Annotated in this window: 112 protein-coding genes, 1 tRNA gene, 1 pseudogene and 1 riboswitch (2 of these 115 cut by a window edge); of the genes and pseudogenes, 66 read left to right on the forward strand and 48 right to left on the reverse strand. The window is 53.4% G+C overall.

Features of this window, described 5'->3' with window-relative positions:
- Positions 1–195, forward strand: the 3' end of a protein-coding gene (gene tsaD / locus KI228_RS03390) for a tRNA (adenosine(37)-N6)-threonylcarbamoyltransferase complex transferase subunit TsaD (protein WP_042998195.1). 819 nt of this gene lie to the left of the window's left edge; the window shows 195 of its 1,014 coding nt (coding positions 820–1,014); its start codon lies off the left edge, out of view; the stop codon is at positions 193–195.
- 123 nt (positions 196–318) lie between these two features.
- Here the strand turns inward: tsaD and ureG are convergent, their stop codons facing one another.
- The 10 genes from ureG to ttdA all read right to left on the reverse strand — a co-directional run bounded on the left by ureG (position 319) and on the right by ttdA (position 8,399).
- The gene (gene ureG / locus KI228_RS03395; protein ID WP_042324316.1) at positions 319–936 is read right to left on the reverse strand and encodes an urease accessory protein UreG; all 618 of its coding nucleotides are present in this window, start codon (positions 934–936) and stop codon (positions 319–321) included.
- Positions 937–945: 9 nt separating this feature from the next.
- A complete protein-coding gene (locus KI228_RS03400; RefSeq protein WP_061070594.1) occupies positions 946–1,620 on the reverse strand; it encodes an urease accessory protein UreF in 675 nt (224 codons plus the stop codon).
- Complete coding sequence (gene ureE / locus KI228_RS03405) at positions 1,620–2,078, reverse strand: urease accessory protein UreE (protein ID WP_042998193.1); 459 nt, start codon at positions 2,076–2,078, stop codon at positions 1,620–1,622. Before ureE ends, KI228_RS03400 begins: the two co-directional genes overlap by 1 nt.
- A gap of 9 nt (positions 2,079–2,087) precedes the next feature.
- On the reverse strand, positions 2,088–3,791 hold the full coding sequence (gene ureC / locus KI228_RS03410) for an urease subunit alpha (RefSeq protein WP_042998192.1): 1,704 nt from the start codon (positions 3,789–3,791) through the stop codon (positions 2,088–2,090).
- Positions 3,784–4,104 (reverse strand): urease subunit beta, encoded by a 321-nt coding sequence (locus KI228_RS03415; protein ID WP_061070593.1) that lies wholly within the window; start codon positions 4,102–4,104, stop codon positions 3,784–3,786. Before KI228_RS03415 ends, ureC begins: the two co-directional genes overlap by 8 nt.
- Positions 4,105–4,113: 9 nt before the next feature.
- The gene (locus KI228_RS03420; RefSeq protein WP_042998190.1) at positions 4,114–4,416 is read right to left on the reverse strand and encodes an urease subunit gamma; all 303 of its coding nucleotides are present in this window, start codon (positions 4,414–4,416) and stop codon (positions 4,114–4,116) included.
- 9 nt (positions 4,417–4,425) lie between these two features.
- Entirely contained in the window at positions 4,426–5,250 is an 825-nt protein-coding gene (locus tag KI228_RS03425) for an urease accessory protein UreD (protein WP_212807578.1), read from the reverse strand.
- 123 nt (positions 5,251–5,373) lie between these two features.
- Positions 5,374–6,837 (reverse strand): anion permease, encoded by a 1,464-nt coding sequence (locus KI228_RS03430; RefSeq protein ID WP_044265585.1) that lies wholly within the window; start codon positions 6,835–6,837, stop codon positions 5,374–5,376.
- Between the two features lie 48 nt (positions 6,838–6,885).
- Positions 6,886–7,491: a L(+)-tartrate dehydratase subunit beta gene (gene ttdB, locus KI228_RS03435; protein WP_042324302.1), complete on the reverse strand. Its 606-nt coding sequence runs from the start codon at positions 7,489–7,491 to the stop codon at positions 6,886–6,888.
- Positions 7,488–8,399: a L(+)-tartrate dehydratase subunit alpha gene (gene ttdA, locus KI228_RS03440; RefSeq protein ID WP_102948020.1), complete on the reverse strand. Its 912-nt coding sequence runs from the start codon at positions 8,397–8,399 to the stop codon at positions 7,488–7,490. The genes ttdB and ttdA overlap by 4 nt, the downstream gene beginning before the upstream one ends.
- Positions 8,400–8,611: 212 nt before the next feature.
- On the opposite strand from ttdA, the gene ttdR reads away from it, so the two are divergent.
- Positions 8,612–9,544, forward strand: a complete 933-nt coding sequence (ttdR, locus tag KI228_RS03445) for an L-tartrate utilization transcriptional activator TtdR (protein WP_042998188.1) — start codon at positions 8,612–8,614, stop codon at positions 9,542–9,544.
- Positions 9,545–9,576: 32 nt separating this feature from the next.
- On the opposite strand, the gene plsY is transcribed toward ttdR, so the two are convergent.
- Positions 9,577–10,194, reverse strand: coding sequence for a glycerol-3-phosphate 1-O-acyltransferase PlsY (plsY, locus tag KI228_RS03450; RefSeq protein ID WP_042998187.1), 618 nt, complete (start codon positions 10,192–10,194; stop codon positions 9,577–9,579).
- A 106-nt stretch (positions 10,195–10,300) separates the two neighbouring features.
- Between plsY and folB the strand changes: the two genes are divergently transcribed.
- Entirely contained in the window at positions 10,301–10,666 is a 366-nt protein-coding gene (gene folB / locus KI228_RS03455) for a bifunctional dihydroneopterin aldolase/7,8-dihydroneopterin epimerase (protein WP_042998186.1), read from the forward strand.
- A 150-nt stretch (positions 10,667–10,816) separates the two neighbouring features.
- A complete protein-coding gene (gene bacA / locus KI228_RS03460; RefSeq protein ID WP_042998185.1) occupies positions 10,817–11,638 on the forward strand; it encodes an undecaprenyl-diphosphate phosphatase in 822 nt (273 codons plus the stop codon).
- Positions 11,639–11,685: 47 nt separating this feature from the next.
- Here bacA and KI228_RS03465 read toward each other — a convergent pair whose 3' ends face one another.
- Complete coding sequence (locus tag KI228_RS03465) at positions 11,686–12,927, reverse strand: multifunctional CCA addition/repair protein (RefSeq protein ID WP_044265588.1); 1,242 nt, start codon at positions 12,925–12,927, stop codon at positions 11,686–11,688.
- Positions 12,928–12,992: 65 nt separating this feature from the next.
- Positions 12,993–13,613, reverse strand: coding sequence for a TIGR04211 family SH3 domain-containing protein (locus KI228_RS03470; protein ID WP_042998183.1), 621 nt, complete (start codon positions 13,611–13,613; stop codon positions 12,993–12,995).
- A gap of 241 nt (positions 13,614–13,854) precedes the next feature.
- Here KI228_RS03470 and KI228_RS03475 point away from each other — a divergent pair, with 241 nt between their 5' ends.
- From KI228_RS03475 to glgS, 4 genes are all read left to right on the forward strand, one after another.
- Entirely contained in the window at positions 13,855–15,156 is a 1,302-nt protein-coding gene (locus KI228_RS03475) for a CYTH domain-containing protein (RefSeq protein WP_054177132.1), read from the forward strand.
- Positions 15,157–15,263: 107 nt separating this feature from the next.
- Positions 15,264–18,092 carry a bifunctional [glutamate--ammonia ligase]-adenylyl-L-tyrosine phosphorylase/[glutamate--ammonia-ligase] adenylyltransferase gene (gene glnE, locus KI228_RS03480; protein ID WP_061070591.1) on the forward strand — a complete coding sequence of 943 codons (2,829 nt, stop codon included), beginning with the start codon at positions 15,264–15,266 and terminating at the stop codon, positions 18,090–18,092.
- Between the two features lie 47 nt (positions 18,093–18,139).
- Positions 18,140–19,573 carry a bifunctional D-glycero-beta-D-manno-heptose-7-phosphate kinase/D-glycero-beta-D-manno-heptose 1-phosphate adenylyltransferase HldE gene (gene hldE / locus KI228_RS03485; protein ID WP_042998180.1) on the forward strand — a complete coding sequence of 478 codons (1,434 nt, stop codon included), beginning with the start codon at positions 18,140–18,142 and terminating at the stop codon, positions 19,571–19,573.
- A gap of 164 nt (positions 19,574–19,737) precedes the next feature.
- Positions 19,738–19,944, forward strand: a complete 207-nt coding sequence (gene glgS / locus KI228_RS03490; RefSeq protein WP_080343280.1) for a cell surface composition regulator GlgS — start codon at positions 19,738–19,740, stop codon at positions 19,942–19,944.
- Positions 19,945–19,977: 33 nt separating this feature from the next.
- Here the strand turns inward: glgS and ubiK are convergent, their stop codons facing one another.
- Positions 19,978–20,274 carry a ubiquinone biosynthesis accessory factor UbiK gene (gene ubiK, locus KI228_RS03495; RefSeq protein WP_042324283.1) on the reverse strand — a complete coding sequence of 99 codons (297 nt, stop codon included), beginning with the start codon at positions 20,272–20,274 and terminating at the stop codon, positions 19,978–19,980.
- Between the two features lie 132 nt (positions 20,275–20,406).
- Positions 20,407–20,556: riboswitch (FMN riboswitch) on the forward strand.
- Positions 20,557–20,661: 105 nt separating this feature from the next.
- On the opposite strand from ubiK, the gene ribB reads away from it, so the two are divergent.
- Positions 20,662–21,315 carry a 3,4-dihydroxy-2-butanone-4-phosphate synthase gene (ribB, locus tag KI228_RS03500; RefSeq protein WP_042998177.1) on the forward strand — a complete coding sequence of 218 codons (654 nt, stop codon included), beginning with the start codon at positions 20,662–20,664 and terminating at the stop codon, positions 21,313–21,315.
- A gap of 212 nt (positions 21,316–21,527) precedes the next feature.
- Entirely contained in the window at positions 21,528–21,704 is a 177-nt protein-coding gene (locus tag KI228_RS03505) for a hypothetical protein (RefSeq protein WP_042998176.1), read from the forward strand.
- A gap of 19 nt (positions 21,705–21,723) precedes the next feature.
- Here the strand turns inward: KI228_RS03505 and zupT are convergent, their stop codons facing one another.
- Entirely contained in the window at positions 21,724–22,497 is a 774-nt protein-coding gene (gene zupT, locus KI228_RS03510) for a zinc transporter ZupT (protein WP_042998175.1), read from the reverse strand.
- A gap of 132 nt (positions 22,498–22,629) precedes the next feature.
- Here zupT and ygiD point away from each other — a divergent pair, with 132 nt between their 5' ends.
- Entirely contained in the window at positions 22,630–23,418 is a 789-nt protein-coding gene (gene ygiD, locus KI228_RS03515) for a 4,5-DOPA-extradiol-dioxygenase (protein ID WP_042998174.1), read from the forward strand.
- 41 nt (positions 23,419–23,459) lie between these two features.
- On the opposite strand, the gene KI228_RS03520 is transcribed toward ygiD, so the two are convergent.
- From KI228_RS03520 to tolC, 3 genes are all read right to left on the reverse strand, one after another.
- Complete coding sequence (locus KI228_RS03520; RefSeq protein ID WP_042998173.1) at positions 23,460–24,620, reverse strand: glutathionylspermidine synthase family protein; 1,161 nt, start codon at positions 24,618–24,620, stop codon at positions 23,460–23,462.
- A gap of 5 nt (positions 24,621–24,625) precedes the next feature.
- Entirely contained in the window at positions 24,626–25,291 is a 666-nt protein-coding gene (locus tag KI228_RS03525) for a DUF1190 family protein (protein WP_042998172.1), read from the reverse strand.
- A 149-nt stretch (positions 25,292–25,440) separates the two neighbouring features.
- Entirely contained in the window at positions 25,441–26,925 is a 1,485-nt protein-coding gene (gene tolC, locus KI228_RS03530; RefSeq protein WP_042998171.1) for an outer membrane channel protein TolC, read from the reverse strand.
- Between the two features lie 204 nt (positions 26,926–27,129).
- On the opposite strand from tolC, the gene nudF reads away from it, so the two are divergent.
- The 6 genes from nudF (at position 27,130) to KI228_RS03560 (ending at position 32,895) form a co-directional block, all read left to right on the forward strand.
- Positions 27,130–27,762 (forward strand): ADP-ribose diphosphatase, encoded by a 633-nt coding sequence (gene nudF / locus KI228_RS03535; RefSeq protein ID WP_042998170.1) that lies wholly within the window; start codon positions 27,130–27,132, stop codon positions 27,760–27,762.
- Complete coding sequence (locus KI228_RS03540) at positions 27,759–28,181, forward strand: DUF1249 family protein (RefSeq protein ID WP_042998169.1); 423 nt, start codon at positions 27,759–27,761, stop codon at positions 28,179–28,181. The genes nudF and KI228_RS03540 overlap by 4 nt, the downstream gene beginning before the upstream one ends.
- 24 nt (positions 28,182–28,205) lie before the next feature.
- Positions 28,206–29,033: a 3',5'-cyclic-AMP phosphodiesterase gene (gene cpdA, locus KI228_RS03545; RefSeq protein WP_212807541.1), complete on the forward strand. Its 828-nt coding sequence runs from the start codon at positions 28,206–28,208 to the stop codon at positions 29,031–29,033.
- Positions 29,033–29,614: an esterase YqiA gene (yqiA, locus tag KI228_RS03550; RefSeq protein ID WP_042998167.1), complete on the forward strand. Its 582-nt coding sequence runs from the start codon at positions 29,033–29,035 to the stop codon at positions 29,612–29,614. Before cpdA ends, yqiA begins: the two co-directional genes overlap by 1 nt.
- A 27-nt stretch (positions 29,615–29,641) precedes the next feature.
- On the forward strand, positions 29,642–31,534 hold the full coding sequence (parE, locus tag KI228_RS03555; RefSeq protein ID WP_042998166.1) for a DNA topoisomerase IV subunit B: 1,893 nt from the start codon (positions 29,642–29,644) through the stop codon (positions 31,532–31,534).
- A gap of 176 nt (positions 31,535–31,710) precedes the next feature.
- Entirely contained in the window at positions 31,711–32,895 is a 1,185-nt protein-coding gene (locus tag KI228_RS03560; RefSeq protein WP_061070589.1) for an aminotransferase-like domain-containing protein, read from the forward strand.
- A gap of 54 nt (positions 32,896–32,949) precedes the next feature.
- Here KI228_RS03560 and KI228_RS03565 read toward each other — a convergent pair whose 3' ends face one another.
- From KI228_RS03565 to qseB, 4 genes are all read right to left on the reverse strand, one after another.
- A complete protein-coding gene (locus KI228_RS03565; RefSeq protein ID WP_042998164.1) occupies positions 32,950–33,264 on the reverse strand; it encodes a putative quinol monooxygenase in 315 nt (104 codons plus the stop codon).
- 30 nt (positions 33,265–33,294) lie between these two features.
- A complete protein-coding gene (locus tag KI228_RS03570) occupies positions 33,295–33,876 on the reverse strand; it encodes an NAD(P)H-dependent oxidoreductase (protein ID WP_042998163.1) in 582 nt (193 codons plus the stop codon).
- A 106-nt stretch (positions 33,877–33,982) separates the two neighbouring features.
- On the reverse strand, positions 33,983–35,332 hold the full coding sequence (gene qseC / locus KI228_RS03575) for a quorum sensing histidine kinase QseC (RefSeq protein ID WP_042998162.1): 1,350 nt from the start codon (positions 35,330–35,332) through the stop codon (positions 33,983–33,985).
- Positions 35,323–35,988: a quorum sensing response regulator transcription factor QseB gene (gene qseB, locus KI228_RS03580; RefSeq protein ID WP_042998161.1), complete on the reverse strand. Its 666-nt coding sequence runs from the start codon at positions 35,986–35,988 to the stop codon at positions 35,323–35,325. The genes qseC and qseB overlap by 10 nt, the downstream gene beginning before the upstream one ends.
- A 152-nt stretch (positions 35,989–36,140) precedes the next feature.
- Between qseB and KI228_RS03585 the strand changes: the two genes are divergently transcribed.
- The 5 genes from KI228_RS03585 (at position 36,141) to KI228_RS03605 (ending at position 43,754) form a co-directional block, all read left to right on the forward strand.
- A complete protein-coding gene (locus tag KI228_RS03585) occupies positions 36,141–36,533 on the forward strand; it encodes a YgiW/YdeI family stress tolerance OB fold protein (RefSeq protein WP_042324346.1) in 393 nt (130 codons plus the stop codon).
- 130 nt (positions 36,534–36,663) lie between these two features.
- A complete protein-coding gene (gene parC / locus KI228_RS03590) occupies positions 36,664–38,922 on the forward strand; it encodes a DNA topoisomerase IV subunit A (RefSeq protein WP_061070588.1) in 2,259 nt (752 codons plus the stop codon).
- Between the two features lie 278 nt (positions 38,923–39,200).
- Positions 39,201–39,938 carry a 1-acylglycerol-3-phosphate O-acyltransferase gene (gene plsC, locus KI228_RS03595; RefSeq protein WP_042998159.1) on the forward strand — a complete coding sequence of 246 codons (738 nt, stop codon included), beginning with the start codon at positions 39,201–39,203 and terminating at the stop codon, positions 39,936–39,938.
- A gap of 122 nt (positions 39,939–40,060) precedes the next feature.
- Positions 40,061–41,473: a cell division protein FtsP gene (gene ftsP, locus KI228_RS03600; RefSeq protein ID WP_042998158.1), complete on the forward strand. Its 1,413-nt coding sequence runs from the start codon at positions 40,061–40,063 to the stop codon at positions 41,471–41,473.
- Between the two features lie 109 nt (positions 41,474–41,582).
- On the forward strand, positions 41,583–43,754 hold the full coding sequence (locus KI228_RS03605) for a YgiQ family radical SAM protein (RefSeq protein ID WP_044265606.1): 2,172 nt from the start codon (positions 41,583–41,585) through the stop codon (positions 43,752–43,754).
- Positions 43,755–43,801: 47 nt separating this feature from the next.
- On the opposite strand, the gene dkgA is transcribed toward KI228_RS03605, so the two are convergent.
- Entirely contained in the window at positions 43,802–44,629 is an 828-nt protein-coding gene (dkgA, locus tag KI228_RS03610) for a 2,5-didehydrogluconate reductase DkgA (protein ID WP_042998156.1), read from the reverse strand.
- A 104-nt stretch (positions 44,630–44,733) separates the two neighbouring features.
- Entirely contained in the window at positions 44,734–45,897 is a 1,164-nt protein-coding gene (gene yqhD, locus KI228_RS03615) for an alcohol dehydrogenase (RefSeq protein ID WP_042998155.1), read from the reverse strand.
- Positions 45,898–45,946: 49 nt separating this feature from the next.
- Here yqhD and KI228_RS24460 point away from each other — a divergent pair, with 49 nt between their 5' ends.
- Complete coding sequence (locus tag KI228_RS24460; RefSeq protein ID WP_099433653.1) at positions 45,947–46,075, forward strand: hypothetical protein; 129 nt, start codon at positions 45,947–45,949, stop codon at positions 46,073–46,075.
- A 14-nt stretch (positions 46,076–46,089) separates the two neighbouring features.
- Complete coding sequence (locus KI228_RS03620; RefSeq protein ID WP_042998154.1) at positions 46,090–46,989, forward strand: AraC family transcriptional regulator; 900 nt, start codon at positions 46,090–46,092, stop codon at positions 46,987–46,989.
- 51 nt (positions 46,990–47,040) lie between these two features.
- Here the strand turns inward: KI228_RS03620 and yghB are convergent, their stop codons facing one another.
- Both yghB and metC read right to left on the reverse strand, forming a co-directional pair.
- Positions 47,041–47,700, reverse strand: a complete 660-nt coding sequence (gene yghB / locus KI228_RS03625) for a DedA family general envelope maintenance protein YghB (RefSeq protein ID WP_042998153.1) — start codon at positions 47,698–47,700, stop codon at positions 47,041–47,043.
- A gap of 139 nt (positions 47,701–47,839) precedes the next feature.
- Complete coding sequence (metC, locus tag KI228_RS03630) at positions 47,840–49,027, reverse strand: cystathionine beta-lyase (protein ID WP_044255725.1); 1,188 nt, start codon at positions 49,025–49,027, stop codon at positions 47,840–47,842.
- Positions 49,028–49,276: 249 nt separating this feature from the next.
- Between metC and exbB the strand changes: the two genes are divergently transcribed.
- Positions 49,277–50,011 (forward strand): tol-pal system-associated acyl-CoA thioesterase, encoded by a 735-nt coding sequence (exbB, locus tag KI228_RS03635; RefSeq protein WP_042998151.1) that lies wholly within the window; start codon positions 49,277–49,279, stop codon positions 50,009–50,011.
- A 6-nt stretch (positions 50,012–50,017) separates the two neighbouring features.
- Positions 50,018–50,443 (forward strand): TonB system transport protein ExbD, encoded by a 426-nt coding sequence (exbD, locus tag KI228_RS03640; RefSeq protein WP_042324207.1) that lies wholly within the window; start codon positions 50,018–50,020, stop codon positions 50,441–50,443.
- A gap of 63 nt (positions 50,444–50,506) precedes the next feature.
- On the opposite strand, the gene KI228_RS03645 is transcribed toward exbD, so the two are convergent.
- Together KI228_RS03645 and KI228_RS03650 are read right to left on the reverse strand one after the other, a co-directional pair.
- Positions 50,507–50,938, reverse strand: coding sequence for a hypothetical protein (locus tag KI228_RS03645; protein WP_043001747.1), 432 nt, complete (start codon positions 50,936–50,938; stop codon positions 50,507–50,509).
- Positions 50,938–51,345: a hypothetical protein gene (locus KI228_RS03650; protein ID WP_042998150.1), complete on the reverse strand. Its 408-nt coding sequence runs from the start codon at positions 51,343–51,345 to the stop codon at positions 50,938–50,940. Before KI228_RS03650 ends, KI228_RS03645 begins: the two co-directional genes overlap by 1 nt.
- Before the next feature lie 104 nt (positions 51,346–51,449).
- Between KI228_RS03650 and KI228_RS03655 the strand changes: the two genes are divergently transcribed.
- Together KI228_RS03655 and KI228_RS03660 are read left to right on the forward strand one after the other, a co-directional pair.
- The gene (locus tag KI228_RS03655; RefSeq protein ID WP_061070587.1) at positions 51,450–51,953 is read left to right on the forward strand and encodes an ESA_00282 family adhesion-associated protein; all 504 of its coding nucleotides are present in this window, start codon (positions 51,450–51,452) and stop codon (positions 51,951–51,953) included.
- A 71-nt stretch (positions 51,954–52,024) separates the two neighbouring features.
- Positions 52,025–52,519: a TIGR00645 family protein gene (locus KI228_RS03660; RefSeq protein ID WP_042998148.1), complete on the forward strand. Its 495-nt coding sequence runs from the start codon at positions 52,025–52,027 to the stop codon at positions 52,517–52,519.
- 43 nt (positions 52,520–52,562) lie between these two features.
- Here KI228_RS03660 and KI228_RS03665 read toward each other — a convergent pair whose 3' ends face one another.
- Entirely contained in the window at positions 52,563–53,603 is a 1,041-nt protein-coding gene (locus KI228_RS03665; protein WP_042998147.1) for an aldo/keto reductase, read from the reverse strand.
- Between the two features lie 81 nt (positions 53,604–53,684).
- On the opposite strand from KI228_RS03665, the gene yghX reads away from it, so the two are divergent.
- From yghX to hybG, 11 genes are all read left to right on the forward strand, one after another.
- A complete protein-coding gene (gene yghX, locus KI228_RS03670) occupies positions 53,685–54,569 on the forward strand; it encodes a YghX family hydrolase (protein WP_054177125.1) in 885 nt (294 codons plus the stop codon).
- Positions 54,570–54,763: 194 nt separating this feature from the next.
- Positions 54,764–56,404 (forward strand): methyl-accepting chemotaxis protein, encoded by a 1,641-nt coding sequence (locus KI228_RS03675; protein WP_042998145.1) that lies wholly within the window; start codon positions 54,764–54,766, stop codon positions 56,402–56,404.
- Positions 56,405–56,488: 84 nt separating this feature from the next.
- Positions 56,489–56,776: a DUF2623 family protein gene (locus tag KI228_RS03680; RefSeq protein ID WP_042998144.1), complete on the forward strand. Its 288-nt coding sequence runs from the start codon at positions 56,489–56,491 to the stop codon at positions 56,774–56,776.
- A 189-nt stretch (positions 56,777–56,965) separates the two neighbouring features.
- Entirely contained in the window at positions 56,966–58,084 is a 1,119-nt protein-coding gene (gene hybO, locus KI228_RS03685; protein ID WP_042998143.1) for a hydrogenase 2 small subunit, read from the forward strand.
- 2 nt (positions 58,085–58,086) lie between these two features.
- Entirely contained in the window at positions 58,087–59,073 is a 987-nt protein-coding gene (gene hybA / locus KI228_RS03690; RefSeq protein WP_042998142.1) for a hydrogenase 2 operon protein HybA, read from the forward strand.
- Complete coding sequence (gene hybB, locus KI228_RS03695) at positions 59,063–60,241, forward strand: Ni/Fe-hydrogenase cytochrome b subunit (protein ID WP_042998141.1); 1,179 nt, start codon at positions 59,063–59,065, stop codon at positions 60,239–60,241. The genes hybA and hybB overlap by 11 nt, the downstream gene beginning before the upstream one ends.
- On the forward strand, positions 60,238–61,941 hold the full coding sequence (gene hybC / locus KI228_RS03700) for a hydrogenase 2 large subunit (protein WP_042998140.1): 1,704 nt from the start codon (positions 60,238–60,240) through the stop codon (positions 61,939–61,941). The genes hybB and hybC overlap by 4 nt, the downstream gene beginning before the upstream one ends.
- Positions 61,941–62,435 (forward strand): HyaD/HybD family hydrogenase maturation endopeptidase, encoded by a 495-nt coding sequence (locus KI228_RS03705; protein ID WP_042998139.1) that lies wholly within the window; start codon positions 61,941–61,943, stop codon positions 62,433–62,435. The genes hybC and KI228_RS03705 overlap by 1 nt, the downstream gene beginning before the upstream one ends.
- Positions 62,428–62,916 (forward strand): hydrogenase-2 assembly chaperone, encoded by a 489-nt coding sequence (gene hybE / locus KI228_RS03710; RefSeq protein WP_061070586.1) that lies wholly within the window; start codon positions 62,428–62,430, stop codon positions 62,914–62,916. The genes KI228_RS03705 and hybE overlap by 8 nt, the downstream gene beginning before the upstream one ends.
- Positions 62,909–63,250 carry a hydrogenase maturation nickel metallochaperone HypA gene (gene hypA, locus KI228_RS03715; protein ID WP_042324177.1) on the forward strand — a complete coding sequence of 114 codons (342 nt, stop codon included), beginning with the start codon at positions 62,909–62,911 and terminating at the stop codon, positions 63,248–63,250. Before hybE ends, hypA begins: the two co-directional genes overlap by 8 nt.
- Positions 63,251–63,280: 30 nt before the next feature.
- The gene (gene hybG, locus KI228_RS03720; RefSeq protein ID WP_042998137.1) at positions 63,281–63,529 is read left to right on the forward strand and encodes a hydrogenase maturation factor HybG; all 249 of its coding nucleotides are present in this window, start codon (positions 63,281–63,283) and stop codon (positions 63,527–63,529) included.
- A gap of 40 nt (positions 63,530–63,569) precedes the next feature.
- On the opposite strand, the gene yghU is transcribed toward hybG, so the two are convergent.
- Positions 63,570–64,436, reverse strand: coding sequence for a glutathione-dependent disulfide-bond oxidoreductase (yghU, locus tag KI228_RS03725; protein ID WP_042998136.1), 867 nt, complete (start codon positions 64,434–64,436; stop codon positions 63,570–63,572).
- A 195-nt stretch (positions 64,437–64,631) separates the two neighbouring features.
- Here yghU and gss point away from each other — a divergent pair, with 195 nt between their 5' ends.
- On the forward strand, positions 64,632–66,491 hold the full coding sequence (gene gss, locus KI228_RS03730; protein WP_054177121.1) for a bifunctional glutathionylspermidine amidase/synthase: 1,860 nt from the start codon (positions 64,632–64,634) through the stop codon (positions 66,489–66,491).
- Positions 66,492–67,156: 665 nt separating this feature from the next.
- Here the strand turns inward: gss and KI228_RS24670 are convergent.
- Together KI228_RS24670 and KI228_RS24265 are read right to left on the reverse strand one after the other, a co-directional pair.
- Positions 67,157–67,255, reverse strand: coding sequence for a hypothetical protein (locus tag KI228_RS24670; RefSeq protein WP_317987699.1), 99 nt, complete (start codon positions 67,253–67,255; stop codon positions 67,157–67,159).
- A gap of 10 nt (positions 67,256–67,265) precedes the next feature.
- Positions 67,266–67,418, reverse strand: coding sequence for a replication initiation protein (locus tag KI228_RS24265; protein ID WP_231912847.1), 153 nt, complete (start codon positions 67,416–67,418; stop codon positions 67,266–67,268).
- Between the two features lie 504 nt (positions 67,419–67,922).
- Between KI228_RS24265 and KI228_RS03740 the strand changes: the two genes are divergently transcribed.
- From KI228_RS03740 to KI228_RS03750, 3 genes and pseudogenes are all read left to right on the forward strand, one after another.
- Complete coding sequence (locus tag KI228_RS03740) at positions 67,923–68,462, forward strand: hypothetical protein (protein WP_044255706.1); 540 nt, start codon at positions 67,923–67,925, stop codon at positions 68,460–68,462.
- A gap of 167 nt (positions 68,463–68,629) precedes the next feature.
- Positions 68,630–69,488: pseudogene (locus KI228_RS03745) on the forward strand (IS3 family transposase); the annotation flags it as partial.
- Positions 69,461–69,718: a SymE family type I addiction module toxin gene (locus tag KI228_RS03750; protein ID WP_224267567.1), complete on the forward strand. Its 258-nt coding sequence runs from the start codon at positions 69,461–69,463 to the stop codon at positions 69,716–69,718. The pseudogene KI228_RS03745 and the gene KI228_RS03750, both read left to right, overlap by 28 nt.
- A 50-nt stretch (positions 69,719–69,768) precedes the next feature.
- On the opposite strand, the gene KI228_RS03755 is transcribed toward KI228_RS03750, so the two are convergent.
- The 5 genes from KI228_RS03755 to KI228_RS03775 form a co-directional block, all read right to left on the reverse strand.
- Positions 69,769–70,089: a hypothetical protein gene (locus KI228_RS03755; protein WP_061070583.1), complete on the reverse strand. Its 321-nt coding sequence runs from the start codon at positions 70,087–70,089 to the stop codon at positions 69,769–69,771.
- 1 nt (position 70,090) lies between these two features.
- Positions 70,091–74,893, reverse strand: coding sequence for an RHS repeat-associated core domain-containing protein (locus tag KI228_RS03760; protein WP_224267568.1), 4,803 nt, complete (start codon positions 74,891–74,893; stop codon positions 70,091–70,093).
- Positions 74,883–75,941, reverse strand: coding sequence for a DUF2169 family type VI secretion system accessory protein (locus KI228_RS03765; protein WP_061070582.1), 1,059 nt, complete (start codon positions 75,939–75,941; stop codon positions 74,883–74,885). The genes KI228_RS03760 and KI228_RS03765 overlap by 11 nt, the downstream gene beginning before the upstream one ends.
- A gap of 15 nt (positions 75,942–75,956) precedes the next feature.
- A complete protein-coding gene (locus tag KI228_RS03770; RefSeq protein ID WP_061070581.1) occupies positions 75,957–77,948 on the reverse strand; it encodes a type VI secretion system Vgr family protein in 1,992 nt (663 codons plus the stop codon).
- 214 nt (positions 77,949–78,162) lie between these two features.
- Complete coding sequence (locus tag KI228_RS03775; RefSeq protein WP_042998127.1) at positions 78,163–78,681, reverse strand: Hcp family type VI secretion system effector; 519 nt, start codon at positions 78,679–78,681, stop codon at positions 78,163–78,165.
- A gap of 668 nt (positions 78,682–79,349) precedes the next feature.
- Here KI228_RS03775 and tssB point away from each other — a divergent pair.
- The 17 genes from tssB to KI228_RS03860 all read left to right on the forward strand — a co-directional run bounded on the left by tssB (position 79,350) and on the right by KI228_RS03860 (position 100,456).
- Positions 79,350–79,856: a type VI secretion system contractile sheath small subunit gene (gene tssB, locus KI228_RS03780; RefSeq protein ID WP_042998125.1), complete on the forward strand. Its 507-nt coding sequence runs from the start codon at positions 79,350–79,352 to the stop codon at positions 79,854–79,856.
- Between the two features lie 19 nt (positions 79,857–79,875).
- A complete protein-coding gene (gene tssC / locus KI228_RS03785; RefSeq protein WP_090049034.1) occupies positions 79,876–81,360 on the forward strand; it encodes a type VI secretion system contractile sheath large subunit in 1,485 nt (494 codons plus the stop codon).
- Between the two features lie 2 nt (positions 81,361–81,362).
- Positions 81,363–81,785: a type VI secretion system baseplate subunit TssE gene (gene tssE, locus KI228_RS03790; protein ID WP_061070579.1), complete on the forward strand. Its 423-nt coding sequence runs from the start codon at positions 81,363–81,365 to the stop codon at positions 81,783–81,785.
- A gap of 5 nt (positions 81,786–81,790) precedes the next feature.
- Positions 81,791–83,614: a type VI secretion system baseplate subunit TssF gene (gene tssF, locus KI228_RS03795; RefSeq protein WP_141227386.1), complete on the forward strand. Its 1,824-nt coding sequence runs from the start codon at positions 81,791–81,793 to the stop codon at positions 83,612–83,614.
- Complete coding sequence (gene tssG, locus KI228_RS03800; RefSeq protein ID WP_061070577.1) at positions 83,581–84,624, forward strand: type VI secretion system baseplate subunit TssG; 1,044 nt, start codon at positions 83,581–83,583, stop codon at positions 84,622–84,624. Before tssF ends, tssG begins: the two co-directional genes overlap by 34 nt.
- Positions 84,625–84,640: 16 nt before the next feature.
- Positions 84,641–85,927, forward strand: a complete 1,287-nt coding sequence (gene tagH, locus KI228_RS03805) for a type VI secretion system-associated FHA domain protein TagH (protein WP_192575746.1) — start codon at positions 84,641–84,643, stop codon at positions 85,925–85,927.
- A 23-nt stretch (positions 85,928–85,950) separates the two neighbouring features.
- On the forward strand, positions 85,951–86,457 hold the full coding sequence (gene tssJ / locus KI228_RS03810; RefSeq protein ID WP_090049169.1) for a type VI secretion system lipoprotein TssJ: 507 nt from the start codon (positions 85,951–85,953) through the stop codon (positions 86,455–86,457).
- 2 nt (positions 86,458–86,459) lie between these two features.
- Complete coding sequence (gene tssK / locus KI228_RS03815; RefSeq protein WP_044263946.1) at positions 86,460–87,803, forward strand: type VI secretion system baseplate subunit TssK; 1,344 nt, start codon at positions 86,460–86,462, stop codon at positions 87,801–87,803.
- Positions 87,804–87,807: 4 nt separating this feature from the next.
- Positions 87,808–88,626 (forward strand): type IVB secretion system protein IcmH/DotU, encoded by an 819-nt coding sequence (icmH, locus tag KI228_RS03820; protein WP_371192194.1) that lies wholly within the window; start codon positions 87,808–87,810, stop codon positions 88,624–88,626.
- A gap of 10 nt (positions 88,627–88,636) precedes the next feature.
- Positions 88,637–91,327, forward strand: a complete 2,691-nt coding sequence (gene tssH / locus KI228_RS03825; protein WP_141227387.1) for a type VI secretion system ATPase TssH — start codon at positions 88,637–88,639, stop codon at positions 91,325–91,327.
- Positions 91,324–92,067 (forward strand): type VI secretion system-associated protein VasI, encoded by a 744-nt coding sequence (gene vasI, locus KI228_RS03830; RefSeq protein ID WP_061070574.1) that lies wholly within the window; start codon positions 91,324–91,326, stop codon positions 92,065–92,067. Before tssH ends, vasI begins: the two co-directional genes overlap by 4 nt.
- Before the next feature lie 9 nt (positions 92,068–92,076).
- On the forward strand, positions 92,077–93,498 hold the full coding sequence (gene tssA, locus KI228_RS03835) for a type VI secretion system protein TssA (protein WP_396426851.1): 1,422 nt from the start codon (positions 92,077–92,079) through the stop codon (positions 93,496–93,498).
- Positions 93,499–93,549: 51 nt separating this feature from the next.
- Positions 93,550–97,035 (forward strand): type VI secretion system membrane subunit TssM, encoded by a 3,486-nt coding sequence (gene tssM, locus KI228_RS03840; protein WP_488175159.1) that lies wholly within the window; start codon positions 93,550–93,552, stop codon positions 97,033–97,035.
- Between the two features lie 142 nt (positions 97,036–97,177).
- Positions 97,178–98,083: a hypothetical protein gene (locus tag KI228_RS03845; protein WP_061070571.1), complete on the forward strand. Its 906-nt coding sequence runs from the start codon at positions 97,178–97,180 to the stop codon at positions 98,081–98,083.
- A gap of 9 nt (positions 98,084–98,092) precedes the next feature.
- The gene (locus KI228_RS03850) at positions 98,093–98,617 is read left to right on the forward strand and encodes a DUF1240 domain-containing protein (RefSeq protein ID WP_141227391.1); all 525 of its coding nucleotides are present in this window, start codon (positions 98,093–98,095) and stop codon (positions 98,615–98,617) included.
- 1 nt (position 98,618) lies between these two features.
- Positions 98,619–99,953 (forward strand): VasL domain-containing protein, encoded by a 1,335-nt coding sequence (locus KI228_RS03855; protein ID WP_061070569.1) that lies wholly within the window; start codon positions 98,619–98,621, stop codon positions 99,951–99,953.
- Positions 99,954–99,976: 23 nt separating this feature from the next.
- On the forward strand, positions 99,977–100,456 hold the full coding sequence (locus tag KI228_RS03860; protein ID WP_058587577.1) for an Hcp family type VI secretion system effector: 480 nt from the start codon (positions 99,977–99,979) through the stop codon (positions 100,454–100,456).
- Positions 100,457–100,688: 232 nt separating this feature from the next.
- Here the strand turns inward: KI228_RS03860 and KI228_RS03865 are convergent, their stop codons facing one another.
- From KI228_RS03865 to KI228_RS03875, 3 genes are all read right to left on the reverse strand, one after another.
- On the reverse strand, positions 100,689–100,964 hold the full coding sequence (locus KI228_RS03865) for a hypothetical protein (RefSeq protein ID WP_192575745.1): 276 nt from the start codon (positions 100,962–100,964) through the stop codon (positions 100,689–100,691).
- Positions 100,965–101,159: 195 nt separating this feature from the next.
- Positions 101,160–101,235: transfer RNA gene (locus KI228_RS03870), tRNA-Phe, on the reverse strand.
- Positions 101,236–101,340: 105 nt separating this feature from the next.
- The gene (locus KI228_RS03875) at positions 101,341–102,048 is read right to left on the reverse strand and encodes a DUF554 domain-containing protein (protein WP_058587586.1); all 708 of its coding nucleotides are present in this window, start codon (positions 102,046–102,048) and stop codon (positions 101,341–101,343) included.
- Positions 102,049–102,475: 427 nt separating this feature from the next.
- Here KI228_RS03875 and KI228_RS03880 point away from each other — a divergent pair, with 427 nt between their 5' ends.
- On the forward strand, positions 102,476–104,611 hold the full coding sequence (locus KI228_RS03880) for an ornithine decarboxylase (protein ID WP_061070567.1): 2,136 nt from the start codon (positions 102,476–102,478) through the stop codon (positions 104,609–104,611).
- Between the two features lie 95 nt (positions 104,612–104,706).
- On the opposite strand, the gene KI228_RS03885 is transcribed toward KI228_RS03880, so the two are convergent.
- The 4 genes from KI228_RS03885 to mutY form a co-directional block, all read right to left on the reverse strand.
- Positions 104,707–105,963 (reverse strand): nucleoside permease, encoded by a 1,257-nt coding sequence (locus tag KI228_RS03885; RefSeq protein ID WP_044255678.1) that lies wholly within the window; start codon positions 105,961–105,963, stop codon positions 104,707–104,709.
- A gap of 212 nt (positions 105,964–106,175) precedes the next feature.
- Positions 106,176–107,258: a membrane-bound lytic murein transglycosylase MltC gene (gene mltC, locus KI228_RS03890; RefSeq protein WP_054176411.1), complete on the reverse strand. Its 1,083-nt coding sequence runs from the start codon at positions 107,256–107,258 to the stop codon at positions 106,176–106,178.
- A gap of 73 nt (positions 107,259–107,331) precedes the next feature.
- Positions 107,332–107,607, reverse strand: a complete 276-nt coding sequence (locus KI228_RS03895; RefSeq protein ID WP_042998071.1) for an oxidative damage protection protein — start codon at positions 107,605–107,607, stop codon at positions 107,332–107,334.
- Between the two features lie 27 nt (positions 107,608–107,634).
- Entirely contained in the window at positions 107,635–108,687 is a 1,053-nt protein-coding gene (mutY, locus tag KI228_RS03900; RefSeq protein WP_061070566.1) for an A/G-specific adenine glycosylase, read from the reverse strand.
- Positions 108,688–108,849: 162 nt separating this feature from the next.
- Here mutY and trmB point away from each other — a divergent pair, with 162 nt between their 5' ends.
- The 5 genes from trmB to KI228_RS03925 all read left to right on the forward strand — a co-directional run bounded on the left by trmB (position 108,850) and on the right by KI228_RS03925 (position 113,044).
- Positions 108,850–109,569 (forward strand): tRNA (guanosine(46)-N7)-methyltransferase TrmB, encoded by a 720-nt coding sequence (gene trmB, locus KI228_RS03905; RefSeq protein ID WP_044263972.1) that lies wholly within the window; start codon positions 108,850–108,852, stop codon positions 109,567–109,569.
- Positions 109,569–109,895, forward strand: a complete 327-nt coding sequence (locus KI228_RS03910; RefSeq protein ID WP_042998068.1) for a YggL family protein — start codon at positions 109,569–109,571, stop codon at positions 109,893–109,895. Before trmB ends, KI228_RS03910 begins: the two co-directional genes overlap by 1 nt.
- A gap of 52 nt (positions 109,896–109,947) precedes the next feature.
- The gene (locus KI228_RS03915) at positions 109,948–110,667 is read left to right on the forward strand and encodes a YggN family protein (protein ID WP_042998067.1); all 720 of its coding nucleotides are present in this window, start codon (positions 109,948–109,950) and stop codon (positions 110,665–110,667) included.
- A gap of 189 nt (positions 110,668–110,856) precedes the next feature.
- Positions 110,857–111,903 carry an L-asparaginase 2 gene (gene ansB / locus KI228_RS03920; RefSeq protein WP_042998066.1) on the forward strand — a complete coding sequence of 349 codons (1,047 nt, stop codon included), beginning with the start codon at positions 110,857–110,859 and terminating at the stop codon, positions 111,901–111,903.
- A 133-nt stretch (positions 111,904–112,036) separates the two neighbouring features.
- Positions 112,037–113,044 carry a DUF1202 family protein gene (locus KI228_RS03925; RefSeq protein WP_061070565.1) on the forward strand — a complete coding sequence of 336 codons (1,008 nt, stop codon included), beginning with the start codon at positions 112,037–112,039 and terminating at the stop codon, positions 113,042–113,044.
- 31 nt (positions 113,045–113,075) lie between these two features.
- On the opposite strand, the gene hemW is transcribed toward KI228_RS03925, so the two are convergent.
- The 4 genes in view from hemW to KI228_RS03945 are tightly spaced (at most 7 nt apart) and all read right to left on the reverse strand, a layout consistent with a single transcriptional unit that may run on beyond the window.
- Complete coding sequence (gene hemW, locus KI228_RS03930; RefSeq protein ID WP_042998064.1) at positions 113,076–114,212, reverse strand: radical SAM family heme chaperone HemW; 1,137 nt, start codon at positions 114,210–114,212, stop codon at positions 113,076–113,078.
- Positions 114,205–114,798, reverse strand: a complete 594-nt coding sequence (locus tag KI228_RS03935) for an XTP/dITP diphosphatase (protein ID WP_044263976.1) — start codon at positions 114,796–114,798, stop codon at positions 114,205–114,207. Before KI228_RS03935 ends, hemW begins: the two co-directional genes overlap by 8 nt.
- 7 nt (positions 114,799–114,805) lie before the next feature.
- Positions 114,806–115,096 carry a DUF167 family protein YggU gene (gene yggU, locus KI228_RS03940; protein ID WP_141227392.1) on the reverse strand — a complete coding sequence of 97 codons (291 nt, stop codon included), beginning with the start codon at positions 115,094–115,096 and terminating at the stop codon, positions 114,806–114,808.
- A protein-coding gene (locus KI228_RS03945; protein ID WP_042998061.1) for a YggT family protein crosses the window boundary here: on the reverse strand, positions 115,093–115,343 show its end. Its footprint extends 316 nt past the window's final position; 251 of the gene's 567 nt are visible here — the last part of the coding sequence; its start codon lies beyond the right edge, outside the window; its stop codon occupies positions 115,093–115,095. The genes yggU and KI228_RS03945 overlap by 4 nt, the downstream gene beginning before the upstream one ends.

A 115,343-nucleotide genomic window follows, 5' to 3' on the forward strand; every position in this document is an offset into this window, starting at 1 on the left:
ACGCTGCGCGCGAAGCTGGCGGAGATGATGCAAAAACGTCGTGGTGAGGTGTTTTATGCCCGTCCGGAATTTTGCACCGATAACGGGGCGATGATTGCCTATGCCGGTATGGTGCGCTTTAAAGCGGGCGCCACGGCGGATCTCGGCGTGACCGTGCGTCCACGCTGGCCGTTGGCGGAACTGCCAGCAGCTTAAGTAGGGTTTGTCCTGCCCGGTGGCGCTACGCTTACCGGGCCTACAAATCTATTCTCTGCATTTACCGGATCGACAAGACCGCAGGCCGGGTCAGGCGAAGCCGCCACTCAGCAATACACCGCATTACACCCGCAACATTCCTCTGTCTTCCAGAAACGCAATAATCGTCGCCAGACCGTCACCCGATTTCAAATTGGTAAATGTCCACGGGCGCTCGCCGCGCATGCGCAACGTATCGCGCTCCATCACCTCCAGCGACGCGCCGACATAGGGGGCGAGATCGGTTTTGTTGATCACCAGGAAATCCGATTTGGTGATCCCTGGTCCGCCCTTGCGCGGGATCTTTTCCCCTTCGGCGACGTCGATCACATAGATCGTCAGATCCGCCAGCTCCGGGCTGAAGGTAGCACTCAGGTTGTCGCCGCCGCTCTCTACAAAAATCAAATCCAGATTGCCAAATTTTTCGCTTAATGCTTCCACCGCGGCCAGATTCATCGAGGCGTCTTCGCGGATGGCGGTGTGCGGACAGCCGCCGGTTTCTACACCGACAATACGTTCCGGCGCCAGTGCGCCCGCTTCGGTGAGAATCCGCTGATCCTCTTTGGTGTAGATATCGTTGGTGACCACCGCCAGTTGCCAGCGATCGCGCATTGCTTTGCATAACGCTTCCAGCAGGGCGGTTTTACCGGAACCGACCGGGCCGCCTACGCCAACGCGCAGGGGATGTTTGTACTCACTCATTGTCTCTCCTCAGGAGCGAAATAAACGGCAATATTGGGTTTCATGGCGTGCAGAGGCGATGGCCGCCAGCGGCGTGGCGGAACCCAGACGGTCGTCCGGACACGCCAGCGCTTGCGCCATGCCTTTGGCGTATTGCGCGCAAAGTGAAATAATCAGCCGTTGCGCGGCCTGTTGGCCAAACGGCACCAGCTTGACGCCGGCCATCACGGCGCTCTCGATCCAGCTGTAGCCGAGCGTTAACGCCAGGTCATGCAGCGGAATGCGCCACTGCACGCCGAGCCAGGCCATACCGCAGAGCTGACTGTCGGCAAAACGTGCGCGCCATTGCTGCGGGCACTCTGGCTGCCAGTCGACCACCAGTCGGGTGAGCGCGACACCCCGGCTACGTTCTTCTTCCCGCAGCTCGCGGGTTTCCCTGCAGGCCAGCAGATACGCGCTCCAGCGGCGTGCGGCGTCAATATCATCCTGCTCACAGGCGTGATACAGACGGGCAAACAGCGGCAGGTCGACGGTGAAAACGTTATTTTCCATCTGTCGGGTTTGCCAGCATTCGAAGGTGTCCACGCTGTTCACCCAGCCGGTTTCAACCGCCCACTCCAGCCCCTGGGACCAGGTAAACGAGCCCACCGGCAGGCTGCTGCTGGCGAGTTGCAGCAAACGCAACTGCTGTTGTGCGTCACGCATCAGTGCGCATGGCTGTGGTGATGGCCGTGGGATTCACCGGCATACGCCCCGGCCTCGGGCTCAAACGGCAGATGGGCAAAGGTCACCTCTAACCTGAACTGGCGCAGCATGGTGTCCAGAACGTGATCGTGGTGATAGCGCAGTTCGTCCGGCAAAATTTGCAATGGGACGTGACGGTTGCCGAGGTGGTAGCAGGCTTTCGCAAGCAGGAACGGATCGGTGCAACGCACCACCGATACCGCTTCGCTGGCAGCGATAATTTCTACCACCTCCGTGCCATCTTCAGTGCTCAGGCAATCACCGCCGCGCAGCAGCAAGCCTCGGGGCAGCATCAGCCCCGCCTCACGCCCGTCATTGAGCTGTACTTTCGCCCGGCTCTTCACGCGGATATCAATCGGCAGCGTCAGCGTGGCGGTGATGTGCGCTGGGGTGTCAACGCGTTGCGTCAATAACAGCATCTCGGCTCCTCAAAATAAAAAGTAACGTTGCGCCATCGGCAGAACGTCAGCGGGGTCGCTGGTAATGAGTTCGCCGTCGATGCGGACCTCGTAGGTCTGGGCATCCACGGTGATAGTCGGTTGCAGGCTGTTGTGGATCATGTCGGCTTTTTTCACCGTCCGGCAGCCTTTCACCACGGCGGTTTGGCTTTGCAAATTGAGCTGCTGTGCGACACCGTTTTCCACCGCCGCCTGCGACAGAAAGGTCAACCGGGAATGATGACGCGCCGCGCCGAGCGCGCCAAACATCATGCGGTAATGCACCGGTTGCGGCGTGGGGATGGAAGCATTGATGTCCCCCATTGGTGCGCAGGCGATCATGCCGCCTTTCACGATCGTTGCAGGCTTTACGCCGAAAAAGGCCGGTGACCAGAGCACCAGATCCGCCAGCTTTCCGGCTTCAATGGAGCCGACTTCGTGAGCGATACCGTGGGTCAGTGCCGGGTTAATGGTGTACTTGGCGATATAGCGCTTCACGCGCAGATTATCGTTCTCCCCCGTCTCCTCGGCCAAGGGACCGCGCTGAACCTTCATCCGGTGCGCCACCTGCCAGGTGCGCAGGATCACTTCTCCCACGCGCCCCATCGCCTGTGAATCCGATGAGGTCAGAGAAAACGCGCCAATATCGTGTAACACATCTTCGGCGGCGATGGTCTCCCGACGGATCCGTGATTCGGCAAAGGCCACGTCTTCGGCAATATCCGGATCGAGATGGTGGCAAACCATCAGCATGTCGAGGTGTTCATCAATGGTATTGACGGTATAGGGCAGCGTCGGGTTAGTAGAGGAGGGCAGGATATTCGGGTGCGCGCAGGCGGTGATGATATCAGGCGCATGCCCGCCGCCGGCCCCTTCGGTGTGAAAGGTGTGGATGGTACGATCGCCAATCGCCGCCAGCGTATCTTCGACAAAGCCTGACTCGTTCAGAGTATCGCTGTGCAGCGCCACCTGAATGTCCATCTCATCGGCCACGGTTAGCGCGCAGTCGATAGCCGCAGGCGTCGCGCCCCAGTCTTCGTGAATTTTCAGGCCGATGGCACCGGCGGCAACCTGCTCGCGCAGTGCATCGGGGTGGGAGCCATTGCCTTTGCCCAGCAGACCGATATTGACGGGCAGCGTATCCGCCGCCTGTAGCATCCGGGCGATGTACCACGGCCCCGGCGTACAGGTGGTGGCGTTGGTGCCAGCTGCCGGTCCGGTACCGCCGCCAATCATTGTCGTCACGCCGGAGACCAGCGCCTCTTCCGCCTGTTGCGGGCAGATCCAGTGAATATGGGTATCCACGCCGCCTGCGGTCACGATCTTGCCTTCACCGGCGATCGCTTCGGTGGCGACGCCGATCGGGATCGTTACGTCAGGCTGAATATCCGGATTCCCGGCTTTGCCGATGGCAAAGATCCTGCCGTCTTTAATGCCGATATCCGCTTTGATGATCCCCCAGTGATCGACGATCAGCGCGTTGGTGATCACCAGGTCCACGCATTCCTGAGACGGCATCTGTCCCTGGCCCATGCCATCGCGGATCACTTTGCCGCCGCCGAATTTCACCTCTTCGCCATAGGTGGTGAGGTCGTTTTCCACTTCGATCCACAGATCCGTGTCCGCCAGACGCACTTTATCGCCGGTGGTCGGGCCGAACATGTCGGCGTAAGCCTGCCGGGAAATCTCAGCCATGCTTCACCTCCAGCGCACCCATGACGTCGCCGCGAAAGCCAACAATACGCTGTGCGCCCGCCACTCGAACCAGTTCGACTTCTCGCTTTTGGCCCGGTTCAAAACGTACCGCCGTTCCCGCCGGAATATTCAGCCGAAAACCCAGCGCGGATTCGCGGGAAAAGCGAAGCGCCGGGTTGACCTCGTAAAAGTGGTAGTGCGATCCCACCTGAATAGGGCGATCGCCATGGTTTTCTATCACGATCGTGCGCGTTTCGCGCCCTACGTTGATCGCAATGTTTCCCGCTGCGATCCGGTATTCGCCTGGAATCATGGGTTCTCCTTAGACGATCGGGCTGTGAACGGTGACCAGCTTCGAACCGTCTGGAAAGGTCGCTTCCACCTGGATGTCCGGGATCATTTCCGGAACGCCTTCCATCACCTGCTCACGGTTCAGAACGTGGCGGCCATCTTCCATCAACGAGGCGACGCTTTTACCGTCGCGCGCGCCTTCCATGATGAATGCGCTGATGAGCGCCACCGATTCCGGGTAGTTCAGTTTCAGACCCCGCGCCAGTCGGCGTTCTGCGACCAGCGCGGCGGTAAAGAGCAACAGTTTGTCTTTTTCTCTGGGGGTCAGTTCCATAAGCGTCTCTCAGGTTTGCCAGATGCGCGGCAGGTGCGGTGGTTTTTGGGTTAACAGCGGGCGTAAAAACTGCCAGATTTCGCGCATGACGCGCTGAACAATCAGGTTGTCGTCAGCCAGAAAACGAACCGTCAGCAGTGAGTCGACGAGCGTTGCCCCGGCATAATCACCGAGCGGAGCAAGACGTTCCCGCGCACCGTCGAGCATCTGTTCCGTAGCCGGATAGCAGAGCAGGGTACCGCACCACGGCTGGCTGGCGATGGCCGAGAGATCCCCATCCCTCAGCGTCAGGCGTTCAATGAGCAGCGGCTGCCCGTCGCGCCAGATCTCCAGACGGTTATGCAGCGTGCCGTGGCTGAACGTTTCTTGCATAACCGGTCGCCCGAGGCAGAGCAGATCCCAGCCCAGCAGGCGGCTTTCAGCGGTGAGATGAAATACGGAGCGGAGGCTGGCGTTAGCGCCGGGGAACAGGATCGTATCCTGCGGCAGCCATTCCAGCGTCGCGTTTGGGGCCAGCGTGAACGTCTGATGCAGGCACGCCTGTGGGCCTGCGCTACGATAAAACTTACCCGCGCCGGGCATGGTGATTAATACGTGACTGTTTTCGTCCAGCGTGACGGAAATGTGCAGCTCATCACCGCCGACAATTCCGCCGGGCGGGTGGAGTAAATAGAGGTGGCAAACATCGTCTTGCGGATAAAATGGCCGTTGAACCGTCAGGGGACCGACGTGGCGTGCGTGCGTGAGCACCGTTTTGTGCGCGGTATGGCTAAACCGCAGGTCGAGTACGGCCTGCCAGCCCCGTGTCGGTGTCTTGTGCGCAAGGGTTTCCAGAGCGTTTCCCTTCTCAGCGTGAGGGTGTTTGCATAGCAAAAAGTATGCCTCAGCGCGGCGGGAAAACGGTCATATGAGACGCTTATGGAAAAAAGGGGCGACAGCCCTGCCGCCCCAACGGGGTTAAAGCAAAACGAGAGGCATCCAGATAAGCCCGGTCGCCAGCAGCAGCACCAGGAAAATCAGGCCGAAAATTGCCCCCAGCCGCCAGTAATCCACGGTCGGCAGATAACCGCTGCCATAGTAGATAGGGCTTGGTCCGGTCGCATACGGAGTGAGAATGCTGCCCAGACCAATAGCCGCACCGACCATCAGGCAGAAGACCGGTAAGGGAATTTCCGGCATCGCCAGCGCGGCGGCGATCATCATCGGTGCCAGCGCGGACGTATACGCCGTGGCGCTGGCAAAGAAGTAACGCAATAGCCAGAACACCACGATCAGCGCGATCATCACCATCACCGGTGAGTAGCCGCTCAATCCGCTCGCCAGCAGTTTTCCAAACCAGGTGATAAAGCCGGTGTTGTTCAGTCCGGTTGCGAGAGTGATAAGTGAGGCCAACCAGAAGAAGACGTTCCACGCCGATTTATTACTGACGATGTCATCCCAGGAGATGATGCGCAGCACCAGCATCAGGGCAACGACGCTGTAACCGACCATCGCGGCATCGATGTAGTCCCCTCCGAAGATCCACAGCACCAGGGCGCCTACCATCAACATCAGCATCTTTTTCTCACGCGAGCAGAGCGGCCCCATCTCTTTGAGTTCCGATTCCGCCCAGCGTGGCACCTGATCGCCCGACTTCAGCACGGGCGGATATAGCACATAGGCGAGCCACGGCACCAACAGAACCAGCAGAATGCTCAGCGGCAGCATGCCTAAGAACCAGTCGCCCCAGCTCAGCGCCGTATGGGACGCGGTCTTCATCAGACCAATCAGCAGCAGGTTCGGTGCCATCGCCGTCAGGAAAATGGCGCTGGTCACGCAGTCGGCGGTGATCCCCATCCACATAATATAAGAACCAATGGAACGGGCGCTGGGATCGTTGGGTTTTGAGTTATAGAGCGGCGGCAGGTTGCGGATAATCGGGTAGATGATCCCTGCGCCGCGTGCGGAGTTAGACGGTGTAACGGGAGCAAGAATCAGCTCGGAGAACATCACCGCGTAGCCGAGAAACAGCGTGCGGTGCCCCATTTTTTTCACCAGCATCAGCGCGATACGCCGACCGAGGCCGGTTTTTTCATAGCCGGTGCCAAACATGAAGGCGGCGAAAATCAACCAGATCACCGAGTTAGAAAAACCAGAAACTGCCCACGAGAGCGCTTTGGACGTAAATTTGAATCCGTCCTGGGCGAGTTGTTCGGGGCTGAACAAAAGCCACGGCGAGAGAACCGCGATAATTGATATCCCAATCATCGCCACGACTGCGCCGGGTACCGGTTCCAGAATGAGTCCCACGATAACCCCGGTAAAGACCGCAAAGTAGAGCCAGGTGTGGCTCTCAAGACCGGTGGGGACGGGCAAAACAGCAATAATGGCGATGACCACCAGCGGAGCCAGATATCGCCACCAACCAGATAAAGGTGCCATTGTCGTATCCCTGCGAAAGAGGGAGAGGCCGAGGCCTCTCCGGAAGGGTTATTTGATGTAATGCACGTGTTCGCAGATTTCGTCGACGATGGGACCGCGACGTTCGGCGAACTGTTTTTTGTTTTCGGCGATCAGGTTGTTGCCGTGGGTGTCGATAGAGACAATCAGCGGACCGAACTCTTTCACCCGGCAAACCCACAGCGATTCCGGCATACCGAGCTCCATCCAGTGCACTTCTTCGATCTCTTCCACTTGAGTGGCTGCCAGCACCGCGCAGCCTGCCGGGAAGATCACGTGTAGCGCCTTGAACTTCTGGCAACCTTCTTCCGTTAGCGGCCCCATGCCGCCTTTACCCACCACCAGTTTGACACCCGTCTGCTCAATGAACTCTTTTTCAAAGGCTTCCATGCGCATGCTGGTGGTGGGGCCGACGGAGACCATCTCCCATTTTTCACCGTTCTTACGCACGATCGGTCCGGCATGGAAAATCGCTTTACCGTTGAGGTCGTAGGGGATCGGGCGCTTTAGTTCGATCAGGCGGCGGTGGCAGACGTCGCGGCAGGTCACCAGCGTACCGGTCAGATAGATCACATCGCCAACGCGGATGTCTTCCAGGTCTTCGGCTTTGATCGGGGTTGTGAGGATCTTTTTCATAACGCGCTCCGGGTGTGAGACAGGTTTTCGAAGGAGAGGTCAGAATGGACCAGCAGCGTACCGCGACGGTGCGCCCAGCAGCCGGTAGAGACAGCGACGCCAATGGTCGACGGGTGACGCGCGGCGGATTCAATATGCACGCCCATCACCGAACTGTTGCCGGTGAGCCCCTGCGGGCCAATGCCCAGCCGGTTCAACCCTTCTTCCAGACGCAATTCAAGCTCTGCCGCTTTGGGGTTCGGATGGCGGGTGCCGATCGGACGCAGTACCGCTTTACGGGACAGCACGGCGGCGGTTTCAACGGAGGTGGCGATCCCCACACCGACCAGCACCGGCGGGCAGGCGTTGACGGCCAGCGTCGAGATGTTTTCAAAGACGAACTTCACCACGCCTTCGTAGCCTTCGGAAGGCATCAGCACTTTGGAGCGCCCCGGCAACGTGCAGCCGCCGCCGGCCATGTAAACTTCAATTTCCGCGTCTTCGCCATCAGGGACAATGTCCCATGTCACCCACGGTACGCCGCTACCGGTGTTTTTACCGGTATTCACTTCGTCAAAAATTTCTACCGCGTTGTGGCGCAGCGGCGCTTTCACCGTGGCGTCTTCCACCGCTTGCTTGAGAATGCTTTGCAACTCACCCAATAGCGGGAAACGGGAGCCAACCTTCACGAAGAACATGATCTCACCGGTGTCCTGGCAAGCCGGACGGTTAAGATCGATAGCCTTCTGCATGTTGTCGAACATCGTGTGGTAGATGATTTGCCCCATCTTTGAGGTTTCGGCATCCCGTAGCTGTTTTAATTTGTCCACCACATCGTCGGGCATGCGCGTGGAAATCATGGCGGTAAAATTGGCGACTATTTCCGTCAGCGTATTAACCGCATTTTGATTATTTTTATTGCTCATCATGTCAACTCCAGTTCTTTTATTTGTCTGGAAATAAATTCTCCCTCACAAACTACCATTGAATGTGTGGTTTTATATTATTTGCCACTGTGTATATGCAATTAACAGTTCGTGAATGATGCTGAAGAAAGATGATGAAAATTGAGCAAAGGCAGAGATTAACCTTAGATTGCGAATTACACTTCAGGTATCAATTATCATGGACACCCCGAAAAATGCTCAAAAACTGGCCCTTAGCCAAAGACCTTCAGGTGCTGGTGGAAATCGTCCATACGGGCAGTTTTAGCGCCGCAGCATGCGCCCTCGGACAAACGCCTGCCTTTGTGACGAAGCGGATCCAGATTCTGGAAACTACGCTCGGCACTACGCTGCTTAACCGCTCGGCGCGCGGGGTGGCGCTGACGGAAAGCGGTCAGCGTTGTTATGAACAGGCACTGGTGATCCTGACGCAATATCAGCGCCTGATTGATGATGTGACGCAAATCAAAACGCGCCCGGAAGGGATGATTCGTATTGGCTGTAGCTTCGGATTTGGCCGCAGTCATATTGCACCTGCGATTACCGAATTGATGCGCAATTATCCTGAGTTACAGGTCCATTTTGAACTCTTCGATCGGCAAATTGATTTGGTTCAGGATAATATCGATCTCGATATTCGTATTAACGATGAGATCCCGGATTATTATATTGCGCATTTGTTAACAAAGAATAAAAGAATATTGTGTGCCTCCCCAGAATATTTACAAAAATATCCTGAACCCAAAACCTTGCAGGAATTAAGTCACCATGATTGCCTGGTGACAAAAGAGCGTGACATGACGCACGGAATATGGGAACTGGGAAATGGCACGACGAAAAAATCGGTCAAAGTGAGCGGGCATCTCTCTTCCAACAGCGGTGAAGTCGTTCTGCAATGGGCGCTGGAGGGCAAAGGCATCATGTTGCGTTCAGAGTGGGATGTGCAGCCGTTTCTGGTAAGCGGCAAACTGGTGCGAGTGTTGCCGGAATATGCGCAGAGCGCCAACATCTGGGCGGTATATCAGGAACCACTGTACCGCAGCGTGAAGCTCAGAGTCTGTGTGGAGTTTCTGGCAGCATGGTGCCAGCAGCGCTTAGGCAAGCCGGACGAGGGCTATCAGGTGCTGTAGGCCGGGCTGGACAACGCCATTTCCGGCCAACTTCACTCGGGATCTTTCTCGCGTCTCTTGCGCAGTTTGGTCCAGATTTTCGTTTCCTGGCGGCGCCACAGGCGCTGGATGTTGTCATGATGGCGCAGCAAAATCAGGCACGACAGCATGGAGACCGGGAAGGTGAACTGCGGTTTGAACCACCAGACATAGAACGGGGCAATCAGCGCGCTGACGATCGCTCCCAGCGATGAATAGCCGCTTAACAGAACGGTGAGCAACCAGGTGCCCGCCATTACGCCGGTGAGATCCCAACCGATAGGCGCGATAGCGCCAAAGGCTGTTGCCACGCCTTTTCCTCCTTTGAAGCCAAAGAAGACTGGCCAGATATGCCCCAGACAGGCGGCGATGGCGATAAGACCCAACCAGAACGGGCTAACGCCCAGCGCATACGCGCCCCAGACGGGCAACATCCCTTTCAGGACGTCGAAAATCAGGACCGCTGCGGCTGCTCCCTTGCCACCGATTCGTAACACATTGGTCGCGCCAGGGTTGCCGGAGCCGCTGCTACGCGGATCGGGCAAGCCAGCAATGCGGCAGACCAGAATGGCACTGGAAATAGAGCCGCAGAGGTACGCGAAGAGGATCATTCCAGGCGCGATTGCACTCATAAGCTGTTCCGTTTTGAAAATGTCGTGTAAAACGCTACTTCTGTGGATAATACGCATATTTCGCCGGAAGTGGTATCCGGGTTAGCCAAAAAGCAGGCAGGTCGTGATGGATATTGTATTTATAGAGCAACTTTCGGTAATCACCACTATTGGTGTTTACGACTGGGAACAGACGATTGAACAGAAGCTGGTGTTCGATATCGAAATGGCATGGGATAACCGAAAATCAGCAAAAAGTGACGATGTCGCCGATTGCCTGAGCTATGCGGATATCGCCGAGACGATTGTTAATCATGTAGAAGGCGGGCGTTTCGCGCTGGTGGAGCGCGTTGCCGAAGAGGTGGCCGAACTGCTGCTGACGCGCTTTAATTCGCCGTGGGTGCGCATCAAACTCAGTAAGCCCGGCGCGGTGGCGCGCGCGGCCAATGTGGGCGTAATCATTGAGCGTAGCAATAATCTGAAAGAAAAATAATTATCTTCATATTTGTTAAACCAAACGGATATAAAAGAGTCCTATACCCGTCATACTTCAGGTTGCATGTGCGTTGGCTGCACGCAAATTATTGAGGGTATGAAGCTGGATCATTTTGCGCTGTAAATTTTTCTACTTAGGGGTTTATTGATGAGCGATATGCACTCGCTGCTGATTGCGGCAATTTTGGGTGTGGTCGAAGGATTGACGGAGTTTTTGCCAGTTTCCAGCACCGGACACATGATCATTGTGGGCCACCTGTTGGGATTTGAGGGTGATACGGCAAAGACGTTTGAAGTGGTGATCCAGTTGGGGTCCATTCTCGCGGTAGTGGTGATGTTCTGGCGGCGTCTGTTTGGCCTGATCGGTATTCACTTTGGTCGTCCGTTGCAGCGTGAAGGGGAAAGTAAAGGCCGTTTAACGCTGATCCACATTCTGTTGGGGATGATCCCGGCGGTGGTGTTGGGACTGGTCTTCCACGATACGATCAAATCGCTGTTTAACCCGGTTAATGTGATGTATGCGCTGGTGGTGGGCGGTTTACTGTTGATCGCTGCAGAGTGTCTGAAACCGAAAGAACCGCGCGCACCGGGTCTGGACGACATGACTTACCGTCAGGCATTCATGATTGGCTGCTTCCAGTGCCTGGCGTTGTGGCCGGGTTTCTCCCGTTCCGGGGCGACCATTTCCGGCGGGATGCTGATGGGTGTGAGCCGTTATGCCGCGTCTGAATTTTCGTTCCTGCTGGCCGTACCGATGATGATGGGGGCCACCGCATTGGATCTCTACAAAAGCTGGTCGTTTCTGACGGCGGCTGATATCCCCATGTTTGCCGTCGGTTTTGTCACCGCCTTCGTAGTTGCATTGGTTGCCATCAAAACCTTCCTGCAATTGATTAAGCGGATCTCCTTCATACCGTTCGCGATCTATCGTTTTATCGTCGCCGCGGCGGTCTACGTGGTGTTTTTCTGACCGACCTCTCATGCCGGATGAGCGCAGCGCCATCCGGCATTCACACCTTAATTGACCGCCTTCGGGAAGCGAGTCTCTTTCCAGCGGGCAAGCGCCGCAATCCGGCGTCGGGTCAACTCCTCGCGAATCTCAATACCTTTAAATCCGGCCTCGACAACGTCTTTGGTGGGCACCGATTGCGCCACTTTCCACGCTTCCCGCAGCAAACGCCCCTGCGGATAATCCGCGGCTTCAAATCCCGTCCGTCCGCGCACGTCAGCTTCGCTGGTGAGCGCAATTTGCTCCACGCGTTGCGGTTTGCGCCAGGCATCGATTGAATCAAACAGTTTCACGATGGTTTTAGGTTGCAGTATCGGGAAGGTATGGATGAGATCGTGGAACTCCGCCACCAGTTTGGCTAAATCACGGATTTCATTCGGGACGCGCAGGCGCTGGCATAACTGTTCGACCAGTCTGACGCCCGCCGGGCCGTGCCCGTGGTGACGCGGCCAGAGCTCCGGCGGAGTCAGGCCTTTGCCGAGGTCATGACACAGCGTGGCAAAACGCACGTCAACTTCCGGACTGAGCAGCGCCGCCATCGACAACGTCATCAGGGTATGAATCCCGGTATCGATTTCCGGATGCCACTTCGCTGGCGCAGGGACGCCAAACAGCGCATCAACCTCCGGGAACAACACGCGTAGCGCGCCACAGTCGCGTAAGACCTGGAAATAGACCTGCGGGTTACGCGTGGTTAACGCGTTCTCGGTCTCTTTCCACACGCGCTCTGCCGTCAGGTGTTCCAGTTCACCGGCGTGCGTCATTTCGCGCATCAGGGCCATGGTTTCGTCAGCAATGCGGAAGCTCAGATGCGCATAGCGGGCGGCAAAACGCGCCACCCGCAGGACGCGAAGCGGATCTTCATTAAAGGCTGGTGAAACATGGCGCAGCAGGCGTTGCTCCAGATCGCGCCGACCGTGATAGGGATCGACGATCTCACCGTCACCATCTTGCGCCAGGGCATTAATGGTCAGGTCACGGCGCTGGAGATCGTCTTCCAGCGTGACGTCCGGCGCGGCATAACAGGTGAATCCGGTATAGCCCGAGCCAGACTTACGCTCGGTACGCGCCAGGGCATACTCTTCGTGGGTTTGCGGATGGAGAAAAACAGGAAAATCGCGACCTACCTGCTGGTAGCCCGCGTCGAGCATTTGTTGCGGCGTGGCGCCAACCACCACCCAATCTTTATCTTTAACCGGTAGCCCTAACAGCGTATCCCGAACCGCACCACCGACCAGATAAATCTTCACGCCACACCACCTCTCCAGGGAAATACAATCCCTTAATCATATGACAGTGTGGCGGAGAAGGCGATTTAGTTCATCCAGCGGTCTTTGCGTTTTCGGCTTGGGATCATGTGCGGCAGGATCAAACCGAGCAGCAGGCCAAGCCCCAGCACGCCGCCGCCATACATAAACCACTGCATGATGATGGTGCGTTGCTTATCATCAAGCTGCAAATTCGCGGCGCTGACCTTCTTCTGCGCCACAATCAGCTCGTTCTTCAGCTTCTGATTCTCTTCTTTCAGCCCATTGATCACGCTGTCGCTCTGCGACACTTTCTGCTGCATGTCAGCCGTGCGTTGATTCCAGGTGGTGTCAATATTGTTGAGCTTATCGGTCAGCGTTTTGACCTGATTTTCCAGATCCGGCACGCGGGTGCGCAGGCTGGGCGTGCTGTTCAGCTCTTTCATCGGGATCCAGGCCGTCCGCCCGGTGCTGTCTTTAACCTGCGCGTAGTTCGTGTTGGCGTCAGTTTGTAACAGTGTGACTTCTTCGCCCGCGTTGACCGTGCCAACGAGGCGATAATTATCCCCCGGACCACTGCGGACCCAGGTGTTCAGTTCATCAGAGACATAGCGCTTTTCTTCGGCGTGAGACACGGCAGTAGCGCTAAGTGCGAGTAACATAAATCCAATCAGGCGTAATTTTGGCATCAGGCTGTCGTTATTGTCATAGAAAGTGGAACGATAGTAGTGGTATCAGTGTCTCTACGCAAAGCATTCAACATCAATCGGAATCATCTGTGTCCGGTTTACCGCTACTTCAAAACTTTTACGCCCGTCAAATTGCTCGTTGCATGGCAATTTGGCGCAAAATACTATCTACTGACAAAAAAGATCACCGTAAGTTCGTCGTGATTCTCTCTTATGTGACATAACCGGTAAGTACAAGGCCATGGCTCAGGAAATTGAATTAAAATTTATCGTTAATCACGACGCCGTGAACGCGCTGCGTGACCATCTGAATACGCTCGGAGGCGAGCATCATGCACCCAGCCCGTTGTTGAATATTTACTACGAGACCGAGGATAAGTGGTTGCGTGGTCACGATATGGGGCTGCGTATTCGTGGGGAGAAAGGTCGCTATGAGATGACCCTAAAAATTGCCGGACGAGTGACCGGCGGTTTACACCAGCGACCGGAATACAATGTTCCCCTGAATGAGCCCACGCTGGATTTAACGCAATTTCCGCCGGAGGTGTGGCCCAACGGTGAGCTGCCTGCCGATCTCCTCTCCCGCGTGCAGCCGCTGTTCAGCACCGATTTTGAACGTGAAAAATGGCTGTTGACCGTGGATGGCAGCCAGATTGAAATCGCCCTCGATTTAGGCGAAGTGAAAGCAGGTGAACTGGCGGAGCCGATTTGCGAGCTGGAGCTTGAACTGCTGAGCGGCGACACCCGGGCGGTTCTGAAGCTGGCGAATCAGCTGGTGAACCAGGCGGGTCTGCGCCAGGGCAGCCTGAGTAAAGCGGCGCGTGGGTATCATCTGGCGCAGGGGAATCCTCCACGCGAGATCAAACCGACTGCGGTGCTGAAAGCACCCGCGAAAGCCAGCGTGGAACACGGGCTGGAAGCCGCTCTGGAGCTGGCGCTGGCACAATGGCAGTACCACGAAGAACTCTGGGTTCGCGACAATAAGGCCGCGAAGGCGCATGTGCTGGCCGCGATGGGCCTGGTGCGTCACACCCTGATGCTGTTTGGCGGCATCGTTCCGCGTAAAGCGAGTGCTCACTTACGTGATCTGCTCACCCAGTCGGAAGCGACCATCGCTTCTGCGGTTTCTGCCGTGACGGCGGTGTATACCACCCAAACGGCGATGGCGAAACTGGCGCTGACTGAGTGGCTGGTGACCAAGGCCTGGCAGCCGTTTCTGGATGCAAAGGCGCAGGCCAAAATGGCGGATTCTTTCAAGCGCTTCGCCGATATCCATCTTTCGCGTACCGCCGCTGAGCTGAAAAGCGTTTTTGGACAACCGCTGGGTGACCAGTATCACGATCAGTTGCCGCGTTTACGCCGCGATATCGACACCGTTTTACTGCTGGCGGGGTATTACGATACGCCGGTGGTTCAGGCCTGGCTGGAGAACTGGCAAGGGCTGTATCACGCTATTGCCAACGGCCAACACATTGAAATTGAACATTTCCGCAATGAGGCGAACAACCAGCAACCGTTCTGGTTGCACAGCGGGAAACGATAACCGGAGTGCCTGATGGCGCTGCGCTTATCAGGCCTACGGATCGACATGTTTTGTAGACCGGATAAGGCGTAATGCCCCCATCCGGCAACGTTACAAGGAACCTTTTAATGAAGCCGCTTTCGTCACCGTTACAGCAGTACTGGCAAACCATTGCAGAGCAGTTACCTGAATCCGTATCTGGCGTACAAGCGAAGTCAGTACTTACATTCAGTGATTTTGTGCGGGACAGCATCATTGCACATCCTCACTGGCTGACGGAACTGGAAAGCGCGCCGCCGCAGGCCGATGATTGGCAACAGTACGGCGAATGGTTACAGGCGGCGCTGGCAACGGTGAATGATGAAGCGGCGCTGATGCATGAGCTGCGTCTGTTTCGCCGCCGCGTGATGGTGCGCATTGCCTGGGCGCAGGCGCTGTCGCTGGTGGACGATACCGACATTCTGCAACAGTTAAGCCATCTGGCCGAAACGCTGATCGTCAGCGCACGCGACTGGCTGTACGACGCCTGCTGTCGGGAATGGGGAACGCCGTGCAGTCAGGACGGTATCCCACAGCCGCTGCTGATTTTGGGCATGGGCAAACTGGGCGGCGGTGAGCTGAATTTTTCTTCGGACATCGATCTGATCTTTGCCTGGCCTGAGCACGGCTCTACCCAGGGGGGACGCCGCGAACTCGATAACGCGCAGTTTTTTACACGCATGGGGCAGCGGCTGATCAAGGTTCTGGATCAGCCTACCCAGGATGGTTTTGTCTATCGGGTGGACATGCGGCTGCGTCCGTTTGGCGACAGCGGCCCGCTGGTGCTGAGTTTTGCGGCGCTGGAAGATTATTACCAGGAGCAAGGGCGCGACTGGGAGCGCTACGCGATGGTCAAGGCGCGGATCATGGGCGATACCGACGGTCGTTATGTCGATGAACTGCGCGCCATGCTGCGCCCATTCGTCTTCCGCCGTTATATCGACTTCAGTGTGATCCAGTCGTTGCGCAATATGAAGGGGATGATTGCGCGTGAAGTTCGTCGCCGGGGGCTGAAAGATAACATCAAGCTCGGCGCGGGCGGCATTCGCGAAATCGAATTTATTGTGCAGGTATTTCAGTTGATTCGCGGCGGGCGTGAGCCGTCGCTGCAATCGCGTTCACTGCTGCCGACGTTAAGCGCGATCGCCGCACTGCATTTGCTGCCGGAAAACGATGCCGAACAGTTGCGACTGGCCTACCTCTTCCTGCGTCGACTGGAAAACCTGCTGCAAAGCATTAACGATGAACAGACGCAGACGCTGCCGGGCGATGAACTTAACCGGGCGCGGCTGGCCTGGGGAATGAATGCGGATAACTGGTCGCAGCTGATGGAAACGCTGGAAGGGCACATGGCGAACGTTCGGCGCGTGTTTAACGAGCTGATAGGCGATGACGAAACTGACACGCAGGAAGATGCGCTCTCGGAACAGTGGCGCGAACTGTGGCAGGATGCCTTGCAGGAAGATGACACGCCGCCGGTGCTGTCGCATCTTACGGATGACGATCGCCTGCGCGTGCTGGCGTTGATTGCCGATTTCCGTAAAGAACTGGATAAACGCACGATAGGCCCGCGCGGTCGCCAGGTGCTCGACCACCTGATGCCGCACCTGCTGAGTGATGTCTGCACGCGCCAGGACGCGTCTCTCCCGCTGTCGCGCATTACGCCGCTGCTGGTGGGAATTGTCACCCGCACCACCTATCTGGAGCTGCTGAGTGAATTCCCCGGCGCACTGAAGCATCTGATTTCGCTCTGCGCAGCGTCGCCGATGGTCGCCAGTCAATTGGCGCGCTATCCGCTGCTGCTCGATGAACTGCTCGATCCGAATACGCTCTATCAGCCGACGGCGACTGACGCGTATCGTGATGAGTTACGCCAGTATTTACTGCGCGTCCCGGAAGATGATGAAGAACAACAGCTGGAAGCCCTGCGGCAGTTCAAGCAAACGCAACTGCTGCGTATTGCCGCCGCGGATATTGCCGGTACGCTGCCGGTGATGAAAGTCAGCGACCACCTGACCTGGCTGGCGGAGGCGATGATTGACGCCGTTGTGCAACAAGCGTGGCTGCAAATGGTGGCGCGCTACGGCCAGCCGACCCATCTTACCGAGCGGGAAGGGCGCGGTTTTGCGGTGGTGGGCTACGGCAAGCTGGGCGGTTGGGAATTGGGCTACAGCTCCGATCTCGATTTGATCTTCCTGCATGACTGCCCCGTTGACGTGATGACCGACGGCGAGCGGGAAATTGACGGGCGGCAGTTCTATCTGCGGCTGGCGCAGCGCATTATGCATCTGTTCAGCACCCGCACCTCCTCGGGCATCTTGTATGAAGTAGATGCCCGGTTGCGTCCGTCAGGGGCGGCGGGGATGCTGGTGACTTCCACAGAGTCCTTTGCGGATTATCAGAAAAATGAGGCCTGGACGTGGGAGCATCAGGCGCTGGTGCGCGCACGAGTGGTTTACGGCGACCCGCAACTGACCTCGCAGTTTGATTCGGTGCGTCGCGATATTATGACGCAGCCTCGCGATGGCAAAACGTTGCAGAACGAGGTGCGCGAAATGCGTGAAAAAATGCGCGCGCATCTGGGCAATAAACATCGCGATCGCTTTGATATTAAAGCTGATGAAGGCGGTATTACGGATATCGAATTTATCACGCAATATCTGGTGCTACGTTATGCCCATGACAAACCCAAACTGACCCGCTGGTCGGATAATGTGCGCATTCTGGAACTGTTAGCGCAAAACGACATTATGGACGAGCAGGAGGCGATGGCGTTGACCCACGCCTACACCACGCTGCGCGATGAGTTACATCACCTTGCCTTACAGGAGCTGCCAGGCCATGTGGCGCAAACGTGTTTTGAGGCGGAACGTACGCTGGTGCGGGCAAGCTGGCAGAAGTGTCTGGTTGAAGAATGAAGTGTGCTATTATCGCGCGCAAATTTTGAATCTCTCAGGAGACAGGAATGAAAGTAACGCTGCCAGAGTTTGAACGTGCAGGAGTCTTGGTTGTCGGTGATGTGATGCTGGATCGCTACTGGTACGGGCCCACCAGCCGTATTTCACCTGAAGCGCCGGTACCGGTGGTGAAAGTCGATACCATCGAAGAACGTCCGGGCGGTGCGGCGAACGTGGCGATGAACATTGCCTCTCTGGGAGCAAATTCGCGCCTGGTCGGACTGACCGGTATTGACGATGCCGCGCGCGCGCTCAGCAAAACGCTGGCGGACGTGAACGTGAAATGCGACTTTGTTTCTGTCCCGACCCATCCTACTATCACCAAACTGCGCGTGCTTTCACGCAACCAGCAACTGATTCGTCTCGACTTCGAAGAAGGTTTTGAAGGTGTGGATCCGCAGCCGCTGCATGAGCGTATCAACCAGGCGCTGAGCTCGATTGGGGCGCTGGTGCTGTCTGACTATGCGAAAGGCGCGCTGGCCAGCGTTCAGCAGATGATCGCGCTGGCGCGTAAAGCCGGAGTGCCGGTGCTGATCGATCCGAAAGGAACTGATTTTGCCCGCTATCGCGGCGCGACGCTACTGACGCCAAACCTCTCTGAGTTCGAAGCGGTGGCAGGAAAATGCAAAAGCGAAGAAGAAATTGTTGAACGTGGCATGAAGCTGATTGCCGATTTCGAGCTTTCCGCGCTACTGGTCACCCGCTCTGAGCAAGGGATGACGCTGCTGCAGCCGGGCAAGGCCCCGCTGCATATGCCGACGCAGGCGCAGGAAGTGTATGACGTGACCGGTGCGGGTGACACGGTTATTGGTGTGCTGGCGGCGACGCTGGCTGCCGGTAATTCGCTGGAAGAAGCCTGCTTCTTTGCCAATGCGGCGGCGGGTGTGGTGGTCGGTAAGCTGGGGACCTCCACTGTGTCGCCTATTGAACTGGAAAACGCGGTACGCGGCCGTGCGGAAACCGGCTTTGGCGTGATGACAGAAGACGAGCTGAAGCAGGCCGTTGCCAGTGCCCGTAAGCGTGGTGAGAAAGTCGTCATGACCAACGGGGTGTTTGACATTCTGCACGCCGGTCACGTCTCCTATCTCGCAAACGCACGTAAGCTGGGCGATCGCTTAATTGTCGCGGTCAACAGCGATGCATCGACGAAACGGCTGAAAGGGGAAACGCGCCCGGTGAATCCGCTCGAACAGCGGATGATCGTGCTGGCCGCGCTGGAAGCCGTTGACTGGGTGGTCTCCTTTGAAGAAGATACGCCGCAGCGCCTGATTGCAGGCGTATTACCGGATCTGTTGGTGAAAGGTGGTGACTATAAGCCAGAAGAGATTGCCGGTAGTGAAGAGGTGTGGGCCAACGGCGGCGAAGTGCTGGTGCTCAACTTTGAAGACGGTTGCTCCACCACCAATATCATCAAAAAAATTCAGAAAGACAGCGATAAATAACCACTGGCGGTGATGTCTGGAAATCGGGCATCACCCGTGTTCCCAAAGTGTGACATCAGGCAACTGATTTGCGCACAATATGTACAAACCTGCTACGCCTCCCGGTAAATACTGGTATCAGAAAAAAGCATATGACCTTAACAGAGATTCACCGACTGGAGGATATGCTAATGAACAACAGTGTTTATTCGATGAACAATTTCGATTTCCTGGCGCGGAGTTTTGCCAGAATGCAGGCTGAAGGTCGCCCTGTTGATATCCAGGCGGTTACCGGCAATATGGATGAAGAGCACCGCAGCTGGTTTTGCAAACGCTACGCGCACTACTGCCAGCAGGCAATGAACGCCAGAAAGTTAGAAGTGGAACATTGATATGTCAACGGGCCTTGCGGCCCGTTGCTGTTTTTACGCTTGCGGTTCTACTGGTGGGATGGCGGGCGCAGGTTTGACTTCTTCAGTGGCCTGACGCGCTTCCAGCTCGCTCAAACGTTGCTCCAGCAGCGCCAGCTTTTCACGGGTGCGTAGCAGTACCTGGGTCTGAACATCAAACTCTTCGCGGCTCACCAGATCGAGACGCGTCAGCTGAGATTGCAGCGTTTGACGGATTTTCTTCTCGACATCTTCCCCGAACTCCCGGATCCCTTTCGGCATCGACTCGTGAACCTGGCGAGCGATCTGCTCAATTTTTTTCGGGTCAATCATAGTGGTTTCCCTGAACTGGTAAGTGTTAACGCTCATTGTAGTGCGATCTGCGTAAGGCATAAACCAGAATTGTGTGATGTTAATGCGGGTAAAGGCGTTGATGAAGGTAATCAATAGGGTTATAGTTAATCCGCTTATTCTCAGGGCGGGGCGAAATTCCCCACCGGCGGTAAATCAACTCAGGTTGAAAGCCCGCGAGCGCTTTGGGTGCAAACCTAAAGGTCAGCAGATCCGGTGTAATTCCGGGGCCGACGGTTAGAGTCCGGATGGGAGAGAGTAACGATCCAGTCGGGCATGGACCCGCTCACGTTATTTTTTTGCCGCTTGTCGGTACTCCTAAGACTGCCCTGATTCTGGTAACCATAATTTTAGTGAGGTTTTTTTACCATGAATCAGACGCTACTTTCCTCTTTTGGTACGCCTTTTGAACGTGTCGAACACGCTCTGTCTGCGCTGCGCGAAGGCCGCGGTGTGATGGTGCTGGATGACGAAGATCGTGAAAACGAAGGCGATATGATTTTCCCGGCAGAAACCATGACCGTTGAGCAGATGGCACTGACCATCCGTCACGGTAGCGGTATTGTCTGCCTGTGCATCACCGAAGATCGTCGTAAACAACTCGATCTGCCGATGATGGTGGAAAATAACACCAGCGCTTATGGCACCGGTTTTACCGTGACTATTGAAGCGGCGGTAGGTGTTACAACCGGCGTTTCCGCAGCCGATCGCGTGACGACCGTTCGTGCGGCGATCGCCGATGGCGCAAAACCTTCCGATCTGAACCGTCCGGGACACGTTTTCCCATTGCGCGCTCAGCCGGGCGGCGTATTGACCCGCGGTGGCCACACCGAAGCGACCATCGATCTGGTGACGCTGGCGGGCTTCAAACCGGCGGGTGTCCTGTGTGAACTGACCAATGATGATGGCAGCATGGCGCGTGCGCCGGAGTGCATCGACTTTGCAGGCAAACACAATATGGCTGTTGTGACGATCGAAGACCTGGTGGCTTACCGACAGGCGCACGAACGTAAAGCCAGCTAACTCTGCCTTGCCGGATAGTGGTGCAAGCACCTTATCCGGCAAATTTCGCTTTTTCAAACATCCTGTCGGTTAATAAACATCCAATCTTTTTCTCTATGATCGAAATCATCTTTTCGATTTCATACTATGCCAGTATATAATCCTACCTACTTATAGGTATGTTAAATTTTAACGCTAAATATCTGTTAATGTTAAATTTTAAGGGTAAAAGGATGTTTATTGCCTGGTACTGGATTGTATTAATTGTTCTGGTGGTCGTGGGATATGTTTGCCACATGAAACGCTACTGTAAGGCGTTTCGGCAGGATCGTGATGCGCTAATGGAAATCCGCAATAAATTACTTCGTCGTGATGATGAAGAACGCGTCATGACTAAAGAGCAGGAATAACCGCTTCCTGCCCTCTCTGTTACCCGATCCCCATCGTCTGAAGTATGACCAGACTCAGCCCCATCACCGACATTCCGCACAGAACGCCATAGCTGGGGTTGTTGTTGGGATCGATCTCTTTTGCCAGCGGCATCAGTTCATCCACCGACAGCGCAACCATAATGCCGGCGACTGCGGCCATAATCGCCGCCATAACGACAGGTGACACCAGGCTACCAAGAATTAGCCACGCCAGCACACCGCCCAATATTTCTGCCATCCCGGAAATGCCCGCCCAGAAAATCGCGGTTCGTTTAGAACCGGTGGCCGCATAGACCGGCCCGGCGACTGCCAGACCTTCCGGAATATTATGCAGGGCAACCGCCAGCGCGACGCCGAATCCTAACTCCAGGTTACTGCTGGCGGTGACGTAGGTGGCAATTCCTTCCGGGAAGTTGTGCAGACTGATCCCCAGCGTCAGCAGGATGGCGGTACGTTTAATCGAGCCAGGAATCGGCTGCGTTCTTTTTTGCATCAGATCCTGCGGGTGGGCATGTGGAAGCAGACGATCCAAACCAAAATAACCCAGCAGGCCGATGATAAACATGCCGTAGCCCAGAACTGGCGGCATTCCCTTTGTACCCAGCGCGGCGGGCAGCATCTCCATCAAAGAGATCAGCAGCATGATCCCGGCGGCAAATCCGAGCGAAAACGCCAGCAGGCGATTAGAGGGCTTTTGCCCCAGTACGCCAAGAAACGCGCCAATGAACGTGGCGGCCCCCGCCAGTAAGGTCAGAATTAAAGGTACTGACATCAATGACTCCTTATACATCTCGCTGACCTTCAAAATAACTGATGATCATCATCATGGTTATCAGAGTTCTTCATTCATCGAAAGAGGGTATTGTAAGACCATCAAAATGACTCCCTGAGTAAGGATATCATCATGTCTTCAATTCGTATGCCAGCATTGTTTTTGGGACACGGCAGTCCGATGAACGTTCTGGAAGATAACCTGTATACCCGCGCCTGGCAGCAGCTTGGGGAGACACTGCCGCGTCCGAAAGCGATTGTGGTGGTGTCTGCCCACTGGTACACCCGAGGTACCGGCGTCACCGCGATGGAAGCGCCTAAGACCATTCATGATTTCGGCGGTTTCCCGCAGGCGTTGTACGACACGCATTACCCGGCGCCCGGCTCACCTGAACTGGCGCAGCACCTGGTTGATTTGCTTGCACCGGTGCCGGTTGCGCTCGACAAAGAAGCCTGGGGCTTTGACCACGGTTCCTGGGGTGTGCTGATAAAGATGTACCCGAATGCCGATATCCCCATGGTGCAGTTGAGCATTGATAGCACCAAACCGGCGGCCTGGCATTTTGAAATCGGGCGTAAACTGGCGGCGCTGCGTGATGAAGGCATCATGCTGGTGGCCAGCGGCAACGTAGTGCATAACCTGCGCACGGCGCGCTGGCACGGCGATAATAACCCGTATCCGTGGGCGACATCGTTCAATGATTTTGTCAAAGCGAACCTGAGCTGGCAGGGACCGGTTGAGCAGCATCCGTTGGTCAATTATCTCGATCATGAAGGCGGCTCACTGTCGAACCCGACACCGGATCACTATCTGCCGCTGCTGTATGTGCTGGGCGCATGGGATGGTAAAGAACCGATGACGATCCCGGTTGATGGTATCGAGATGGGCAGCCTGAGTATGCTGTCGGTACAGGTGGGATGATTAATGCCGGGTAAGGCGGAGTCGCCACCCGGCGTTCTCAATTACTCGACAAAAATATGCGGGTAGAAGCGGGACAGATCCTGAGTGATCAGCGCTCTGTCTTCGCGAATACCGATCCCGGCAGGCTGATCGTTGATCAACCAGCTACCGATCAGCATATAACTGTCGCCAAATTTCGGCAGTTGATGAAACTGCTGTACGATCATGCCTTCTTCACCGTACGGTCCTTCCACTGCTTCGATTGTTTTACCGTTCTCGATAATGGAGACGTTTGCGCCTTCACGCGAGAAGATCGGTTTCACGACGAACTTTTCCATCTGCGGATAATCGTCTTCGGCGAAATAAGCGGGAAGCAGGTTCGGATGGTTCGGGAACATTTCCCACAGCAGCGGCAACAGCGCCTTGTTGGAGATAATGCTTTTCCAGGCCGGCTCCAGCCAGCGCACGCCAGCGTCTTCCAGCTTAGTGGAAAACATCTCGCGCAGCATAAACTCCCACGGATAGAGTTTGAACAGGTTGGCTATCACCTGATCCTGTAAATCCGTGAACTGACCTTTTTCACCCAGCCCAATATCTTCGATATAGAGGAATTCAGTGGCGATCTCCGCTTCCGCTGCACAATCCTGCAGATACTGAATGGTGCCGCGATCTTCAACCGTATCACGACAGCAGGTCAGATGCAGAAGCTGGAAGCCGTACTGCTCACGCAGCTCGGCGAAGCGCTCGATGAGCTTTTCCTGCAGGCTGTTAAACTGGTCGCTGCCTTCCGGCAGATTGCCCGCATTGATCTGATCTTCAAGCCAGATCCACTGGAAAAACGCCGCTTCGTACAGCGAGGTCGGAGTATCGGCGTTGTTCTCCAGCAGCTTCGGTTCGCCAGAGCCATCCCACGCCAGATCAAGACGCGAGTAGAGCGACGGCTGGTTTGTCTGCCAGGACTGACGAACAAAGCCCCAGGTGTGCTTAGGAATACGGAATTTGGTCATTAGTTCGTCGCTGGCGATCACTTTCTCGACCACCTTGAGACACATCTGGTGCAGCTCAGCGGTCACATCTTCCAGCTTTTCAACCTGGGCAAGCGTGAGTTTGTAATAGGCATCTTCACACCAGTACGGTTCGCCGTACATGGTGTGAAAATTAAAACCGTATTCCGTGGCTTTATCGCGCCAGTCCGGGCGTTCGGTAATACTGACTCTTTCCATGCGTATCAGCCACCCATTGAACGCGTGGAGGTGCCGCTTGCGCTACGCTGCATGGCGCTCTGTTTGGCTACAGATTCACCGAAGCCGCCGCGCGTTACGGTAGAGGTGGTTGCCGGTTTCGGCGCCATGGCGGTTTTAGGAACCGTCATCGTACGACCAGGCTGTGCGGCGCCGTAGTTTTTACCACCCGCATCGGTGTATTTACCGTAAGCCGGGCTGGCCGGGTTTTTCGAGCTGAACAGCGGTTGCTGCGCAAAGCCCGCGCCGCCGCCCATCATGCGGCCCATCATATAGCCCGCCATCAGAGGCATCCAGAAACTGCCGCTGGACTGCTGTGCCTGCGCTTCTGGCGCCATGCCTGCCTGAGCAGGGGCTTGCTGACACTGGCCTTCACCGAACTCAGCGATACAATCTTCGCGAGTGGCATATTTTGGCGCGGTACGTTCCGCTTCTTTCAGCGCATTGTTGTATGTGGTGGTACATTCTGCACTTTTACCCGGATTGGCTGCCGAGCAGTCATCCGCATTCTGATACAGCGATACGGTTTCATCGCTTTTCTCACAGCCCGCCAGCATAAACACAGCGGTAACGGCTAACGCCACAGGCGTCAGATGGCGTGCGCTCCAGCTTTTGCGGAACGAGGCGTGATGGATGGATTTTGTCCGTTTCATTTTCGTCTTTCCTGGACCCAGTGGTTATTACTGCTCAGGATAGAGGATGAGTGGTTGAAAATGAAGCGAGAAGAGGCGGGAATGCGGAACAATGGCGGGATCTTTACGTTGCCTTACGTTCAGACGGGGCCGCAGCCCCGTCATCGCGTTTAATTACGGAACGGATTTTTACCGTTGCTGCTGGAAGAACGTACCGACGCCGGTTGCGTGGCGGGCGCTGTCGCGTTGGCGGCATAGCCGTCAGCGTTCGCGTCCATCTGCGGGGTTTCCGGCGCGACGTGTTCCGGCGAGGTGGAGATCGGTTTGCCCAACGTGTTGTTCAGCGCCACCAGATCCTGCTCGTTCAACGTACCCAGCGCTGACTTGATATTCAGCTGGTTGATCAGGTAGTTATAACGCGCATTCGCCAGTTGCTGCTTGGCGTTGTACAGCGTGGTGGTCGCATCCAATACATCAACGATAGTACGTGTACCCACGGAGTAGCCTGCTTCCATCGCGTCTAATGAGCTCTGGGCGGAAACCACCGCTTGTTTGTACGCGTTAATGCTGCTGATTGACGCATTGATATTGTTGAAGGAAGAACGTACGGTCTGCACTACGCTACGGTGGGCACTTTCCAGTTGCTCACTGGCGCCAACAAAGTTGTATTGCGCCTGTTTCACCTGCGAGTTCACCATCCCGCCCTGATAAATCGGCAGCGAGAAGCTCAGGCCGACTTTGTTCTGGCCCATGTTGCTGTCGTCATACTGGGAGCCTACCGCGCTGCCGCGGGTTTTCGAACCACTGTAGGAGGTATCAGATACGCCGGTAGAGGCAGTTAAGTCCAGCGTTGGCAGGTGACCATCCTGCGCCTGGCGAATCTGCTCACGTGCCAGATCCTGGCTCAGACGCGCCTGCAACAACGTCAGGTTGCGGTTTTCGGCTTCTTTCAGCAGGGCGTTCACCGCCTGCGGCTTGTCGGTTTTGAAGCTGTCAACGTTCAGCGATGCCAGCTCCGGGTAGTAGTTGCCGGTAACCTGACGCAGTTCTTCAACCGCATTGTCGAGATCGTTACGGGCGGTCACTTCGTTGGCCAGCACGGTATCGTATTGCGAACGGGCGTTTTGCACGTCAGTGATGGCCACCAGACCCACGTTGAAACGCTGGGTGGTTTGATCCAACTGACGATAAATCGCCTCTTTCTGCGCCTGGGTGTAAGAGAGAACGTCAATGGCGTTCAGCACTTTAAAATAGGCGCTCGCGGTGTTGAGGATCAGCGTCTGCTGGTCCGTCTGGAAAGTCACGTCCTGAATACCCGCCGATTTTTCCTGCAGGGTCAGCGCACGCCATTTCGACATATCGAAAAGGGTCTGCGTTAATTGCAAGGACGCGCTGGTGGCATTTGAGTTCACGCCGTTAGCATCGCGGTAGCCGTTGCTGTAGGTGTAATCGGCACCTAAGCCCAGTTGAGGCAGTAAAGGACTACGTGCTTCGTTGATTTTTTCGAATGCAGCATCGCGATCGGCGGCGGATTTACGCAATTCCGGGTTGCTCAGGCGTGCTTGCTGATAAACTTGCATCAGGTTCTCTGCCTGGCTCAGTGTGCTGAACCCCGACAGGCTCAGGCCGATAAGGATGGGGAGCAATTTCTTCATTTGCATTCCTTGTTGTGAAGCAGTATTTAGCGCTGATCAAATTTTAAAAATAATTGCTGATTCTAGCAGAATCCGCCACCGCAAAAAGTTGGCGTTCTGTGCCATCAGGCGTTAATTTGCACCAATTTACCACAAGGTCGATGAAACGGCAGTCAAACGCCCTTGAAATTCACATTTAAATCACTATTGGTACAGGACGGCACAATGCGCAAATCAGGCAACTCGCCAGTAACTTTCGCCAAAAACGATGTAGAAATTATTGCACGAGAAACGCTATATCGCGGTTTTTTTTCGCTGGATCTTTATCGCTTTCGCCACCGTTTGTTCAACGGTGAAATGAGCCAGGAAGTGCGTAGAGAAATTTTTGAGCGCGGCCATGCGGCAGTCTTGCTACCCTTTGACCCTGAGCGGGATGAAGTGGTGTTAGTTGAGCAGGTGCGCATCGCGGCCTATGACACCAGTGAAACGCCGTGGCTACTGGAAATGGTGGCCGGGATGATCGAAGAGGGTGAAAGCGTTGAGGATGTGGCCCGCCGTGAAGCGATGGAAGAGGCCGGCATTGAGGTAAAACGGACGAAACCGGTGCTCAGTTTTCTGGCAAGCCCTGGCGGCACCAGTGAGCGCTCGTCAATTATGGTGGGTGAAGTGGACGCCACGACCGCAAACGGGATTCACGGTCTGGCTGATGAAAACGAAGACATTCGGGTTCATGTGGTAAGCCGGGAGCAGGCTTACCGTTGGGTAGAAGAGGGGAAAATTGATAACGCGGCTTCGGTCATCGCCCTGCAATGGCTGCAACTGCACTATAAAGAGCTAATAAACGAGTGGAAAAAATGAAGCGCTATACACCTGACTTCCCTGAAATGATGCGTCTTTGCGAAACGAACTTTTCGCAACTGCGACGTCTGCTGCCGCGTAATGATGCGCCTGGCGAAACGGTGAGTTACCAGGTGGGCAACGCACAATATCGGATTACGATCGTTGAATCGACCCGATACACCACGCTGGTGACCATCGAGCAGACGGCGCCGACCATCACCTACTGGAGCCTGCCGTCACTGACTGTACGGCTCTACCATGACGCAATGGTCGCCGAAGTGTGTTCAAGTCAGCAGATCTTTCGCTTCAAAGCACGGTATGATTATCCAAATAAAAAGTTGCATCAACGCGACGAAAAGCATCAAATTAATCAGTTTCTGGCCGATTGGCTGCGATACTGCTTAGCACATGGAGCGATGGCGATTCCGGTTTACTAGCGTCGTGAAACCTAAGGACACCATTTGGAAAGCCTGTTAAACCTTTCTCTGGCTGGTGAGGCCAGGGTCAGGATCTTACAAATTACTGATACTCACCTGTTTGCCGAAAAGCACGAAACGCTATTGGGCGTAAACACCTGGGAAAGCTACCAGGCCGTGTTGGATGCCATTCATGCCGAGGGGCAGGAATACGATCTGATCGTGGCGACAGGTGATTTAGCTCAGGATCAAACCTCTGCGGCTTATCAGCATTTTGCTGAAGGCATCGCAAGCTTTCGTGCGCCTTGCGTTTGGTTGCCCGGTAATCATGACTTCCAGCCTGCGATGTATAGCGCATTACAAGAGGCGGGGATCTCCCCTGCAAAATGCGTCATGGTTGGCGAGCAGTGGCAAATTCTGCTGCTGGACAGTCAGGTCTTCGGCGTACCTCACGGTGAACTGAGCGAATTTCAGCTCGAGTGGCTGGAGCGTAAACTTGCTGCGGCCCCTGAGCGTCACACTCTGTTGCTTCTGCATCATCACCCCATGCCTGCGGGATGCAGTTGGCTGGATCAACACAGCCTGCGTAACGCGGCGGAACTGGACAACGTGCTGGTGAATTATCCGCGCGTGAAATATCTGCTTTGCGGGCCTATTCATCAGGAACTGGATCTCGACTGGAATGGCCGCCGTCTGCTGGCGACGCCCTCCACCTGCGTTCAGTTCAAACCCCATTGTGCGAACTTTACCCTTGATAGCATCGGCCCTGGCTGGCGTACGCTGGAGCTGTTTGCCGACGGTACGTTGAAAACAGACGTCTGTCGTTTGCAAGGGACTGAGTTCCGACCTGATACCGCTTCTGAAGGCTACTGATGTCTACGCTTCTTTACCTGCACGGCTTCAATAGCTCGCCCCGTTCGGCGAAGGCCTGCCTGCTGAAAAACTGGCTGCACGAACACTATCCTCATGTCGAGATGGTTGTGCCGCAGCTGCCGCCGTATCCGGCCGATGCCGCAGAGATGCTGGAGTCTATCGTACTGGAGCATGGCGGCGAGGCGCTGGGCGTGGTGGGATCATCATTAGGCGGTTATTACGCCACCTGGCTGTCACAGTGCTTTATGCTGCCCGCGGTTGTCGTCAACCCGGCTGTCCGGCCATTTGAACTGTTGACTGACTACCTCGGTCAGAACGAGAACCCCTACACGGGGCAGCAATATGTGCTAGAGTCACGCCATATTTACGATCTTAAAGTCATGCAGATCGACCCGCTGGAAGCGTCGGATTTAATCTGGCTGCTGCAACAGACGGGAGATGAAGTGCTGGACTACCGCCAGGCAGTGGCGTATTACGCCTCATGCCGCCAGACTGTTATTGAAGGTGGAAACCATGCATTCACGGGCTTCGAAGATTATTTCAACCCGATTGTCGATTTCCTTGGACTGCACAGTTGCTGACAATCATTTCGAATTGCTATTAAAACCATGACGCAAACTTATAACGCTGATGCCATTGAGGTACTCACTGGGCTTGAGCCGGTACGCCGTCGCCCAGGGATGTATACCGATACGACCCGCCCTAACCATCTTGGGCAGGAAGTGATTGATAACAGTGTCGATGAAGCACTGGCGGGCCACGCGAAACGCGTGGATGTGATTTTACATGCCGATCAATCTCTGGAAGTTATCGACGACGGTCGCGGCATGCCCGTGGACATTCACCCGGAAGAGGGCGTTCCGGCGGTTGAACTGATCCTCTGTCGGCTGCACGCGGGCGGCAAGTTCTCGAACAAGAACTATCAGTTCTCCGGCGGCCTGCACGGCGTAGGGATCTCCGTGGTCAACGCCCTGTCGAAGCGCGTGGAAGTGAACGTGCGTCGTGATGGTCAGGTGTATAACATTGCGTTTGAGAACGGCGACAAGGTTCAGGATTTGCAGGTTGTTGGCACCTGCGGCAAGCGTAATACCGGCACCAGCGTCCATTTCTGGCCTGACGAAACCTTTTTCGACAGCCCGCGTTTTTCTGTCTCGCGCTTAACGCACGTGCTGAAAGCCAAAGCTGTGCTGTGCCCTGGCGTTGAAATCACCTTTAAAGATGAAGTTAATAACAGCGAACAGCGCTGGTGCTATCAGGATGGCCTGAACGATTATCTGCGCGAAGCGGTAAACGGCCTGCCGACGCTGCCGGAAAAACCGTTCATCGGCAATTTTTCCGGTGACACGGAAACGGTCGACTGGGCGCTGCTGTGGTTGCCGGAAGGCGGCGAACTCCTGACCGAAAGCTACGTGAACCTGATCCCGACCATGCAGGGCGGGACGCACGTCAATGGTCTGCGTCAGGGGCTGCTCGACGCGATGCGTGAGTTCTGCGAATACCGCAACATTCTGCCGCGCGGCGTGAAGCTCTCAGCGGAAGATATCTGGGATCGCTGCGCCTACGTGCTGTCGGTGAAAATGCAGGATCCACAGTTTGCCGGACAGACCAAAGAACGTTTGTCGTCGCGTCAGTGTGCAGCGTTCGTCTCTGGTGTGGTGAAAGATGCCTTCAGCCTGTGGCTGAACCAGAACGTCCAGTCAGCCGAGCAGTTAGCGGAGATGGTGATCTCCAGCGCTCAGCGCCGACTGCGCGCGGCGAAAAAAGTGGTGCGTAAAAAGCTGACCAGCGGTCCGGCGCTGCCGGGAAAACTGGCGGACTGTACCGCGCAGGATCTGAATCGTACCGAACTGTTCCTGGTGGAAGGGGACTCGGCGGGCGGCTCCGCCAAGCAGGCGCGCGATCGTGAATATCAGGCGATCATGCCGCTGAAGGGTAAGATCCTGAACACCTGGGAAGTCTCTTCTGATGAAGTACTGGCCTCACAGGAAGTGCACGATATTTCTGTCGCGATCGGCATCGATCCGGACAGCGACGATCTGAGCCAGTTACGTTACGGTAAGATCTGTATCCTGGCGGATGCGGACTCCGATGGTCTGCACATCGCCACGCTACTGTGCGCGCTGTTTGTGAAGCATTTCCGCACGCTGGTGAAACATGGACACGTCTACGTCGCGCTACCGCCGTTGTACCGAATTGACCTCGGCAAAGAGGTTTATTACGCGCTGACGGAAGAAGAGAAAGCGGGCGTACTGGAACAGTTGAAGCGCAAGAAAGGCAAGCCAAACGTACAGCGCTTTAAAGGACTGGGTGAAATGAACCCGATGCAGTTGCGTGAAACCACGCTGGATCCCAACACGCGTCGTCTGGTCCAGCTCGTCATTGATGATGAGGACGATCAGCGCACTAACGCCATGATGGATATGCTGCTGGCGAAGAAACGCTCTGAAGATCGCCGTAACTGGTTGCAGGAAAAAGGCGACCTCGCAGATATCGACGGGTAATTATACGTTTCATTGTTAATAAAAAGGGTAAGCCATCATGGCTTACCCTTTTGCTTTCAGGATATCTGATTGATCTTGCCAGAGAGGTCTATTAGGCTCAATCGAGGCGAGAACGCGGATTGACGTTATGGCACTGACCGGGGATGGACGCCAAAAATACATAATAAGGAAACAGGATGAACAACACACATCTGTCTAAGAGCGTCGACGCCCTTAAACCCTCCGCTATCAGGGAATTACTCAAACATAGCAAAATGCCTGGCGTGATATCGCTGGGCGGCGGCATTCCCAGCCCGGAACTGTTTGATAATACAGGGCTGGAAATGGCCACGCGTAACATGATGGAAAACCAGTTTCTGGATGCGTTCCAGTATGGTCTGAGTGAAGGTTTTCCGCCTCTGCGGGAAGCGATCGCTCAGTTGTGTCAGAAGCGAGGCATTCAGACTGCGTCCGACGCCATTCTGGTGACCAATGGGTCCCAGCAGTCGCTGGATATTCTGGTGAGAACGCTGATCAATCCGGGCGACAAAGTGGTCGTCGAACGTCCGACCTATCTTGCCGCCTTGCAGGTGCTGCAACTGTCTCAGGCGGATATTCTGTCTGTCGGTACCGATAAAGACGGCATGATCGTAGACGATCTGGAAGTTTTGCTGCAGAACAACACGATCAAGTTTGTGTACATCGTGCCGACGTTCGGTAACCCCGGTGGCGTGGTTCTTAGTGATTCCCGTCGTCAGAAGTTGGTTCAACTGGCGAAACAGCATGACTTTGCCATCATCGAAGACGATCCCTACGGTGAAATCAATTTCACAGACGAGACCTATAAAACGCTGTTCCAGCATGCCCGAGAGAGCGGATGCCCTGAGCAGGTGATTTATACCTCGACTTTTTCCAAGATTCTGGCTCCAGGCCTGCGTGTGGGTTGGGTGGTACTGCCGGAATGGATCAGACAAAAAGCGACCATCGTTAAACAGGCGACCGATCTGCATACCAGCGCGCATTCGCAGGCAATGGCCGCCAGCTATTTGACGTTAGGCCGTCTGGACGATCAAATTCAGCTCATTCGTCAGGCGTACCGTGAGAAGTGCTATTTGCTGGCGGACGCGATTCGCAGCGAACTGGGCGAGCATATCTCATTCCATATGCCGCAGGGTGGGATGTTCCTGTGGGGGACGTTCCGTGATGATTTTGATACCACGGCATGGCTTTCCCGCACACTGCAGGCAAAAGTGGTATTCGTGCCGGGAGAGTTCTTTTTCTGTGATAAGCCGGACAAACGGACGCTACGGATGTCTTTTGCGACGCCAACGGCGGATGAGCTTGAAGAAGCGGTACGGAGATTGAAAAAAGCGTTGCCCTGAGGTCGCTGTTGCCGGGTCTGACGCTGATGGCTGACCCGGCGCAACGCGGTATGTTTAAATACCGGATTCCAGAATACGAATATTCATCTCCAGCACATCGCCCTTAACGGCTTCGCTGTAGGCTTTCATATGCGGGGTTTGCAGGTGCGCTTCAAGATGCGCGATGCTTTCCCACTGCTCAATCATCACGATTGAATCAGGCGCCATGGTCTGAAAACTCACGTTTGCCGCATGATCTACCATCGGCGCGTAGCCGTGGCAGCCTTCTTCTTTCAGTACGGTTGGAACAATTTTCGCAAACTGATCGAGGACGGCCTGACGGTGATGTTGTCCCGGACGGGTGCGGATTTCAGCAATAACTGTAAGCATGGTTAACTCCTTCTAATTCCAGGTTACCAGTTAACCAAAAATCGCCTGCAGATGCTCGCGATATTCTGCAACAGAACGTGGTACATCCGGCATTTTAATGACGTCATTGGTAATAAAGGTCGGCAGCGCTTCCATTCCAAGGAATTGATTCGCCTTATGGAACGGCAGATAAACGCCATCAACGCCCACGCCGTGGAAAAACTGATCTTTATCGGTGAAGGCTTCCATCGGTGCGTTCCAGGTCAGAGAAAGCATGTATTTTTTCCCCTGAATCAGACCGCCGGAGCCGTATTTCTTTGAAGCATCTGAGCGGGTACGACCATCGCTGGCATACAGTGTGCCGTGGCCTTCGGTGAACACGTCATCAATGTATTTTTTCACGGTCCACGGCGCACCCATCCACCAGCCTGGCATTTGCCAGATAACCACGTCCGCCCAGACGAAGTTCTGCACTTCTTCTTTCACGTCGTAATCGCTGTCAGCGCGGACCATTTTGACGCTATGCCCGAGGTCGCGCAGAGTGCCGTCAGCGACTTCCGTCAGGGTGTCGTTCAATTGGCCGTTGGAGTGTGCGAATTTTTTCGCGCCGTTGATAATCAGGATGTTGCTCATTATTAATCCTCTGAAATGCGTTTGAGGCTAATTTTACGTCAACAGCCGGTAGGGTGAAATTAGCAAAATGTGCAAAGTCTTTTGCATCTGGCGCAATAATCGACGATTACCACTTCACTGTCGCGATAAAACCCCCGTCTGGCGCATTGTCAAACGACACTGTCATTGTGTGCAGGGCTGCAATGCGACGGACAATCGACAGGCCCAGCCCGCTGCCGGTAACCTGCTGTCCGGGCGGGCGATAAAAGCGTTCGCCAATGTGAGGCAGGACTTCTGCCGTGACGCCGGGGCCGTTGTCTCTGACCGTAAACTGCCGGGCGTCAAGCGTGACATCCACCTCGCTACCTTTGGGGCTGTAGCGGATGGCGTTATCCAGCAGATTGCGCACCAGCAAACTGAGCAGTAGCGGTTGCCCGGTGTGCGTCACATTATGAGCGTTGATCTGCAAACGCACATCAATCTGCGCCTGCTGCGCGGGTTGCCAGATGTCCATTACCGCAGACTGAAGCACTTCCTCAAGAGAGAGCGTGGCGACGTCCTGCAGGTTATCCAGCGAGTCGAGACGGGAAAGCGTCAGCAACTGGTCGACCAGACGCGTGGCACGATCGATGCCCGTATGGAGTTGCATCAGCGCTTTCTCGCGTGCTTGCGGATCATCATCAGAAAGCTGCGCTACCTCCGTCTGGACTTTTAGCGCCGTTAACGGACTACGCAGTTCGTGGGCGGCGTCTGAGGTAAAGCGCCGTTCGCGCACCATCATCTTATGGGTACGGGTAAAAAGCTGGTTGAGCGATTCGACCAGCGGGCGCACTTCACTCGGGACGCCGTGTGAGCTGAGCGGCTCGCTGGATTCCGGATCGCGCAGACGCAACGCCTGCGCCAGCTTTTTAAGCGGCATGAGCTCCCGATGCAGCAGCATAATCAACAACAGCAGCATCAGCGGCAGGGCGATAAGCCAGGGAACCAGTTGCGCCGTCACAATCGCCAGCGCCATATCTTCACGGTATTCCCACTCCTGACCGACCACGATGCGGTACTTACCATCGGAGGAAGTCAGCCAGATAAAACGCCATTTATCGTCATCGCCATTTAACTTGCCGTCATCAAAGCCTTCCCGGCGGTAGCTATAGGGGATGTTCTGACCATTATCGCCGTCGTGCAGCACCATCTTGCCGTCCGTGGTGTAGACGGCAAAGGTCAGCGCATCATCATCAACATGACCGTGTTTGAATTTCTTTGGCGTATGCGCCATCCGTTCGGTGGCGTGCAGTTCATTGATATCGAGCGTAACCAGGCGTTTGGCGAAGAGCATCAGCTGGGTATCAAACAGTTCATCGACGTTATCCGTTGTTTTTTTCCAGGCGACAAAACTCGATGCCGCCCAGGTAATGGCTGACAGAATCAGAAAAATGAGGGTAAGCCTGACGCGCAGGCTGAGTCGCTGGGTCACGATGATGCCTCGCCAAGCGTATAGCCGATGCCGTGAACGGTGCGAATGAAATCGCTGCCCAGTTTGCGCCGCAGATGGTGGACGTGCACTTCAACGGCATTGCTGGTGACCTCTTCGTCCCAGTTATACAGCTTCTCTTCAATGAGCTTGCGCGGCAGCACGCGACCTTTATTACGCATCAGCAATTCCAGAAGCGCGAACTCTTTTGGCTTGAGTATCAATGGCTCACCCGCCAGCGTCGCGACCCGATCGCCGGGACGTAAGCTCACTCGCCCATGGCGTAATTCACTGCTGGCCTGACCGCTGGCGCGACGCATCAGCGCCTCCAGTCTGGCGGCGACTTCTATCAGTGCAAAGGGTTTACACAGATAATCATCGGCCCCGAGTCGAAGCCCTTCGACGCGTTCGGCCAGCGCATCGCGTGCGGTGAGGATCAGCACCGGCTCGCGCTTTCCCTGTTCGCGCCAGTCGCGCAGAATATCGCGCCCGTCCATTCCCGGCAGCGTGAGATCGAGGATCACCGCGTCGTAAGGCGCGCTGTAGAGCGCTTCTTTTCCCTGACGACCTTCGGTAAACCAGTCGACGCTAAAGCCCATTTTACTCAGCCCGGTTTTAATGCCGTCACCAATCAACGCATCATCTTCAACCAGTAAAATTCGCATATTTTCATCCCTGCACCCGCTGTGATAAAGGCAAGTAAACCGCGATGTTGCACGTGATGTACAGCAAAAAAAGAGACTTTTTTTGCCTTAAGAACTTGTTAAGGATTACCGTATTTAATGGATGTGAAATGACATCAAAGGGAGAAATGATCATGAAAAAACTGGCTGCAATTGTTGCCGTCATGGCGCTCTGCTCCGCACCGGTTCTGGCCGCGCAGCAGGGTGGTTTTTCTGGCCCGTCCGCGACGCAAACGCAGAGCGGCGGCTTCCAGGGGCCTAACGGTAGTAGCACGACGGTAGAAAGTGCGAAATCCTTGCGTGATGACACCTGGGTGACGCTGCGCGGCAACATCGTTGAACGTATTTCCGATGACCTCTATCTGTTTAAAGATGCGACAGGCACCATCAATGTCGATATCGACCACAAACGCTGGAATGGCGTGACGGTTACCCCGCAGGATACCGTTGAAATTCAGGGTGAAGTGGATAAAGACTGGAATTCCGTTGAAATTGACGTGAAGCAAATCAGTAAAGTCAGCAAATAATCCCTGTCAGGGCCGCGTTCGCGGCCCTTTTCTTTGTGACTCAACGCGTCAGATAAGGTAGTATCTGCGGCAATATTGCCTGAAAAGATACCGGGTATCTGGCGGGCTTACAGTTGAGGAATCACGATTAATGAGCGATATGGCAGAGCGCCTTGCGCTGCATGAATTCACGGAAAACGCCTATCTGAATTACTCCATGTACGTCATCATGGACAGGGCGTTGCCGTTTATTGGTGATGGTCTGAAACCCGTTCAGCGCCGCATCGTCTATGCGATGTCAGAGCTGGGGCTGAATGCCAGCGCCAAATTTAAAAAATCCGCCCGTACCGTCGGCGACGTGTTGGGTAAATACCACCCGCACGGAGACAGCGCCTGCTATGAGGCCATGGTGCTGATGGCGCAGCCGTTCTCTTACCGTTATCCGCTGGTTGATGGCCAGGGGAACTGGGGGGCGCCGGACGATCCGAAATCCTTCGCGGCGATGCGTTATACCGAATCCCGCCTGTCCAGATACGCCGAACTGCTGCTGAGTGAACTCGGCCAGGGAACCGCTGACTGGGTGCCAAACTTCGACGGAACAATGCAGGAGCCGAAAATGCTGCCTGCGCGTCTGCCGAACATCCTGCTTAACGGTACAACCGGTATCGCGGTCGGCATGGCGACCGATATTCCGCCGCACAACCTGCGTGAAGTGGCAAAAGCCGCGATCACCCTGATTGAGCAGCCGAAAACCACGCTGGACGAGGTGCTGGATATTGTCCACGGCCCGGACTACCCGACCGAAGCGGAAATCATTACCCCGCGCGCCGAGATTCGTAAAATTTATGAAAACGGGCGCGGCTCCGTGCGCATGCGCGCGGTGTGGAAGAAAGAAGACGGCGCGGTGGTAATTACCGCGCTGCCGCACCAGGTTTCCGGCGCGCGCGTGCTGGAGCAAATCGCCGCGCAGATGCGCAATAAAAAGCTGCCGATGGTAGACGATTTGCGCGATGAGTCAGACCACGAAAACCCGACCCGTCTGGTGGTGGTGCCGCGTTCCAATCGCGTGGACATGGAACAGGTGATGAACCACCTGTTTGCCACCACCGATCTGGAAAAGAGCTATCGCATTAACCTTAATATGATCGGTCTTGACGGGCGTCCGGCGGTGAAAAACCTGCTGGAGATCCTCACCGAATGGCTGGCGTTCCGTCGCGATACCGTGCGTCGTCGCCTGAACTATCGCCTCGAGAAAGTCCTCAAACGCCTGCATATCCTGGAAGGTTTGCTGGTGGCGTTTCTCAATATTGACGAAGTCATTGAGATCATCCGTACGGAAGATGAGCCGAAACCCGCGCTGATGTCGCGTTTTGGTATTACCGAAACGCAGGCCGAAGCGATCCTCGAACTGAAATTGCGTCATCTCGCCAAACTGGAAGAGATGAAGATTCGCGGTGAGCAGGATGAACTGGCGAAAGAACGCGATCAGCTACAGGCGATCCTCGCGTCTGAACGCAAAATGAATACCCTGCTGAAGAAAGAGCTGCAGGCCGATGCCGACGCCTATGGTGACGATCGTCGTTCACCGCTTCGCGAGCGCGAAGAAGCGAAAGCAATGAGCGAACACGACATGCTGCCGTCTGAGCCAGTGACGATCGTGTTGTCGCAGATGGGCTGGGTGCGTAGCGCCAAAGGTCATGACATCGACGCACAGGGACTGAACTACAAAGCGGGCGACAGCTTTAAATCCGCTGTGAAAGGGAAGAGCAACCAGCCAGTGGTGTTTATCGATACCACCGGACGTAGTTACGCCATTGATCCGATCACGCTGCCGTCGGCGCGCGGTCAGGGCGAACCGTTGACCGGCAAACTGACGCTGCCGCCAGGCGCGACCGTTGAGCACATGCTGATGGAAGGCGATGAGCAGAAACTGCTGATGGCATCCGATGCGGGTTACGGTTTTGTCTGTACGTTCAACGATCTGGTGGCGCGCAACCGTGCCGGTAAGACACTCATCACGCTGCCGGAAAACGCCCGCGTGATGCCGCCGGTGGTGATTGAAGATGAAACGGATATGCTGCTGGCGATAACGACGGCCGGACGTATGCTGATGTTCCCGGTCAGCGATCTGCCGCAGTTGTCGAAAGGCAAAGGGAATAAGATCATCAACATTCCGTCTGCGGATGCGGCGCGTGGTGACGATGCGCTGGCGCTGCTGTATGTTCTGCCGCCGCAAAGTACGCTGACGATTCACGTCGGGAAACGCAAAATCAAGCTGCGCCCTGAGGAATTGCAGAAAGTGACCGGCGAGCGCGGCCGTCGCGGGACGTTGATGCGCGGTTTGCAACGCATCGATCGCATCGACATTGATTCGCCGCGTCGTGCCAGCAGTGGCGACAGCGAAGAGTAAAATGCTGTTAAACGCCTGAAGGCATAAGTAGGCCTGATAAGAGGCAACGCGCCGCCATCAGGCAACACTATCGTGCCGGATGGCGGCGTTAATACCTTATCCGGCCTGCGGTTGTAACGATACCGCCAGGCCGGATGACAGTAAAATTTCCCGTAAAACCGTTGTTTATTCGTGAGTCGCGATTAACAATACAGTTTTCCAGAGAGCCACATTAACAATACCCTAACCTGATAGCAGGTGACGTAGAATCCCGGGCTCTTAGGCCTTCAGAGGTTGTTATGCTATTTATTTTTCGACTTATTATTACCGTTATCTATTCCATTCTGGTTTGTGTTTTCGGTTCTCTTTACTGCCTGCTGAGCCCGCGTAACCCAAAACACGTCGCGACCTTCGGGCATATGTTTGGTCGCCTGGCGCCGCTGTTCGGCCTGAAGGTAGAGTGCCGTAAACCCGCGGATGCGGAAAGCTACGGCAACGCTATCTATATCGCTAACCATCAGAATAACTACGATATGGTGACCGCCGCGAATATCGTGCAGCCGCCCACCGTGACCGTCGGGAAGAAGAGCCTGTTGTGGATCCCGTTTTTTGGTCAGCTTTACTGGTTGACAGGGAACCTGCTGATCGACCGTAATAACCGCGCAAAAGCGCACGGCACGATTGCTGAAGTGGTGAATCATTTTAAAAAGCGTCGTATCTCCATCTGGATGTTTCCGGAAGGCACCCGCAGCCGGGGTCGTGGCCTGCTGCCGTTTAAAACCGGGGCGTTTCATGCCGCGATTGCGGCCGGCGTCCCGATTATTCCGGTGTGCGTTTCCAATACCTCGAATAAAATTAATCTGAATCGCCTGAAGAATGGTCTGGTGATTGTGGAGATGCTGCCGCCGGTGGATATCAGTCAGTATGGCAAAGATCAGGTTCGTGAACTGGCCGCGCACTGCCGCTCGTTGATGGAACAAAAGATCGCTGAACTGGATAAAGAAGTCGCCGAGCGCGAAGCCGCCGGAAAAGTGTGATTCAGCGATAAATGCTTACTCATTCGTGCTGCAAGCCAACGCGCATGCAGCCTGGAGTATGACGAGTTTTTGCAGGAAACGAGTTCCTGCCCGTAATTTAGCCAGTTTTACATGGAGCTTATATGTCACTCAGTCGGCGTCAGTTCATTCAGGCATCGGGGATCGCGCTGTGCGCAGGTGCCGTTCCGCTGAGGGCCCATGCTGCCGGTCAGCAACAGCCGCTGCCCGTTCCGCCGCTACTGGAGTCCCGCCGGGGCCAGCCGCTGTTTATGACGCTGCAGCGTTCGCACTGGTCCTTTACCCAGGGCACGCGAGCGCCGGTCTGGGGGATTAACGGGCGTTATCTCGGGCCGACGATCCGCGTCTGGAAAGGGGATGACGTTAAGCTGATCTACAGTAACCGTCTGGCAGAAAACGTCTCGATGACTATCGCCGGTCTTCAGGTGCCGGGTCCGCTGATGGGCGGTCCGGCGCGCATGATGTCGCCAAACGCGGACTGGGCGCCGGTACTGCCCATCCGCCAGAACGCCGCCACGCTGTGGTACCACGCCAATACGCCGAACCGTACCGCGCAGCAGGTTTATAATGGCCTGGCCGGGATGTGGCTGGTTGAAGATGAGGTCAGTAAATCGCTGCCGATCCCCAACCATTACGGTGTCGATGACTTCCCGATTATTATTCAGGACAAGCGGCTGGATAACTTCGGCACGCCGGAATACAGCGAGCCTGGCAGCGGCGGTTTTGTCGGCGATACGCTGTTGGTCAACGGCGTCCAAAGCCCTTACGTGGAAGTGTCCCGCGGCTGGGTGCGTCTGCGTTTGCTGAATGCCTCTAACTCCCGTCGTTATCAGTTGCAGATGAGCGACGGTCGCGCGCTGCATGTTATCTCCGGCGACCAGGGCTTTTTGCCGGCACCGGTGTCAGTAAAACAGTTGTCGCTGGCACCCGGCGAGCGCCGCGAAATTCTGGTTGATATGACCAATGGCGATGAAGTGTCGATTACCTGTGGTGAGGCAGCGAGCATTGTCGACCGGATCCGGGGGTTCTTTGAACCGTCGAGCATTCTGGTGTCCACGCTGGTGTTAACGCTGCGCCCAACTGGTCTGTTGCCACTGGTGACCGACAGCCTGCCGATGCGTCTGCTGCCGACCGAGATCATGAGCGGTACGCCAATTCGCAGTCGCGACATCAGTCTGGGCGACGATCCAGGCATTAACGGCCAGTTATGGGACGTCAACCGCATTGATATCACTGCGCAGCAGGGTTCCTGGGAGCGCTGGACGGTGCGGGCCGATATGCCGCAGTCATTCCACATTGAAGGGGTGTCGTTCCTCGTGCGTAACGTCAACGGCGCGATGCCATTCCCGGAAGATCGTGGCTGGAAAGATACCGTCTGGGTGGATGGGCAGGTAGAGCTGCTGGTTTACTACGGACAGCCGTCCTGGGCGCATTTCCCGTTTTACTTCCACAGCCAGACGCTGGAAATGGCGGACCGTGGTTCAATCGGTCAGATTCTGGTGAATCCGGCGGCGTAATCCTCCTCTCTCTCGCGACGATGCGAGAGAGATTATCCTTCGATTTCTCATTCGTTCCGGCATATAATCGCCGGCCTTTGATTATTTTTTTACCATTTTTGGAAGCACTATGAGCGCAATATCCCTGATCCAGCCAGACAGAGATCTCTTCTCCTGGCCTCAGTACTGGGCGGCCTGTTTTGGTCCCGCTCCTTTTTTGCCGATGTCACGCGACGAAATGGATCAACTTGGCTGGGATAGCTGCGACATTATTCTGGTAACCGGCGACGCCTATGTCGATCACCCGAGTTTTGGTATGGCGATTTGTGGTCGAATGCTGGAAGCACAGGGCTTCCGTGTCGGCATCATTGCGCAGCCGGACTGGAACAGCAAAGACGACTTTATGCGTCTGGGCAAACCGAACCTGTTCTTTGGCGTAACCGCTGGCAACATGGACTCGATGATCAACCGCTACACTGCCGATCGCCGCCTGCGCCATGACGATGCCTACACGCCGGATAACGTCGCGGGCAAGCGCCCGGACCGCGCCACGCTGGTCTATACCCAGCGCTGTAAAGAGGCGTGGAAAGATGTGCCGGTGATCCTCGGTGGTATTGAAGCGAGCCTGCGTCGTACCGCGCATTACGATTACTGGTCTGATACTGTGCGCCGTTCCGTGCTGGTGGATTCAAAAGCCGACATGTTGATGTTTGGCAACGGCGAGCGTCCGCTGGTGGAAGTGGCGCACCGACTGGCGATGGGTGAAACCATCGATCAGATCCGCGATGTGCGTAACACGGCGATTATGGTGAAAGAAGCGCTGCCTGGCTGGAGCGGTGTCGATTCCACGCGTCTGGATACGCCGGGGAAAATCGATCCGATCCCGCATCCGTATGGTGAAGATTTGCCGTGCGCCGACAACAAACCGGTTTCCCCGAAAAAGCAGGAAGCGAAAGCCATTACCGTGCAGCCCGCGCGTCCGAAACCGTGGGAAAAAACCTACGTTCTGCTGCCGTCCTTTGAAAAAGTGAAGGGCGACAAAGTGCTGTATGCGCACGCTTCGCGGATCCTGCACCATGAAACCAACCCAGGCTGTGCGCGTGCGCTGATGCAAAAGCATGGCGATCGCTACATCTGGATCAACCCGCCGGCGATCCCACTCTCTACTGAAGAGATGGACAGCGTTTTTGCCCTACCGTATAAGCGCGTGCCACACCCGGCATACGGCAACAGCCGCATCCCGGCCTACGAGATGATCCGTTTCTCGATCAACATCATGCGCGGCTGTTTCGGTGGTTGCTCGTTCTGTTCGATCACCGAACACGAAGGACGCATTATTCAGAGCCGTTCTGAAGATTCAATCATCAATGAGATTGAAGCGATCCGCGATACCGTGCCGGGTTTTACCGGCGTGATCTCCGATCTCGGCGGACCGACGGCCAACATGTATATGCTGCGCTGTAAGTCACCGCGCGCAGAACAGACCTGTCGTCGCCTGTCGTGTGTTTATCCGGATATCTGTCCGCATATGGATACCAACCACGAGCCGACGATCAACCTCTATCGCCGCGCGCGCGATCTGAAAGGCATCAAGAAGATCCTGATTGCCTCCGGCGTGCGTTACGACATCGCAGTGGAAGATCCGCGCTATATCAAAGAGCTGGCTAGCCACCACGTCGGCGGTTATCTGAAGATTGCGCCGGAACATACCGAAGAAGGGCCGTTGTCGAAGATGATGAAGCCGGGTATGGGCAGCTATGACCGCTTCAAACAACTGTTCGATCTCTACTCGAAGCAGGCCGGGAAAGAGCAGTATCTGATCCCGTACTTCATCTCCGCGCATCCGGGAACGCGTGACGAGGATATGGTGAATCTGGCGCTGTGGTTGAAGAAACATCGCTTCCGTCTCGATCAGGTGCAGAACTTCTATCCGTCGCCGCTGGCCAACTCGACCACCATGTATTACACCGGCAAAAACCCGCTGGGTAAGATTGGCTATAAGAGTGAAGATGTGGTGGTGCCGAAGGGAGATAAGCAGCGTCGTCTGCATAAAGCGCTGCTGCGTTACCACGATCCGGCTAACTGGCCGATGATCCGTCAGGCGCTGGAAGAGATGGGGAAAAAACATCTGATTGGTGGACGTCGTGAGTGTCTGGTACCGGCGCCGACGCTGGAAGAGATGCGCGAAGCGCGCCGTCAGAACCGTAACACCCGTCCGGCGCTGACCAAGCATACGCCGGTGGCGCATCAGCGTCAGACGCCAGCCGCCAACAAAAAGCGTACCAAAGTCGCCGGGCGATAATGGGGTTGCCCGGTGGTAAACACCGGGCTTATTAAAAGAGAAGGGAATTAGCCGCCGAACTGATCCGGATCGGGCCCCAGGCGCTTGCCCTGATCGAGCTTCGCAATCTCACCAAGTTCGTCTTTGTCGAGTCGGAAATCCCAGACGTCGAAGTTCTCGGCGATACGCGATGGCGTGACGGATTTCGGGATCACGACCAGACCGTTATCCAGATGCCAGCGAATGACAATCTGCGCCGGTGTTTTACCGTATTTATCCGCCAGATCACGAATGATTTTTTGATCGAAAACGCCTTCGCCACCCTGTGCCAGCGGACTCCAGGATTCCGTCTGGATTTTGTGCGTCGCATTCCACGCGTGTAGCTGGCGCTGTTGCATCAGCGGATGCAGTTCGATCTGGTTAATCACCGGCGTAACGCCCGTTTCGTCAATCAGGCGCTGGAGGTGGTTGACCTGGAAATTACACACACCGATGCTCTTAATCAGCCCCTCTTTTTGCAGATCGATCATGCCTTGCCAGGCGGAAACATAGTGATCGATTGCCGGAACCGGCCAGTGCATCAGATACAGGTCGAGATAATCTAACTGGAGTTTTTCCAGACTCTCCATCAACGCGTCGCGGGGGCGTTTCTGATCGTCATTCCATAGCTTGGTGGTGATGAACAACTCATCGCGGGGGAGACCTGCGCTGGCTAACGCTTTGCCGACGCCGTCTTCATTTTTGTAGGCGGCGGCGGTATCTATGGACCGATAGCCGACTTCCAGTGCTTTATGAATGGCGGAGACGACCTCGTCGTTACCGGCTTTCCATACGCCTAACCCCAGTTGGGGCATTACATTGCCATCCTGAAGCTTAATTACGGTTTGGTTTGCCATTTTTCCTCCTTCATGTGCTCATCACCGGAGGGGGACTCCGGTGATGTAAGGTGACTTAAGTCTGGACGAAATGCCCAAAAACGAAAGTCAGAGGTGAAAAAAGCTTAGCGCGCTGCCTCGTAAATGCGGCGGCTGACATCCAGGGTAATGTCTTTATGCTCACCCAGTTGCGTCATGCCGTGCTCTTCCAGTTTCGCCAGCAGAGCCGGGATTGAACTGCCGTCAAGGCCATAGCCAGACAGGCGAGTCGGGACGCCCAGTTGCTCGAAGAAATTACGGGTGGCTGCAATCGCGGCATCAATACGCTCATCTTCAGAACCGTCGGTGATGTTCCACACGCGCTCTGCATATTGCAGCAGTTTTTCGCGTTTGGTATCGCGTTTTTCATTCCACAGTGCGGGCAGTACGACCGCCAGCGTCTGAGCGTGATCCAGACCGTGCATCGCTGTTAGTTCATGGCCCAACATATGGGTTGCCCAGTCCTGCGGCACGCCTGCGCCAATCAGGCCGTTCAGCGCCTGGGTGGCTGCCCACATAACGTTCGCACGTACATCGTAGTTTTCCGGGTCTTTTAGCGCTTTCGGGCCATCTTCCACCAGCGTCAGCAGAATGCCCTCCGCGAAGCGATCCTGAATTTTGGCATCAACCGGATATGTGACGTACTGTTCAACGGTATGCACAAACGCATCAACCACACCGTTCGCCACCTGACGTGGCGGAAGGGTGTAGGTATAAACCGGATCCAGTACCGCAAAGACCGGCTGCACATGGGCAGAATGGAAGGCCTGTTTGTCGCCGGTGGTTTTACGCGAGATAACCGCGCCTTTGTTGGATTCAGAACCGGTCGCCGGCAGCGTCAGCACAGAACCCATCGGGATTGCGCTTTTGATATCGCTACCGCTGGTTTGCAGGATATGCCACGGGTCAACGCCATCCGCATAGTGGGCGGCAGCAGCGATGAATTTGGTGCCATCAAGAACAGAACCCCCGCCGACGGCCAGCAGGAAGGTAATGTTCTCTTCACGGGCGATGTTGACTGCGTTCATCAGCGTTTCATACGACGGGTTAGGCTCAATGCCGCCAAATTCGCGCACGTCCAGGCCTTTCAGCGCCTCCTGGACCTGCGCCAGTACGCCCGTCTTTTTCACGCTGCCGCCGCCGTAGGTGATCAGCACGCGTGCGTCTTGTGGGATTTGTGCGCGCAGTTCAGCGATTGCGCCTTTACCAAACAGAATGCGGGTCGGGGTATGCAGATTAAAGTTATTCATTGCTCGTTCCCTTATGTGGGTAAAAAAAGAGGGCAGGAGGGTCTGCCGGATGGAGAACATTGTGGTCGTGCGCGGCTATCCTCTCAATGCTCATTTCTGCCAATGTCTTGCCCATTTCTCCAGGGCGCTGGAGAAAAGCGATAAATTTGCGCACAATCAAGGCGTCGTCATCCGTTGAGAAAATAACCCGTTATGAACCGCGAAGAGATCTGTTTACTGCTGACAGATAAAGTTAAGCAGTTGAAAAACAATGAACATAAGCTCAATGAGCTGCTGCCGGACATCCGTCTGCTGTACGGTACTGAACCGGGTTTACGGACACCCGTGATGTACGACCCCGGCATCATATTTCTCTTTTCCGGTCATAAAATCGGTTACATCAATGAGCGGGTTTTCCGTTATGACGCCAATGAATACCTGCTGCTGACCGTACCTTTACCCTTCGAATGTGAAACCTATGCGACTCCGGACGTACCGCTCGCCGGATTTCGCATCAATGTCGATATCCTGCAATTGCAGGAACTGCTGATGGACATTGGCGAAGACGAACACTTTCAGCCGTCGATGGCGGCAAGTGGGATCAACTCCGCCACGCTCTCAGAAGAGATCCTCTGCGCGGCGGAACGTCTGCTCGACGTCATGGAGCGACCGCTGGACGCACGGATCCTCGGTAAACAGATTATCCGTGAAATCCTCTATCACGTTCTGACCGGGCCACGCGGCGGCGCGCTGCTGGCGCTGGTGAGTCGCCAGACCCATTTCAGCCTGATTAGCCGTGTGCTCAAACGCATTGAAAATAAGTACACCGAAAACCTCAACGTCGAGCAACTGGCGGCCGAAGCCAATATGAGCGTTTCTGCGTTCCATCATAATTTTAAGTCAGTGACCAGCACATCGCCGTTGCAGTATCTGAAAACCTATCGGTTACATAAAGCGCGGATGATGATAATTCACGACGGCATGAAGGCCAGCGCGGCGGCAATGCGGGTGGGTTATGAAAGCGCGTCGCAGTTTAGTCGTGAATTTAAGCGCTATTTCGGGGTGACGCCGGGGGAAGATGCGGCGCGGATCCGCACTATGCAGGGGAGTTAACGTTATTGTGAGTCAGCCGGATGAACGTCGTGTCATCCGGCTGGATTCAGGTCAGGCGCTGCAGTATTTCTTCTTAATCACCACCACCACCGTGCCGATCAACCCCGCCGCCAGCAGAAAAATGGGCAGGATCATCAGGAAGGTCATGACCTGATCTTCATGGCGCTTCACAAACGGGATCATGCTAAGTGCGTAGCCAAAGCTGGTGACCACGCCGACCCACAGCAGCCCGCTCAGCCAGTTGAAAAACTGGAAGCGACGGTTAGAGAGCCCGGAAATCCCCGCCATGGTTGGCAGTAGTGTGCGCACGAACGCCAGAAAACGGCCTGCCAACAGCGCCAGCAGACCGTGACGGTCAAACATGCAGGTCGCGCGCTGGTGGTATTTCGCCGGAAGTTGCGCCAGCCAGCCTTTTACCGTTCGCGTATTGCCCAGCCAGCGTCCCTGAATATAACTGAGCCAACAGCCGAGGCTGGCCGCTGTCGTCAGGATCAGCAGGGTAGGAACAAAGCTCATGACGCCTTGCGCGACCAATGCGCCTGCTAAGAGCAGCAGACTATCGCCGGGCAAAAATGAGGCCGGTAACAGGCCATTCTCTAAAAACAGCGTGGCAAACATCACAAAGTAGACGACGCTAACAACATGTGGGTCCGCCAGCGCGGCAAAATCATGTTGCCAGAGCGCAGCGATAATATCTTGAATGACAGCCATGGACTTTCCTGTGGAACAGCGTTTACGCCTTAATAATCCTATTGTACTCCTGAACGGACCCGGATGACTTGATCCCGGGCGCAACAAATGCAGACAATTTCGTTCGACGTGTCTGCATAGATGTCCATTGGCGTCAATTTTACACGAGGCGGGAAAATCCGGCGGCTAAATCTGCAATCAGATCGTCAACATTCTCTAAACCAATGTGGAGACGAATCAGTGTGCCGCTGAAATCCACACCTCCTTCCGGGCGAATTTCTGCAATCTGTTCAGGCTGATTGGCCAGAATCAGCGACTCAAAACCGCCCCACGAATAGGCCATGCTGAAGAGGCTGAAGTGATCCAGATAAGCGGACAGCTCGTCATTATTGAGCTTTTTATTCAGCACAAACGAGAACAAGCCGCTGCTCCCCGTAAAGTCACGTTTCCAGAATTCGTGTCCTTTACTGCCTGGTAACGCCGGATGATTGACCCGCGCGACCTGTGGATGGGCTGCCAGCCATTCGGCAATTTTCAGACTGCTTTCATGATGCTGGCGCAGACGCACGCCCAGGGTGCGCAGCCCGCGGCTGGTCATATAGGCCGTATCGGCATCGACCATTTGTCCCATCAGATAGGCATTCTCGCGCAGTTGATCCCAACAGCGGGCGTTCGAAACGGCGGTACCGACCATGGCATCCGAGTGACCAATCAGGTACTTGGTCCCAGCCTGAATCGAAATATCAACACCGAAGTCGAGGGCTTTAAACAATATACCCGCCGCCCAGGTGTTATCGATCATAATGATGGCGTCCGGCACAACGCGTCTGACAGCGGCGACAATTGCCGGGACGTCGTGGACTTCCATGGTCACGGAACCCGGAGACTCGAGGAAAACGACTTTGGTGTTGGGCTGAAGATGCTTAACTATGTCAGCGCCAATCAGCGGATCGAACCAGCCAGTGGTCACACCCAGTTTGCCGAGGATTTTGGTGCAGAAATCCTGGCTCGGCTCATAGGCCGTATTGGTCATCAGCACGTGATCGCCCTGTTCGACAAAAGCCAGAATCGTATTGGCGACGGCCGCCGCGCCGCAGGGGAAGAGCGCACAGCCAGCGCCGCCTTCGAGTTCACACATCGCTTCCTGCAGCGAGAAATGGGTTAATGTGCCGCGGCGCCCGTAAAAAAGTTCGCCGTTGGCGCGGTTGCGGGTGGCGTGCTTTTTGGCTTCGACCGTTTCAAAAACCAGCGAAGAAGCGCGCTGAATCACACTATTCACTGAGCCCAGCGTGTATTTTTTACTGCGCCCTGCGCCGACCAGTCGGGTGTCCAGTTGTTTATCTGCCATGTTGGGTTTCCTGTTTTTATACGTCTGGACGTCTAAACTATCACGAATGGAAAAATGCGCATCCCCAGGAACGGGATAAAGCACAATATTTTATCAAAATCGCCTCCCGTGACGTTTTACTGCGTAAGCGCAAGGAAAAGAAACCAAAGGTGCGGCACTATGTAAATAGTAATGAGAACGACTATCAATTCGACGTCGTTTTGATATTATTACGCTCAGAATTTGTGATTTGCGTCCTGGAGATACAGAGTGGGTAATAATTTGATGCAGACGGATCTTTCCGTCTGGGGTATGTATCAGCACGCCGATATCGTGGTTAAGTGCGTGATGATTGGTCTGATTCTGGCGTCAGTGGTCACCTGGGCTATCTTCTTCAGTAAGAGCGTTGAATTCTTCTCCCTGAAGCGTCGGCTTAAACGCGAACAGCAGCTGTTGGCGGACGCCCGCTCTCTGGATCAGGCAAGCGATATCGCAGCAAACTTTGGCGCCAAAAGCTTAAGCACCCAATTGCTCAATGAAGCGCAGAACGAACTGGAACTGTCTCAGGGCAGTGAAGACAACGAAGGCATTAAAGAGCGTACTGGTTTTCGTCTGGAGCGTCGCGTTGCGGCAGCGGGACGTCAGATGGGGCGCGGAAATGGCTACCTGGCGACCATCGGGGCGATTTCGCCATTTGTCGGTCTCTTCGGTACGGTCTGGGGTATCATGAACAGTTTCATCGGGATTGCACAAACGCAGACCACTAACCTCGCCGTCGTCGCCCCCGGTATTGCTGAAGCGCTGCTGGCGACAGCCATCGGTCTGGTTGCGGCCATTCCTGCGGTGGTTATCTATAACATCTTTGCCCGTCAGATTGGCGGTCTTAAAGCGATGCTGGGCGATGTAGCGGCACAGGTGCTGTTACTGCAAAGCCGCGACCTGGATCTGGATGCAAGCGCATCTGCCCGTCCGGTGCGTACCGCGCAGAAATTACGTGTAGGGTAATGTTTCATGGCAATGCGTCTTAATGAAAATCTGGACGATAACGGTGAAATGCATGAAATCAACGTGACGCCGTTTATCGACGTTATGCTGGTACTGCTGATCATCTTTATGGTGGCTGCGCCGCTGGCGACAGTGGATGTGAAGGTCAATCTGCCCGCGTCCTCCAGTACGCCGCAACCGCGTCCGGAAAAACCGGTTTATCTGTCGGTCAAAGCGGACAACAGCATGTTCATTGGTAACGATCCGGTGACGGACGAGACCATGGTGGCAGAACTGAACGCGCTGACCGAAGGGAAGAAAGACACCACGATCTTCTTCCGTGCGGATAAAACCGTCGACTATGAAACCCTGATGAAGGTGATGGACACGCTGCATCAGGCTGGTTATCTGAAGATCGGTCTGGTCGGCGAAGAGGTCGCGAAAGCGAAATAATCGTTGTCGCCATGGGCACAATGAAAGAAAGGCCGGGTACGGCGTTATCGCTACCCGGCTTTTTTATTGCCCATCGCGCCGGGTTTGCACCTGACGTTCATTGAGCGCAACGGTAGTGATGGTAATCGTGCGGGTGTTTCCTTCGGCCAGTTTGCGCGTCAGTCGCAGCGTGGCGGTCTCACGAGCCAGCAAATGCTGCCAGGTGCTCTCCAGTCGCGCCATGATTTTGTCACCCAGCGCCGGGTTCTGTTTGATAATGGCGTTGATCGCCGCGCCATAAATCTCTTCCTTCACCTGAAGCGCGTATATTTCCCGCCGGTTTTGCCATTTCAGACGAACCAGCGCCGCAGGAATAGAAGTCACTTCTTGCGCCACGCTTTCGAGGACCGCATTTTTATTGGCGATGAGTGCGGCAAGATTCTGCTTTAAGATAAATTGATCGCTTTTATTCTCATCTAAAGCCAAATAGACATTGTTATCTTCAACATCTTTAATCATTGTTCGTCGTCCAGAGAATAGAAAAGGGGTGAGTCTTTCTCCCGGGTAATTAAGTTAAGCCAAATTTCGTTGCCGTTTTCATTTATATGCGTGGTCATTTCAGTGATTATTTTACTTAAGGTCTGGGCATCGATATCGCCTTCAGCCTGTAACGCATTAATAACCCGAGCGAAAGTCTCAATTTTCGCTACTCGCTCAAGACGTTCTTTAAAATGACGGTCACGTTCTTCGAGTAGGATATTTTTAGATTGCCCGGTGGCGGTTGTGCTAATTAAGATATCGGCCTCATAATCACTGAGGGTTGTTTTTCCCTGAGTGAAATTATCATTATTTTCTACTGTTTCTTCCGTCTGACCTGACGCTGACAGATGAAAACGCGGTGGGACAAGGTGCTCAGGCAGCATGTCACAATATCCTTTAATATCAAATGTATAGTTATTTTTATTTGGCAGGTCGCGTTGACAATAACATGGGGTAATTTTAGAATCAAAAAAAATGGAGTCATTCTATGAACAGTATTTTTTATTCTGTCATTACCTTGCTATTGTTGACCGGCGGCGTGCTTTTATTAATGCGCGAGTTTAATAAACCGCACAACGCTGAAGAACTGACCTCTGAGACTCAATCAATACCGCTGACTAAAGAAGAGGGGGAGGACCATTTCTCCGCGCTGATGAATGCTATTACACCGGTATGGTACTGGCGCGTCAATCACGAATATATTGATTTCCTTCACGCAACAATAAAACGCATGACGATGGCGCAATTGAATGACACGCCAGGACTGTTTGACGCCCAGCGACGCTGCAGCGATCTCAATTCAGCGGTGTATAAATACTACGACACGATAAAAAAACGCTGTCTCAACGGCGAAAAAGTTCCCCATTCCGATCTTGATGTGCTGAACTTACGCCAGTGCTTCCGGGAGTTTAGCGTCGAGGCGTATCCATCGCTGGTGGCGCTGGTGTGGCCCGAGTATCAGCGCCCGTGGATCAATCCCGACGATGTTTAAGGAGGATGTTGATCTGATGTTGCGCAATTGGGATATACTGTCGCCCGGTTTTTGCAACATCACAGGAATTTATGGAACGCTTTCTCGAAAACGTTATGTATGCGTCTCGCTGGCTGCTGGCCCCGGTCTACTTTGGTTTGTCGCTGGCGTTGGTTGCGCTGGCGCTAAAATTCTTTCAGGAAATTTTTCATGTTCTGCCCAATGTCTTTTCGATGGCAGAAGCTGACCTGATTCTGGTGCTGCTGTCCCTGGTGGATATGACGCTGGTCGGGGGACTGCTGGTAATGGTGATGTTTTCCGGCTATGAGAATTTCGTCTCGCAACTCGATATCGCTGAGGGACGGGAAAAACTGAACTGGCTGGGGAAGATGGATGCGACCTCACTGAAAAACAAAGTTGCGGCCTCGATTGTTGCTATCTCTTCCATTCATCTGTTGCGTGTATTTATGGATGCGAAAAACGTGCCGGATAACAAGCTGATGTGGTACGTCATTATCCATCTCACTTTCGTCTTGTCGGCGTTTTTGATGGGCTGCCTCGACCGGTTAAACCGCCATAAGCACTGACAGAACAGGCCGGGCAGCCCTTAACGCTACCCGGCGCTGAACGTTACTTATCGGACGATGCCTGCCAGAGGTTCAGTTGGCCGTCAGCGACATGCTTATCAATCTGCGTCAATTCTTCTGTGGTGAACGACAAATTTTTCAACGCCTGAACGTTTTCTTCCAGTTGCTCCGGGCGGCTTGCGCCAATCAGCACGGAAGTGACGCGATCGTCTTTCAGCAGCCAGCTAAGCGCCATTTGCGCCATTGACTGACCGCGCTGTTGCGCCATCTTATTAAGCAGACGCAGACTGCTGAGGTTAGCTTCCGTCAGCATATTCTCAGTCAGACCGCGCACTTTCTTCCCTTCGCGCTGCATACGTGAACCGTCCGGAATGCCGTTCAAATACTTCCCGGTGAGCAATCCCTGCGCCAGTGGCGTAAAGGCGATGCAGCCCACGCCATTGGCTTTCAGCGTATCCAGCAAACCGCTTTTATCCACCCAGCGGTTCAGCAGGTTATAAGAGGGCTGATGGATCAGCAGCGGGATCTTCCATTCGCGCAAAAGCTCAGCCATTTTTTGTGTCCGCTCCGGCGAGTATGACGAAATACCAACATACAGCGCTTTCCCACTTTGCACAGCGTGTGCCAGCGCAGACGCCGTCTCTTCCATCGGCGTGTTTTCGTCCACGCGATGAGAATAGAAAATATCGACGTAATCCAGGCCCATCCGTTTCAGGCTCTGATCGAGACTGGCGAGCAGGTATTTACGCGAGCCGCCGGAACCATAAGGACCTGGCCACATGTCGTAACCGGCTTTGGTCGAAATAATCAGTTCATCACGATACTGGGCAAAGTCTTCGCGCAGCAGACGCCCGAAATTTTCTTCGGCGCTGCCCGGAGGCGGCCCATAGTTATTGGCTAAATCAAAGTGAGTAATGCCTAAATCAAAGGCTTTTCGCAACAGTGCGCGCTGCGAGTCGAGGGCTTGTACGTGACCGAAGTTGTGCCACAGACCGAGCGATAGCGCAGGCAGTTGGAGGCCGCTGTTACCGCAGTAGCGGTACTGCATATTCTCATAGCGGTCAGGGGAGGCGTTCCAGGACATGATGTCTCCTTTCTTGTGATGAATTTTCGAAACAGCGTTTTCATTCTATGCTTATAGAATCACAAATCCCGGAGATATGCGATGACGCGTCTGACAGCCAAAGATTTTCCGCAAGAATTACTCGATTATTATGACTACTACGCCCACGGGAAAATCTCAAAACGGGAGTTCCTCAATCTTGCGGCAAAGTACGCCGTTGGCGGGGTGACGGCGCTGGCGCTCTTCAATATGCTCAAGCCCAACTACGCGCTGGCGGAACAGGTGAAATTTACCGATCCCGATATATTGCCTGAATATATTCATTATCCGTCACCAAACGGTCATGGCAGCGTGCGCGGCTATCTGGTGAAGCCGGTCAACACAACGGGCAAGGTATCCGCCGTGGTGGTGGTACATGAGAACCGGGGGCTGAATCCTTATATTGAAGATGTTGCAAGGCGGGTAGCAAAAGCGGGCTACATTGCGCTGGCACCCGACGGTTTAAGCTCGGTAGGTGGCTATCCAGGAAACGATGAAGAAGGGAAGGTCTTGCAGCAGAAAGTGGATCCGACAAAGCTGATGAATGACTTTTTCGCTGCCGTCGAGTTTATGAAGCAACACCCGGACGCCAGCGGGAAAGTGGGGATCACCGGATTTTGTTACGGCGGTGGCGTCTCAAATGCCGCTGCCGTGGCCTATCCTGAACTGGCGTGTGCGGTGCCGTTTTATGGTCGCCAGCCTGCCGCTGCGGATGTGCCGAAGATAAAAGCGCCGATCCTGCTGCACTACGCGGCGCTGGATAAAAATATCAATGAAGGCTGGCCCGCCTATGAAGCCGCGCTGAAGGCCAACAATAAGGTCTATGAAGCCTGGATCTATCCCGGTGTAAACCACGGATTTCATAATGATTCCACACCGCGATATGACGAGGCTGCCGCCGAATTAGCATGGAAACGAACGTTGGGATGGTTTGATAAATATTTATGATAAAAAAAAGGAAAATAAACGATTGATTAATACTGCTGGCATTTTTCATTATCTTTTATATGTATACAGCGACCAGGGATATTGTTTGCGAGAGTAAAAAAACTAAAAGTAAGTATATATTCTTCACTCTTTGCCGATAACGAAGGTGAGTCTCGCCAGATGGCGAATCCCTTTAATATGGCAAGGATATATCTATGCGACTTTTGCAAAACTTCACCATTCGTCTTGTCATGCTGACAATACTGGGCGTCTTTTGTCTTCTCTGGTCAGGAGTGGGATTATATAGCGTTCACGCGCTGTCAAAAGTGTCAGAAGGCAACGAAGTCGATCGCCATCTTGTTCGCCAGATGACGGTGCTCAGCCAGGGCAACGATCAATATTTCCGCTTTGTTACCCGCCTCAGTCGTGCGATGGAGTTGAAAGCCAGTGGCGGCACGCCGGATTTCGCTCCCGTGCAGCAGGCGCTGGATAACATGAGCAAAAAGTTGCAGGAAATGAAAACGCTCTCGCCAGGGCCGATGGATCCTGAGGTTGCCGCTGCGGTGCTGGCGAGCTGGCAGGATCTGCTCGATAAAGGCGTCACGCCGCAAATGCAACTGGCGCAGCAGGGCACGCAGAGTGCATGGAGTGAGCAGGCGAATAATGTGACGCCTGCGTTGAGCCGGGCGTTTGGTGCCAGTGCAGAACGCTTTAATAAGGCCGCAGGTGTGATGCTCGATCAAACCCGCGTCATGGTAGATGGCAAAACGTCGATCATCCGTACCCTAATCATTGGCGCGGTGATCCTGGGCATTGCAATTCTCTTCTTCACCGATCGCTATCTGGTGACCATGCTGGTGAAACCGCTGGCGCGGATCCGCCAACAGTTTCGCCAGATTGCTCAGGGCGATCTCAGTCAGCCGATTGACGATATTGGCCGCAACTGCGTCGGCCAATTAGTGCCTTTATTACGGGCGATGCAGGACAGTCTGCGCGACGCCGTGAATACTATCCGTTCTGGCAGCGATAATATCTGGCGCGGCGCCACTGAAATCTCCAGCGGCAACAACGATCTTTCATCGCGAACGGAAGAGCAGGCTGCGGCGCTGGAAGAGACGGCTGCCAGCATGGAGCAGCTCACCGCAACGGTGAAACTGAATGCGGATAACGCCCGTCAGGCAAGTCTTCTGGCTGATGCGGCATCACGCACGGCAGGAAAAGGCGGTTCGCTGGTGTCCGAAGTGGTCGAGACCATGGACGGAATTTCCGCCAGCTCGAAGCAGATTGCGGAAATTACGACCGTCATCAATAGCATTGCCTTCCAGACCAACATTCTTGCATTGAACGCTGCGGTCGAAGCGGCGCGTGCGGGTGAGCAAGGGCGTGGATTTGCCGTCGTCGCAGGTGAAGTGCGTAATCTGGCAAGCCGCAGTGCAAACGCGGCAAAAGAGATTGAAACACTGATTGCCGAATCCGTGCGCCGCGTCGACCACGGCGCGACGCTGGTGAAGGATACCGGCTCAACGATGGAGGCGCTCCTGCGTGGCGTGACGGAAGTGAACACCATCATGAAACAAATTGCCTCGGCGTCTGAAGAACAGAGCAAAGGGATTTCGCAGGTGGGCGTTGCGATTACTCAGATGGATGGCGTTACGCAGCAAAACGCCGCGCTGGTGGAGCAGGTTTCCGCCGCGGCTGCGGCGCTGGAGAGACAAACGGAAGATTTACAACGTTCTGTGCAACAGTTCCGGTTATCGCAAAATGACGCCCCCAGTCTCCCCGGAAAAGGTGCCGCTCCCGCCGGGCAGCGACGCCCGACTCCCACAGCGGCAGGCGATGAATGGGTGGCATTCTAAGGCCCAGTAAAAAGTCGCTGAACCCTCTGGCCTTTGCTTAAAATATCGCTATATAATTTATTGTATAGCGATTGAGGAGAGGTCATGAATAATCATTTTGGCAAGGGTCTGATGGCCGGATTAAACGCCACGCAGGCTGACAGCGCCCGAAACGTAGCGAAATTTTGTTCGGATTATAAACGTGGCTTCGTACTAGGATTCTCGCATCGCATGTTTGAAAAAACCGGCGACAGGCAACTCAGCGCCTGGGAAGCGGGGATCCTGACGCGTCGCTATGGGTTAGATAAAGAAATGGTGATGGATTTCTTTCGGGAAAATCAGTCCAGCATCACGATTCGTTTTTTTATGGCCGGCTATCGACTCGAAGGTTGATCCAAAGGGGGTATTATCTTGCTTTAATTAATTACACTACCGGCTATTCCCTTCGTTTTAGTATCCCCTCGCAGTATCATAGACTACATAACCATAACAAAAGTGTGGTAAATGGCGCACCGATCGCAGTTACGGTTTTGCGATTGATGCAAAATAAGAGCCAGGTCTTCGTAACGGAATAACTATAAAATGACTGGAGATAACACTCTCATCAATTCCCATGGCGTCAACCGCCGTGATTTCATGAAGCTTTGTGCAGCACTCGCCGCCACAATGGGGCTTAGCAGCAAAGCCGCCGCCGAAATGGCTGAGTCGGTATCCCGTCCGCAGCGCCCGCCGGTTGTCTGGATTGGTGCTCAGGAATGCACGGGCTGTACCGAATCCCTGCTTCGCGCGACCCACCCTACGGTAGAAAACCTTGTCCTGGAGACCATCTCTCTGGAATACCATGAGGTGCTTTCCGCCGCCTTCGGCCACCAGGTTGAAGAGAACAAACACAATGCGCTCGAGAAATACAAAGGGCAGTATGTGTTGGTCGTTGATGGTTCCATCCCGCTAAAAGATAACGGTATTTACTGCATGGTTGCCGGTGAGCCCATTGTGGATCATATCCGCAAAGCGGCAGAAGGCGCGGCGGCAATTATCGCTATCGGTTCCTGCGCTGCATGGGGCGGCGTCGCTGCTGCTGGCGTGAACCCGACCGGTGCGGTTGGCCTGCAGGAAGTTCTGCCGGGTAAAACCATCATCAACATTCCGGGTTGTCCGCCGAACCCGCATAACTTCCTGGCGACCGTCGCCCATATCATCACCTGGGGCAAGCCGCCGAAGCTGGATGCGAAAAACCGTCCGACCTTCGCCTATGGCCGCCTGATTCACGAGCACTGCGAACGTCGTCCGCACTTCGATGCGGGTCGCTTTGCGAAAGAGTTCGGCGATGAAGGTCACCGCGAAGGCTGGTGCCTCTACCACCTCGGCTGTAAAGGGCCTGAGACCTGGGGCAACTGCTCCACACTGCAATTCTGCGACGTTGGCGGCGTCTGGCCGGTGGCGATTGGTCACCCATGCTACGGCTGCAACGAAGAAGGCGTTGGTTTCCATAAGGGCATTCACCAACTTGCTCACGTGGAAAATCAGACACCTCGTTCCGAAAAACCTGATGTGAACATGAAAGAGGGCGGCAACATTTCTGCCGGCGCTATTGGGTTGCTTGGCGGCGTTGTCGGTCTGGTAGCCGGCGTCAGCGTGATGGCGGTACGTGAACTGGGGCGTCAGCAAAAGAAAGATAACGCTGACTCACGGGGAGAATAACCGTGAACAGACGTAACTTTATCAAAGCAGCCTCCGGCGGGGCGTTGCTGTTAGGCGCTGCGCCGTCTATCAGCCACGCGGCTGCAGAAAATCGCCCGCCCATCCCCGGTTCTCTGGGTATGTTGTATGACTCGACGCTGTGCGTGGGCTGTCAGGCCTGTGTGACCAAGTGTCAGGATATCAACTTCCCGGCGCGTAACCCGGAAGGGGAGCAGACCTGGTCGAACAACGACAAACTGTCGCCGTACACCAATAACATCATTCAGGTGTGGCGTAGCGGTACAGGCGTGAATAAAGATCAGGAAGAGAACGGCTATGCATACATCAAGAAACAGTGTATGCACTGCGTCGATCCCAACTGCGTTTCCGTCTGCCCGGTTTCCGCACTGAAAAAAGATCCGAAAACCGGCATCGTTCATTACAACAAAGACGTTTGTACCGGCTGCCGTTACTGCATGGTTGCCTGTCCGTACAACGTGCCGAAGTATGACTACAACAACCCGTTTGGTGCGCTTCACAAATGTGAATTGTGTAACCAGAAAGGCGTTGAGCGTCTCGATAAGGGCGGCTTGCCGGGCTGTGTTGAGGTTTGTCCTGCCGGTGCGGTCATTTTTGGTACCCGTGAAGAGTTGATGGCCGAGGCGCAAAAGCGTCTGGCGCTGAAGCCTGGCAGCGAATACCACTATCCGCGTCAAACCCTGAAAACGGGCGATACCTACGTGCATACTGTGCCGAAGTACTATCCACATCTTTACGGTGAAAAAGAGGGCGGTGGGACTCAGGTGCTGGTACTGACCGGGGTGCCTTACGAGAATCTGGATCTGCCGAAGCTGGATGAGATTTCAACCGGCGCGCGTTCCGAACATGTTCAACACACCCTGTATAAAGGCATGATGCTACCACTGGCCGTGCTGGCGGGCTTGACCGTGCTGGTTCGTCGTAATACCAAAAACGACCATCACGACGGAGGAGACGATCATGAGTCATGATCCTAAACCGCTGGGCGGCAAAATTATCAGCAAACCGGTCATCATCTTCGGGCCGTTAATCATCCTCTGTATGCTCCTGATCGTGAAGCGTCTGGTATTTGGATTGGGGTCTGTCTCCGATCTGAACGGCGGTTTCCCATGGGGCGTCTGGATTGCCTTTGACCTGTTAATCGGCACCGGCTTTGCCTGTGGCGGTTGGGCGCTGGCATGGGCGGTGTATGTCTTCAACCGGGGACAATACCATCCGCTGGTGCGTCCGGCGCTGCTGGCGAGTCTGTTTGGTTATTCTCTGGGTGGCTTGTCGATTACCATTGATGTGGGTCGTTACTGGAACCTGCCGTACTTCTACATTCCGGGTCACTTCAACGTGAACTCGGTTCTGTTCGAGACGGCGGTCTGTATGACCATCTACATTGGGGTGATGGCGCTGGAATTTGCCCCTGCGTTGTTTGAACGTCTGGGCTGGAAGGTGTCGCTGAAACGCCTGAATAAGCTGATGTTCTTCATCATCGCTCTCGGAGCGCTGTTGCCGACCATGCACCAGTCCTCAATGGGCTCGCTGATGATCTCGGCAGGCTACAAGGTGCATCCGCTGTGGCAAAGCTATGAAATGCTGCCGCTGTTCTCGGTATTGACCGCCTTTATTATGGGCTTCTCGATCGTCATCTTCGAAGGCTCTCTGGTTCAGGCTGGCCTGAGAGGAAAAGGCCCGGATGAGAAGAACCTGTTCATCAAGTTGACGAACACCATCAGCGTGATGTTGGCGATTTTTGTCGTGCTGCGCTTTGGTGAGCTGGTTTACCGGGGCAAGCTGTCGTATGCCTTTGCCGGCGATTTCTACTCAGCAATGTTCTGGCTTGAAGTCGTGCTGATGGTCTTCCCGCTGGTCGTCCTGCGTGTTGCTAAATGGCGTAATGATTCACGCATGTTGTACCTGTCTGCGCTCAGCGCGCTGCTGGGTTGCGCGACATGGCGTCTGTCCTATTCGCTGGTGGCATTTAATCCAGGCGGCGGTTACCACTACTTCCCAACCTGGGAAGAACTGTTGATTTCTATTGGTTTTGTGGCTATTGAGATTTGCGCTTACATCGTACTCATTCGTCTACTGCCGATACTTCCTCCTTTAAAACAAAACGATCACAATCGTCATGAGGCGAGCAAAGCATGAGCCAGAGAATTACTATTGATCCCGTAACCCGTATTGAGGGGCACTTACGTATCGATTGCGAAATCGAAAACGGCGTTGTATCAAAAGCATGGGCCTCCGGTACCATGTGGCGCGGCATGGAAGAGATCGTGAAAAATCGCGATCCGCGTGATGCGTGGATGATTGTGCAACGTATTTGCGGTGTTTGTACGACTACGCACGCGATCTCCTCGGTTCGTGCGGCAGAAAGCGCGCTGAACATTGACGTTCCGGTTAACGCACAATACATCCGTAACATCATTCTTTCAGCGCATACCACTCATGACCATATCGTTCACTTCTATCAGCTTTCGGCGCTGGACTGGGTGGATATTACCTCGGCGCTGAAAGCCGATCCGGCAAAAGCGTCAGCGATGCTGAACGGCGTGTCGACCTGGCATCTGAACAGCGCGGAAGAGTTCACGAAAGTTCAGAACAAGATCAAAGACCTGGTCGCCAGCGGCCAGTTGGGGATTTTCGCCAACGGTTACTGGGGACATCCGGCGATGAAACTGCCGCCGGAAGTGAACCTGATTGCGGTAGCTCACTATCTACAGGCGCTGGAATGCCAACGTGATGCTAACCGCGTGGTGGCACTGCTGGGCGGTAAAACGCCGCACATCCAGAACCTGGCGGTGGGGGGCGTTGCCAACCCGATCAACCTCGACGGTCTGGGCGTACTGAACCTGGAACGCCTGATGTACATCAAGTCCTTCATCGACAAGCTGAGCGACTTTGTTGAACAGGTGTACAAGGTCGATACTGCGGTTATCGCCGCGTTCTATCCAGAATGGCTGGAGCGCGGTAAGGGGGCGGTCAACTATCTGGCTGCGCCGGAATTCCCGACCGACGGTAAAAACGGCAGCTTCCTGTTCCCTGGCGGTTATATTGAGAATGCCGATCTGGCGAGCTATCGTCCGATCTCCTCTCACTCCGACGAGTACCTGATCAAAGGGATCCAGGAGAGCGCCAAACATGCCTGGTATAAAGACGAAGCTCCGCAGGCACCGTGGGAAGGGACGACCATTCCGGAATATAACGGCTGGTCGGATGATGGCAAATATTCATGGGTGAAATCTCCGACCTTCTACGGTAAAACCGTCGAAGTGGGGCCGCTGGCGAATATGCTGGTTAAACTGGCGTCCGGACGTGAGGCCACGAAAGCGAAACTGAATGAAATCATCGCGATTTATCAGAAGCTGACGGGCAAAACGCTGGAAGTGGCGCAGTTGCACTCTACGCTGGGGCGTATTATTGGTCGTACCGTTCACTGCTGTGAACTACAGGGTATCCTGCAGAATCAGTACAGCGCGCTGATTGCCAATATCGGCAAAGGTGACCACACCACGTTCGTGAAACCGAATATTCCGGCGACAGGCGAATTTAAAGGTGTGGGTTTCCTTGAAGCACCGCGCGGGATGCTTTCTCACTGGATGGTGATTAAAGACGGTATCATCAGTAACTATCAGGCGGTTGTACCGTCAACCTGGAACTCCGGCCCGCGTAACTTCAACGATGACGTCGGTCCGTACGAACAGTCGCTGGTAGGTACGCCGATTGCCGATCCGGAAAAACCGCTTGAAGTAGTACGTACTATTCACTCCTTCGATCCTTGTATGGCGTGTGCGGTACACGTTGTTGACGCTGACGGGAACGAAGTTGTCTCTGTGAAGGTTCTGTAATGCGGATTTTAGTCTTAGGGGTCGGCAATATTTTGCTGACCGATGAAGCCATCGGCGTTCGTATCGTTGAAGCCTTAGAGCAGCGATATGAATTGCCGGATTTCGTTGAAATCCTCGATGGCGGTACGGCGGGTATGGAGTTGCTCGGCGACATGGCGAACCGGGATCATCTGATCATCGCGGACGCCATTGTCTCGAGAAAAAACACCCCGGGTACGATCATGGTCCTGCGGGATGATGAAGTGCCGGCGCTGTTTACCAACAAAATCTCCCCGCATCAATTGGGCCTGGCCGACGTTCTGTCGGCCCTTCGCTTTACCGGCGAGTTTCCGAAAAAACTGACGCTGATTGGCGTCATTCCGGAATCGCTGGAGCCGAATATTGGTTTAACGCCAACAGTTGAAGCGATGATTGAACCTGCGCTTGCGCAGGTTCTGGCTGCGCTGCGTGAGTCGGGCGTTGAAGCGATCCCTCGGGAGGCGACGCATGTCTGAGGAGATTTCCGGGTTCCAGGCTGCTCCGAAAGCACAGGTTCAGGCTGCGTTTGAAGCGATTGCGCAGCGTTCAATGCACGATCTGTCCTTTCTACATCCTGATATGCCAGTGTATGTCTCTGACTTTACATTGTTTGAAGGGCAGTGGACGGGATGTGTGATTACGCCGTGGATGCTGAGCGCGCTGATTTTCCCCGGACCAGACCAGCTCTGGCCAGTGCGTAAAGTCAGTGAAAAGCTTGGGTTGCGTCTGCCGTATGGCACGATGACATTCACGGTGGGCGAACTGGATGGTGTATCGCAATACCTCTCCTGCTCGCTGATGTCACCGCTCAATCACAGTATGTCGTCTGAAGAGGGCGTACGTCTGGCTGATGACTGCGCGCGCATGCTGTTGTCGCTGCCGGTCAGCGATCCGGATGCGCCGCAGACAAGCCGTCGCGCGCTGCTGTTCGGGCGTCGGGGTTTGCAGAATGCATGAGCTGTCTCTTTGCCAGAGTGCGGTTGAAATCATTCAACAGCAGGCTGAACAGCATGGCGTAAAGCGCGTCACCGGCGTGTGGCTGGAGATTGGCGCGCTGTCCTGTGTTGAAGAGAGCGCGGTACGTTTTAGTTTTGATATTGTCTGCCAGGGGACGGTGGCGCAAGGCTGTGAATTGCACATCGATTACAAACCGGCGCAGGCATGGTGCTGGGATTGCAGTCAGGCGGTTGAAATCACCCAACACGATGCGCAATGTCCGCGTTGTCATGGCGACCGACTGCGTGTTGATACCGGCGATTCGCTGAAAGTGAAAAGTATTGAAGTTGAATAACCCATGATGTGACATGGGGCGGAGTCAGACATGTGTATAGGCGTTCCAGGCCAGGTTCTGGCCGTCGGTGAAGATATTCACCAGCTTGCGCAGGTGGAAGTGTGCGGCATCAAGCGTGATGTGAATATTGCGCTGATTTGTGAAGGCAGTCCTGCGGAACTGGTCGGGCAGTGGGTGTTAGTGCATGTGGGGTTTGCGATGAGCATCATCGATGAAGAAGAAGCCAAAGCCACGCTGGATGCACTACGCCGTATGGAGTACGACGTCACCAGCGCATAAGAGTGAATGCCGGATAGGTTCTGTCCGGCATTTTTTAGCGTTAATTCTGGCGCTTATCTTCGGTATTGGTCTCGAAATCGCTGGCATCATGACGTTCATGAAGCTGCTCATTCAACGGTCCGTTGGTCCGGTTCACGATTCGCCCGCGTTTAACTGCCGGACGTTCCGCTATCTCTTTTGCCCAACGCTGCACATTTTTATAGTTGCCCGCATCAAGGAATTCTGCCGCATCGTACACATTGCCCAGCACCACGTTGCCAAACCACGGCCAGATAGCCATATCGGCAATGGTGTACTCATCGCCTGCCACGTAAGCGTTATTCGCCAGCTGTTTATCCAGCACGTCCAGCAGGCGTTTGGCTTCCATTGTAAAGCGGTTGATCGCGTACTCAATCTTCACCGGCGCGTAGTGGTAGAAATGACCGAAACCACCGCCGAGGAAGGGCGCTGCACCCTGCAGCCAGAACAGCCAGTTCAATGTCTCTGTACGTTTTGCTAAATCCTGTGGCAGGAAATAACCATATTTTTCTGCCAGATACAGCAGGATCGAGCCCGACTCAAACACACGCACCGGTGGATTTTGCGAATGATCGCGCAATGCCGGGATCTTCGAGTTGGGATTCACCTCCACAAAGCCGCTGGAAAACTGATCGCCTTCGCCAATGCGAATCAGCCAGGCATCATATTCCGCACCGCTCACTCCCTGTGCCAGCAGTTCTTCCAGCATGATGGTGACTTTCTGGCCGTTCGGCGTACCCAGCGAATAGAGCTGAAGCGGATGTTTACCGACCGGCAGCGTTTTGTCGTGCGTCGGACCGGAGACAGGACGGTTGATGTTGGCGAACGCACCGCCATTGGATTTTTCCCACGTCCAGACTTTCGCGGGCTGATAAGTGTTATCTGACATGTTGACCTGCCTTCTGAGTGGTTGTGTTGAAGCAGTGTAGCAGGTCGCCATCCGTACCTTTAACAGATCGGCACATTTACACCTGTCTATTTTTCGTTGTTGCGCACGCACCCGCTGCGTTGAGGTGTATGATGGTCGGCGGTGTAGGGCAGGCAAGCAGAAGCTGCCCAGCTGTATAGTTTTGAGGTAAGGTGCATGAGCAAAGGAACGACCAGTCAGGATGCCCCGTTCGGGACATTATTGGGCTATGCCCCCGGTGGTGTAGCGATCTACTCTTCAGATTACAGCTCCCTCGACCCGCGGGACTATGACGATGACGCCGCGTTTCGCAGCTACATCGACAACGAATACATGGGCCACAAATGGCAGTGCGTCGAATTCGCGCGTCGTTTCCTCTTCCTGAATTATGGTGCGGTGTTCACCGATGTCGGCATGGCGTGGGAGATTTTCTCGTTGCGTTTCCTGCGCGAAGTGGTGAACGACAACATTCTGCCGCTACAGGCGTTTCCTAACGGGTCGCCTCGCGCACCGGTCGCCGGGGCGCTGCTGATCTGGCAGAAAGGCGGAGAATTTAAAGACACCGGCCATGTCGCGATTATCACTCAATTGCTGGATAACAAAATCCGCATTGCCGAGCAGAACGTCATTCACACGCCGCTTCCTCCCGGACAGCAGTGGACGCGTGAGCTGGAGATGGTGGTGGAAAATGGCTGCTATACCCTGAAAGACACCTTTGACGACACTACTATTCTGGGCTGGATGATCCAGACCGACGATACCCGGCACAGCCTGCCACAGCCGGAGATCGCCAATGATTCGCTGAAGATTGGCGCGGCAAGACTGGAAGAAAACGGCCAGTTTGACGGTAAATGGCTGGATGAACAGGATCCGCTGCAAAAAGCCTATGTGACAGCGAACGGTCACGTGATCAATCAGGATCCGTATCAGTATTTCACAATGACCGAGAGTGCCGAACAGGAGTTGATCAAAGCGACCAACGAGCTGCATCTGATGTATCTGCACGCTACAGACAAGGTGCTGAAAGACGACAATCTGCTGGCGCTGTTCGACATTCCCAAAATCCTCTGGCCGCGTTTGCGTCTCTCATGGCAGCGCCGTCGCCACCATATGATCACCGGTCGTATGGATTTCTGTATGGATGAGCGCGGGTTGAAAGTGTACGAATACAACGCCGATTCCGCGTCGTGCCATACCGAGGCGGGGCTAATCCTCGAACGCTGGGCGGAGCAGGGCTATACCGGTAAAGGACATAACCCGGCGGAAGGTCTGCTCAATGAGCTGGCGGGGGCCTGGAAACACAGCCACGCGCGTCCATTCGTGCACATCATGCAGGATAAGGATATTGAGGAGAACTATCATGCCCAGTTTATGCAGCAGGCGCTGCATCAGGCCGGGTTTGAAAGTAAGATCCTGCGTGGGCTGGATGAACTGCGCTGGGACGATGCCGGACAACTCATTGATGGTGAAGGACGCCTGGTTAACTGCGTCTGGAAAACCTGGGCATGGGAAACGGCGATTGAGCAGGTGCGTGAAGTCAGCGAAACCGAGTATGCCGCCGTGCCGATTCGTACCGGACATACCCATCAGGATGTGCGGTTGATCGATGTGCTACTGCGCCCGGAAGTGCTGGTCTTTGAGCCGCTGTGGACGGTGATCCCGGGTAACAAAGCGATCCTGCCGATCCTGTGGCAACTTTTCCCGCACCACCGCTATCTGCTGGATACCGATTTTGTCGTCAATGATGAACTGGCGCAAACCGGTTATGCGGTGAAACCGATTGCGGGTCGCTGTGGCAGCAATATCGACCTGGTCAGCCATCAGGAAGAGCTGCTGGACAAAACCAGCGGGAAATTTGCTGCACAGAAGAACATTTATCAGCAATTATGGTGTCTGCCAAACGTTGCCGGTAAGTATATTCAGGTGTGCACTTTTACCGTTGGCGGCAACTACGGCGGCACCTGCCTGCGTGGCGACGAATCGCTGGTTATTAAGAAAGAGAGCGACATTGAACCGTTGATTGTGGTGAAGGGGTGAGCTCTCAGCAGGATACGGTTATAGCCGGAGCATGTTTCTAAAGCCGAAAGCTGACCGATGCAGTCGATGTGTAAAAATCCGTAATCTCCCAGGGATTACGGATTTTTTTGCTTCTCAACCTGGTTCTCAGTACTGTCGATTTGCGGTTGTTGTGGCACACTAATTTTGTCATCTGAATAATACTTTCCTAACCTTTGGTTTTTCAAAAACCATAATCTGCTCTCTTTATTATCCAGAAGGTATTTGGTCATAGACGATGTTTAGTTATTAAGTTGGGTAGTGGAATTGTAATGACGCAGTAGGCTGTTTAATGTGAAAGAGAATGCTTAACGCACTCTTCTAAATACCACAGTATCCAGACAGATAAAATTTCTTCTCACTGTTTCTTGCCCTGATGGTGATGCTTAATTTGACATCGTTACCTTCTTCTTCCATATTTGATTTTTGTAATGAAGATTGTATCGTCGTAATCGAAATATCATTGTTTTTGAAAGTAGATGTGGTTTTATCTGATTGTGTCCGCTTTAATGCAAACATTTTTCCATTCAGTTTTATACTTGCTTTTTCTGAGAATTTTATCTTAACAGTATCATGAACAAAATCAGCTAAATAGCTTAAGTCATATGCCGTAGTATCTGTCCACGTTGTATGCCATTCTTTAGTATTTAAAGGATTTTCATTAAAATATCTGCATACGCTCTGTCAGCATCTAATCTTTCTGTAAACCCACATTGAACAATTGATGCCAGCTTTAACGGTTTTATTCTTGTCGAGTCAGTTTTTAGAACTGGACTTTTTTAAGGCATAGAGCAAATGCGCATGACCATTTTTTGTACTCTGTATTATCGTGTCAGGCTTCGGTAAGCCTACAAGATCCCAGACGATTGCGCCATTATCATGGTCTATGTCGAAAACAAAACCATTCACAAACCATCTGTTATTAAACCCTATATATTTTTTAATAACGCCCTTTCTTTTAGGTTTCTATATACACCATCATTGAAGTCATCGCAGCATAATGCGTATTTTTGTATTTGACTTTTATAGTTTTCCATATTAAAGATATTATCTTCAAACAACATTTTACCTTCCTTTAGTGCTCCTTTTTGTAATTGTTTGGCGGCTATCAAAACAGGAGCTTTATTTTTATATTTATGCTCATTAATAAATCAATAATACATTTAAAGTTTTTGTCAAGTGACTAAAAGCCATATCAGATATTGTGTGTTATTTGGTTGTAAATGTTATTCAGTGAGGCTATCTTTATAGTCTAAAGATACGTTATGGTTATGGTACTAATAAGAAATAAAGTAAAACTAGATCTGTAAAAATTAATATTTATTATCTTGACAAGAAGATGTGTGCATATGTTATATAGTCTCAAAGACACTAAAATTTATGCAATATGAATACTTCGAGGTTGGCTCACACATGGATAACTTACTCCTTAAAAGATACCGCGAATATGCTCATACCGAGGAAGCCTGTGCAATCCTCTTTGTGAAAAAAAATTTGGCTCAATCAAAAGGATATTGGATAGACATATCTAACTGTCGACGCTATGAGATGTCATCAGACGATCTGCACTTCAAGTTTGTCACGGGTGGGCTATACAAGAGGAAAATTCACCCACAATATCCACCGAAATCTTCATACATCATAAATAGCAGGTTTGATGAGCATAGCTATTACTTGATGGTTCGCGCCTTAACATGGGAAACCGCGCACAAAGACATAGAGCAACAAAAATCTAAGCGCGTAAAGCCATTAAAGTTCGAGATAACAGGAGTCAGTTATGATAAGAACAAAGATAAAAAAGGATATTTCCGAGACGACGCGCCGGAAGAAATCAAGGTACTTGCGGAAAACCTAAATGACAGGACTAATCCACTTTGGGATATAGCTATACAATATATAAATGAACCAGAGTTCGTTTATGAAGTCCGGCAAGTGAGACTCATTGATCGATAAACAAATATTCTCGCGCATGAAAAAATAAAAATATTTCTAACAGGGTGATGGCCCACTACGTGAACCATCACCCATTACAAGTTTATACTGTAAGTATCCCGCATAATCGTGCCATTCACATTTAGAGATCCTCCGGCATAATCAATCTGCCAACAAAGGAGATCGCTATGCGTAAAGCCCGTTTTACTGAGCATCAGATCATTGCCGTCATTAAATCGGTTGAAGCCGGACGAACTGTTAAGGATGTCTGCCGGGAGGCCGGTATATCTGAAGCCACCTACTACAACTGGAAGTCCAGATACGGCGGCATGGAGGCTTCTGATATTAAAAAGATCAAGGAACTTGAGGACGAGAATCGGCGTCTCAAACAGATGTTTGCCGACCTGAGCCTTGAGAACCGGGCGCTGAAAGACGTTATCGAAAAAAAGCTTTAAAACCAGCCTTTAAGCGTGAGCTGGTCACTCATCTGATAATGACATCTGGACTCAGTATCCGTCAGGCCTGCCGGAGTCTTAACCTGAGCAGAACGGTTTACCATTACCGTGCGGATATCACGCGTGACGAGCCCATTATTGTCACGTTGCAGGCAATGGCAGAGCGATACCCACGGTACGGTTTTCCAAAACTTTTCCAGGTTCTGCGGCGGCAGGGATACCCGTGGAATCACAAAAGGATCCATCGTATTTATTGTCTGCTGAAACTGAATTTTCGCCGTAAAGGCAAACAACGGTTGCCAGTACGTAATCCCTCGCCACTGGCCACACCGGAAGCGCTGAACCAGAGCTGGTCTGTCGATTTTATGCATGATGCCCTGGTCTGTGGCCGTCGTTTTCGCACGTTCAATGTCGTTGATGATTTTAACCGTGAGGCGTTGTCGATTGAAATCGATCTGAATCTGCCAGCTCTGCGCGTCGTCCGGGTACTCGACAGGATCGCGGCTATCCGGTCATGCTACGCATGGATAATGGTCCGGAATTTATCTCACTTGTACTTGCTGAATGGGCAGAGCAACATGCAGTAAAACTCACATGACCACCTATTACTCACGCATTCCCAGTCTGCATCTCAAGGGTGACTGGCTGGCAGAAGCGGGATTTGATACCGGGGCGAGCGTGACCGTGAAGATCTCCGAGGGGTGTTTGACTCTGATTGTGGAGACAGACGAAGTGAGAGATCTACGGAAGGAGCTTTATCAGGTGAAAAAGTCGATGAAGCATATTAAGGCGGGGGTAAATAATGTGGTGAACGGGGATTAAATAATAAGGGCCGGGAAGAAATTACGTATCTTCTCGGCCATATGTTTTATTTATCCAAGAAAATCAACAGCATTAAATTCGAATGATATTTTTTCATCCTCAACATCTTCTATTATATATTTATTACGATCATTAAAAATATCAACCATTGATATTTTTAGATGCATGAACTGTGTTAACCCGCCACCTATATCTTTCGTTTTGATACTACTAACATCATAAAAATAAAGGGATATTTTATCACTTGAACTTTCATCATCACTTAATGAAAGCAATAAATTATATTTAAATGAAATAGGATCAATATCTATATGCATTGCATTCAATATATTGTTATCTATAAGAATTCTATTGATTTCATCAAATTCCATGCTAGTTACCACCTGTATTAGTTCTGGTTTCCTTTCCTTTTGGACTATATCCCGGACCATATTCATAATTATGTGTATGAGGATTGGAGTGATAGTCTGGAGCTGATGGATTACCATATCCATGACTAGTGTAATCAACTCGCTCTATCTGTCTACCATATTGGTCATACCTGACGGTAGAATATTCTAACTCACCTGTTTTAGGATTGAATTTGAAATGTTCCAATTCTTTTGTGCCGGGAGTGACCTGATTAGGAGCATTTTTATGCCATGCTGAATCAGGTAATAATGGGCCATCGTTCTTTATGTCTGTTTTACATAGTCCTAGCGGATCAATATAACCAAGCGGATTAGGTACATACGCGTAATTGTTTATCCCCCCACGTAGTCCTATGGGGTCCGCGCAAAGATACTGTCCCGTATCACAATCATAGTACCGGAAACGGTTGTAGTACAGCACTGATTCGGCATCCTCATACTGCCCCGGAAAACGCAGGTGGCAGGAAGGGGCATCTTCCTTGTTCCGGCTTTCCTCCCGGCCCCATAACGGCTGCTTACCCCGCCAGACGATTTCGCCGTCTTCGGTCAGGAGTTCCTGAATGCGGCCCACCGTATCCGTCACCGCGTAGTGCAGTTGTCCCTTTTCATAACGTGCCAGTGGCGTAAAACTTCCCGGCTCATATATCCAGCGAATCGCGTTTTCGTCGTCCGGAGTGCCATCGGTGTTAACCGGAATTTCTTCGGTCAACTGGTCGCCATTCCAGTGAAAATCCATGCCGGGCTTGTCCCGGTTGGTACAGCGTTTGTTGATGCGCCTGCCGAACGGGTCGTATCTGTATTCCCAGCGTTCGCCTTCCGGTGTTTCCAGCCCGGTCAGCTGGCTTCGCGCATCCCAGCGGTAGCGCCAGAGGAGAGGGCGGTAGCCGCCTTTGTCGACAAGCTTTTCCACGAGGTGACCGTTAACATCGTATTTCCAGGTGATGCCGTGCGCACTGACCACCCGGACAAATTTCCCTTCCTCCGGTCTGCCGGTGTCCGGGTTAATCCGCTGCGTTGAGTGTCGCCATTCTTTATTTTCCCGTGACGTCACCCTGCCATGCTGTTGATGCTGTTGATGCTGTTGATGCTGTTGATGCTGTTGATGCTGGTATGCCTCACTCTCCATCACCGCGTTCACCCACGTCTGGCGGCGGGTGATGTTGAGGTTGCTGTCGTAAGTGAAGCGCTCCTCGCGCATCAGGGTACTGCCGCTGCCCGTCCAGGTGGCATGGCTTATCTGGTCATTCGCCGTCATGCTGTTGACCATCGTCCCGCGCTGCGAGTCCGATATCATCGACAGATTGTAGGCTTTGTCATACAGCCACTGGCGTTGCAGGTCTTTGTTCCTGGCCTGTGGCTCTGCCTGGCTCCCGGCCCGCTGCGTGGTCAGCATCCCGGTCTGCGTGTAGCCAAGTCGCTGGTAAAAACCGGCTTCGCTTCGTCTGGATGTCTCCTGACCGCGCAGGTCGTGCTCAAACAGCAGTGGTGCGTGGTCTGCTATCTGCCATGACGTCAGATACCCCATCAGGTTACGGGTGAACTGCTCGGTTATTTCGCCGGTGGTACGTTGCGCCACCGTATCCAGTTTATCGTCGTGGCGGTATTCCGTGCGTCTGCCGTTAATGGTTTCGGCGGTTATCCGGCCGGCATCATCGTATTCACAGGTGACGGTGGCATCATTGTTTTTCGCCTCCACCAGGCGGCACAGCGTGTCATAGCGGAAGGTGGTGGTGCTGAGAATACGGTCACTGTCACCCTGCGTGACATCTTCATCCGTCACCTGGTCGGTCACGTTATAGCGGCGGTGCAGGTGCGTGCCGTCCGGGAAGCTGGTGCGGATACAGCGCCCTGCGGCATCGTATTCGTAGCGCAGTGTGCGCCCGGTAAAATCGGTTTCGGCGATAAGCTGCCCGGCCCTGTCATATGTCAGCCGGTAGCTTTCACCTTCAGCGTTGATGATTTCGGTCAGGCGGGTGAGTTTATCGTAACGGCATTCCAGCCGCTGGCCGTCCGGGCGGATGACGGCGCTCAGCAGGTCAAAGGCACCGTATTCGTAACGGGTGGTTTTCCCTTCGCCATCGGTGAAGCTCTCCGGCAGCTTTTCGCTGTTCTGGCGCATCAGCTCGCGGACACCGTCCGGGCGGCTGATTTCCTCCACGCTGCCCCGTGGTCCGGCGTGATTTTTACTGTGGCGGAACTGCGTGGTGAATCCCAGCGGGTCTTTGACGCTTAACAGACGACCGAGAAAATCCTGTCCGGTCTGCGTCACGCCGCCATCCGGCGCAACAGCTTCATGGACCTGGTGCAGCGCATCGTGGCTCCAGCGCCAGGTGGCCCCGCCCGGCATAATCCGCGCCAGCAAATCACCCTGTTCGCTGTAGCTGAACTGCTGCTTGCGCCCCTGCGGGTCGGTCAGGCAGACCATGCTGCCTTTATCGTCGTACTCCCACTGCCACAGCTGGTCACCGGGTGTGGTCAGCCGGATTAACTGCCCGGACTCGTTATAGTCATAAGACAGACTGTAGCCGCCCGGCAGGGATACACGGCTTATTTCACCTTCGCTGTTGTAGTCATATTCCGTGGTGCGCCCCAGCGCATCGGTGCGGGAGAGAAGGCGGGTGTTATTCCAGAGGGTCTTTTCCGCTCTGCCCAGCGGATCAATACTGAGCGTGACCAGACCATCTTCGTTGTACCAGTAACGGGTTTCGCCACCTTCGCCATCCAGATAGGTGGTACATTTCTCTTCATCGTTATAAATAAACCGGTCATCAAAGTAGCCTTCTGTTGACAGGGTGCTAACCGCGCGCCCCTGCGTGTCATAGACGATATCCACACAGGTTTTATCGGTGTCCCGCCAGCGGGTCATCCATCCTTCAGCGGTATATTCATGCCATAAATGTGCAAACTGGAAGGAATCGCACTCCGCCAGATACCCGTTTTTATCGTAGTGACAGGTGACGAGGCGATGACGCTGTGGCGTCACGAGGTCAATACTCATCAGCTGCCGCTGCTGCCAGACTAGTGAGAGCGTATAACCATCGCTGTGATGGATGCCCGTCAACAGGCCATCCGTGCGGAGAAAATCAGCCCGGTTGCCATAACGATCATGGATTGCTGATAACAGGTAAGTACCGTTATCTGTTAAAGAAAAAACCTGCGAGTGTTGTGAACGGCGATCGAAAATGGTCAGTTCATCACGTATATCCCCCGACAACCTGTAATACGCCTGGCGGGTGTTTACTGTATTGCGGAAAATACCGTTCTGCGGGATGCGGTAATATAAGTCCACACCTTCATGGTTAGTAAAATGCATTTCATTGCCATGCACCGTCAGCATGCTGGACCATTCATCGGTCCATTTTGGCCCCAGAAGCCCGGTTTTTTTTGCCTGCGAGCGATAAAAGCGAGTCAGCGTCAGGGGCAGGGAGCCAGGCAGAGAGAGTACGCTGTGCTGCTGGAGAAAATCACCGCTCCCGGCGTCTACCGGATCTCCAGGTTGGGAACAAAGAGTGCTGTCGGCACTGCTGGATTGATTGTTTTCTATGGGGGTTCCGTTTTTTTCAACGTATAGGCCATCATTTTTTGCTTCACTGAGTGCATCGTCGGTTTTATTCAGGGATGATGCAGTTTTGCTGGCATCTGCGGTTTTCTCGAGATCATTCGCAGTCCCTAAGGCTGTCTTTGCATCATTTGCGGCATCAGCAGCTTTCACGAATTCTGTCGTTCTGGCTGTGTCGATCACATCAGCCGCCGCACCAGGTTTACTCGCTAGCCCAACTTTCGACACTGGCAACAGCAATGTTGCTATTTCAGCCAGTGCTCGTGTCGCCATCTCCGCTTTATCCCCGGCAGAAGCATTCTGAAAGTCATCCCATGCTTTACTGGTTTTATCTTTAATACCACCCCAGGTATCACTGATCTGTTTCTCAATACCCTCAAGACAGACATTTCCAAGACGGATATTTTCCATCAAGATATTCATATCCAGCGGCTTTACCCGGGGATCTTCCAGAAAATGCTGGTCTAGCATGTTTCCCAGAGAGGCTATACCGGACACCATACTACGGCCAAAACCCAGTACCCCCCGCACGACCCCTGCATTTATTTCGTTCTGAGCGTTATAGATCTCTACTGGTATTTCTGCGCCTGTTTCCATGTCATAGATCATTTGCCCGGAGCCACTCACCAGAGGGACTGGACGTAATTTATCTATTTGCTCTTTCGCCCATTCATCTGCTGAATTTATTCCCTTGCTAAAATCAAGAGATTCCCGCAGTGATTCCAACAGACTATTGCTGACCTCCTGGCGGGATTTCATCAGTTCCTCAAGGCGTGGCGAAGAAACCGGCGGATTATTACAGGGCTGGGCATTATCCTTAACTGCCATATTAGGCGGTGCTTGCTTTGTCAGCAGCGTCCCCTGGCAGTTCATATTGTTCATTCCGACCATTGAGCCATGCAGGGCTACAGCCTTCCCTTCCACGGATACAGTCGGGCTGCCGCTGAGCACCGTACAATCACCACTGCTGAGTGATGTCCCTGAGATCACTCCCTTCCCGGCATTACTCTGCGTACCGGCAATCACGGAACCTACATTCAGAACCGAAAAACCCCGCGCCCATACCGTTTCGCTGTACTGCTTTTTGTTACTCAGAAGCTGGAAGCTATCGAAAGGTACAACAACATCACCGACCTGGCAGGCATCCGGTGAGCTATTTACAGCCAGGAATGCACTTTCACCATCTGCAATATGTTTATCTGCCATGACAAGCTCCTTTCGTCTGGGGGGGGACAAGACAGCCCAGCACCGCTTCCTGCATTTGCAGCGCAACAGGCACCGTTAACCTCCAGGTAAGGTAGATCAAACGTTCATCCAGATTTATTGTTAAGGTGTCTGCGACAGGAAGTCGGGTATGGAGGTGATTATTGATATCTGTCAGAACACAAACCGGCTGGTAACCAGGCAACCCTGTCACCACCCGGCTGGATTCTGGCAGGAGCCCTTCAAGTACAATAGGTTCATTACCTGATAAATGAGCTGGGTATATCAGCTCAGGGTGGGCGCTGTTGTAAAAAAGCTCACTGAAATCATTAGGAAAAAAAGGGCGGCAGTTTTCACGCCAGTGATCATCGTAGGTTCCGGCATACTGAAGGCGGTTCTGCCACCAGCGTGACATAGGCCCTGTCCCCTGCGGGGTACAGATTGTGTCAATATGATGACTGTTATTCTCATCATCTTGAGAAAATCGTGTCAATTGGGGGGCGCGGTATTCTTGTGTGATATCAAGATGCTGGATAGTGGGATAGTAACCACATCCTGACGGATTCGCGGAAAAAGTTTGCTTATCCTCCGGTCCGTCGCCTGTAGACCAGACACCGCCGTAGGCCAGTTCATAGCGTAAAGGGACAGAATCAACGCTTTCTGCCTGTCCCAGCCGCCAGCGATGATTTTCATAGCGCCAGCATCGTGGGCCGGACAGCATGAGACGCTTTGAAAAATCCCCAACACGAATACCTGCCATCCATTGCGTCCCTGAGCCACCCAGCGCGCTGGCGCTACCGATCACGTGAATGTCGGTATTTCGCTTATAGACAACCAAATCGGTTTCAGACTTCAGGCTGCTTGTTTCCGGCTCTCCGTAATATTCATCTGCCGTGATCAGCGCAGCCTGCTCATCAGCCAGATCGGCGTAATAACCGTTTTTCAGGCGAAATGTCATTCTGAATGCAATAACATCAAAGATGTAACCAAGACGCCCATGCTTTTCAAACGCCATAACGGGAAATGGCGTGTGATTCTCAACCTGTATCATTCCACATCCCTTGTGTTAGTTAAGATCGATCTTCTTGCCTTTAATATTGACCGGGCCGCTGGCTTTAAAATCAAACTGCTTTCCGGTGATAGTTATCGTCCCGCTTTTCTCCAATTTGATGGTACTGGCACCGCAGGTCAGTTCGATAAGTTCACCTGAAATGATCTTCGTTTCTTTGGTTACATCGAGCGTATAGCTTTGCTTAACGTTGACTTTCTGATCTTTCACCACGGTTTCGGTGTCAAACCCTGTAACCGTGGTGGTCTGGTCGTTGTCGACATTTTTATGGCGGTCATGGACGACATGCAGTTTTTGATCATTCAGGACTGTCGTTTCCTGATCGTTTGCCACCGTGGTTTTCTGATCGTGTCCACCTTCTTTCTTGGTGCCCACCTTAACGGTCTGGCCAACAACGACCGTGACCGTCTGGTTATTCTTCACTGTCTCGTTATGGTCGTGATCAACGGTTGTAGTCTTGTCGTGCAGCACCTCAGTTATCATGTCCTTCTGAGCATGCATGTAGATTTGTTCTTTTGCGGTGGCATCTTCAAAACGCAGTTCGTTAAAACCATTGCCTTTGTAGGTTTTGGAGCGAATGGTCATCTGGGTTTTTGTGCCGGGCAGGCCGCCGGGGGAGCGGTTATCCTGGTGATAGGTACGCCCCATGATGATGGGCTGGTCCGGGTCGCCGTTAAGAAAATCGACAATAACTTCCTGGTTTATACGCGGTATCGCCAGATTACCAAATCCGGTTCCGGCCCATGCCTGAGAAACACGTACCCAGCAGGAACTGTTCTCATCTTTCTGGTTGTACCTGTCCCAGTGGAACTTCACCCGTACCCGCCCATGTTCATCGCAGAAGATTTCTTCTCCTGCCGGGCCGGTGACAATAGCGCTTTGCGGGCCATCTACTTTGGGTTTGGGTAAAGGACGTGAACGCCAGGTACGGTCGGCCGGGATAGTGGCAAACTGGTTAATCAGAGTAGTTCCCAGCCCTTGGCTGCCATGCATTGCCTGAGGTTGCGTGCCTGTCAGTAGGCTGTTTACCACCTGCCATTCTTGGTTCAACGTTTTCTGTGGGTGGTTTTTTAGTGTAAAACGGACGCCCGGACATAATTTCGGGGAATTGCTTGAACCGCTGGCTCTTTCCGCATCGTTACGCAAACCGTCCATCTGGTAGCGGGTAAAATCCAGTCCGTGTTGTTCGTCCTTAAAACGCCCCGGATAGTCGTAGATTTCATACTGTGTGAACTGACTGTTCAGATTCTCGCCCTGCTGGTTAAACTTACCTTCCCAGCCGGGGGTTTTGAAGGTGTAATCTTTGCTCAGTACCGAGGAGGGACGAACACTCGCTTCATAATGAAACGCGCTAATGCATTCAGTGGTCACTTCCGTAGTGGTGTTTGGGTTGAAGGTGATGGCTTCTTTTATGGGGGACAATCCGGCCACATCATCACATAGCGTCAGTTTCTGATCCAGGTTGTTCTGGGCTAGTTTGTCGTAAAAGAAAATTCCTTCCTCCGCCCACAGGCGGGACAGAAATTCCAGATCGGTTTCACCATACTGCACACAGAATTCGCGGGGAGGGTGGTCGGCATTAAAGGAGGGCGTCCAGTTGGTCACGCCGTTTTCATCCAGTAGAGTGGTCGAAATGGTCTGGATATCCTGCTGCTGGAAGATACGGAAGTTCTGGCGTAGGGCGCAGCGCCACAGAGGTGGCTGGATACGAAGACGGTATAGCATTTGCCAGCGGTTGTTCTCTTTCATCCCGAAGCTGGCCACCACGCCGGTGACATAACGCAACGCTTTTGGTCCCTGCCAGATGGCCAGCGTGGCTTTTTTCTCCAGAAGATTGTCTACCCTGAGGCCAAACTCCTCGCTGGCGACATCCACATCCATTATAAAAGGAAATGATAAATTCTGTATCAGCCGGAAGTTGACCACTGCGAATGTTCCTGGCAACTGCCCGTCCACGTCCAACGTAAAACGCAGCCCTTTTAACGACATATTAACCTCGCTGATATTCAGGAAAAAACAAAACCAGATAGTAAATCGGCTGTGACAGTACAGCGTTACGCTCGCGTTCAGGCACGCTACCGCCGAAGTCTCCGGCGTCCGCCATCTCCCGTGAAAACGTAACTCCTTACTGACAGCCTTTCTGTATGCGGCGTAATACAAAAACAGCACCCGACCCGTATGGGGCAGATGCTGTTGACTTAACTTATGCTTCCAGCGGTGCGCGCCAGTCATCTGCACCAGAAGTGCCCGACTTAACGTGTTCCCACTCGATTTTGCGGTAGGCCAGGGAGACTTTTACCAGTTGGGTGAATTCGCGCTTTTCACCGTCCTGGCAGTGTGGCATGTGGCAGTCAATATCCACGATAGTGGAATCGGTCAGGCGGGTAGTGAAGAAGTGCTCCTGCTTACCCTCAACAGAGGTACGCCACCAGTGCAATTCGGTGGTAGGCAACATTTCTCCTGAAGCCAGCGCGTTATAGAGCAACGGAACGGCTTTGTTCAGCGCGACGGTAAAAATGAACGGCTTATGGGCGCGCTGGCCGGAAGGCTGGCCTGACTGCGGGTCAGTCGGCACGGTAACGTTATGACTGAATTCCTGAACCAGCATTTCGTCTTCGTGACCCTGAACGTAAATATTACCGACGGAAGGGGCAGTGAATGCGCCTGCGGTGATGTTTCCCTGGGTCTGGCCTGTCATTGAAATGTAACAGGGTGTAGGCATTTGTAAACTCCTTGTGGTTTTGTTCAACTACTACTTACGATGGCCTGTCATTAATCCCTGACAGGTCGATAGCAATACGGCCTATTATCGTGACCGCTGAATTTGTCTGTAATCAGTTTTCCTGTGAATAAATAGCAAGAGCCAGAAAATGAGTCTCTTTAATTCCATCTATGCAAATTAAATATGTATTTAATTTTAGTTATATAATTTTGCGACTTGCATGGCGTGCGTAATAAATTAATCATGAATAATATTATATTCATTGCCTGTTAAATTCTGTTTTTGAGTTTATCTTAATTAGCGCTCCTTCAATCATCCATCAGCAATCCTTTAATTAACATTGGGTTGAATGTTTTTGCGGTAAAACATAGTCATTCATTATATGTTGTCTTTATGTGTTTGCTGCTTTTGTTTATTATAACTTGTTGTTTTGCTGGGATTCTATGGGTTTACTTTTTAGTGTGATATCCGCTGGTTTTCTGCAGAATACCTCTCTTTTGTTCGAAGAAAAAGTGCTTTTCAAATTTTTTTCTGAGCGTAAAATAAAAATCAAGCAGGGTCTTCAAATCTATTTTACCGCCACCAGAACGGCATTGTTAGTATATTTCTATTGCGGTACCGAACATGCTGAGTTCATGGCACGAACGATAACTTGATGGACTATTATTATGAGCAGCAGAAAGAGTGACAGTGGCGGCAGTATTGCGCCTAAAGAACGCGTAAATATCAAATTTCAGCCAAAAACAGGAAATCAGACCGCCGAAGTGGAACTGCCACTTAATTTGCTGGTCACGGGCAACCTGACGGGAGGCGCTGACGAGACTCCCCTTGATGAGCGTCAACCGGTTGCTATCAGTCGTAATACTTTTAACGCCGTACTTGAGCAGGCGGGTATTGGGCGCGATTTCTCGGTTCCTTCTGCTCTCAGTGAGACGCCTGACGCAAGCATGAATATCAACCTGAAGGTGAAATCACTGGCCGATCTCTCACCAGACAATATTGCCGCCCAGGTGCCGGAGATGCGCAAAATGTTGGAACTGCGTGAAGCACTGGTTGCGCTTAGGGGGCCGATGGGAAACATCCCGGCTTTCCGTGCGCAGCTAAAAGCATTGCTTGATGACGAAACGAGCCGTGAGCAACTGATTGCGGAACTGGGCATCGCAGGTCGGAAATAACTTGTACAAGGATTTCAGTATGTCAGACATTACATTACCGGAAGTATCCGTTTCCACTGCGCCGGCTGCCGCGTCCGGTCTCCTGGATGAAATCATGGCGCAGACCCGGTTCAAACCGGAATCAGAAAGCTACGATATTGCCCGTCAGGGGGTAACCGCTTTTATCACTGCGCTGTTGCAGGGGGATGATGAAGCTGAATCTGTCGATATCCTCGCGGTTAACGGCATGATTGCCGATATTGATGCGCGTATGGGACGCCAGATGGATCTCATTCTCCATGCCCCGGAGTTTCAGGAGCTGGAGTCATTCCTGCGCTCACTGAAGCTACTGGTTGACCATGCCGATCCGCGTGAAAACATAAAAATTCATATCATGCACGCCACCAAAGAGGAGCTGCTGGATGACTTTGAATTTGCCCCAGAAATCACTCAGTCAGGATTTTACCGGCATGTTTATTCCAGCGGTTTCGGACAGTTTGGTGGAGAACCTGTCGCCGCCGTAATTGGTAACTACACTTTCGATAACACCACCGCAGATATGAAGCTGCTGAAATATATCAGCGCGGTTAGCGCAATGGCTCACAGTCCATTCCTGTCTTCAGTTTCTCCGGAGTTTTTTGGGTTGGATTCGTTTACCGAACTTCCCGGCATTAAAGACGTCGCCGCCATTTTCGAAGGACCCGCTTACACAAAATGGCGTTCACTGCGTGAATCAGAAGATGCCCGCAATCTGGGCCTGACGGCACCACGCTTCCTGCTGCGTCACCCTTATGCACCTGATGAAAATCCGGTGAAAAGTTTTAACTATCATGAAGATGTCAGCAAAAATCACGAGCATTATCTGTGGGGAAACACGGCATTTCTTCTGGCGGCCAATATGGCTGAAAGTTTCATGTCAACCCGCTGGTGCCCGAATATTGTCGGTCCGCAAAGTGGCGGCGCGGTCAAAGACCTGCCTGTGCATTTATATGAGGCAATGGGCCAGCTACAGGCCAAAGTTCCGACAGAAATTCTCATTACCGACAGGCGAGAATATGAGCTGGCAGAGCAGGGTTTTATCACCCTGACGATGCGTAAAGGCTCTGATAACGCAGCTTTCTTTTCTGCCAATTCGGTGCAAAAACCGAAAGTTTTCCCGAATACACCAGAAGGTAAAGAGGCTGAAACCAACTACAAACTCGGTACGCAGCTCCCTTACCTTTTTATTATCAACAGGCTGGCACATTACATCAAAGTGCTGCAACGCGAACAGCTTGGCTCCTGGAAAGAAAGAGGAGATCTGGAGCGTGAACTGAATACCTGGATTCGCCAGTATGTTGCCGACCAGGAAAACCCACCTTCTGAAGTCCGCAGTCGTAAGCCATTACGCCAGGCGAAGATTGAAGTCTCCGATGTGGAAGGCGAGCCAGGCTGGTATCAGGTTGCTCTGAGCGTCCGTCCTCATTTCAAGTATATGGGGGCATCGTTTGAATTGTCCTTAGTCGGACGTCTGGACAGGGAGTGATCATGATTACGGAACGGGTGTCCGGGGGGAGTCTGTTTGAGCGCATAGGAGAGGCGACCAAACCGTCCTCACGCCAGCGTCCAAAGGCGGCGCTGTTGCATTCTGTACGCGATAACCTGCGCAATATCCTTAACACCCGTTCTGATAGCTGTTATGGCTCACCGGATCTTGGGATTGCGGATTTTAATGATGAGTCCCCTGATCACCAGAACATCCGGGAGTGGATTGTTCAGGCGATAAAAAATTGCATCCTGCGTTACGAACCCCGTATTTCAGATGTACTGGTGAAAACCTCCGTAGAGGATATCCACGTGCCGCTGGAACTGCGTTTTCACATCGTGGCATATATGAATTTCAGCGACAGGCAGGATGTTCTGGAGTTTGACATTCTGCTGGATAACCACCAGCACTGGTGCGTGGAGTAAACCTGATGGCCTTTGAAGAACGTTTCTACCGCGAAGAACTGGATTATCTGCGTCAGCTTGGCAAGCTGCTGGCGGAGAAAAAACCTTATCTGGCCCGGTTTCTGACCGGGAAAGAGGGTGATCCGGATGTGGAACGTCTGATGGAGGCATTTGCTTTCCTTTCCGGTGGCTTGCGGCAGAAACTTGAGGATGAGTTTCCTGAATTCACGCATAGTCTGATCAACATGCTGTGGCCGAATTATCTGCGTCCGATTCCGGCCATGTCGGTAATTGAATATCAGCCCGGTAAGGAACTGAAATCGCCCGTCCTGGTCTGCCGCGATGAACTGATAAAAACGCTGACGGGGAGCAGTACCCAGATTTCTACCAATGGTGCGCTGAGCGATGAAGATAATAAGGTTATACAACCCGCCTGCCATTTTACTCTGGCGCGTGATGTTTGGTTGCAACCTCTTTCGGTCCAGGATGTCCGTAATGCCAGTACTCTCAAAGAGGGCATAATTGAGATTGATTTTTTTACGGAAGGAAATGTCTCTCCCGGCGAACTGGATCTGAATAAGCTCACTTTCTGGCTGGGGAATGAGGATGATTATACCCGCTATCAGCTCTATCTGTGGTTCAGTGAGCGATTGATGGATGCGGAACTGGTTGCCGGAGAGCATTGCGTGTCATTGCCGGAAATGTGGCTGAAGTCGGCCGGTTTTGAACGGGAGGATGCACTGCTACCGTGGCCGAAAAACGTCCATAGCGGCTACCGCGTACTTCAGGAGTATTTTTGCTACCCGGAGAGCTTTTTCTTCTTTCATTTGCAGGGAGCCATATCGCTACCAGCAGATTTCCCAGTCGCCGCGTTTACACTGCGTTTGCATTTTAATCTGCCATTACCTGTAGATATCAAACTGCGAAAGAATTCACTCCGCCCTTACTGCACGCCAGCGGTAAACCTGTTTACTTACCATTCTGAGCCCGTCAGGCCAGATGGCAGTGTGCCTCAGTATCCGTTGTGCGCTAGCCAGCAAAGCCCGGAATGTTATGACATCTTTCGGGTAAAATCTGTGTCCAGTAAGCTACCAACAGTAAGTCAGGGTAAAACGTTTCGTCTTTGGCCCGAATTCGAAGGGTTTCAGCATCAGATTGAGTACAGTCGGCAGCGTGAAGTTGTTTACTGGCACCACCGTACTAAAACCTCACTGTTTCACCATGGTCTGGATCATTCTATTGCCTTCGTGCACGCGGATGGCAGTCAGCCTGACCCTTCCCGACTGAATGGCGAAGTTTTTACCGCCTCGCTGGTGTGTACCAACCGGATGTTGCCCGCCTCGCTGCATACTGGTGATATCAGTGTCCCTGTCAATAAAAATCCGGCGGTGGCTTCTTTTAGCAACGTCACGCGTCCAACTCGTCCGCTTTATCCGGTGACGGATGGCGATATGCACTGGTCACTGATCTCCTGCATGAACCTGAATTACCTTTCGTTGCTGGACAGAGAGGCGTTGATCCAGGTGCTGCGCACATTCGATTTGCCAGGGGTTCATCATCCACAGCAAGCCCGGCTTTCTTCTCAAAAGTTGGATGCCATCGAAAAAATGGAGTCTCGTCCGGTTGACCGTCTGTTTAAAGGCGTACCGGTTCGGGGTCTGTCCACCACACTTTGGATTAACCCCGCCCCTTTTATCTGTGAAGGTGAGATCTATCTGTTGGGCACCGTGCTGTCATGCTTTTTTGCGTTATACGCCAGCATTAACTCATTTCACTGCCTCAAAATTATTAACACGGAAAGTCAGGAGTCCTGGGAATGGCAACACACTGGCCAGCACGCCCTGATGTAAGGGAAATGTCACCTCTTCCGGATGTGCGCGGGATGAATTTTTTTGTCCTCATGGAATCGCTGTACCGCCGATATGGCGGCGCAGACCGTGAGCCTTCGTTACGTACCGAACCAGAGCAGGAAGTGGTGTTGTTTAAATCCGACGCCAGTATTGCCTTTCCGGTCAGTGACCTGAGCACGCTCGAGCGCAGTGACTCCGGTCAGTTTACCCTGACGACAAAATTTCTCGGGTTTTCTGGCAGCCAATCGCCGTTGCCTGGCTACTATCTGGACCGGATGGCGCACGAATCCGCGCAGAATGAAGAGGGGCTGAACGCATTCCTCGATCTGTTTAGCCATCGCTGGACGCAGTTTGCTTACCATGCCTGGCGTAAGTACCGCTATTACATCTGTTTTCGTAACGGAGGAACCGATTCGTTCTCACAACGGATGTACGCGCTGGTCGGGTTGGGGAACCCGAGTGTGCGTGACAGGCTCGCGATCAACCACAGCAAGATGCTGGCTTATGCCGGGATACTGGCCACTCCCGGTCGCTCGCCGGACGTGGTGAGCAACCTGGTCAGCCATTGCTTTGATTTGGCGGATGTCAGCATTGAAAACTGGCAGTTGCGTAAGGTGGCGGTGGAGCCCGCACAGCAGAACCGGCTGGGCGTGCGCAATCCCAAACGTAAAACTGCCGGGTATGTGCCGGGGCGCTCGGTGATTGGCGTTAATTTTACCCTCGGCGCCAGAGTGCCGGATCGCAGCGGAAAATTTCTGCTGCGGATCGGTAATCTCACAATGGCACGCTACCTCTCCTTTTTACCGGAAGGTGAAAACCATCAGGCACTGATCATGTTTGTCTCCTTTTTGCTGCGCGATCAATTTGCATGGGATCTCCAGCTCTCGCTTGCACCGGATCAGGCGAAGGGAATGCGACTGGGCGACCGCTCCCGATCCTGTATCGGACGCACGGCGTTTATCGGTCTGCCGAAGGCACCGCCATCCGTCACTCTCCACATCAGGGATTAATTTTATGGAACCGCATATGACTGAGGAAAAAACGCAGTCGCGCGCACTGTCACTGACACTACAGGTGATGAACGGCAATGAGCTGGAGAGCGGACGCGCTGCAAAATGTTTGTTTACTGCTGACGGCGGGGTTATTGGCAGCGCATCTGCATGCCACTGGCCGTTACAGGACCGGGCAGGCTCTGTGGCCGATCGTGCCTGCCAGGTGGTGCAACATGATGGCGCATTTTGCCTGCGTAGCCTGGCGTCTGGACTCATGATTAACCTTGCTCCTGTGTCTACGGGGGCCGGACTGGTACGTCTGAGACAAGGGGATGAAATCGTTCTGGGGGCGCTGGCTCTGAAGGTATTTATCCATGAAGGAAAGCTGGTCAGTTACGGTGAGCAGATGGCGGCGCCTGAAACCATTGTTACCAACCGCGACCACCTGTCGGACGCGCTACTGACGACGGACGGCCAGCCCGCATATCCGGGAATGCCCCGGATGCACCAGCTTGCCGATACTGTCGTCAACAGCTTTTCAGCTGATCCGCTCCAGGCTCTCCAGGCGGAAAGGCTGACGGTGGTGGGCGATGCGGTTCCCGGGATTGTGCCTGTCCGGTCTTCTGAGCCCGTAAAGGATGGGGCGATCGACAAACCGTTTATGGATCTGCCGCCAGTCTATCCCGATCCCCAGACCCGTCATGGCGATGTCGCCTCCCCGGTGGATACAGCCCAGCTTCATCTTGCCGTCACCCCGCTGTTACGTGGACTGGGTAGCTCGCTTTCTGTACGTAATTCACAGGATGCGGATGATTTTCTTGAGGAGGCGGGTCGGACGTTGCAGGCGGCCATCAGGGGTTTACTCGATCTACAACAGCGTCGCAACAGCCTTTCCGATAAACATTTGCGCCCGCTGGAGGATAACCCGTTACGCCTGAACATGGATTACACCGCCGCCCTCGATGTGATGTTTGCGGAGGGTAAAAGCCCGGTGCATCTGGCGGCGCCTGCCGCAGTTGGCGAGAGCCTGCGTAATGTCCGGCACCATGAAGAAGCAAACCGCGCAGCGATTGTCGAATCGCTGCGCGTATTACTGGATGCTTTCTCGCCACAGAGCTTGATGCGTCGTTTTGTACAGTATCGCCGCAGTCATGAACTGCGCCAGCCACTGGACGATGCTGGCGCCTGGCAGATGTACAGCCACTATTACGACGAGCTGGCGTCCGATCGTCAGCAGGGTTTTGAGATGCTGTTTAATGAGGTTTATGCCCAGGTGTATGACCGGGTATTACGTGAGAAACAGCGGGAGCCGGAAGCATGACAGGACGCTTTTTTCGTACCTGGATGGTGATGGTGCTTTTCAGTCTCACCCTGACAGGCTGCGAAACGGTGAAAAAGCTCGGCCAGGTGATTAAGAATCCGGACATTCAGGTTGGAAAGCCTGCGGAGCAACCCTCAGAAGTGACAGTCACGCTGTTGACCGAGCCTGACACCAATACCAATGCGGATGGTGAGGCTGCGGCAGTCGACGTACAGCTGATTTATATGAGCGATGACTCAAAATTACAGGCTGCTGATTATGACACGGTGGCCAGTACACCGTTGCCGGATGTGTTGGGCAAGAACTATATCGACCACCAGGATTTTAACCTGCTACCGGACACCCTAAAAACACTGCCGCCAGTGAAGATGGATGAAAAGACGCAGTTTATTGGTGTTGTAGCTTATTTCTCCGATGACCAGGCTACCGAGTGGAAACAAATCGAACCGGTAGAAGGTACCGGCCACAGCTACCGCCTGCTGGTACATGTACGACAGGGAAGTATTGAAATGAAAAAAGAGGACGACTGACGATGGCGAACATGAAAAATAAAGTGATCTGGCAGGAGGGATTGTTTGCCCTGCCGCAGCACTTCCAGCAACAGCAGCGCAATCAGGAATATTTGCTGAACCAGCGTATTAGTGCACAGGCTGATTTTGCCTGGGGATTCACCTCGCTGTCGATCAATACCGAGTTGCTTGCCCAGGGAAAACTCATGCTGAACAATGCGGCGGGTTGTATGCCGGATGGTACAGTGTTCAACATTCCGGAGCAGGATCAGCTCCCCGAACCGTATCAACCGCGCGATCTTTCCCGGTCCGGAAGCCAGGACATCTATCTGGCATTGCCCGTTATCAGTGATATCACCTGTGAAATTGAAGGCCGCCAAAGTGCCGGGCAGGGAACGGAACGTTACCGTCTGGCCCGCGCCGATGTCCGTGATTTACACTCCGATGATGGCGACGTGCAACAAATTGTTCTGGGGCAACTGGCGGCGAAAATCGTCAGCGGCGCGGACGATCTCAGTGCGATGGTCACGTTGCCGCTGTGTCGCATTCTCAGCCAGCAGGCCAATGGTGCGCTGGTGCTGGATGAAAGCTTTATCCCGACCTGCCAGGCTATCCGCGTTAGCCCGGAACTGAGCGGGTTTGCCGGTGATGTGCAGGGGCTTATCAGCAACCGCGCCAGCGAACTGGCAAAGCGTATTGGTTCCCCGGAGCAGAGCGGTATCGCGGATGTGGCTGAGTTTATGATGCTGCAGATGCTTAACCGCAATCAGATGCATTTCACCCACCGCTCACACCTGCATACCCTGCATCCGGAAGCGTTTTATCTGGATCTTGTCCGGCTATTGGGTGAGCTGATGACCTTTACAGAAGACAATCGGCTGCCCTGTTCGGTGGAAGTTTACAACCACCGCGATCTGACGCATTCATTTAATACAGTGATCCCGGAACTGCGCCGGGCGCTCAATACCGTGTTGATGCCACGCGCTCAGAATCTGCCGCTCGTCTTCTCCGACGGGTTTTATGTCGCCACGGTCAATGATCCTACACTGTTACGCTCCGGAACTTTCATTCTGGCGGTACGCGCGCGGATGCCGCACAGCCAGCTTATTCATCAGTTTACCCAGCAGTCAAAAATCGCGGCTACCAACAAAATCCGCGATATGGTCAGCGTCCAGGTGCCGGGTGTTCCACTGACGCCCCGCACCGCAGCCCCGCGCCAGTTACCGTATCACGACGGTTTTGTTTATTTCGAGCTGGATAAAGGCGCTGCCGCCTGGCAGGACGTTGTGAAAGCCGGAGCGCTGGCGCTGCATATCTCCGGTACTTTTCCGGATCTGGGTATCCAGCTGTGGGCGATAAGGAGCTAAGAACATGAGCGAGCAGTTCCTCCCGTCGGACGCCATGAATGACCGCCAGGCTACAGGGAATACACAGGATAAGAAGAGTGCTGTGGTACACGATGTGGGTGAAGACCTCTCCAGCCGCCAGTATCGACTCCCCCTGCGCGGAAACAGTCTCAACCCGATGATTGACGCCGCCACGCCACTGCTGGGGATGGTCATGCGCGTGGATGGGATGAACAGTCAGAGCATGCCGGAACACCTTTTTGCGCAGGTCGTGACGGACGTTCAGGCTGTGGAGCAACTGCTTCAGGAGCAGGGCTACGAACCGGGTGTGATTGTCTCGTTTCGCTATGTTCTTTGCACCTTTATCGATGAAGCAGCATTGGGTAACGGCTGGTCAAACAAAAATGAATGGATCAAACAGTCGTTGCTGGTCCATTTTCACAATGAAGCGTGGGGAGGGGAGAAGATTTTTATTCTGCTCGAACGCCTGATACGTGAACCGAAGCGTTATCAGGATCTGCTTGAGTTTATATTTCTTTGCTTTTCGCTGGGATTTCGCGGGCGCTACAAAGTGGCCGTCCAGGATCAAGGGGAATTTGATCAGATCTACCGCCGCCTGCACCACGTCCTGCATACCCTGCGCGGCGATGCACCGTTTCCGCTACTGCATCAGGATAAGAAAACACAGGGCGGGCGCTATCAACTGATAAAGCGGCTGACCATTAAACATATCTTCGTTGGCGGTATTGTCGTGCTGGCACTGTTTTATCTGTTCTGGATGCTGCGACTGGACAGTCAGACGCAGGATATTTTGCATCAACTGAACCGGCTGCTTGCCAGGTAAGGATACACATATGATCCAGATTAATCTGGCCTCTCTGGTTAAGCATCTGAATGCGTTTTCCCGGCAGGCACTGGAGGCCGCCGCGGCAGAATGTATGAGTCAGCAGGCAACGGAAATTACCGTGGCACATGTACTGTTGCAGATGCTGGCGATGGTACGCAGCGATATAAGAGTGATTGCTGAACAGGCGGAGATTGACGCGAGTGAACTTCGCCGGGCGTTAATAGTGGAAAGTTACGCGACTTCGCGAACAACGGAGAGCTACCCGGCGTTTTCGCCGATGCTGGTTGAGTGGCTGAAAGAAGGTTGGTTGCTGGCATCAGCCGAGATGCAGCACAGTGAACTGCGCGGTGGCGTGCTCCTTCTGGCCTTGCTGCATTCCCCTTTGCGCTATGTGCCGCCTGCTGCCGCCCGCTTGCTGACCGGTATTAATCGCGATTGTCTGCAACAGGATTTTGCTCAGTGGACGTGGAAGTCGGCGGAAACGGCGATACAGAGTACGGACGGGCAGGTTGTCAGCGTGTTGGCAGAGACGGGGGACAGTTTGCTTGCGCGCTACACGAAGAATATGACGGAGGATGCCCGTCATGGTCGGCTCGATCCTGTGCTATGTCGCGACCATGAAATTGATCTGATGATCGACATTCTCTGCCGCCGGCGCAAGAACAACCCGGTGGTTGTGGGCGAAGCGGGCGTCGGTAAAAGCGCGCTGATTGAAGGGTTGGCGTTGCGCATTGTTGCAGGCCAGGTACCGGATAAGCTGAAAAACACCGACATTATGACACTGGATCTCGGCGCATTGCAGGCCGGAGCATCAGTGAAAGGCGAGTTTGAGAAGCGCTTTAAAGGGCTGATGGCGGAAGTGATTTCCTCGCCAGCACCCGTCATATTATTTATTGATGAAGCACATACTCTGATTGGCGCGGGCAACCAGCAAGGAGGGCTTGATATCTCTAACCTGCTCAAACCGGCGCTGGCGCGTGGCGAACTGAAAACGATCGCCGCCACTACCTGGAGCGAGTACAAAAAATATTTTGAGAAAGATGCTGCCCTGTCGCGCCGTTTTCAGCTTGTGAAGGTCAGTGAACCTACGGCGGCGGAAGCGACTGTTATTCTGCGCGGCCTGTCGGCGGTGTATGAGCAGTCTCACGGCGTGCTGATCGATGATGAAGCCTTACAGGCGGCAGCCAGTTTAAGCGAGCGCTACCTTTCCGGACGTCAGTTACCTGATAAAGCTATCGATGTGTTGGATACCGCCTGCGCCCGTGTGGCGATTAACCTCTCATCGCCGCCAAAGAAAATATCTGCCCTCGCCACCCAATGCCATCAGTACGAAGCGGAAATCCGCCAGCTTGAGCGGGAAATTCGTATTGGATTACATACTGATACCGCCCGGCTGGATGAAGTTCATGTTCGACATGATGATGCACAGAATGAGTTGAAGGCGCTGGAAGAGGCCTGGCGTCAACAACAGACACGGGTGCAGGCTATTATCGCGCTGCGCCAGCAATTATTGGCCACACTGGAAACCGATGGCAATGCATCCCTCACTGATAAGGCTAATGAAGCGGAAACCCTATCTCTCGCAGAACGGCTGGCCCAACTGACCGCCGAACTGGACGACCTGCATAACGCGCAGTTACTGGTTTCCCCGCACGTCGATAAAAAACAGATCGCTTCCGTGATTGCCGAATGGACCGGCGTGCCGCTTAACCGCCTGTCACAGAATGAAATGTCAGTTATCACCGATCTGCCGTTGTGGTTGGGCGACACAATTAAAGGTCAGGATCTGGCCATTAAGCACCTGCATAAACATCTTCTCACCGCACGCGCCGATTTGCGTCGTCCGGGACGCCCACTCGGCGCATTTCTGCTGGCGGGTCCCAGCGGCGTGGGTAAAACCGAAACCGTATTGCAATTGGCTGAACTGCTTTACGGTGGTCGCCAGTACCTGACGACCATCAATATGTCTGAGTTCCAGGAAAAACACACCGTTTCGCGCCTGATTGGTTCCCCGCCGGGCTATGTCGGCTATGGTGAAGGCGGTGTGCTGACCGAAGCTATCCGTCAAAAACCGTATTCCGTGGTGCTGCTGGATGAAGTGGAAAAAGCCCATCCGGACGTGCTCAACCTGTTTTACCAGGCATTCGACAAGGGCGAAATGGCAGATGGCGAAGGCCGGTTGATTGACTGTAAAAATATCGTCTTTTTCCTCACCTCCAACCTCGGTTACCAGGTGATTGTCGAACATGCCGACAACCCGGAAATTATGCAGGAAGCGTTGTACCCGGTGCTGGCAGACTTCTTCAAACCGGCGTTACTGGCGAGGATGGAAGTGGTGCCATACCTGCCGTTATCAAAAGAGACGCTCGCCATCATTATCGCCGGAAAGCTTGCCCGTCTGGACAATGTACTGCGCAGCCGCTTTAGCGCGGACATCATGATTGAACCGGAAGTCACTGATGAAATCATGAGCCGCGTGACCCGCGCTGAAAATGGCGCGAGGATGCTGGAGTCCGTGATTGACGGCGAAATGCTGCCGCCACTCTCATTATTGTTATTGCAGAAAATGGCCTCAAACACACCCATTGCCAGCATTCGGTTGTCGGTGTCAGAAGGGAGATTCATGGCAGATGTGCAGGATGTTCCATCCGCCGATGAGCCCGTGTTGTCGCAGGAAACGGATGGCATCACTTTATGAGTGGGATGCGCGTTACACGCCAGTTCTGGCTGTTAGCGGTCGGCCTGCTGACAGGACTGTTTGCCGGATCCGTACCCGCAGAAACACCCTCTGCATCTGGCATCGTGCAGGGTACAGCTGCGGCTATATCAGATGACGAGCAGGCGACGCTACAGGCAATGCAGGCCTGTCGTCGTGAATCAGCAGCCCTGGAACGTCTTGACTGTTATGACAATTTGCTCGCCCCTCTTTCACCGGCGGGGTTTAACGGTGCGCTGGTCAGGGCCAGTTTTGTGGGGGAAGCCTGGACTCGCGCCACGGAGCAGGAGAAACGCCGTCAGGATAAGAGTACGGAACTGCTGGTAACGCAGACGCCAGGAGAACGTCCGATGGTGGTGATCACCACGCCAGCTATTGGTCATGTTCCGCCGCGCCCGGTGCTGATGTTGAGTTGTGTGGACAATATTACCCGAATGCAGGTGGCGCTGATCAAAGCGATGGATACACATGATATCGCCGTCAGCCTGAGTGCCGATGACAAAACATTCCACAGCCGCTGGTTTGTGCGTGAAAACGGCACGCTTCTGGAATCCAGCCGGGGATTATCCGGCATCGACGAGATTAAACAGCTGTTTGGCGCGAAGACGCTTACTATTGATACCGGTCCGGAGAGCGCTGCCGGAAAACTCACTTTTAATATCAATGGACTGGCGCAGGCTATCGCCCCGCTGCGTGAAGCCTGTCATTGGGCGGGAGAATAAGAAATGGCAATGGATCTGCGTGACCCGAATGTCTGGATTTCGCACCTGCTGGAAACACTACCGGAAGAAAAACTGAGCGGCGCTCTGAAAGATGACTCTCCTGAGTGGGAGTATATTGACGGAGAAATCGTCAAACTCGGTTCGCTGGCGCACGGTCAGCTTGATATTGCGGAAATACAGCGTCGGGGACTGGTGCTTCTGGCCTCAGAGTGTAAAGATTTTCGTCTGCTGGCGCATTTGTTGCGTACTCTGCAACATGCAGGCAACCTGCCGCTGGCCCTGCGCCTGCTGGCGCTGTACGTAGAGCATTACTGGGCAGTGACTGCGCCGCGCATGTCGCACAAAAAACGTTTTGCAGCACAGGTCATAAAACGTTTTGACGCAGGTATACCCGGTTTTGTAGGAAAAGCGACCACAGCACAGCGCGACGCGGTGTTGGGTGAACTGGCGACACTGGCGCAAAGCTGGCGGATGCAGGATGTTCCAGAACTGGCACTGGCGACGGATGATCTGCTCGTACTTTTTCAGCGCGCATTCCATGATGCCGGGCCTGCGTTATCTTCCTCTCAGGGAATGTCTGACAACGTACCGCAGGATGTCACCATACCTGCACGTGACGCCCCGCAGACTATCACCACCGTGCCTGCTGTTCCGGCTCCGCAGGTGACTGTCGACAGTCACGACGATACTGCCTGGCGCGACACGTTGCTGAAAGTCGCCGCTATCCTTTGCGAACGCAAACCTGACTCGCCGCTGGGCTACCGTCTACGCCGCCATGCGCTTTGGCAAACCATTACCAGCACGCCTCCGGCCGAGAGTGATGGTCGTACCCCGCTGGCGGCGGTTTCTGCTGATATGGCTGCAGAGTATCAGTCCCGGTTAACCTGCGTGGATCTGGCGCTGTGGCAGCAGGTGGAGCAGAGCCTGCTGCTGGCTCCGTACTGGCTGGACGGGCATTACCTTTCCGCACAGATAGCACAGCGTCTCGGGTACAGGCAGGCAGAAGAGGCCATCCGTGAGGAAGCTGGTTTTTTTCTTGCGCGTCTTCCGGCGCTTGCCGATCTGCTGTTTAACGACCGCACACCTTTTATCAGCGAGCAGACAAAACGGTGGCTGACCTCATCAACATCCCACAGTCAGGCCGTACCAGTACTGCAATCCACAGAGGAAATGCAAGCTGCCAGGGCATGTTTTACCGAGCAAGGGCTGGAAGCTGCACTGCAGTACCTGGAGACATTGCCAGAAGGCGATCCCCGCGATCAGTTCCACCGCCTGTACCAGGGCGCTCAGCTAATGGAAGAGGCCGGAATGGTAAAACTTGCGCAGCAACAATACCGGATGCTGTCCGAAGAAGGCTTGCGAATGGTGGTGGCAGACTGGGAGCCCTCACTCTTCAAACAGCTCAAGCAGAAGTTCACGGCAGAACAGTAAGAAACAACAGGAGTTTTTGTGAGATTACCGACCCCCCGACTCTTCAGCGGAATGAAATCTGTTTTGCGACCGGCGATGCCAAAATTTAAGGTCTCCGCGTTATGGCTATTGGTGCTGGCATGGATCTTTCTGCTGGTATGGATCTGGTGGAAAGGCCCGTCATGGTCATTCTATGACGAACATTGGCTCAAACCGCTGACAAACCGCTGGCTGGCGACAGCGGCGTGGGGGATTGTCGCCCTGGGGTGGCTGACTGTCCGGGTGATGAAGCGTCTGCAGCAGCTTGAGAAACAGCAAAAGTTGCAGCGCGAGGAAGCGCAGGACCCGCTCAGTGTGGAGTTGAATATTCAACAGCGCTACCTCGACAGGTGGCTGCTGCGTTTACAGCGTCATCTCGACAACCGCCGTTACCTGTGGCAATTGCCGTGGTATATGGTTATCGGTCCTGCCGGGAGCGGCAAAACCACCCTGTTACGGGAAGGTTTCCCATCCGATATCATTTATACACCGGAAGCGGTACGCGGTGCAGAGCAACGCGTATATCTGACGCCACATGTTGGCAAACAGGCGGTGATTTTTGATATTGACGGCGCACTCTGTGAACAACCTGATGCGGATATTCTGCATCGCCGCTTATGGGAACATCTACTGGGATGGCTGGTGGAAAAACGTGCCCGCCAACCGCTGAACGGGATCATTCTCACCCTCGATTTACCCGACCTGTTGACGGCCGACAAACGCCGCCGCGAACATCTGTTGCAGACGCTGCGTAGCCGTTTGCAGGATATACGTCAGTATCTTCACTGCCAGTTACCGGTTTACGTGGTGCTGACCCGGCTGGACTTATTGTACGGTTTTGCAGCCCTGTTTCAGTCGCTGAACAAAAAAGATCGCGATACCATCCTCGGGGTTACGTTTACTCTCAGCGCCCATGAAAGTGAAGACTGGCGTACCGAACTGAACGCTTTCTGGCAGGACTGGTGCGAACGGATGAACCAGTCCATGCCCGATCTGATGTTGGCGCAGAGCCATATGCGCAGTTCATTGTTCAGTTTTATTCGCCAGATGCAGGGAAGCAGGGAGTCTCTGGTGACCCTGCTTGATGGTCTTCTGGACGGTGAAAATATGGACGTGATGCTGCGTGGCGTGTATCTGACGTCATCACTGCAACGCGGTCAGATGGATGACATCTTTACACAGTCTGCCGCCCGGCAATACCGGCTCGGCAGTAATCCGCTAAGTGCCTGGCCACTGGTGGATACCGTACCTTACTTTACCCGCAATCTGTTTCCCCAGGTACTTCTGTCGGAGCCGAACCTGGCTGGCGAAAGCCGCGCCTGGCTGGTAAGCAGCCGTAGACGTCTTACCGTCTTTTCTGCCGCGGGTGGAGCGTTGGCGCTATTGCTCATCATCGGCTGGCACCATTATTACGATGTTAACTACGCCTCCGGTATCCAGGTACTGAAACAAGCTCAGGCCTTTATGGCGATCAGGCCACCCCAGGGGATGGATGACTACGGTGATCTACAATTGCCATTACTCAATCCAGTACGCGATGCGACGTTGGCCTACGGCGACTGGGACGATCGCAGTCGACTGGCCGATATGGGGTTGTACCAGGGAAGGCGTGTCGGGCCGTATGTGGAGCAAACCTATCTGCAACTACTGGAGCAGCGTTATCTGCCCGCCTTGTTCAACGGTCTGGTGAAAGAAATGGATGCCGCCCCACCGGAGAGCGAAGAAAAACTCGCCGTGCTGCGAGTGATGAGAATGCTGGAGGACAAAAGCGGACGTAATAATGACGTAGTGAAGCAATACATGGCGAAGCGCTGGAGTGATAAGTTCCACGGCCAGCGCGATACCCAAGTGCAACTGATGTCTCATCTCGACTATGCGCTGAAACATACCGACTGGCATGCTGAACGTGCTGCGGGTGATGGGGACGCGATCGGTCGTTGGGCACCGTATGACAAACCGGTGGTGTCAGCACAGAAAGAGTTAAGCAAACTGCCCGTTTACCAGCGGGTCTACCAGAGCCTTAAAACCCGGGCGTTGGGAGTACTGTCCGCCGATTTGAACCTGCGCGATCAGGTTGGCCCAACATTCGAACAGGTATTTGTTTCCTCAGATGACAATAAGCTGGTTGTCCCGCAGTTTCTTACCCGCTATGGGCTCCAGAGTTATTTTGTGAAGCAGCGTGATGAACTGGTGGAACTGACGGCAATGGATTCCTGGGTACTGAATATTATTCACAGTGTTAAATACAGTGACGCAGACCGTGCTGAAATCCAGCGCCAGTTAACCGAACAGTATATTAGTGACTACACCGCCACCTGGCGGTCAGGGATGGATAACCTTAACGTACGCGATTATGAATCCATTGCGCAGTTAACCGCCGCGCTGGAGCAGATTATCAGCGGCGACCAGCCTCTACAACGAGCGTTGACGGCGTTGCGGGATAACACACAGCCGACCGTTCTTTCCGAAAAGCTATCTGATAAAGAACGCGCAGAAGCATTGGGAGAGCCGGATTATCGTCTGCTGACCCGTCTCGGTCATGAGTTTGCGCCGGAAAACAGCACGCTGGCGGTTCAGAATAATAAAGAAAATACCCTGCAAGCGGTCTATCAGCAGTTAACGGAATTGCACCGCTATCTGCTGGCTATCCAGAACGCACCGGTACCCGGTAAATCGGCACTCAAAGCCGTTCAGTTACGCCTTGACCAGAACAGCAGCGACCCTATTTTTGCGACCCGGCAGATGGCGAAAACTCTGCCTGCGCCGCTTAACCGCTGGGTGGGAAAACTGGCAGATCAGGCCTGGCATGTGGTGATGGTAGAAGCGGTTCACTATATGGAAATTGACTGGCGCGACAACGTGGTAAAACCGTTTAACGAACAACTGGCAAATAGTTATCCATTTAATCCTCGTTCTTCGCAGGATGTGTCTCTGGATGCATTTGAGCGCTTCTTTAAACCGGATGGCGTGCTGGATACTTTCTGGCAGCAAAACCTGAAACTGTTCATTGAAAATGACCTGAGCCGTGACGGGGGCGACGGTGTCATTATCCGTGAGGATGTCATCCGGCAACTGGATACCGCACAGAAAATCCGCGACATCTTCTTCAGTAAACAGAATGGCCTGGGAACGCAGTTTGCGGTGGAGACCGTTTCGCTTTCCGGCAACAAACGCCGTAGCGTGTTGAACCTCGACGGTCAGTTAGTGGACTACAGCCAGGGTCGTAACTACACCGCGCATCTGGTCTGGCCGAACAACATGCGCGAAGGCAATGAAAGCAAGCTGACGCTGGTGGGTACCAGCGGTGGCGCACCGCGCAGTATCAGTTTCAACGGGCCGTGGGCGCAGTTCCGCCTGTTCGGAGCCGGACAGCTAACCAGCGTGGAAGAGGGAACATTCAGCGTGCGCTTTAACGTTGACGGTGGCGCGATGGTCTACCGGATACACGCTGACACTGAAGACAACCCATTCAGCGGCGGGCTGTTCAGCCAGTTCCGGCTGCCGGATACGCTTTACTGAGGAGGTAATTGTCGGATGCTGAAGATACAGGACGTGATGATGATGCATTTCAACAGGTGGATGTACAAATTGCAACGGCAGGGGCAAAAAACGCCCCGACGTTTGCCAGCACCTTTCATATCCAGAATTTATGGAGGCAGGAATGTCTAAATTCAGTGACCAGAATCCGTCATGGGCGGATTATCTCGGTGATACACTGCGTGGTAATGTCCCGATCAATCAGTTAATTCCGCAGCATCCCTATATTCTTGACACATTGGGACTGGCAGAGGCGTTTGAGAAGAATACGCAGCATATTATGTTACTGACACTGGAAGAGGCTCAGGGTGTAGTGGATGATTTGTGTAGCAGTGGTCCGGTGAAGCTTGCCACTACTTACGCAGGAAATATCAAAGATGCTGCGACCGGGGGGAAGAATATCAGCAAACTGATAAGTTATGCTGAGGCGGATAAAATCATTTACCGGTTAAAGGGACTCGGGATTAAAGCTATTCAGTTCAAGCATGGTGGACAGGTGTACGTTAAAATTACCGGTTATGCGTCGCTGCGGCGTATTCTTCAGGGGACTCGCTATAAAATTAACAATCCCCGGGTACTGGAGTTGGGGATTGGCAAAGCAGGCATTAATAGCGGTATCATCGAAGGTGCGAAGTTTTGTCTCTGGTTTTCACTTGCCTGGCACACGGTAGAACTCATTTTTAAATCAGACCATGATGTGGCGGCCTTTATTGGTAATATTACGATGGATGTTGCAAAAATTATTGTTACGATTTTTGTGACAAAAATTCTGGTTATGGCCGGTGGGCTTTTCTCTACAGTTGCTGCTTCTGCTGGTATTGTATTTCCTGTTGTGGCGGGGATAGTGCTGATTGTGGCTATAGGTTTCTTAATTACTCTTGCGTTAGATTATCTGGACAGTAAATATCATTTATCTGACAAGTTAATTGCAGTAATCCGAGAGGGGATGACGGCCCAGGAGGACATCAATAGGTGGAATTTTGAACATGCCGATCCCTTTACATTTGGCCTGATGAATGCACGCTGGTAAGGAATTTTTATGCAAAAAATACCGGAAATAGCAGCGAGAAAAATGCCATTAAAAGAAAAAATGAAATTTATTCTTTTGTGTTTATTTTCCGTTACGGTACTAACTGGTGCGTTGGTTTTTTTTGCCGATGTTTCTGGTACTGCAATAATATATATTATTGCAGGTGCGGATACCGTCTACTACAGTTGGAGGGACGTGCTCGCATTTTTATATCTCCCTGTTATAGGGTACTTTGATGTATTGGTGTTTTTATTTTTGTTCCTCCCTTTTACTTTTCACCTCGCGAAATTATGGGGTAACCTCTCAAAGGTTATCTTCGGCTATATTATTATCGCATTTATCCTTACTCTCCCTCTATCATTGTATATTTCTTTTTTTCCTTTGGGGAAGTACTTTTCTTGTGGACTTAGAGGCCCTCTTTCAGGCGCTCACTATGTGAAAGATCTCAAAATGTGCGAACAATTTGAATATCATCCTGAGGATGATAAGCCTGATAATACCTCAGCACCTGTAACATCAGTGGATAAGAAATAAAATGAATTCATCTGATTATACTCAGACCATTACTACGGGGGTTGACCCACGTAACCTGCCGGAATTTATCGCGATTCGCGAGGAAATCAACAAGGCCAGCCATCCGTCGCAACCGGAGCTGAACTGGAGGTTGGTGGAATCGTTGGCACTGGCTATTTTCAAAACCAACGGAGTGGATCTACACACTGCGACATACTATACGCTGGCACGCACCCGCACGCAGGGGCTGGTGGGTTTCTGCGAAGGAACCGAATTGCTGGCGGCGATGATTACGCATGAATGGGATAAATTTTGGCCGCAGGGCGGTTCTGCACGGACAGAGATGCTGGACTGGTTCAATACCCGTACCGGGAATATTCTGCGCCAGCAGATATCTTTTGCGGAAAACGATCTGCCGCTGCTGCATCGTACTGAACGTGCTTTACAGATGATCAGTGACAAGCTCCAGCAGGTGGAGCTGAAGCGCCAGCCGCGTGTGGATAACCTATTATATTTTATTCAAAATACAAGAAAGTGCCTTGAGCCGCTGCCCAAAAGTAGTGTTGATACTTCCTCTCAGCCGATGGTCAGAACGCTGGTCTACACGCCTGAAAGTACTCTTTCCACTACGGCAGAGTCCGTGCCGCCACTCCCCGAGTTGCCAGAAATGCGGGTGAGAGTGCGTGGTATGTCGGAGAATGCAGATAACGCAAGGACAGGCAGTCTGCTGAAAGGTTTCGTAACCGGTGTCGCCTGTACTGCTGTTATTTCGATCTCACTCTGGTGGTGGCTGGTACATCCCCTGCAACGTCAACTCGCGCAAGTTCGTGATACCGCTCAGGGAGCAGCCAGCATCTGGTTGGTCTCCCCGGAACTGGACACTTATGATGAACGCCTGCAACAACTTCCCGAAACGTCGCCGCTGCAACTGCTGGAAACTGGAATGCAGATGATGCGAACGGCGGACAGTCTCTGGCCGGAGAGCCTGCAACAGCAGCAGGCAACCGCACAGTGGAACGATATTCTGAAAAACCGTGCGCAGAACAGTCCACAGCTACGGGGCTGGTTGCAGACCCGCCAGGATTTACACGCCTTTGCTGACCTGGTGATGCAGCGCGAGAAAGAAGGGCTGACTCTTTCTTATATAAAGAACGTTATCTGGCAGGCTGAGCGGGGGCTGGGTCAGGAGGCTCCGCTGGAGGCACTGTTGACGCAGTATCAGGATGCCCGCGTACAGGGACAGAATGCTGAGGCCCTGGAAAAACAGATTAATGAACGGCTGGACGGTGTGTTAAGCCGCTGGCTGCTATTGAAAAACGGCGAAATGCCGGAAAAGAAAACTAAACCCGAAAAATAGCGACGAAATAAAAGGAGTTTATCATGGCAAATCCGGTTTATTTGACACTGAACGGCGACCTTCAGGGGCTGATCTCAGCAGGTTGCTCTTCCCAAGCTTCCATTGGCAATAAGGCACAGATTACGCACAGGGATCAGATTATGGTGCTGGGGTTGTCTCATGGGCTTACCCGCGCACAGAACGTGAATCATCTTAGCCTTAACATCCATAAGCCGGTGGATAAATCTACGCCGTTACTGAGCAAAGCTATTACCGAAAACGAATGCCTGACGTGTGATTTTGAATTTTATCGTACCAACCGTTTCGGTATCAATGAACTGTATTACAAAGTGAAACTGATTAAGGCACGAATTTCAGATATCCACCTGTCAGTTCCTCATACCATTGCCGACAGCGGTGGTCAGCCAGAGGAAACGGTATCGTTCACTTATGAAAGTCTCACTCAGGAACACTGTATTGCCGGAACCAGCGCCTACAGCCTATGGGAAGAGCGACTTTTTTAGTGTGAATTGATCTGCTTTTTTTTAATAATTAGGCCGCTGTTGAAAGTATCCGGTTAGTAGGGGGGTATTCCTGACTGAGAATATTAGTGTTATTTACCCATATAATACTAATATCTTCTGTTTACAGCCAAGTCAGATATTCCCTTAGGTTTTAATCTCCAGGAATAATTAGAAATATGATGATCCTAAACTGAACGCAGACAGCTCATGGTGAAAATTAAGAGAAAACCAATTAAAGAGCATCGATGCCTTTAAAAAGAGCAAGTATCTGCAAAAATGGCGAGAGATCCAGCACATCAATAATGTGTTGCACCGACCAGAAATCGACCGTAGTCCTGAAAGCAAAAACCCGCCTTTTGGGCGGGTTCTCTGAATAAGTGGTGCCCGGACTCGGACTAACGCCGCAGGCGTTGAACAGCGCGCTTGTCGCGCTGGCCCCGAAGGGGTGAGCCGCTTGCGGCGAATAATCGAACGGAGTTCGATGAAGAGTCCGGTTCGCTAAAAGCAAAAACCCGCCTTTTGGGCGGGTTCTCTGAATAAGTGGTGCCGGACTCGGACTAACGCCGCAGGCGTTGAACAGCGCGCTTGTCGCGCTGGCCCCGAAGGGGTGAGCCGCTTGCGGCGAATAATCGAACGGAGTTCGATGAAGAGTCCGGTTCGCTAAAAGCAAAAACCCGCCTTTTGGGCGGGTTCTCTGAATAAGTGGTGCCCGGACTCGGAATCGAACCAAGGACACGGGGATTTTCAATCCCCTGCTCTACCGACTGAGCTATCCGGGCAACGGGGCGCATTAAAACCGATCCGCCTCGTTTCGTCAACGAAATTTCTTCAATTCAACGCAGACTGCACAATCTATCACCACTTTGCTGTTATTGCACGCATTCTCAAGCGAAATACGCGGTCCAGGCTGCGGAAAGCGGCATGGCGAGGAGCAGCGCCGGGAGCATATTGACCACGGCAAACATCTTAATCCCGCAGATGCGTAAACCAGTGGCGACCAGCAATAATCCCCCGACCGAACTGAAATCGGCCATCATTGCGGGGGTGGTGAGCGGCAATATCAGCGCCGCGCAGGTCGCCAGTGAAAGCTGGATGAGCAGCATCGGAGCCGCGATAGCCGACACGGCGATACCCAGAGAGCAGGCGAAGATCATGGCGGTAAAGAAATCGAGGAAGGATTTAGCAATCAGGATGCTCGGATCGCCGGTCATTCCTTCGCGCATAGCCCCAAAAATCCCCGTCCCGCTGGCGCAGAAAAGGACAATGATGGCGACATAATTCTGGATAAACGATTCATGGGGCTGCTTTTTACCCGACCGCATAAAGAGTGTCTGCGCTTTGGCGACGGCGGTGTTGATCCCCTTTTCCAGATAGCAAAACTCACCAATTAGCGCGCCGACCAGCGTTGCCAGCACCATAACCGGAAGATTGGCGCATTTGACCACCAGTAAGATCCCAATGCCAAGTGACGCGAGACCGAAAATAGAGGTCATGGAGAGACGAATCCGTTCCGGCAAACGTTGGCTAAGAAGGGCGCCAATAACACCACCCACCAAAACGGCGCTGGCGTTAATAAAAGGTCCAATTACCACGTAAGCTCCTGCTCATTATGTTTTCAAAGTGCATTATTATGACCTGGTTCTCATTTACAGTGTTGTTTAACCGCAACAAGTGTGCATAAGAATTAAATCTTGCCCCTCCTGGTTAAAGGTGCCATGATTGCGCGAATTTTCTCCAGTCTGTTCGGGGCCGCATGGGATGAACGCAACACCTCCACATCGCCTTTCGCATCGCCGGTTAGCGCGATGGCTGCCCCTTCTCGTTATTCCTTCCTTCTTACTCACCATGCGGTGAGGGCAACGTATGCTCACTGCAGGACAACAGTAAAATCAGAAACGGTCTGCTTTTACTGATGTCTGGCGGTCGGAGCTGGTGACCAGTTTGACCTAAACATCTCGTGGGGCAGGGCAATGAGCCTTGTCCGGGACTCTTATTCTCCCGAAACGGGTTTTTGCGCTTATGAAATCAATGAACATTGCCGCCAGTAGTGAACTGGTTTCTCGTTTATCTACTCATCGCGGCGTTGTGGCGCTGGACAGTACCGACTTTACCGATGTCGCTGCCGTCGTCATGACCGTTACCGATAGCCGTAGCGGCATTCTTGCGTTACTCAAACGCACGGGCTTTCATCTGCCGGTCTTTATTCTCACCGAAGAGAACATAGCTCTACCCGCAGGCGCGACCGCCGTTATTCGCGGTACTGCGCAGGAGTGGCTGGAGCTGGAATCTGCCGCCAGCCTGTATGAGGAAGACCTTCTGCCGCCGTTTTACGACACGCTGACGCAGTATGTGGAAATGAAAAACAGCACGTTCGCCTGTCCGGGACATCAGCACGGTGCATTCTTTAAAAAGCACCCAGCCGGGCGTCATTTCTATGACTTCTTTGGTGAAAATGTTTTTCGTGCCGACATGTGCAATGCCGACGTGAAATTGGGGGATTTGCTGATTCACGAGGGGTCAGCCAAAGATGCGCAAAAGTTTGCCGCCAAAGTCTTCCATGCCGATAAAACCTATTTTGTCCTGAACGGCACGTCAGCGGCGAATAAAGTGGTCACCAATGCGCTGCTGACGCGGGGTGATCTGGTGCTGTTCGATCGCAACAACCACAAATCGAATCACCACGGTGCGCTTATTCAGGCGGGGGCGACTCCGGTATATCTGGAGGCTGCCCGTAACCCGTTTGGTTTTATCGGTGGGATCGATGAACACTGCTTTGATGAAGCGTATCTGCGCGAACAGATCCGCGACATAGCCGCAGAAAAGGCAGAGTTGCCGCGTCCCTTCAGGCTGGCAATCATCCAGTTGGGAACCTACGACGGCACGATCTACAATGCCCGTCAGGTGATCGACAAAATCGGTCATCTTTGTGACTACATTCTGTTTGACTCTGCCTGGGTCGGCTATGAGCAGTTTATCCCAATGATGGCCGACGGCTCGCCGCTGCTGCTGGAGCTGAATGAAAACGATCCGGGTATTTTTGTCACCCAGTCGGTGCATAAACAGCAGGCCGGGTTCTCACAGACCTCGCAGATCCACAAGAAAGATAATCACATTCGTGGTCAGGCGCGTTTCTGTCCGCATAAGCGGCTGAACAATGCGTTCATGCTGCACGCTTCAACCAGTCCGTTCTACCCGCTGTTTGCCGCGCTGGATGTCAATGCCAAAATCCACGAAGGGGAGAGTGGTCGACGTCTGTGGGCAGAGTGCGTGACGCTGGGGATTGAGGCGCGTAAGGCTATCCTGACCCATTGTAAGCTGCTTGCGCCGTTCATTCCGCCGGTTGTGGAGGGTAAGGCGTGGCAGTCGTATCCCACCGAGGTGATTGCCCGCGAGCGGCGTTTCTTCAGCTTTGCGCCGGGAGCGAAATGGCACGGCTTCGAAGGGTATGCCGACGATCAGTATTTTGTCGATCCGTGCAAGCTGCTGCTCACCACGCCGGGTATTGATGCGCAGACCGGACGTTATACTGATTTTGGTATTCCGGCCACCATTCTGGCCCATTACCTGCGTGAAAACGGTATTGTGCCGGAGAAGTGCGATCTCAACTCGATTCTGTTCCTGCTGACGCCCGCCGAGAGTCCGGAAAAAATGGCGCATTTAACGGCGATGCTGGCACAGTTTGAACAGCATATCGAAGACGACACGCCGCTTGCACAGGTGCTTCCGACTATCTTCAATAAATATCCGGTGCGCTATCGCGACTACACCCTGCGCGAACTGTGTCAGGAGATGCACGATCTGTATGTCAGTTTTGACGTGAAGGATCTGCAAAAAGCGATGTTCCGTCAGGAGAGTTTCCCGACGGTGGCGCTGAACCCACAGGATGCCCACAGCGCCTTTATTCGTGGTGATGTTGAACTGGTGCGCATTCGTGATGCTGAAGGCCGTATCGCGGCGGAAGGGGCGCTGCCGTATCCTCCGGGCGTGCTGTGCGTAGTGCCGGGCGAAGTCTGGGGCGGTGCGGTACAGCGTTATTTCCTGGCGCTGGAAGAGGGGGTGAATATGCTGCCTGGGTTCTCGCCGGAGTTGCAGGGCGTTTATAGTGAAACCGATGCCGATGGCATTAAACGGTTATACGGGTATGTGTTGAAGTAATCGAAAGAGAATGCCGGATGGCGCTTGCGCTTATCCGGCCAGGTGTATCGGAGTAGGCCGGATAAGACGCGAAAGCGTCTTATCCGACAGAGAGATTAATGTGCGACGGTCTGCGTGCCGGTCGGGACGCGAACGTGCTTGTACTTAAACAGCGCCACGAAGGCAAAGGCCAGAACCAGTGAGTAGCCGGCAAAAATCAGCCACACGGTCTGCCAGTCGGTAATGCCGTTCAGGGTGTAATGCTCTACCACTTTCCCGCTTACCACGCCGCCGAGGATACAGCCGAAGCCGTTGGTCATCATCAGGAACATGCCCTGCGCACTGGCGCGGATTTCCGGACGAACTTCTTTCTCAACGAACACCGAACCGGAGATGTTGAAGAAGTCGAAGGCGCAGCCGTAAACAATCATCGACAGAACCAGCAGCACGGTACCAAACGGGCTCGGATCGCCGTAGGCGAACAGGCCGAAGCGCAACATCCACGCCACGATACTGATCAGCATGACGTTCTTGATCCCGTAACGGCTGAGGAAGAACGGAATGGTCAGGATGAACAGGGTTTCGGAGATCTGCGAGATCGACATCATCACCGACGCGTGCTCAACGATAAAGCTTCCGGAGAACAGCGGGTTGTTGTCGAAGCTGTGCAGGAAGGTGTTCCCGAACATGTTGGTAATTTGCAGTTCTGCGCCGAGCATCATTGAGAAGATGAAGAAGATAGCCATACGCTTGTTTTTAAACAGCGCGAAGGCATCCAGACCCAGCATAGAAGTCCAGCTTTGATTCTTCTGCTGATTCGCCACCGGAATGTGCGGCAGGGTCAACGTAAACAGCACCAGCATCACAGAGAGCGCCGCGCCAATATACAGCTGCATATGGCTCAGTTCAAAACCGGAGAAGCTCACGGCCCACATGGCGGCGATGAAACCGATGGTGCCCCAGATACGAATCGGCGGGAAGTCAGTAACGATGTCCATGCCTGCGTTCTGCAAGCGGTAATAGGAAATGGTGTTGATAAGCCCAAGCGTTGGCATATATGCCAGTGAGTTAAGCAGGATCACAAAGAACATCGCACCCGGCGTCGTGACTTCAGCGGCGATGAACAGCGTCACTGCACCCACCACGTGACAGATGGCGTATACCCACTTTGCACTGAGCCATTTGTCCGCCACGATCCCCAACAGGGTCGGCATCAGAACCGCCGCGATCCCCAGCGAGCTATAGACAGCACCAATAGAAGCACCGTCAAATTTGAGGGTGACAAACATATAGGAGCCGAGGGTGGTCAGCCAACTTCCCCACAGGCAGAACTGCAGAAAGGAGAGTATTTTCAGCTGCAGCTTAAGATTCATGTTAATTTCCTCACACAGGAAGGCGAATGAATGTTTCGATTGGCACAAATGCCGTGACTGTATGATGTGATTCTATCAACGACGATGGGTGATTTTTTGTTACCTGTGACAAATAATTGCAAAACAATACCTTTTTGCAATGCGAAAAAGTGACTTTTGTCACGTTTTGGGTCGCCCGCTCGCCGTTTTACCGGGAGCGGGGAAGAGAAGCATCAGTTCCGCCGATAGGTTTTTTGCGCGGAATTGACTTTATACAGATAACGGCGCGATTCAGAAGAGGGGTGACGCGTGGTTAACGTCTGGTACACATCCCCTGGCGTCATGCTGTTGATGATATTCGCGGCCTGCACTTTATCACTGGAGAAGACGCGCAGTACGCTGCCCGCCCCGCCATTGTAAGCGGTGATCACCGCATAGCGTCGTGACGTTGGGTTATCGATGCCGCCCAGATAGACATTGTTGAGCATCGCCAGATAGGCGGTGCCGGTATCAATGTTGCTGGCTGGATCGAACAGTTCACTGCGACTCGGGACACCGGAGCGGCCCTGGGAACGATAAACGTCTTTCCCGGCGGTATGCTGAACCACCTGCATCAGCCCCAGCGCATCGGAACGGCTTACTGCGTATGGGTTGAAGGATGACTCCGTCTGCATAATCGCCAGAATCAGCGACTCATCAATGCCATATTTATGGGATGCCTTGCGCACCATGCCGAGGTATTTATGCGCACGTTTATCCAGGTGATTCGGCACCAGGTTAATTGTCACGCTGAAAATCATGCGGATCCCGTTGCTGCGGCTTTTCATCCGCGTTTGCAGCAGGTAATCGGCGAATTTCGTCGCCCGGCCTTCCCAGCGGATCGGCTGACCTGTGTTATCGAGCACCTGGCCGTACAGGAACGGCTCTCTGGAGATCTGAATGTCATCGACATCAGAGTAGAGGTCGACGGAGGTGGGATCATCACCCATCAGCAACGTTTTAATGATGGCGCGCCGCAAATGTGCCGCAGGTTCAGTCCCGGCGATGGTCTCAACGGTAATGGTCCCGTCGTCAAAGTTAATATGGCTGCGGGTCTGGTACTGATCGGTGTACTTCACGTAGTCCTTTGGACCGGCGATCAGCACTTCTTGATAGCCCCACAGATTTTCAATGTTGTGGGCAAACTGCCCCATCAGAATGTCAAAACCGTTGGTATCCTTGATCCAGGCTTCATTATAAGAATCGCCTTTTTTGGTCGAACTGGAACAGGAGATGAGCAACGGCGCAATAACGGCAAGCGCGAGAAATTTTTTCATCATTCCGGGAGTGCGTGTTGTGTTTGTCGTTGTGCGGTGTTGCCGGACAGCGTTGAGCCATCCGGCAACGTGCTTATTTTTTATCTTCCGGCGTATAACCTTCGATATGCACGTCTTTGCCTTCAAACAGGAAGTTGATCATCTCTTGTTCCAGCAGTTTGCGATGCTCGACGTTCATCATATTGAGTTTCTTTTCGTTGATAAGCATAGTCTGCTTGTGCTGCCACTGCGCCCACGCTTCTTTTGAAATCTCGTTATAAATGCGTTTTCCCAGTTCGCCCGGGTACAGCTGGAAATCCTGTCCTTCTGCTTCACGCTGCAGGAAAGTGCAAAAAATCGTTCTGCTCATAACTTATCCTCTTCATCGTCCGGTGCGTTAAACGGGGGCACCGGTACGTAACTGCTGTAATAAACGCTCCACCGGAGCCGCCAGGCCAACAGATGGCGGTTGCGCTAAGTTATACCAGAGCGCGTTGCCTTCATCCATGCATGAACCGCATGAAGACACAGTAAGCCACATAGGCACAATATCCAGATGGAAATGGCTGAAGGTATGGCGAAACGCGTTAAGTTGGGTCAAATTATCAGCGTTCACATGCCGTTGCGCCAGCCATTCCCGTAATTCCTCTTCACTGGTAAACTGCGGAAAACAGAATAACCCACCCCACAATCCGCTTGGCGGGCGTTGTGCCAGTAAGACGTCGTCCTGATGTTGCAGCAGCAGAAAATAGCCTGTCCGCTCAGGCAGCGTCTGTTTCGGTTTCTTGCCAGGGTAAAGTGACCAGCTGTCATTCGCACAGGCGACACAACTGTTCTGCAACGGGCACAGCGAGCATTTCGGTTTTGAGCGCGTACACACCATCGCGCCTAAATCCATCATCGCCTGGTTAAAACGCTCCACTCCTTTCACCGGTGTAACGTGCTCGCTCAGATCCCAGAGTTTTTTCTCAACCTCTTTTTTACCCGGCCAGCCGCTAACAGCATAGCAGCGCGCCAGCACGCGTTTAACGTTGCCGTCAAGAATCGGAAAAGGTTGACCCAACGAGAGTGACAGCACGGCGCCGGCGGTTGAACGCCCGACGCCGGGGAGCGCCGCCACGTCTTCAAAGGTTTCAGGGAATACGCCGTTATGCAGCGTGGCTACCTGTTGCGCCGCCTTGTGCAGATTGCGCGCCCGGGCGTAGTAACCGAGCCCCGTCCACAGGTGAAGCACTTCGTCCAGCGGCGCGTTGGCGAGATCGGTCACCGTCGGGAAATGGGCCATAAACCGTTCAAAGTAAGGAATGACCGTCGTCACCTGGGTCTGTTGCAGCATCACTTCTGAGAGCCATACTTTGTAAGGCGTCTTATCAATTTGCCAGGGCAGGGTTTTTCGCCCGTATTTATCGTACCAGTCCAGAACCTGGGCTGAAAATTGAGACGCTTGCATGGTCACCGAATTCATTATTGTTGGGGGCAAGATTGCAGCACAGAGGCAACAGGGTGTAAACCGGAACTTTCCGCAGCGTGAGCGCTTCCTTTACTTGCATCCGGCAACTAACTTTGGATAATGCCCGTTTTCAGACCTTAATCACAAGCAGACTTAACTTTTATGAAAAACGACGTCATCTCACCGGAATTTGATGAAAACGGCCGTCCACTGCGCCGGATTCGTAGTTTTGTTCGTCGCCAGGGGCGGCTGACCAAAGGGCAGGAGCACGCGCTGGAAAACTACTGGCCGGTGATGGGCGTTGAATTCAGCGAAGATCCGGTGGATTTCGCGACGTTGTTTGGCCGTGAAGCGCCGGTTACGCTGGAGATTGGCTTCGGTATGGGCGCCTCACTGGTGGCAATGGCGAAAGCGCGTCCGGAGCAAAATTTCCTCGGTATTGAAGTTCACTCGCCTGGTGTGGGCGCATGTCTGGCGTCGGCCCATGACGAGGGCGTTGAGAACCTGCGTGTGATGTGCCATGACGCAGTCGAAGTGCTGCATAAAATGATTCCTGACAATTCTTTAACGATGGTTCAGCTCTTTTTCCCTGACCCGTGGCACAAAGCACGTCATAATAAACGCCGTATCGTTCAGGTACCGTTTGCCGAGCTGGTCAAAAGCAAACTGAAGCTGGGCGGCGTGTTCCACATGGCGACTGACTGGGAAGCCTATGCCGAGCACATGCTTAAAGTGATGTCCTCCATTGACGGATATAAAAACCTGTCAGAGAGTCACGATTACGTACCGCGCCCACCATCGCGCCCGGTAACCAAATTTGAACAACGTGGCCATCGTCTTGGTCATGGCGTATGGGACTTAATGTTCGAGAGGGTGAAATAATGGCAAAGAACCGTAGCCGTCGTCTGCGTAAAAAAATGCATATTGACGAATTCCAGGAATTAGGATTTTCGGTAGCATGGCGTTTCCCGGAAGGTACATCTGAAGAGCAGGTTGATAAAACCGTTGATGACTTTATCAATGACGTTATTGAACCGAACAAACTGGCTTTTGACGGCAGCGGTTATCTGGCCTGGGAAGGTCTGATCTGCATGCAGGAAATCGGCAAATGCACTGAAGAACATCAGGCGATTGTGCGTAAGTGGCTGGAAGAACACAAACTTGAAGAAGTGCGTACCAGCGAACTTTTCGACGTTTGGTGGGACTAAATACGCATACGGGGCCAGCATTTGCTGGCCCGATTTGTCTTGAGGGAAAGTTATGATGCGCAAAACGCTGCTGGCGGCAGCCCTTTCTGTAACGGCGATGACCGCTCATGCAGACTACCAGTGCAGCGTCACGCCGCGTGACGATGTGATTCTGAGCCCGCAAACGGTGCAGGTGAAGGGTGAAAACGGCAACCTGGTGATCACGCCGGACGGCAATGTGATGTACAACGGTAAGCAGTACACGCTGAGCGCCGCACAACGCGAGCAGGCGAAAGATTACCAGGCCGAACTGCGCAGCGCGCTGCCGTGGATTGATGAAGGTGCCAGAAACCGTGTCGAAAAAGGGCGCGTGGCGCTGGATAAAATTATCGCCAAAGAAGTGGGCGAGAGCAGTAACATGCGGGGGCGTCTGACGAAACTGGATGCCCAGTTGAAAGAGCAGATGAACCGGATTATCGAGCATCGTACTGACGGTCTGACCTTCCACTATAAAGCTATCGATCAGGTGCGTGCCGACGGTCAGCAACTGGTGAATCAGGCGATGGGCGGCATTTTGCAGGACAGCATCAACGAGATGGGGGCGAAAGCCGTTCTGAAAGGCGGTGGGAATCCACTGCAGGGCGTGCTGGGCAGTCTCGGCGGATTACAATCCGCGATCCAGACCGAATGGAAGAATCAGGAAAAAGATTTCCAGCAGTTCGGTAAAGATGTCTGCAGCCGCGTGGTGACGCTGGAAGATAACCGCAAGGCGCTGGTCAGCACGCTTAAATAAACTTTTCATATAAAACAATGGCACAGATCGCCTCTGTGCCATTTTCTTTTGCCTTTCCGCTTCGTTTTGATATCCACCTCTAAATTTAACAATCTGATAGATACATTTGTCTGGTTAATTGGATGAAATCACATTATTCAGCTCTGGCATTGGGATAATGCGGCAAATTCACGTAACTGGAGAAATAACATGGAGTTTTTCAGGAAAACGGCACTGGCAGCACTGGTAATGGGTTTCAGCGGTGCAGCACTCGCCTTACCGAACGTTACCATTTTAGCGACCGGCGGGACGATTGCCGGTGGCGGTGACTCCGCAACCAAATCTAACTATACGGCGGGCAAAGTTGGCGTAGAGAATCTGGTCAAAGCCGTTCCTCAACTTAAGGATATCGCTAACGTTAAGGGTGAGCAGGTTGTCAATATCGGTTCGCAGGATATGAACGACGACGTCTGGTTAACCCTGGCGAAAAAGATCAATAACGAGTGTGACAGCACCGACGGCTTCGTGATTACCCACGGTACTGACACCATGGAAGAGACCGCTTACTTCCTCGATCTGACCGTGAAGTGCAACAAGCCGGTAGTGCTGGTTGGCGCAATGCGTCCGTCTACCGGAATGAGCGCGGACGGTCCGTTCAACCTCTATAACGCGGTAGTGACAGCGGCGGATAAAGCCTCTGCCAACCGTGGCGTGCTGGTCGTGATGAATGACACCGTGCTTGACGGGCGCGACGTGACCAAAACCAACACCACCGATGTGGCGACCTTCAAATCCGTTAACTACGGACCGCTGGGCTACATTCATAACGGTAAAATCGACTACCAGCGTACGCCTGCGCGTAAGCACACCACCTCCACGCCGTTCGACGTTTCTAAGCTGAATGAACTGCCGAAGGTCGGTATCGTCTATAACTACGCGAATGCTTCCGATCTGCCGGCAAAAGCGCTGGTGGATGCCGGTTATGATGGGATTGTGAGCGCTGGTGTGGGTAACGGCAACCTGTACAAAACGGTCTTCGATACGCTGGCAACCGCAGCGCATAAAGGAACTGTTGTAGTGCGTTCTTCCCGCGTACCGACTGGTTCAACCACGCAGGATGCTGAAATCGATGATGCGAAGTACGGTTTCGTTGCCTCTGGTTCTCTGAACCCACAGAAGGCACGCGTACTGCTGCAACTGGCGCTGACTCAGACTAAAGATCCGAAACAGATCCAGACGATGTTTAATCAGTATTAATCGCTGATGCCCCAGTCAAGCGGCTGGGGCAGTTTTCTGAAATATCTCTCTGACCAGTGAATCATTAATCTGCTAACGATCATTTTAATTATGATGGTGGCGGTTAGCATTATTCTGGACGGGAGGTCCGCAAATGTTTCGACAATGGATAGCAGGTGCGGCGTTTTTTACGCTGGTTTCAGGTTATAGCTGGGCGGAAGTCGCTCAACCTGGCGATTGCGTCTTGAAAGATGCGTTTAGTAAGCAGTATCACGGCGTGCTTAAACTGAATTCTGTCACCTTAAAAAATCTTGATTCCACTGGTAATCAGGCCACCTGGTCTGCGGAGGGCGACGTCTCTTCCAGTGATGATCTTTATACCGGCATCGGTATGGCTGCGGATTATTACTTTGTGGAACGTACCTGGATAAAAGATCGACCGGTTAAATTTTCCGCGATGTTAACCAGTACAGGGACACCTGCTTCCGGCTGGAGGGTGAATTTCTATTCCTTTCAAGCGGCAGCCAGCAATGAAGGGCGGGTTATTACTGATATTAAAACCAACGATAAATATCTCATCGTAAATGGAGATGATTTTAACTACCGATTCAGTCAAATTGATGCTTCATATATCGCGCAGAAAAAGTCGATCGCCCACCTCGAAGAACAAATAAAAACGCTGGATAAACAAATAGCTGTTGCTCAACAAAAGGCCGATGACTATTGGGGTAAAGCGTCTGATGGTAAAACACTGACCCGGGAAGAGGCATTCCACAAGATGTTTAAAGTGCGCGATGACTTTGTCAAAGCGAACGACAGCAGTGCGTTTGCCGAGAAATATGCAAAAGAAGTGTATCAGCCAGCGTTAGACGCATGTCATAAAAAGAGTGACAATTGTTATGAAACGCCCATTCAGCAAAAGAGAGATTTCGATATACAAGAGCAAAGACGGCAGGTCTTTCTGAAATCGCAAGAACTCAGCCGAAAAGCGCTAGCTGACTGGATCGCGTATGAAAAAGGACAGTATCCGCTGAACATAGCTGCCTCTAAACTTCGTATGCAGCAGACGGATCTGCATATCAAGATTGACGATATCAATGAAGGCTATGATCGCTGGAAAAAAGAGACCGATGAATTACGACGCCACGGAGTTCTCCGGTAATGGGAGGGATGCGCCACCGGCGCATCCAGAATCATTCGGGGAGAAACAGCTCAAGCAGCGAATTTAAAAACAGTTTTCCGTGCCGGGTGATCTGCCAGTGCGTAGCGGATTCGGTCAGATACCCCTGGGCTATGGCGTCATCGATCTGCTGACGAATTACCTCTTCACTCAGTCCCGTATACTGAGTAAATTCAGCGCGGGGGGCGGCTTCCAGCAGACGGAATCGGTTCATGAAAAATTCAAACGGTTTATCGACCTGCTCCACATCGCGCTGACTTTCCAGATAACGTCCCTGCATATAGCCACGCGGATGGCGCGTTTTGGTGGTGCGCAGAATGCGGCCATCGGGGAACGTGACTTTACCGTGTGCGCCGCAGCCGATGCCGAGATAATCGCCAAAGCGCCAGTAATTCAGGTTGTGCTGACACTGGTAGCCCGGTCTGGCATAGGCTGAGGTTTCATACTGCTGATAACCTGCGGCGGTTAACAACTGGTGGCCCTGTTCGAAGATGTCCCACAGTGCATCATCGTCCGGTAACACCGGCGGGCGGGAACCAAACAGCGTATTTGGTTCAATCGTCAGTTGATACCACGAGAGATGCGGCGGATTCAGCGCAATTGCCTGGCGCAGGTCATCCAGGGCGTCGTCCAGTGACTGGTCCGGCAGGCCGTGCATTAAATCGAGATTAAAGCTGCGCAGGCCTAAACCGCTGGCGAGATTCGCCGCGCGGCAGGCCTCCTGCGGGCCGTGAATGCGTCCCAGACGCTTCAGTTTTGCTTCGCTAAAGCTCTGCACGCCGATAGAAATACGGTTTACCCCGGCATGCTGATAATCGACAAAGCGATCGGCTTCGACCGTACCCGGATTCGCTTCCATCGTAATTTCCGCATCCGCTGACAGATTCAGGCGCGCACGCACGCCATCGAGCAGCGTTTGCATCGCCGGGCCGGAAAGCAGGCTCGGCGTACCGCCACCGATGAAAATCGTCTTCACTTCGCGGCCCTGCGCATACGTGACGTCCGCGTCGAGATCGCTCAGCAGATGCTGGACGTAATCATCGTGCGGGACTTCACCTTTTAATGCATGCGAGTTGAAATCGCAGTACGGGCATTTCTGCACGCACCACGGGATGTGAATGTAAAGACTCAGCGGCGGCAACTTAACCATTACGTAAGGCTTCCAGCAGTAGCTTCAGCGCCTGTCCACGGTGGGAAATCGCGCTTTTCTCTTCACGCGTCAGTTCGGCAGCGGTTTTACCTGCCGAAGGCACGAAGAAGATTGGGTCATAGCCAAAGCCGCCGTTGCCTGATGCCGTACGCGCAATCACGCCCGGCCAACTGCCGTGACACACCAGCGGTGTAGGATCGTCAGCATGACGCAGATAGACCAGCACGCAGTGGAAGCGCGCCTGACGCTGTTCGTCCGGCACATCCTTCAGGGTATGCAGCAGCTTTTCCAGGTTCTGTTGATCGCTCGCGTCTTCACCGGCATAGCGCGCAGAGTAGATGCCCGGCGCGCCGCCCAGCGCGTCAACGGCCAGACCGGAGTCGTCGGCAATCGCCGGTAAACCGGTGATTTGTGCGGCATGGCGCGCTTTCAGGATCGCGTTTTCAATAAAGGTTAGCCCGGTCTCTTCGGCAGAATCGACGCCGAGATCCGTTTGCGCTACCACATCAAGCCCGAAATCGCTGAGCAGCGACGCGAGCTCACGCACTTTACCGGCATTGCCGGTTGCGAGGACTACTTTTTGCATAGGATACCTAATCAGTTAATGCCGCGACTTCTGGCGGGATCTGTTGCGGATGAATGATTTTAACCTGTTTATGGCGGCCAAGTTCGCCCTTTTCAATGACAACCTGGCTCTTTGCCACGCGGAACTGCTTACCGAGAAACTTCACCAGATGACTGTTCGCCTGGCCATCCACCGGCGGGGCGGTAATGGCGACTTTCAGTTCGTCGCCATGTAAACCGACAATGCTGTCGCGGCTGGCTTTCGGCTGAATATAGAGCTGTAAAACCAGTCCGTCATCGCAGCGGGTTACGGCACTCATAGCGCCATCCACAGCCCCGGCAGCAGCATATTACCGGTTGCCTGCAGAACCTCGCCAATCCCCATGTTGATCACGTACAACAGCAGGACGAGAATCATTGGCGAGAAATCGATGCCGCCCATACCCGGGAGAATGCGACGAATCGGGCGCAGCAGCGGATCGGCCAGTTGAATCAGCACATACTCAATCGGGCTACGGCCCTGGCTTACCCAGCTCATGATGGCCATCACCAGCAGCACCCAGAAGA

This window comes from Citrobacter amalonaticus, from assembly GCF_018323885.1.
Classification (GTDB): Bacteria; Pseudomonadota; Gammaproteobacteria; order Enterobacterales; family Enterobacteriaceae; genus Citrobacter_A; species Citrobacter_A amalonaticus.

Bases quoted from the DNA above. Each gene is read 5' to 3' on its own strand.
- tolC (WP_042998171.1), bottom strand. From the start codon at position 26,925: ATGAAGAAATTGCTCCCCATCCTTATCGGCCTGAGCCTGTCGGGGTTC.
- yggU (WP_141227392.1), bottom strand. From the start codon at position 115,096: ATGAGTGCCGTAACCCGCTGCGATGACGGACTGGTTTTACAGCTCTAT.
- dkgA (WP_042998156.1), bottom strand. From the start codon at position 44,629: ATGGCAAACCAAACCGTAATTAAGCTTCAGGATGGCAATGTAATGCCC.
- tssG (WP_061070577.1), top strand. From the start codon at position 83,581: ATGGCAACACACTGGCCAGCACGCCCTGATGTAAGGGAAATGTCACCT.
- tssB (WP_042998125.1), top strand. From the start codon at position 79,350: ATGAGCAGCAGAAAGAGTGACAGTGGCGGCAGTATTGCGCCTAAAGAA.
- KI228_RS03570 (WP_042998163.1), bottom strand. From the start codon at position 33,876: ATGAGCAACATCCTGATTATCAACGGCGCGAAAAAATTCGCACACTCC.
- zupT (WP_042998175.1), bottom strand. From the start codon at position 22,497: ATGTCAGTACCTTTAATTCTGACCTTACTGGCGGGGGCCGCCACGTTC.
- tssK (WP_044263946.1), top strand. From the start codon at position 86,460: ATGGCGAACATGAAAAATAAAGTGATCTGGCAGGAGGGATTGTTTGCC.
- KI228_RS03520 (WP_042998173.1), bottom strand. From the start codon at position 24,620: ATGGAAAGAGTCAGTATTACCGAACGCCCGGACTGGCGCGATAAAGCC.
- trmB (WP_044263972.1), top strand. From the start codon at position 108,850: ATGAAAAACGACGTCATCTCACCGGAATTTGATGAAAACGGCCGTCCA.
- hybO (WP_042998143.1), top strand. From the start codon at position 56,966: ATGACTGGAGATAACACTCTCATCAATTCCCATGGCGTCAACCGCCGT.
- KI228_RS03760 (WP_224267568.1), bottom strand. From the start codon at position 74,893: ATGGCAGATAAACATATTGCAGATGGTGAAAGTGCATTCCTGGCTGTA.
- KI228_RS03750 (WP_224267567.1), top strand. From the start codon at position 69,461: ATGGGCAGAGCAACATGCAGTAAAACTCACATGACCACCTATTACTCA.
- KI228_RS03620 (WP_042998154.1), top strand. From the start codon at position 46,090: ATGAACCGCGAAGAGATCTGTTTACTGCTGACAGATAAAGTTAAGCAG.
- hybE (WP_061070586.1), top strand. From the start codon at position 62,428: ATGTCTGAGGAGATTTCCGGGTTCCAGGCTGCTCCGAAAGCACAGGTT.
- KI228_RS03765 (WP_061070582.1), bottom strand. From the start codon at position 75,941: ATGATACAGGTTGAGAATCACACGCCATTTCCCGTTATGGCGTTTGAA.
- ygiD (WP_042998174.1), top strand. From the start codon at position 22,630: ATGTCTTCAATTCGTATGCCAGCATTGTTTTTGGGACACGGCAGTCCG.
- KI228_RS24460 (WP_099433653.1), top strand. From the start codon at position 45,947: ATGGAGAACATTGTGGTCGTGCGCGGCTATCCTCTCAATGCTCATTTC.
- ureE (WP_042998193.1), bottom strand. From the start codon at position 2,078: ATGCTGTTATTGACGCAACGCGTTGACACCCCAGCGCACATCACCGCC.
- yghX (WP_054177125.1), top strand. From the start codon at position 53,685: ATGACGCGTCTGACAGCCAAAGATTTTCCGCAAGAATTACTCGATTAT.
- gss (WP_054177121.1), top strand. From the start codon at position 64,632: ATGAGCAAAGGAACGACCAGTCAGGATGCCCCGTTCGGGACATTATTG.
- KI228_RS03925 (WP_061070565.1), top strand. From the start codon at position 112,037: ATGTTTCGACAATGGATAGCAGGTGCGGCGTTTTTTACGCTGGTTTCA.
- KI228_RS03855 (WP_061070569.1), top strand. From the start codon at position 98,619: ATGAATTCATCTGATTATACTCAGACCATTACTACGGGGGTTGACCCA.
- KI228_RS03605 (WP_044265606.1), top strand. From the start codon at position 41,583: ATGAGCGCAATATCCCTGATCCAGCCAGACAGAGATCTCTTCTCCTGG.
- icmH (WP_371192194.1), top strand. From the start codon at position 87,808: ATGAGCGAGCAGTTCCTCCCGTCGGACGCCATGAATGACCGCCAGGCT.
- KI228_RS03650 (WP_042998150.1), bottom strand. From the start codon at position 51,345: ATGCTGCCTGAGCACCTTGTCCCACCGCGTTTTCATCTGTCAGCGTCA.
- ttdB (WP_042324302.1), bottom strand. From the start codon at position 7,491: ATGAAAAAGATCCTCACAACCCCGATCAAAGCCGAAGACCTGGAAGAC.
- KI228_RS03470 (WP_042998183.1), bottom strand. From the start codon at position 13,613: ATGCCAAAATTACGCCTGATTGGATTTATGTTACTCGCACTTAGCGCT.
- tssA (WP_396426851.1), top strand. From the start codon at position 92,077: ATGGATCTGCGTGACCCGAATGTCTGGATTTCGCACCTGCTGGAAACA.
- tagH (WP_192575746.1), top strand. From the start codon at position 84,641: ATGACTGAGGAAAAAACGCAGTCGCGCGCACTGTCACTGACACTACAG.
- KI228_RS03910 (WP_042998068.1), top strand. From the start codon at position 109,569: ATGGCAAAGAACCGTAGCCGTCGTCTGCGTAAAAAAATGCATATTGAC.
- hybB (WP_042998141.1), top strand. From the start codon at position 59,063: ATGAGTCATGATCCTAAACCGCTGGGCGGCAAAATTATCAGCAAACCG.
- yqiA (WP_042998167.1), top strand. From the start codon at position 29,033: ATGTCTACGCTTCTTTACCTGCACGGCTTCAATAGCTCGCCCCGTTCG.
- ftsP (WP_042998158.1), top strand. From the start codon at position 40,061: ATGTCACTCAGTCGGCGTCAGTTCATTCAGGCATCGGGGATCGCGCTG.
- ribB (WP_042998177.1), top strand. From the start codon at position 20,662: ATGAATCAGACGCTACTTTCCTCTTTTGGTACGCCTTTTGAACGTGTC.
- qseB (WP_042998161.1), bottom strand. From the start codon at position 35,988: ATGCGAATTTTACTGGTTGAAGATGATGCGTTGATTGGTGACGGCATT.
- tssC (WP_090049034.1), top strand. From the start codon at position 79,876: ATGTCAGACATTACATTACCGGAAGTATCCGTTTCCACTGCGCCGGCT.
- hldE (WP_042998180.1), top strand. From the start codon at position 18,140: ATGAAAGTAACGCTGCCAGAGTTTGAACGTGCAGGAGTCTTGGTTGTC.
- KI228_RS03660 (WP_042998148.1), top strand. From the start codon at position 52,025: ATGGAACGCTTTCTCGAAAACGTTATGTATGCGTCTCGCTGGCTGCTG.
- hemW (WP_042998064.1), bottom strand. From the start codon at position 114,212: ATGGTTAAGTTGCCGCCGCTGAGTCTTTACATTCACATCCCGTGGTGC.
- KI228_RS03845 (WP_061070571.1), top strand. From the start codon at position 97,178: ATGTCTAAATTCAGTGACCAGAATCCGTCATGGGCGGATTATCTCGGT.
- KI228_RS03935 (WP_044263976.1), bottom strand. From the start codon at position 114,798: ATGCAAAAAGTAGTCCTCGCAACCGGCAATGCCGGTAAAGTGCGTGAG.
- ansB (WP_042998066.1), top strand. From the start codon at position 110,857: ATGGAGTTTTTCAGGAAAACGGCACTGGCAGCACTGGTAATGGGTTTC.
- vasI (WP_061070574.1), top strand. From the start codon at position 91,324: ATGAGTGGGATGCGCGTTACACGCCAGTTCTGGCTGTTAGCGGTCGGC.
- KI228_RS03415 (WP_061070593.1), bottom strand. From the start codon at position 4,104: ATGATTCCAGGCGAATACCGGATCGCAGCGGGAAACATTGCGATCAAC.
- tssF (WP_141227386.1), top strand. From the start codon at position 81,791: ATGGCCTTTGAAGAACGTTTCTACCGCGAAGAACTGGATTATCTGCGT.
- KI228_RS03505 (WP_042998176.1), top strand. From the start codon at position 21,528: ATGTTTATTGCCTGGTACTGGATTGTATTAATTGTTCTGGTGGTCGTG.
- hybG (WP_042998137.1), top strand. From the start codon at position 63,281: ATGTGTATAGGCGTTCCAGGCCAGGTTCTGGCCGTCGGTGAAGATATT.
- KI228_RS03540 (WP_042998169.1), top strand. From the start codon at position 27,759: ATGAAGCGCTATACACCTGACTTCCCTGAAATGATGCGTCTTTGCGAA.
- KI228_RS03420 (WP_042998190.1), bottom strand. From the start codon at position 4,416: ATGGAACTGACCCCCAGAGAAAAAGACAAACTGTTGCTCTTTACCGCC.
- KI228_RS03560 (WP_061070589.1), top strand. From the start codon at position 31,711: ATGAACAACACACATCTGTCTAAGAGCGTCGACGCCCTTAAACCCTCC.
- tssH (WP_141227387.1), top strand. From the start codon at position 88,637: ATGATCCAGATTAATCTGGCCTCTCTGGTTAAGCATCTGAATGCGTTT.
- parC (WP_061070588.1), top strand. From the start codon at position 36,664: ATGAGCGATATGGCAGAGCGCCTTGCGCTGCATGAATTCACGGAAAAC.
- hypA (WP_042324177.1), top strand. From the start codon at position 62,909: ATGCATGAGCTGTCTCTTTGCCAGAGTGCGGTTGAAATCATTCAACAG.
- KI228_RS03755 (WP_061070583.1), bottom strand. From the start codon at position 70,089: ATGGAATTTGATGAAATCAATAGAATTCTTATAGATAACAATATATTG.
- glnE (WP_061070591.1), top strand. From the start codon at position 15,264: ATGAAGCCGCTTTCGTCACCGTTACAGCAGTACTGGCAAACCATTGCA.
- ttdR (WP_042998188.1), top strand. From the start codon at position 8,612: ATGCTCAAAAACTGGCCCTTAGCCAAAGACCTTCAGGTGCTGGTGGAA.
- KI228_RS03565 (WP_042998164.1), bottom strand. From the start codon at position 33,264: ATGCTTACAGTTATTGCTGAAATCCGCACCCGTCCGGGACAACATCAC.
- KI228_RS03740 (WP_044255706.1), top strand. From the start codon at position 67,923: ATGGATAACTTACTCCTTAAAAGATACCGCGAATATGCTCATACCGAG.
- plsC (WP_042998159.1), top strand. From the start codon at position 39,201: ATGCTATTTATTTTTCGACTTATTATTACCGTTATCTATTCCATTCTG.
- tssE (WP_061070579.1), top strand. From the start codon at position 81,363: ATGATTACGGAACGGGTGTCCGGGGGGAGTCTGTTTGAGCGCATAGGA.
- KI228_RS03680 (WP_042998144.1), top strand. From the start codon at position 56,489: ATGAATAATCATTTTGGCAAGGGTCTGATGGCCGGATTAAACGCCACG.
- KI228_RS03585 (WP_042324346.1), top strand. From the start codon at position 36,141: ATGAAAAAACTGGCTGCAATTGTTGCCGTCATGGCGCTCTGCTCCGCA.
- KI228_RS03675 (WP_042998145.1), top strand. From the start codon at position 54,764: ATGCGACTTTTGCAAAACTTCACCATTCGTCTTGTCATGCTGACAATA.
- KI228_RS03895 (WP_042998071.1), bottom strand. From the start codon at position 107,607: ATGAGCAGAACGATTTTTTGCACTTTCCTGCAGCGTGAAGCAGAAGGA.
- KI228_RS03525 (WP_042998172.1), bottom strand. From the start codon at position 25,291: ATGAAACGGACAAAATCCATCCATCACGCCTCGTTCCGCAAAAGCTGG.
- KI228_RS03430 (WP_044265585.1), bottom strand. From the start codon at position 6,837: ATGGCACCTTTATCTGGTTGGTGGCGATATCTGGCTCCGCTGGTGGTC.
- exbD (WP_042324207.1), top strand. From the start codon at position 50,018: ATGGCAATGCGTCTTAATGAAAATCTGGACGATAACGGTGAAATGCAT.
- folB (WP_042998186.1), top strand. From the start codon at position 10,301: ATGGATATTGTATTTATAGAGCAACTTTCGGTAATCACCACTATTGGT.
- KI228_RS03665 (WP_042998147.1), bottom strand. From the start codon at position 53,603: ATGTCCTGGAACGCCTCCCCTGACCGCTATGAGAATATGCAGTACCGC.
- KI228_RS03850 (WP_141227391.1), top strand. From the start codon at position 98,093: ATGCAAAAAATACCGGAAATAGCAGCGAGAAAAATGCCATTAAAAGAA.
- ubiK (WP_042324283.1), bottom strand. From the start codon at position 20,274: ATGATTGACCCGAAAAAAATTGAGCAGATCGCTCGCCAGGTTCACGAG.
- yqhD (WP_042998155.1), bottom strand. From the start codon at position 45,897: ATGAATAACTTTAATCTGCATACCCCGACCCGCATTCTGTTTGGTAAA.
- KI228_RS03475 (WP_054177132.1), top strand. From the start codon at position 13,855: ATGGCTCAGGAAATTGAATTAAAATTTATCGTTAATCACGACGCCGTG.
- metC (WP_044255725.1), bottom strand. From the start codon at position 49,027: ATGGCAGATAAACAACTGGACACCCGACTGGTCGGCGCAGGGCGCAGT.
- KI228_RS03915 (WP_042998067.1), top strand. From the start codon at position 109,948: ATGATGCGCAAAACGCTGCTGGCGGCAGCCCTTTCTGTAACGGCGATG.
- KI228_RS03705 (WP_042998139.1), top strand. From the start codon at position 61,941: ATGCGGATTTTAGTCTTAGGGGTCGGCAATATTTTGCTGACCGATGAA.
- KI228_RS03775 (WP_042998127.1), bottom strand. From the start codon at position 78,681: ATGCCTACACCCTGTTACATTTCAATGACAGGCCAGACCCAGGGAAAC.
- glgS (WP_080343280.1), top strand. From the start codon at position 19,738: ATGCTAATGAACAACAGTGTTTATTCGATGAACAATTTCGATTTCCTG.
- hybC (WP_042998140.1), top strand. From the start codon at position 60,238: ATGAGCCAGAGAATTACTATTGATCCCGTAACCCGTATTGAGGGGCAC.
- ureG (WP_042324316.1), bottom strand. From the start codon at position 936: ATGAGTGAGTACAAACATCCCCTGCGCGTTGGCGTAGGCGGCCCGGTC.
- nudF (WP_042998170.1), top strand. From the start codon at position 27,130: ATGCGCAAATCAGGCAACTCGCCAGTAACTTTCGCCAAAAACGATGTA.
- mltC (WP_054176411.1), bottom strand. From the start codon at position 107,258: ATGAAAAAATTTCTCGCGCTTGCCGTTATTGCGCCGTTGCTCATCTCC.
- ttdA (WP_102948020.1), bottom strand. From the start codon at position 8,399: ATGATGAGCAATAAAAATAATCAAAATGCGGTTAATACGCTGACGGAA.
- mutY (WP_061070566.1), bottom strand. From the start codon at position 108,687: ATGCAAGCGTCTCAATTTTCAGCCCAGGTTCTGGACTGGTACGATAAA.
- parE (WP_042998166.1), top strand. From the start codon at position 29,642: ATGACGCAAACTTATAACGCTGATGCCATTGAGGTACTCACTGGGCTT.
- yghU (WP_042998136.1), bottom strand. From the start codon at position 64,436: ATGTCAGATAACACTTATCAGCCCGCGAAAGTCTGGACGTGGGAAAAA.
- KI228_RS03860 (WP_058587577.1), top strand. From the start codon at position 99,977: ATGGCAAATCCGGTTTATTTGACACTGAACGGCGACCTTCAGGGGCTG.
- KI228_RS03400 (WP_061070594.1), bottom strand. From the start codon at position 1,620: ATGCGTGACGCACAACAGCAGTTGCGTTTGCTGCAACTCGCCAGCAGC.
- ureC (WP_042998192.1), bottom strand. From the start codon at position 3,791: ATGGCTGAGATTTCCCGGCAGGCTTACGCCGACATGTTCGGCCCGACC.
- plsY (WP_042998187.1), bottom strand. From the start codon at position 10,194: ATGAGTGCAATCGCGCCTGGAATGATCCTCTTCGCGTACCTCTGCGGC.
- KI228_RS03655 (WP_061070587.1), top strand. From the start codon at position 51,450: ATGAACAGTATTTTTTATTCTGTCATTACCTTGCTATTGTTGACCGGC.
- bacA (WP_042998185.1), top strand. From the start codon at position 10,817: ATGAGCGATATGCACTCGCTGCTGATTGCGGCAATTTTGGGTGTGGTC.
- tssJ (WP_090049169.1), top strand. From the start codon at position 85,951: ATGGTGATGGTGCTTTTCAGTCTCACCCTGACAGGCTGCGAAACGGTG.
- KI228_RS03885 (WP_044255678.1), bottom strand. From the start codon at position 105,963: ATGAATCTTAAGCTGCAGCTGAAAATACTCTCCTTTCTGCAGTTCTGC.
- tssM (WP_488175159.1), top strand. From the start codon at position 93,550: ATGAAATCTGTTTTGCGACCGGCGATGCCAAAATTTAAGGTCTCCGCG.
- KI228_RS03880 (WP_061070567.1), top strand. From the start codon at position 102,476: ATGAAATCAATGAACATTGCCGCCAGTAGTGAACTGGTTTCTCGTTTA.
- KI228_RS03770 (WP_061070581.1), bottom strand. From the start codon at position 77,948: ATGTCGTTAAAAGGGCTGCGTTTTACGTTGGACGTGGACGGGCAGTTG.
- yghB (WP_042998153.1), bottom strand. From the start codon at position 47,700: ATGGCTGTCATTCAAGATATTATCGCTGCGCTCTGGCAACATGATTTT.